Below are 113,485 nucleotides of genomic sequence, written 5' to 3'. Positions count from 1 at the left end.
CTTCGAGGTGAACGGGTTCGTCGTCCGGAAGCAGATGGGCCGCGAGACACTTCTCCGGGGCGGTGTAGCCGTTCTCGCTCGCTCGAATCAGGTCGGGGTGTTCCTCGGCCCACTCCGCCCGAATCGTCTTCCCGATGCCCTTCACGCCGTGAGAATCGACGAACTCCGCCTCGCGGTCCGCGTCGTCACCGCGGAGGAGGATGTCCTTCGTCACGTACACGTCGAGTCGGTCGATGGGGTCGAGTCCGAGAGCGACGTCCCCGTACACCCATATCTCCCGGACGGGAACCGGCATGGTGTCGTTTTCGACCGTTTCGACGATTTTCTCGACGCGTTCGATTGCCGCGCTTCGCTCCATCGGTGTTCGGTTCGGGGGTGACGTGGATAAGTGCGATGGAACGGGATAACGGGTGAACGGCAGATGTTCCGCTCGTCGTCCAACCGCGCCATTGTATTGTATTGTTGGCCCAACATCCAACAATATTTTCACCGTCGATGTCCAACCGTCGCGTATGGTCGAAGCCATTACTTCGGAGGAATTGGCGGACAAGCAGGACGCCGACGAGGAGTTCGCCCTCCTCGACACGCGACCGGAATCGAGCTTCGAATCGTGGCACATCCACGGCGCGACGAACGTCCCGTTCGGTCCGGAGGAATCGCTTTCGGAAGACGACGCGGAGGCGGTCGCGTCGATGCTCGATGGAACGGACGAGGTTTTCACGATTTGCGCGAAAGGAATCTCGTCGTCGCACTTCGTGGACGAGCTCGAAGCGCACGGATTCGAGAACGTAAAAGTCGTCGAAGGCGGGATGGAAGCGTGGAGCCAAGTGTACGAACACGTTCCCATCGAGACGAGCGGCGATGCGGAAATCGTACAAATTCAGCGACGTTCGAAGGGATGTCTCGGCTACCTCGTCGGAAACGACGGCGAGGCGGCGGCCATCGACGTGAGCCGTCACCTCGACGAGTTCCGTGACGCGGCCGCTGCTCACGGCTACGAAATCACGCACGTGTTCGATACGCACATCCACGCCGACCACATCTCCGGTGGTCGCCGTCTCGCCGACGAACTCGGCGTTCCGTATCACCTCGGCGACCGCGCCCGGAAACGCGGCGTCGAATACGAGTACGACGCAATCGGTCGGAACGAGGTGGTTCGCGTCGGGGAGGTGGACATCAAGGCCGTCTACACGCCGGGTCACACCTCAGAAATCACGAGCTATCTCGTGGACGACGAGGCCGTTCTCACGGGTGATACCCTGTTCGTGGACTCCATCGGACGGACCGAACTGGAGTTCGGCGACGAAGATGTCGGAAAAGGTGCGGAGATGCAGTACGATTCGCTGCACAAGGTGCTGATGAGCGATCCGGACAGCGTCGTCGTCCTGCCCGGTCACGTCACCGTCACCGAGGACGGACAGTTCACGCACGGTCACCCCGGCGAGCCGATTCGGTCGACGATTGGCGACGTGCGGCGTGAACTCGACGTACTTCGGTTGTCCGAAGCGGAGTTCGTCTCCCACCTTACGGAAAACGTTCCGGAGAAACCACCGAATTACGGGACGGTTATCGCCATCAATCGCGGCGTGGACGAACCCGAAGACGAGGAGGAAGCGACCGAACTCGAACTGGGGCCGAACCGCTGTTCTGCACCCTAATCGGGTGTCTCACAGCTGAAACGCGTCGGTTCCATCACTCGTCGCGTACACGCGGTCGCCGCAAACCGTGACGGCGGTGACTTCACCGCCGGTTTCGAACCGCTCCTGTTCCGTTCCATCCGTCGCTGAAAGCGCGTAAACGCGGCGGTCGCTCGCACCGACGTACACCGTGCCGTCCGCGGCGGTGGGTTCACAGAGGGACCCGAACGGGAAGAACTTCGGGTGGAAGGTCCACGCTTCCTCGCCATTATCGAGCGAGACCAACCACTCCCTGCTATCAGTTCCGGTACTCGTGACCGCCGTCGTCACGGCGTAGAGGCCGTCGTCCGCGACGAGATTCGTCACTTCCGTCCCGTTATCGAGGGCCACGCGCCATCGTTCGCTTCCATCGAAACCGTAGGCGATCACTTCGTTGTCCGCCGTGCCGACGTACACCGCATCGTCGACAGCAACGGTGGTGACGCCGCTTCCGGCGGACCATTGTCGTCCATCACAGTCGAGAGCCACGACGCGTCCGTCAGCAACTGCGAACGCCGTTTCCCCGTGGACGGAAAGCGTCTCGACCGGGCCGAAATCGTCGCAGCCACTCTCTGTCGTCCAACGATACGCGCCGGTGCTCGCATCGAGCGCTGTCACCCACCCGTCGCCGCCGACGACGGCGACTTCGTCCGTGATCACCGGTCCGGCGGTGATTTTCTTCGAACGGTCGGAGCGCCACCGCTGGGTACCGTTCGGCGAGTAGGCGACGACGGTGGTCCAGTCCGTTCCATAGACCATCCCGTTCGCCGTGACCGGGGTCCGGTCGGCCTCGCCTCGCCAACGTTTCGAACCGGTTTTCGCGTCCAGCGCGGAGAAGTGACCACGCCCGTTCGAGACGTAGACGTTTTCACCGACCGCGACCGACCCGATTTGGTCGGCTTGCCAATCGAGCCATTCCGGGTCGGTGATGGCGTAGAGGAAACCCTCCCGTCCGGCCACGTAGATGGCCTCGTCTATGGCCGGCGGAAGCGACGAATTACTGAGGTTTCGAATCGGCACCCACCATCGCTGGTCGCCCGAGTGCAGGTCGAGCGCGACGAGACCGTCATCGTCGTCGGCGATGGGTACGTAGGTCGTTCCGTCCGCGATGACGGGGGTTCCGGCGGAGCCGCCGTTTCCTTCGACCGTCCATCGAACCGTCCCGTCGTTGGTTCCGAGCGCCCAAACCCGCGCCCGAGAGCCGTCAGTGACGACGACGGTGTCGTCGGTGACGGCGGGCGACTGGTCGAGACGTACCGAGTCGCCGAGGTCGGTTTTCCACTCCGTATGGCCGTCGTCGGCCGAGAGCGCGAACGTCCGCGTTCCACTGACGTAGACGGTACCGTCGACGACGGTTGGCGCGTGGTTGATGACGCTATCGACCGCCGTTTGCCACAGGGGTGTGCCAGACTCCGCGTCGATGGCGTACACCGTCGCCTTGTCAGCGAAGTACGCGATACCGTCGACGACCGCCGGGGGGACGTTCTCGGCGCTCGGGATTTCGGCGTCCTTTCCCGTCGAAAGACGGACGTTCCACCGTTCCGTTCCCGTCTCGGTATCGACCGCCCGGCAGGCCCCCTGCCCGTTCACGTCGCTGGTTTTGAAGAACAGTGTTCCGTCGGCGGCGGTTGCGGGAGACGACTCGGAGGTACCGACTTCGAATCGCCAGCGTTCGGTTCCGTCGGCGGCGGAGAGCGCGACGAGGTCGGTTCCGACGGCGTACACCGTCTCCCCGACGACGGTCGGTGCGCGCTCCAATCCCCCCACGTGCGTCGTCCAGCGTACCTCCCGGTCGTCCGTGTCGAAGGCGATTATCTTTCCGGAAACGTCGCCGACGAAGACGATACCGCCGGCGACGGTGGGCGAGAGAAGCGGGCGGTCGCTCACCCGTTCGCTCCAGTCTATCCACGCGCCCGAACCGGGGTCCGTCCCGTCGGGACTGACGCCCGTGTTTCCCGCATCGTGTTGGAACGTCGGCCACGCTTGGTTCGTCGCCGTGGTCGTTCCCGCCTCGGAGGTCACGGTCCCGACGAATCCGGTTGCCCCGATAGCGGCACCAGTCAGTTTGAGAAAGTCACGTCGCGCGTCGTCGGAGGGAGAATCCATAGTCGAATGCGAACTCCCCGTCACATTATTATTCAGGTATTAAACTCTCTGAAACAGGCTCCTGCCGTTCCTCCGAAACCGTTGCAGTCGTCGCTCCGCTCATCTGCTCTCCTCATGTATCATTTATGCCGACAACTACTGGCGGCTCACTCGTCCTTGGTGTCTTCCGTCTCGCTATCCGATGCGATTTCGAAGTCCGTTTCGGACGAATCGTCGTAGCGTCCCGACTTCCGGTCGTAGACGGAAAACAGGTACACGCTCGTCAGCGAGAAAATCCCGATACCGCCCCAAAACAGGGCCGGTGGTCCACCGTGGCCCGTGTTCGGGACGTACGGGAACGAGATGGAACTCTTCTTCATGATCGCACTCGACGGCGGGACTATCCCGTTGTCCGGTTCGTCGGAACTCGGAATCGACCCGCTTTCGGCGGGGCCGCCCGGTTTTCCGCAGACGATTCGGGCGACCATCCCGAGCGATTTGTGTGGAATACAGTAGTAGTCGTAGCGGTGACAGTGTGGATTCCGTCGGTGGGGTTGCTGTCCATCGATTTTGTGGGAAGTCGACGCGTACGGGTTTACGCGTTGTGCCCCGCCGACCGCAACCGTGGATGACGATGGTTTCTCGTTCGAATCTCATGGTACCCCCGTCGGAGACGGCTGCGCATCCGACATCCCCCCACCGACTTATGTCGGTGGGCATTGTCCGTCCCCGTGACGTTGGCTAGCCGTTTCCATTCGAAGTCACTTGCCTGTTTTGCCCTTCATCCGCCAGCCGACCCGTGATGGTTCGCGTCGGTCGGTGAAACGGCGGAACTCAGGACGTATAGATCGTCGTCTTGCTCGACGAACTCACCTCCGGATTGACGTTGCATTGTGCGTTCGAGTTCACGATTTCGCTCCAGTTGACCGTCACTCCCTGTCCCGCAAAGTTCTCGTATGACTGCTGGTAGAAGGTGGTGTATCCCGGAAGCTGGTCACAGCCTCCCCAATTGTAGCCCGCGACTTCGAGCGTCGTGAACGCGTGTGTGAAATCGAGCGTGAGGTAATCCGTGTCGATGTCCGACGACGTTCCTTTCGTCTGGTTCTGTAGTTCGATGTACCACTGACCGCCGTTCGAGTTGTCGACGTTCATGTAGCCGAAGAGTGCGTCGCCGGGGTCGGCAGCCATGACCGGCCCGTGGTGGTACGCCCCGCTGCTGTCCGGCCCCCACCACGCCGCGTATGTCCAGCGGTCGGTGTACGAACCCCAGTTCCATTGGAGGACCGGTTGCACGATGGTCGTATCGTTTTCGTCCTGAAACGCCGGGAAGAGGAAATTGACATTCCCCGAAACGGGCGGTGACTCCGGAACGACGAAGTATCCCTGATATCGCTTGAACCCGTTTCCGTCGTTGGAGTTGTACGCAGCGTAGGTGTATGCGAGCCACTGATGCACGTCGGGGACGACCGGTCGTTTCTGTGTCGTAACCGTCTCCGATTGTGTGCGCGTCGTCGCCACGTCTCCGGGAGACACGTCTCGGTTCGGTCCCTCGTGGGCGATTACGTTCTCCTTTCGTACTCGTTTCCCGTGTGGGACGTAGATGTAGTCGGTCGTCGATGCTGTCGCGCCAGCAACGCCACTCCCGAACGAGAGAGCACTGCCCGCTCCGATTGCTTTCAGGTACGAACGGCGATCGAGGCGCGCGTCCGTCCCCGTGCGGTTTGTATCGGTCATCTGTTTTGACCCAAACAGACGTTCGAACAAGAATAATTTATACTTATTTTCTAGAAATAAAAACTAAAAATATACTTCCATTTCTGAACGAGCGATTTTCACGGCCGGAAAAACGGTGTCGCTGGTGTGGTGACGGCGATTTGCTATCGCATCATCCGATTTATGACGGAGCGAAACCGTGAAACGCCCCGCGACGCAACCGACACGTAATGGACTGCGATAAGTGCGACCGGGAAGCCGTGATGCACGCGGCCTATTCGGGCCTGCATCTCTGTGACGACCATTTCTGTCGGTCGGTCGAGAAACGACTCCGACGGCGAATCCGTGACGACGACCTGTTGCCCGCGTCGGCGACACCGGACGACCCACAGGTATGGCTCATCGGCCTGTCGGGCGGGAAGGACAGCGTCGTCCTCACAAAAATCCTCCACGACACGTTCGCCGAGGACCCGCGAATCGAACTCGTCGCGCTGACGATTCACGAGGGTATCGAGGGCTACCGGGACAAGAGTCTCGACGCCTGTCTCGAACTCACCGACGACCTCGACATCCGACACGAAGTCGTCAGCTACGAGGAGGAGTTCGACCTTCGAATGGACGACGTGGTGGAGAAGGACCCGGAGAACATGGCCGCGTGTGCGTACTGCGGTGTCTTCCGACGGGACTTGCTCTCGAAGTACGCCGAGGAGTACGGCGCGGACAAACTCCTCACCGGACACAACCTGGACGACGAGGCCGAAACGGCGCTGATGAACTTCCTCGAAGGCGACGTCGCCCAAGTGGCGAAGCATTTCGATGCGAGTCTGGCCGGGTTCGACGAGCGGAGCGAGCAGGAGGAGTTCGTCCCGCGGGCGAAACCCCTCCGCGACGTGCCCGAAAAGGAAGTCGCGCTGTACGCCCACCTCGAAAACCTTCCCGCGCACATCACGGAATGTCCCCACTCCAGCGAGGCCTATCGCGGCGAGATTCAGCAGTTGATGCTGTCGCTGGAGGAAAATCACCCCGGAACGCGCCACTCCATCATGGCCGGGTACGAGGAACTCGCCAAACTCGCCGCGGGAGAGTTCGGCGCGGGCGAGGGCAAACGCGAACTCAACGAGTGTGAACGCTGCGGCGCGCCCACGACGCAGGATATGTGCCGGAAATGTTCGCTCGTGGACGCGATTCACGCGGTGTGATCACTGTAAACGTACTTTATCGACGAGGTTCATCGCCCTCGGAACGATTGCCGCGTTCGAATGAAGACAGTGAGACAAAAAACGGAAGACGAGAGAAAAACGAAAACGCTAGATTACCGGATGACGTCGAGGCCGTTGTTCTTTTCCAGTTCGTTCCGGCCGCCGTCGCTCTGGGCACCGAACGTTCCGTTGCTCTGTTCGACCCTGTCGCTCGCGTCGTACGACTGCGCGTCGACATCGCGCATCTTTTCGCGGGAGCGGTCGGCCTGTTTCTGCGTCGTCGGGCCGAGCACCTGTGCGCTCTTCACGCCGGTCATGATGGCCATGACGCGGACTTTGTTCTTGTAGTTCTCCTGAATTCGCGCGCCCCAGATGACGTTGGCGTTTGCTTCGAGACGCTCGGTGATGTTGGCCGCGATGCCTTCTGCCTCTTTGAGCGTCAGGTCGGGACCGCCCGTGATGTGGACGAGGCCGCCCGATGCGCCGCGATAGTCCACGTCGAGGAGCGGGTGATTCATCGCGTCGCGAACCACTTCGTCGCTCTTGTTCTTGTCCTGCGTCTCGCCGACGAGCATCACCGCGACGCCGCCCTGATTCATGATGGTGAACATGTCGGCGTAGTCGAGGTTGATGAGCGACGGCTGGGTGATCGTCTCCGAGATTCCCTTGACCGTCTCGGCGATGATCTGGTCCATGACCGAGAACGCCTTGCCGATCGGCAGGTTCGGGACGTAATCGAGCAGGCGGTTGTTGTCGAGGACGATGATGGAGTCGGCCTCGTTGCGAAGGTTTTCGAGACCTTCCTCGGCCTTCACCGTGCGGGCACGCTCGACGTTGAACGGCGTGGAGACCATTCCGACGACGATTGCGCCCTGATCTTTGGCGATTTTGGCGACGACGGGTGCCGCGCCGGTCCCGGTTCCGCCACCCATGCCGGCCGTCACGAACACGAGGTCAGCGTCACCGAGTACCTCTTTGATCGTTCCCTGTGCCATCTCGGTGGCGCGCTCGCCCATCGAGGGGTCCCCGCCGGCACCCAGACCTGACGTGAGGGATTTGCCGACGAGGATCTTCGTGTCGGCTTCGATCATCTTCAGGTGCTGTTTGTCGGTGTTGATGGCGACGGTGTCGGCACCATCGACGCCGATGTTGTACAGTCGGTTGATGGTGTTGTTCCCGGCACCACCACACCCGACGATGACGATCCGCGGGTCGCCGAACTCGTCGTTGGCGGTCGCCGCTTCCATTTCGCGCTGTTCGCTTTCCGCGTTCTCCAGCGCTTCTTGGACGATATCCTGCATCGATTATACCTTCGCCCACGTGCGTTTGTTCGTGGTTTCGGTGCCGGCTTCGTCATGCTCGTTGAGCATGTCTCGCACCGCGGCCCGAATCGCTTCGCTTCGATTCGGGAATTCGCCGGTTTCCACCATCTGTTCGACTTCTTCGATTTGTTGCTTTGGGATTCGTAGTGTCACGCGCTCCATAGTAGGTTCCCCTTATTTGGTAAGACGACACGCAGTTGTTGTTTTGTCCGTCTTACGCCGATATAGCGGCCGAAACTCCCGGATTCGACCGTTTACCGATGGCGTAAGACAATCGTCTTACGTAGAAGTATCCACATAGTCCCAGCATATATAATTAACGGCGATTGTAAAACAATCGTTTTACGACGAGTCTAAAACGTCTGCCGATGGCGTTCGTCGGCCACAGCCGGGACAGAACGCCCAGTCGGACCTGAGTTCGTCGCCGCAGTCACAGAACACGCGGTGGCTCGCTTTTTCGCCGCAGTTGGGACAGTAAACGTGTCCCGAGTCGACGTGTTCGCCGCACTGATGGCAGGCGTTCTCCGTCCGCTCCGTGTCGGCGGCCGTCTGACGCGTCGGTTCTTCGGGTCGAGCCGTGTCTTCGGTTCGGACTGACGATTCTTCGTGCGTCGTCGTCCCCGCACCGTCGAGGGTCACGTTGACGTTGATGTCCCGTCCGGTATCGCGCATTCGAGCCTTCTCCGTGGAGAGTCGCTGCTCGACGAGCTCGTCGACGCGGTCGGCCACGACGGCATCGAGGCTCCCCTCGTCGTCCGATTGCTCGGGCGGTTGCTCGGGTGCGTCCAGATATGCGCGAAGCGCTTCGCGCATCACCTCGCTCTTGGAGGCGTCGAGCGATTCGATTCCGTCCACGAGGTCGTCGTCCGCTCGAAATGTTATTTTACTCATGTTTCTCGTCCGAATGCGTCCGTTTCCGGATATACCGGGTCTAACATACTTGAACCTTTCCGTGTAGAGGTCACACCGAGGAGAATAATAATTCTTAAGTCCGTGACCGGGATAGGTGAAAGTGCGTGCCCGCCCTTAGCTCAGATTGGTAGAGCAGTCGACTGTAGATCGACTTGTCCCCCGTTCAAATCGGGGAGGGCGGATTTGTTTTATAAACCCGACAGACACGATTTGAGCCTGTGAGTCGTATGCCCGGAATGGCCCGCAGGGCCACACGCCCGGACCGTCTCACGATGTTCAAATCGGGGAGCGGACTGCTCTCCCGATGCTATCGTCCTTTGACAATTACCTTCAGTAATATGATTTTGGGCGTATGTAAAAATTATATGTCGTGTCAGCAAACGCCGTTATCACTGTATTACGGTCGGTTCCTGGATGCATGTTACCCAGTTTACAGCCATCTAACTTCGGTTTTCGCCGTTTACTCCTTCCCTCCGTCCGACCCACTTCCCGGCCCACCGTCGAATCGCGGAACGGGCGGGTGAGTGTTTCTTGACCATCACCGTCCGCCCGTCGAATCGTTCGCCCACGCGTTCGGGGATGTCACCGAACATGACTCGACGGAGGATCCCCTCGCGGGCCGCACCGACGACTATCGTGTCGATTCCCTCCTCGTCGGCGTACGCGAGAATCGACTCGGCGACGTCGTCGTCGGACACGAGTACCGTCGAGACGTCGAGGCCCTCCTCGACGAGTTCCCGCTGGCGTTCGGTCATCACGTCCTCCGACCCGTTCCCGTCCGGTTCCAAGACGTGCAATAACGTCGCGTCCGCGCCCCACGCCTCCGCAAACGCCGCTGCGATGTCGGTCGCAAACGCCGAGTGTGGTCCCTTCGTCACGGGGACCAGTACCTCCTCGGGTTCGTCGTCCGGAACCACCTTCGCCACCGCCACGTCGCACGGCGGATTTTCGACGACGTAATCGAGGGTGGACCCGAGGACGTTCTCCCGCGTCCGTTTTCGCCTCCCGCGCCACCCGAGTAAGACGAGGTCCGCGTCCCGTTGGCGTGCGACGTTCGTAATACTCCGTCCGACGCTCCGTCCGAGCGTCACGGTTCGGTGGACGGGAACGTCGTCCGGCGCGTACTGCACCGCATCAGCCAACATCTCGCGCTGATCGCCGATGAACCGCTGTCCGTCTTCGAGCGGCGTCTGGACGGGGACGGTCACGATGCTCGTCAACACGACTTCGGCGTCGTTTCGCCGCGCGATGGCACAACCCATTTCGACGAGGGGTTTCGCGCTTTCCGGGTTCGCTATCGGAACCAGTACCCGGTTCGGGCGCTCGGTGGGGTAGCGCTCCTCGGAGACGACTCGGATTTCCCGGGCGATTTCCGTCTCCCGAATCCGACTGCGGGAGTAGAGAAAGAAGACGCCGAATCCGGCGAGAATCCACCCTCCCGCGATGTACCACGCGAGGGGACTGTAGTTGAAGAAGTAAACGGCGAGAAAGAGTTTGGTGAGGATGCCGACGATGGGAACGACGGGGAAGTACGGCGAGACGTAGCCGTAATCGAGTTCGTCGCCGTGTTCGCGCCGGAGCCGTATCATCGAGTAGTTCACCTGCAAGAAGAGGAGCAGGAACATCAGGTCCGTCGCGGCCGCGACCTGTGCGAGCGGCAGCGTGACGGCCATGACGGTGATGAGCGCGCCGGAGAGGAGGACAGAGACGTGCGGCGTATGGTGGTCGGGATGGATTCGGCTGAACATGTCGGGAAACACGTGGTCGTTTCCCATCGCGTACCCGACGCGGGAACTCGAAAACGTCGTCGCGTTGAGCGCCGCGAGCGCGGAGAGGATTCCGGTGAGGAGGACCACGAGCGTCCCGTAGGGGAGCAACTGCCCGGCGGCCTGTGCGAGTCCGAACTCGCCGAGGTGGCCGAGCACCTGCCACAGCGCCGGATTCGGCGGGAGGTTCTGCACCGTACTCCCGCCGATGCTGTTCGTCTGCTGGGCGGTCCTGAGGAGTTCCGGCGTGATTCGTACTGCACCGAGCAAAACCACGCCGACGAGGATGTAGATGGTCACGACGACCAGCATGGAGTAGAAGACCGCTTTCGGGATGTTCTCGTGCGGGTTGACGACCTCGCGTCCCGACTGGACGATGATTTCGTAGCCCTCGAAGGCGATGAACGTCAGCCCCATCGCCAGAAAGACGCCGCCGACGCCGTTCGGAAAGAAGGGTTCGTAGTTCACGGCCGGGTTCGGGTCGCCGACCAGCGCCGCGATGCCAGAGGCGATGAAGACGAACAGTACGGCCAACTGGAGTACCGTGACGACGTTCTCCGCCCGACTGGTCTCCTTGGCACCGCGATAGTTGACGTACGTGAAGACGGCGGCCGCGAAGGTCGCGAACAGCTTCTGCAAGTCGAGCGGCGAGAGGCCGAACGTCGCAAACCCGAAATATTCCGTGATGATGAGCGTCAGAAACGACCCGAAACTGAGGATGTACAACGACCCCGCGACGGCGTGGGCGAACCAACTCATCCACCCCGAGATGAACGCCTGGGAGCGCCCCAGCGCGGTTCGGACCCAGAGATAGCCGCCGCCGGGTTCCGGGAAGGCGCTCCCGAGTTCGGCGTACACCATGCCCGTGAAGATGGTGATGAAGCCGTTGAGCGCGAACGCCAACACGAGTGCGGGGCCGGACTCCCCCGCGGCCAACCCCGTCAGCACGAAGATGCTCCCGCCGACCATCGCGCCGATGCCGATGACGACGATGTCGAACAGCGAGAGTTCGCGGGCGAAATCGGCCCCCTCGACCTCCTCCGTCTCGCCGAACGGCGAACCGTCGTCGCTCATTCCGCGTCCCCTCCTCGCTTTCCTTCGTCTATAGCGTTGGGGTCGTCCTCGGACCCCCGCTCCGCGAACGGTCCCTTCTCGTACTCGCCCGCGGCGACGGCCTCCGTGACGTAGCGCCCGTGAACGACGACCAGTGCGAGCGCCAGCCACGCGACGACCGTGAGCGCGAGTCCCGCCAGTAGCGAGGTCTGGAGTTGGAGGACCGTCGCCGTGTCGGTCGTCCCGGCGACTTCCCGCACCGTCTGCTCCGGTATCGCCGACCCGGCTTGGACCGCGAGGTCGGACGGAATCATTCGACACATCCACGCCATCCGACCAGTAAAGCATACCCCTCGAAACGCGATTAGGCGGGCGGTACCGGGACGGAAACGAGACGTTTCGAATTTCAGTTCGAATTTGGGACGCCTTTCCGGCAGGTCAACGCTTTTACTCAGAACTCGTGAACCACATAGCATGTCGACACGGCTTCCCGATTCCGAGTTCGAAACGCGTCTCGACGCCGTTCGCGAGGAGATACGCGACCGCGGCGCGGACGCCGGCGTCTGGTTCGGCGCGACGAGCATCGAATATCTCACCGGCTTCGACCACATCCAGACCGAGCGACCCGTCGTCCTCGCCGTCACGGACGACCGAATCGAAATCACCGTGCCGCGCCTCGAAGTCGAGCGCGTGCAGTCGAACCCCCGCATCGACGCGGTTCACCACTACTTCGATTACCCCGGCGGCAAGCCAATCGCGGTGGCCGTCGAGATGCTTTCGGAACTCGGTGTCGATTCCGTCGCGGCGGACGCCGACGGCGCACCCGGCGTGATGGGCTACACCGGCCCCGCGCTCTCGGAGTTCGTCGACGTCGAAACACAGAGCTGGGTGGACCGAATGCGCTGGGCGAAGTCCGACGCCGAAATCGACCTCATCCGCGAATCCGCGCGGTGGGGCAACCTCGCCCATCGCTACCTCGCCGACTACACCGAACCCGGCGTCCATCCGGCCACCGCCAGCCAGCAGGCGTCGACGGACGCCTCCCGTGCCATGCTCGACACGCTCGGGGACCGGTACGTTCCCCGCACACGCGGGAGCGGCCCGGCCTTCGCGGGCTACATCACCGGCCCGCAGACAGCACTTCCCCACGGCCACACCGCGAACCGCCGAATCGAGGAGGGCGACGTGCTCATCACGGGTGCCGCCGCGAACGTCGACGGCTACCACTCCGAACTGGAGCGGACGATGTTCGTCGGCGACCCGACGGACGAACAGGAACACCACTTCGAGGTGATGCTCGAATCCCAGACCATCGCCATCGACGCGCTCGGTCCGGGCGTCTCGCTGTCATACGTCGACGAACTCGTGTCCGACTACTACGAGGAACAGGGCGTTTCCGACCTCGCGCGCCACCACGTCGGCCACAACATCGGCATGGGCGCGCACGAACCGCCGTACATCGACCACGGCTGGTCGGGCCACGTCGAGGAGGGCGACGCCGAGATGGAACCCGGCCACGTCTACACCATCGAACCCGGCCTGTACACCGATACCGAGGGCTACCGCCACTCGGACACCGTCGCCATCACCGAAAACGGCACCGAGACCCTGACCTACTTCCCCCGCGACTTGGAGTCCAACATCATTCGCTGGTGAGACAGCGCTTCAGGGACGGTTTGGGTTTCGATATTGGAACAACAAATGGGGAGTGATCCTTGAAAACCCCCACCCGCTCGCTACGAACTGCTTTTGGTTTTAGTACGATTGCAACGACCGAGGAGCGGACTTCGAAAGCCCCCGTCCGCTCGCGGTTGCTCACCGGCATCTCGGCTCGGCGTAACCGCTCGCCTCGCCGAGAGGGGCCGCTGATGCAACCACGTAAACGCGACTTCAGTCGGAGCAACGCTCCGACAGCGTCCCCCTCACTCCGTTCGCGGGACCGGGCGGCCCCTTTCAGTCCTCCCACGACACCGCACCGCGACAGCCACACCCTCCCCAACCGACTGCGCGCTTCGCTCGCACGCTCGCTCAGTGCTCATCCCTCACGTGATAACCAGCAGACCCTCGACCGAAGTGGTCTCGGGCCTGCTGGCGCACGCGCCGAGGGAGTTTGGTCGATGTCTCGCAACCCGGATTCACGAAGGCGCGCGCTGAGGAGTTCGATGATGGTTTCTGGGCAATTACGACTCACCGTCATCGAATCGTCTCGAATCGACACTCCGTAGTCCGCTCCCATCCTGTTACTCCGTCGTCGCCAGCACTGATTTGTCAGATAACGACGTACGACCGGTATGCGAGTGGGGGGCGTGGTCGCCGCGGTACTCGTGTGCGCCACGCTGGTGGGGGCCGGAATGACGGTACAGCAAACCACTGGAGCGTCGGATATCGACGTGTTTACGCCCGAAAAGAGGGTGACTCCGGGCGAGGAAACACAACTCCCACTGGTCGTGACGAACGACGGGTCCGAACCGGCCAGCGCCGCGACGCTCGAAGTCGGGGACGAAAACGCGCCGCTTCGGGTGCTGACGGACCGCGCTCCGGTCGGGACGGTTCCCCCCGGAACACAGCGACCGGTTTCGGTTCGAGTTCGGGTGGGCGAGCGCGCGACGCCGGGCGAGTACACCCTTCCGGTTCGGATCAGTTACGACACCGGGTCGGGGCGGCAAACTGTCGAACGGTACGTCACCGTACGGGTGGAGCGCCGTCCCCGATTTCGCGTCGTGAACACGACGGTCAACGCCAGTGCGGGCGAGACGGGGACGCTCTCGCTCGCTGTACGGAACGCCGGGACGGTCGGCGCGTTCGACGCCAGCGTCGTCGTCAACTCGACGGATTCGGGCATCCGGTTCGGGAACAACGCCACGACGGCCGAGACGTCGGTGGGCGAGTGGTTGCGCGGCGACACCAAGTACGTCGAGTTTCCGTTGCAGGTCGCTCCGGATACCGACCGAAACGTCACGGCGCAGGTCCGCGTGGCCTACGAGAGCAGGACCGGCGAACGGCGACTCTCGGAACCGGTGTTCATCGGGGTTCGACCCGAGGGACGACCCTCCTTCGCCGTCCGGGACGTGAGGAGTACGGTTCGAGTCGGCGACACGGGAACGGTTTCGGGGCGGGTCGTAAACACCGGCAATCGGACGCTCGACGACGCGACGTTGGTCTTCACCCCATCCAACGGAACCGCGCTGCGCCCGGAGGAAACCCGGTTCCCGCTCGGTAGGCTTCGGAACAACAGTTCGAGGCGGTTCCGGTTCGAGGTGGACGCGACGAACGCCACGAACTCCGGACCACGTGACTTCACCGCCCGCATCACGTACCGCGACGCGAGCGGGGCACGGCGGGTAATCGACCCGGTATCGGTTCCGGTGCGTGTCGGTGCGCGGCGCGAACCGTTCGTCGTCACCGCGACGGACGCGAACTTCACCGTGGATTCGAGCGGGACGCTGCGAGTTCGGGTGCGGAACACGGACGGGAAGCGGTTCTCGAACGTGACGGCGCGACTGCTGGTTTCCGACCCGCTGTCGAGCGACGACAGCGAGTCGTACGTCGGCGTCCTCGAACCGAACGACTCGACGACGGCGTCGTTCCAGTTGACGGTGAGCGGCGAGGCGATTCCCGACCGTCACCCCGTCGCCGTCGCCATCTCCTACGAGACGCCGAGCGGCGAGCGGCGCGAGGCGGGGCCGTACGCCGTCCCGGTGACGATTCGACGCGAGTCCGGCCTCGGATCGTCGGTGCTGTCGGTCGGTGCCGTGGTCGTCGTTCTGCTTTTGGGCGTCGCGTGGTGGCTTCGACGGCGATAACGACGAATAAGGGAGATGGATGAATCGAACGCAGACTTCTGTATGAACGGAAAAGCGGATTTCGGATGTAACTCAGCGGTTTCGGAGCGAATACAGACGTCACACGACCGCACCGCCACCGCGACAGCCACCCGGAAAGACGGAGTGCGTGAAACGAGCCGTCACACGTCCCGACGCTCGAACAGTTCCGCGGCGACGACGAGGAGGGCGACGGCGGCCACGACGAGGACCGCGAAATCGTGCGACGACAGGGTTCCGTCGGTCAGAATCTTTCCAACGTCGAAGTAGCGCGTGAACGCGAAATCGCCTATCCAGTCGTAATCGGTGCCGAAGGTCACGGTGTCGACGAGGAACATTCCGAATATCGCGCCGACACCGACCGTCCGGGCGCGGCGTGCGGTGTCGAACCGCACCGAGGCGACCATCCCGAGGCTCGCGCACGCGAGGAAGTAAACCATCGAGTAGGCGTGTAAGACGAACAGGTTGCCGAGGTCGATGAACTCGCCGATGAACCCGACGCTCGCGTACACCGCGAGGAAGGTGAACGCGTTGACGGCGAGCATGCTCGGCACGAGCGCGAGGTACTTCCCGACGACGAGGCGGGTTCGGGTGACCGGATGAGCGAGTACCAAATCGAGCGTGCCGTTCTCCATCTCCTTTGCGACGCTCGACGCACCGGCGTACGCGTAGTAGATTCCGAGGCCGAGGAGCCACGCTATCTGATAGAACTGCGAGGCGAGGTAGCCATCGATGGTCGTGATACTCTCGACGTCGCCGATGAAGGCGCGCCGCGCCTCCTCCGGCAGGTTTTGGATGTAGGCGTCGAGGTTGACCCCTGACTGTTGAATCGACGGAAACAGCGCGATGGTGAGGACGACGAAGGCGACGAGCGACCCCGACAGCAACAGCGTTCCGCGAACCCGCCGTCCCGTCTCGAAGTCGGTTATCTCGAACATCGCGTTCGTTCGTCCCCCGTTTCGATTTCCCTCGTCATCACGTACCCCCGTAAAACTCCATGAACACGTCTTCGAGCGAGGTCTCCTCGACTTCCAAATCGCGAATCGAGTAGCGGTCGAGCACGTCCACGAGACCGTCGAAGTTCTCGGTGACGACCAACCGGTAGTACCCGTCGGGGTCGCGGGTGCTGCTCAGCGCCCCGTCGAACAGCAGTTCCTCGGGCGGCGGTTCCTCCCCGAGGTCGAGGCGTACTATCTTTCCGCTCTTCGCCAGCAGTTCGCCGATGTTCTCCAGCGCAACGAGTCTCCCGTCGCGGATGATTCCCACGCGGTCACACACCTTCCGAACCTCGCTCAACACGTGCGTCGAGAACAGTACCGTGACGCCCCGATCGCGTTCGTCGAGCAACAAGTCGTACAGGGCGTTCTGTGCGAGGGGATCGAGTCCCGACGTCGGTTCGTCCATGATGACGAGGTCCGGGTCGTGCATGAACGCCTGAACGAGCGCCAGTTTCTGTCGATTCCCTCGGGAGTACGTCTTCACGTTTCGGTCCGTCGGAACCGGGAATCGGTCGAGCAACTCCTCTCGGCGCTCGTCGCCGGACAGCGCGGCGAAGTAATCGAGCAGTTCCGTCCCGGTGACGTTCTCGTACACCGTCGCGTCGCCGGGGACGTAGCCGATTCGCGCCTCGACGCTCCTCGTGCGCTCGGTGACGGCGTGTCCGAGTACCCGTGCGGTTCCGCTCGTCGGTTTCAGGAGGCCGAGCAGTGTTCGAATCGCGGTCGATTTTCCCGCGCCGTTCGGTCCGAGAAAGCCGAACACCTCCCCCGATTCGACGTCGAACGTCAGGTCCTCGACGCCGCGAACGTCCCCGTAGTATTTCGTCAGTCCCTCGATGACGATGGGATCCGCCCCGGTCACCGGAGTGTGGACGCCCGCGAGCGACTTATACGGTTCGCCGAAAATGAACCGGAACGTACCTGTTCGCCGGTGGGACGCTCCTCCAGAAACCTTATTTCGGCCTCCGTCGTTCAGTTTACCAATGACTTCTCGCCTCAGGTTTCGAAGCGAGTCGGGCGAGAGTTCCGCCGTTCGGGACGTGACGTTCACGGAGTGGCTTTCCGGTCTGAAGGCCAGCGGTAGCAACCTCCTCGTCACGGGCGAGGTCCCCGAGACGACCAGCGCCGAGTTCAGTCGGACGCTTTTCGGACAGGGGGAGAGAACACGCGTCCTCGGACTCGTGGACCCGTCGACGCCCGCGGCGGAATCGTATCTCCCGGTCTCCTTCGAGGATCCACAAACGCGGGTGATCGACCGACGACCCGAGGATCGCGGGCTGGCATCGCACAGTTCGAGCATCGAGCAACTGACCATCGACCGCCAGACGTTTCGCTCGGAGGTCGTCTCGGCTATCAGTTCGCACGAGGAGCAAAACGACGGGTTTGCGCCCGCCGAACTGCGTCTCGGACTCGATTCGATCGGGATGCTAGAGATAAACGACGACCTCGTTTCGGTGGGGCAGTTCCTGCGCGGACTCACGGCCATCGTTCGCGGCGTCCGCGGAATGGCACATTATCACCTTCGCGTCCCGGACGACGACCCGATGGTCGCGGAACTATCGCCGCTGTTCGATGCCCGTATCGAACTGCGAAAACGGCCGGGACGGGCCGAACAACGCTGGCACGTGCCGAACCTCGACGAGACGACACACTGGGTAGAATTATCATAAGCGACGATACTACGGGTACCATGGAGTTTCGGCGACACGCGGAGCGTGCCGGCCTCGACATTTACGACGCCATAGAGAACGTCAGGTTCGCGTTGTTCACCGGCGAGTCCGTTCATCCGACGCCGGTCGATACGTCGGGGTTCTATTTTCCGGTCGATGCCGCCGTCGAAATCGAGACGCCGACGCTCGAAATTCCGCAGGACGTTCCCGTGGCGCTCCGTCGACAGAACGGGACGATGATAGTCGAGACGTCGGACGAACGCGACCGAACCCTCGGTTCGGACGCCTATCTCGTGGAACTCAGCACGACGCCGATGAAACTCTATTTTCTCGTCAACGGTCGTCTGACCCTCGAACATCGGGACGGTGCCGTTCGCTTTTCGTTCGACGGAGAGACGGCAGTTCGTGTCGGGGCGCGGTCCTTTCACGACCGACCGGCGGGGACGATAACCGTCACGGACGACGTTCGGGATACGATGCGTGCCGTCTCACGGTTCGGATCGGCGCTGAAGACGCTTTCCCCGGAACGGTCGTTTCCCACGCTTCGCGGCCATCCGCCGCTGGTCGAACGCGGCGACGAGTTCGCCGCCCCGACAAGCCTCGACCCCCCCGAAACCGACGTGAAACTGGTGGTCCCGCCCGATCGAGAACACGTGTATCCGGTCGTTTCACTCGCGTACTATCTCGGCGCATCGGTCGTTCCGGGGGGCGACCCGCGTCTCGTTGCAGGGTCGTTCGAACGGTCGCTCACGGGTCCCGGCGGCTACGTCGAAACGGTCAACCGAACCCTCAGACAGGTGTTCTTCCTCGATTGTCTCACCAGAACGGAGGGCTACTACACGGTCGAACTCCACGAACGCGAGGCGGTCGAACCCCTCGTTGACCTCGACTTCGCGGACCTCTACGAGATGTCGCTCGCGGAGCGCCTCGCGGCGTATCTCTCGGTTCCGTTCCGGACGCTCGAACCGCACACCCCGAACTGGCGCTTGGGCGTCGATCTCACGCCGACGGCAGAAAACGTCGAGTATGCCCCATATCTCGCGAAGGATCTCGCGCTCGTTCGTATTCCCGACACGCCGACGCCGAAAGCGATCAAACCGATGTCGGACGCACAGACCGAGTTCTTTCGCTCGCCGTCGTCGGACGCGTTGGCCCGCGGTGTGACCGGATGGGACACCGTGGACGAACGGGACGTGTTTCAGGTGGACCCGATGTCGAACGTCATCGAGCAGGCGTGGGCGGGACCGGGGTATCCGCTCACGGTCAACAAACTGGACGTGAGCGCGCTTCGTCGGCGTATCGACCGTCGTCCGTCCGACGACACCATCGACATCCACGTGGTCTGTAACGACGAACGCATGATGGAGGAAGACACCGTTCGGGAGCTGTACGGACTGCGTGACCTCCTCGACTTCGACGTGACGGCCCACTACGATCTGTCGCGTGAGGCGTTCGCCGACTTGCTGGCGAGGTCGGCGGACTTCGTCCACTACATCGGTCACGTCGACGACTCGGGCATCCTGTGTGCGGACGGCCCGCTCGACGTGAAGTCGGTTTCGGAGGTCGGCGCCTCCGCGTTCCTCCTGAACGCGTGTCAGTCCTACGAACAGGGGCGCGAACTCGTCACCAAAGGGAGTCGCGGCGGCGTCGTGACGCTCTCGCCGGTCGGCAATCCGATGGCGACGGAGCTCGGACGGACGTTGGCACGGCTTCTCAACTGTGGTTTTCCGCTCCGGGTCGCGCTGTCCATCGCACAGCGACATTCGACGCACGGCTATCAGTACACCGTCTTGGGCGACGGCGGATTGTCGCTGGTCCAGAGCGAGCGAGGCATTCCACGGCACATCAGCGTTGAGCGGACGGACGGCGACAGGTTCGACGTCGAAGTGAACGCGTACCCGACGGACTTGTTCGGTTTCGGTTCGCACGTGAACCTCGACCACGTCTGGTCACGGCTGCGATATCTCGCCTCCGCACCCCTGACGAGGCTGGTGCTGACCACCGAACAGTTGCGTGCGGTCTGCTCGACGCAGCTACTGCCGATAGAAATAGGTGGGGAACTACACTGGAGCGACGAATCGGACCTGTTCACGTCGGACTAATTACGGCCCACCGTTCGCCCCGCCGCCCGCGAGTACGGTTCCGAACTGCATCACCAGTACGCTGAGGGTACACAGGACGCCGAGCAGTCGGGGGTGCTTCGCCAGCTTATCGCCGATCGTTTTTGTTTGCGACATTGCATACAAACAGTGAATCTATCCTGAATTATAATTATTTAAATAATACATAAAATATATTAATTGCAATAATAAATGTAGTGGAGTATTAATTATTGCGAACGATGCGTATCGCGTGAGTGAACACTTGCGCTACGGTGCAGTGATATCCGACTCGGAGGACACATCCGACGTGCGATCACGTGTTCGTTTCAGAACGATGTCCGAATGAGTTCGAAAACGAATGTAATTAACACACGCGTGATAGATAGAAAATCTTTAGATAGTCTGGATTGTAATCTCGTCCGGATGCGCACAATACGGACGGACCGCCGATGCAAACGCACGCGTCTGACGACTGCCCGTCACCACGCAGCCAGTATGGTCGTACGACACACTCCGACGTATCGTTCGTCTCGGCGACCGGCTCGCCACGCATCCGACCACTGCCAACCGGTCGGGCCACGTCGCCACGCCTGACCGGTTGCACGCATCGTCTGGTCTCCTCTGACGACGCTATGCGTCGATTTCTCTCGAATCGACGTCACTCCTCGTTTTTATCAGCATCCCTGCTTCGTTCCCCTTCTTTCTCCGCCGCCAAAGTGCACGTATTTTTAACTGATGAGGACCGGAGTCTAGAACGATGGTCGAGGCGTTTGCGGTTGCGAGCGGGAAAGGTGGCACCGGCAAGACCACGAGCACGCTCTCCCTCGGAATGGCGCTGGCCGAGGAGTACGACGTGACCGTCGTCGATGCCGATACTGGAATGGCGAACCTCCTCTTTCACACGGGGTTGACGGACGTGGAGACGACGCTCCACGACTTGCTCATCGGCGACCGTGAGGCGTCGGTCGAGGAGGCCGTCTACGAACGATTCGGGATGCGCGTCGTTCCCTGCGGGACCAGCCTCTCGGCGTTCGAACGCGCCGACCCCGACAGATTACAGGACGTCGTCACGACGTTGGCGTCGGACACGGACATCCTTCTGCTCGATTCACCGGCTACCCTTGGCAGCAAGAGCGCGATTCTCCCCATCGTCCTCGCCGACAGAATCGTCGTCGTCCTCCAACCGACGATTCCGTCGCTCAGCGACGGCCTGAAGGTCCAAGAGTACGCCCGCTCCTACGGAACGGGAACCGCGGGCGTGTTGTTCAACAAGGTCCACGACGACGAGGACGTTGGCCCGATAGCGGACAAGAGCGAACGCTACTTCGACGGACCGACGCTCGCCGCGGTTCCCGACGACGACGCGGCACGGGCGGCGCGGCGAGCGGGGGAACCGCTCCTCGCACACGCGCCCGAAAGCGCCGCCGCGCGCGCCTATCACGACGCGGCCGCGGCCCTCGACGTTCGGACCGGCGAGTCGGAACGCGTTGCGGAACGGTTCCGGAGCGCCGTCATTCCAGACACACCATGACCACACCGCACGGCGAACTCGTTCGCTCCCGCGTCGTCAGCGACCCCGCGACAGCGCTGGCGACCGCACTGGAGCGTAGTCTCACCGGCCGTGCGGTGTTCAAACCGCAAGATTCGCTCCTCCTCGACGGGGACGGGTACGGCGTGTTGACCCTCGAAGACGGCGTTCCCGTGGCGGCCCACCACACCGGGACCGGTCGCGGCGGTCCCGAAGCGGTGGCCGACCTCGCCGTCCCCGGACCGTACAGCGTCGAACTGTATCGGCACTCCCCGGACGAACGCGAAATGGGTCAGGAACGGGAAGAACGAGCGATTCCGCCGGGGATGCCGGCCGAACGACTGGCCGGCGACCCGGGGTTGGCCGCGAAAACGCGGGACCGTGCGCCGGATCGACCGATTGCTGAAACGGACGCGTCCCCGACGAGCGCCGTGGAAGCGTTCCTCGAAGACGAGGAGAAGATAGCGGCCATTCGGGAACGAGCGAGGGAGGAGGCCGAACGGCGGGCCGAGGAGTGGGGGTTGGACGACCAACTGAACCAATAATCACGTCGGCCCGGACGCGGTGGACGGTCCGCGACCCGCTCGAACGAACCGTTATTCCTGTTCGATGTCCGATTTCAGCGCCGAGAGGATGGTTTCGGTCGTCTCGGCGACGACGTCTTCGAGGAACTCGGGGTCCGACTGCGTGGGGTCGCCGCGCCCGCCCTGTTCCGTGATGTCGTCGAAGTAGGTGTACTTGCGCGCCTCGAACCGCGCTGTTCGGACCTGCGGTTCCTTCTTTTCGGTCTTCACGAGGTCGGGATAGAACAGTTCGATGACGCTCGTCTCGTGGTCGCCCGCGTGGCCCCATTCCTCGCCGAACCGCTCTTCCAATCGGTCTCGTGCGAAATCCGTCCAATGGACGAGCGACGTCTTGACGCCGTGGTCGCGCTGAATCCTGTCCGCGGCGAGGGTGAGCGGCGCGTTGTTTCCGCCGTGGCAGTTGACGACGGTGAGTCGCTCGGCACCGTGTTCCGCGATGGATTCGCCGATGTCCACGATGACACGCTGGTAGGTGTCGCTCGACAGCGTGACGGTCCCGGCGTAGTTCATGTGATGTTCGGAGTAGCCGTAGGGAAGGGTCGGCAGTCGAACCATCGACAGGTCGTGGTCCGGTGCCGCCTCGACGAGTTCCCGCGAGAGGGATTCGGCACGGAGCGTGTCCACCGTCACCGGGAGGTGGAGGGAGTGTTGTTCGACGCTGCCTGTCGGGAGGACGACGAAATCGGCGTCGGGAATCGCCTCCTCGGCGTCCTCCCACGTCATACCCCCGAGATCGTACGGTTCGTAGTCGAGTCGAACGGTCATTCATCCGCCCCAGGGGCTGGTTCCGCGTCCACCGTTTCACCGTCGCCGAACGGCCACGTTCCGGAGTTTCGCATCCCCGTCTCGAACCCCTGTTCGACCGTCGCGTCGCGGACTTCCGCGACGGATTTGTGCGGGATTTCCCGGTCCGCCTCCGCGAGTTTGCACACGCCGGAGGTGAACACGACGGCGAGGTCGCGGAGGTCGCGGACGTCGAGTTTGTCCAACGTGTCGCCGTGCGTGTGGCCCCATCCGCGTCCGCTTTCTCCCGCGACGGACCGCCCCTGCATGCCCGCGACGCCCTTCTGGACGAACGGCCAGTGGTCGCTGTGCGGGCGGATTCCGTCGTGAATCTCGACCGGCACGTCGAGTTCGTCGCGCACCTCCGCGAACGCCTCGCCCATCGGGTCGAACCCGTGTGTGTACACGTCGGCGGTGCGCGAGTACCCCGCGCCGTCCATGTTGAAGATGCACTTGACGGCGTTCATGTCGTGCGTTTCCGCCCAGTGGTACGCGCCGAACAGGCCGACCTCCTCGGCACCGAAGACGAGACAACGAACCCGCGTTTCGAGGTCGTCTTCCATCTCGACCAGCAGGCGGCCGATTTCGGCGACGAGAACCGTGCCGACGCCGTTGTCGTTCGCGCCTTCGCCGACGTCGTGAGCGTCGACGTGTGCCGTGACGAGGACTTCCTCGTCCGTATCGGGGCCGACGACAGCCTCGACGTTGCGGGAGTTCGTCGGTTCGTTTCGGCAGTCGACGATGAGCCGGGCCGTCGTCTCGCCGCTGCCGCAGTACCGGACGAGTCGGTCGCCGACTTCCTTCGAGACGCCGACGGCGGGAATGTCGCCGGGACCGTCCCGCTTCCCGATGCTCCCGGTCGGCGGGAGATTTCCGTCCAGGTGATTGCGGAAGAGGAACCCGACCGCGCCGCCGCGGGCCGACGCCCCGTACTTCTCCGCGCGGTGAATCCAGCGCCCGTAATCGCCCGGGGTCATGCTCGACGCCATGACGAGTTTGCCGTCGATGTCCGCTTCTTCGAACTCCTCGGGGCGGCCGTAGCCGACGTCGACCAGTTCGGCCTCCACGTCGCCGCTCGGAGTTCCGGGGAGGGCCACGGTTTCGTGCTGGGCGTCGAACTCGTGCGTGCGGTCGTGTTCCACGGTCAGTCCGCTCGAACCGCGCCACCAACCGGGGATGCCGAACTCCGTGATGGTCGCATCACGGAGGCCGTTCGCTTCGAACGCTTCCTTCACCAGTTCGGCACCTTCGGCCTCCCTGTCCTGTCCGGCCATCCGATTGTCGAGGTCGACGAGGTCACAGAGGAGGTCCCAATGCCGCGTGCTCGTGTACGCATCGCCGACGGTCGTCGTGGGTAGTGTTGTCATTTTGCGTGGTAGGGTTCACGATTGACGTCCCGTCTGATGTACGTTTGGTTCGGAGAAATCCGTGCACCGGTCGGACCAATTTTAGGAGTCTCACGAGAACACCGCCCATGGACGAAATCGCGGACGGTATCGACGCCGCGGAGTGGGTGCTCTCACGGTTCGACGCCGACGAGGACGTGGCCGTCGCGGAGGTCGGGTACGTCGATAGACGGCAGACGACGGGGTCGGTGACGCCGACCGAGGTTCGGTCCGCGGACGACCTCTCGCACGCGGGCGTCCGGTGGCGCGTGTTCGTGGAAGGCAGCGCCGACTATCGGTTCACCACCTCGCTGTCGAAATCCCATCTCGACGACCTGATGGAGCGCTCGATTCGGTCGGCGCGGGTCTTGGACCAGCGTCTCCCGGCCAAGTACGACCCCGGAACCGTTCACCAGGCGGTCCATCCGGGGTGGACGGTCGGCGGGTCGCTGAACGAGGAGACAGCGAACGAAAAACTCGCCGCGGTCCAGTCGGCGTTCTCCGATTCGACGGACGGCCTCGCGCTCGACCGGGCGACCGTTTCCTACCGCGACGAACGACTGGAGTCGGTGCTGCTGACGACCACGGGAACGACGGTCCGAACATCGCTCGAACGAGCGTCAGTCGAGTCGGTGATGGTACCCGTGGACGCCGAGAAAGTCCAGCGTCACTTCGGTACCACGACCGGTGCGGCGTTCTTCGACGCCCTTCCGGCACACTTCGACGAACTGGCGACAGTGGTCCGCCAGCAAGAGGGGTATCCGCCGTTCGACAGCGACGAGGCGGATGTGGAAATCGGGGGCGAGAACGTGGAGATCGTGTTCGGCCCGCGAGCGGCGGCGGAGTTGTTCCACCACTTCACACACTATTTGGAGATGGACGCGGCGTACTTCGGGTCGAGTCCGTTCGCCGTCGGCGACCGGTTCGGTCCCCCGTCTCTTCACGTCGAGGATTGCGTTCACGCTGGTTCGTGGGCGGCGTTGGGATACGACGCCGAGGGGAAACCGACGACGCCGGTGACGCTGGTGTCGAACGGCATCGTTCGAAACCAACTGCACGACACCGTGTCCGCCATCGAAGAGGCGGCGGTTCCGAGGGGGTCCGTCGTCCCGAGCATCGGACACGAACGGCCGCCGCGAATCCACGCCCGCCATCTGGACGTCGACGGTGGAACGACGGCACGGGAGTCGCTCCTCGATGGTGCGGACGTGTACGTCGAATCGGTCGAGACGCCGCGAATCGAGAACGAGGCCACGCGGACGAAACGGACGAGTTCGATGCCGCCGAGCGTCCTGTACGCGAAGGACATCGCCGCGACGACGCCGAGCGAGTTCGCGGACGAGGCGACGAATCAGGAACTCACGTTCCCGGTTCGACTCGGCTACACGATTGACGGTAGTGAGCGTGAAGGGCGTATTACCGGAGGTTCGGTGACGGTCTCCCCGGCCGAACTCCGCTCGATAACCGCTATGGGTGGTACACGCGAGACGGTGACTGGCGTCTGTTCGAAACATCGGTCGATGATTCCGTACGCCGTCACTGCGCCCCCGATTCGGTTTTCGGCTCGTTTTTTCATCTAGATGGGTTTATTGATGCAAATTTCCGCTTTTCAAGGTACGATTGGCGACCTGTATCATCTATCTCCTATGATTTGTAATATATTGTCAATTTTATTTATATAGTAGGGCTGCCTGGGAGTTGATGTCAAATGCCAAGTGGTAACATGGATGTCAGACGACGAGACTTTCTGAAGATGACCACCGCGGCCGGTGCCGGTGGAATGGCTACACTCGCCGGTTGTAGCGGTTCCAACGACGACGGCAACGGAAACGGCGGCGATTCCGGTGGTGGCGGCGACAAACTGCCACAGTACACCTACCTCAACAACCCGGCGAACTACAACCCCGCCCGTCACGACGCCATCAACCTCGTCGGTGACCAACTCAAGAAGGTCGGACTAGACACCAAGGTCCAGGTGTTCGAGTGGGGGACGCTCTACACGAAGATCACGGAGGAGTTCAACTTCTCCTTTGCGACGTGGTCCCGTGGCCTCGGTATCGACCCCGGCCGTCGGATGCCCGAGCAGTTCCACTCCTCGAACACGGGGAAGGGGCAGGGCAACTTCACCGGATACACCAACAAGGACCTCGACCCGAAGCTGATGAAACAGCTTCAGATGAAAGACGAGCAGAAACGCATCGACATGCTGTTCGACATCCAGAAGACCATCAACGAGGACGTCCCGATGCACCCCATCGTCCAGATGCCGAACATCGTGGCGTACAACAAGAACCAGGTCAGCGGATGGACCGACCACATCGCGGGCTACTTCCACTTCGAACCGATGACCAACATCGAGGTGAACAACAGCAAAAAGGAGCTTCGCGGCTCGTGGGCAGAAACCCTCGGCACGCTCAGCGTCCTCGGCTACAACAACGAGACGAAACTCATCCACCAGTTCGAGATGCTGTACGACAAACTCGTGCGCATCAACTCGAAACTCGAAGCCGACCCGAAACTGGGTCTGGCGACCGATTGGGAACGGCCGGACAACAAGACGGTGAAGTACAAGATCCGGAAGGGCCACAAGTGGCACGACGGGAAGGAGTTGACGCCCGACGACGTGAAGTTCACGCTCGAGTACATCAAGAAGAACGAGATACCGCTCTACTCCACGCAGTGGGAGATGTACGATTCGGTGTCCGTGGACGGCCAGTGGGTGACGGTGAACTTCAAGGACCCCGTCGGGCCGGTCCACAAACTGTTCTCCAACCAGATTCCCATCGTGCCGAAACACAAGTGGGAGAGCCGAAGCAACCCGGCAAAAGCGAACATCAAGGAACCCGTCGGGAGCGGTCCGCTCCAGTTCGATTACTGGGACAAGGGCAGCGAACTGAGCCTGAAGAAGTACGAGGACCACTGGCGGCCGGTCAAGTTCAACCGCCGTATCTGGCGCATCATCCCGGAGAGTTCGACCGTGTGGTCCCTGCTGAAGAAGGGGACGCTGAACTACCTGCCGTACACCCGAATCGGCAAACAACTCAACGACAATCAGGACGCGTCGAACATCGGCGTGAAGTCCGCACCCGGCGACGGGTGGTGGCATTTCAGCCAGAACACGCGGCAGAAAGGGCTCGACGACAAGGCCGTCCGACAGGCCGCCGTCAACGCGATCCCGAAAAAAGCCATCAACCAGCAGATCCTGTACGGTTTTGCGACCGAGGGCTGGAACCTCGTCGGCGAATCGTTCGGCAAGTTCAGCAACCCGGACGTGAAGAAGTACCAACCCGCCGACGGCGTCAAGGCCGGGAAGAAATCCCTCACCGACGCCGGCTACGTCATTGACGGCGACGGAATGGCGCACTTCCCGAAGTAGAGCCGACCGACCAACCGATCCAAAAATTTCAATACTAATAAATGGGAAAACTAGATTTCTTCGTCAGGCGTACCGTGCAGTTGGGGATCACCCTGTGGGCAGTCGCAACCGCGCTGTTCATGCTGTTCCGCCTTATGCCGGGCGACCCGACATCGTACATCATCTCCCCCGGTATGACTCCCGCGGTTCGACAGCGTCTCATCGCGAGCTACGGGTTGAACGACCCGCTGTGGGTGCAGTACGTTCGCTACATTCAGAACCTCTTGACGCTCGACCTCGGCCGGTCGTTCAAGACGAACGAGCAGGTCGTCAACATGCTCGTCACTTACCTGCCGAACACGCTGGTTCTGATGCTGACCGCGTTCTTCGTGGCGTACATCATCGGCATCTCGCTCGGCGTCCTCACCGGCTGGTACCGGGGAACGCGCTTCGAGAAGACGACGGTCGTGACCGCGCTCGTCGGCCGAAGCGTTCCCAGTTTCTGGATGGGCATCCTCGTCCTCTGGATATTCGGCGCGAAACTCGGCGTCATCCCGATGAGCGGGATGACGAGCCTCGGGTCCGGCCCGAAGAGCTTCTGGTCGATGGTGTTCTCGCTCGACTTCCTCAAGCACATGGTCGCGCCGGTCATCGTCCTCGCGTTCTACTACATGGGTTATCCGCTGCTCATCATGCGCAACAGCATGCTGGAGACGCTCTCGGAGGACTTCATCGATCTCTGCCGTGCGAAGGGGCTGACGGAGCGAAAGATAATGTTCAACCACGCGGCCCGCAACGCCCTGCTCCCCGTCCTGACCGCCGCCGCCATCGCCATCGGTTACGCGGTGGGCGGCAGCGTCCTCATCGAGACGGTGTTCGGCTGGCCGGGCATCGGGCGCGAGATGATTCGGGCCGTCCTCCGACGCGACTACCCCGTCGCGCAGGGAACGTTCCTCGTCCTCGCCCTCTCGGTCATCGTGATGAACTTCGTCGCCGACCTGCTGTACGGCGTCCTCGACCCACGGGTGACCTATGACTGAGACGATGAGTGGGGACCACGACGGTTCGATATTCGCGGATATCGACGAGGAGAGCGAAGAGCAGTTCAGCGCGTGGCAGCGCAACCTCCGTCTCTGGAAGGAGACGATAGCGGAGCAGTTCTCGATGCTCACCGAGGACTCGCTCGTCGTCGTCGCCATGTGCATCCTCGCGTTCTTCGGCATCGTCGCCGCCTTCGCGCCGTACATCGCGCCGTACGGACCGAAGGAGCGGTTGATGGTGAACGCGCTCTTCGCCAAGTGGATAAAACCGTCCTTCCTCGGCGGCCAAGGGGATTACATCCTCGGAACGACGGCGCAGGGCTACGACATCTTCAGCCAACTGGTGTACGGGGCGCGTCCCGCCATCATGGTCGGCCTCGTGGCCGCCGTGATGACCGTCGGCCTCGGAACGCTCGTCGGCCTCGTCAGCGGCTACTACGGCGGCTACGTGGACGACGTCCTCATGCGACTCGTGGACTTCGTGTACGGACTCCCGCTCCTACCGACGGTCATCGTCCTCGTGACGGTCCTCGGTCCGGGTCTGGAGAACATCGTCCTCGCGTTCGTGCTCCTGCAGTGGCGCACGTCCGCCCGCGTCATCCGCGCGCTCGTCCTCTCGCTCCGCGAACGCTCGTTCGTCAAGGCGGCGAAGATTTCCGGGGCGAGCAACTGGCGCATCATCTCGCGGCACATCGCGCCGAACGTCCTCCCGATGGCGTTCCTCTACGGCGCGTTCGCAATCGCGTGGGCGATTCTGACGGAAGCCGGGGTGTCCTTTTTGGGCCTCGGCGACCCCAGCAGCGTCTCGTGGGGCATGATGCTCCAGAGCGCCCGCGTCTACAGCGCCATGACGGAAGGAACGTGGTGGTGGTTCGTGCCGCCCGGAGTCTGTATCGCCCTCGTGGTCATCAGCGGCTTCCTCATCGGCCGCGGCTACGAAGAGATCGTCAACCCGGAACTGCAGGTCGAAGGATGAACGCACATTTACACCCGCAACCGACCCCGAATTGCCAGCAAACCACGGAGGCCCGCTGAATGGCCCTGCTCGAAGTCGAGGACCTCGAAGTCTACTACGACAGCGAGGACGGTCCCGTCAAAGCCGTCGACGGCGTCAGCTTTCAAATCGAGGCCGGGGAGACCGTCGGCATCGTGGGCGAATCCGGCTGTGGCAAATCGACGCTGGCCAAGGCGCTCATCGGCATCCTGCCGAAGAACGGCTACATCAACGGCGGGAAGATACTGTTCAAGGGCGAGGACCTGACCGACATGCCCGAGAAACGCCGCCGAGCGCTTCGCTGGGACGAAATCTCGCTCATCGCCCAGTCGGCGATGAACGCGCTCGACCCCGTGTACACCATCCGCGAGCAGATACTGGAGGCCATCGACGCCCACTACCCGAAGATGGGACGGTCGGAGGCCCAAGATGTGATCGACGAGTCGTTCGACCTCGTCGGCCTCGACCGTGACCGCCAGACCGACTATCCCCACCAGTTCTCCGGGGGGATGCGCCAACGGGCCATGATCGCCATGTCGCTCGTCCTCGAACCGTCGCTCATCCTCGCGGACGAACCGACGACGGCGCTGGACGTCATCATGCAGGACCAGATCCTCAAGCGCATCAACGGGATTCAGCGCGAGAGCGACACCGCCATGATGGTCATCACGCACGACGTGGCCGTCGTCGCGGAGACCTGCGACCGCGTCGTCGTTATGTACGCGGGCGAACTCGCCGAGGAGGGACCGTCGGAGTTCATCTTCGGCGAACCGTACCACCCCTACACGCTCGGTCTGAAGAGCGCGTTCCCCGACATCCGTCGGTCGGAACAGGACCTCGTGAGCATCGGCGGACATCCGCCGGACTTGAGCAACCCGCCGAGCGGGTGTCGGTTCGCGGAACGTTGTCCGCTCGCCACCGAGGTCTGTCGGAAGGAGTCTCCGCCCGCCGTCGAACACGGCGAGTTGCGGTCGTTCTGCCACCACACCGACCGAATCGATTCGGAACTCAGGTCGGCCGCGAGCGACGCGCAAACGTGGCAAAACGACGCGTCGATGGAGGCGACCGATGACTGACGACGACACGCTCGTTCGCGTGGAAGGGTTGGAAAAGGAGTTCCCGGTCGGGAGCGGCCTCGTGACCAGCCTGATGAACTCAATCCGCGGCGAGGAGGAAGACGCGGTCCACGCCATCGACGGCATCGACTTCGAACTGCACGAGGGCGAGACGTTCGGCATCGCGGGCGAGTCCGGGTGTGGAAAGACCACGACCGGGATGTGCCTGACGAAGCTGTACGAACCGACCGGCGGGAGCATCTACTACGACGGTGAGGACATCGCGGACAAGAGCGGCTCGGACCTCACCAACTTCCGCCAGAACGCCCAGATGATATTTCAGGACCCGTTCGAGAGCCTGAACCCGCGGATGACGGTGTACGACACGGTGGTCGAACCGCTCCGCATCCACGACGTTCCGAACCAGCGGGCGCGGGTTCGTCGGGCGCTCGAATTCGCCGAACTCGAACCGGCGGAGTCGTTCTTCGACCGCTACCCGCACGAACTGTCCGGCGGGCAGCGCCAGCGCCTTGCCATCGCCCGTGCGCTGGTCATCGACCCGGACTTCATCGTCGCCGACGAACCGGTGTCGATGCTCGACGTGAGCCTTCGCGCGGGCGTGCTCTCGCTCTTGGAGCGCATGACCGACGAGTTCGGCCTGTCCGTCGTGTACATCAGTCACGACCTCTCGCTCCTGCGGCACATGTGCGACCGCCTCGCCATCATGTACATGGGGAAAATCGTCGAGCAGGGGCCGACGGAGGAGATAATCACGGACCCGAAACACCCCTACACGCGGGCGCTCATCGACGCCGTCCCGGTTCCCGACCCGACGGCGGGTCGGGAGCGCGTCGAGTTGCAGGGCGAAGTCGGCGACGCCGTCAACGTTCCGTCGGGATGCCGGTTCAAAAACCGGTGTGAGAAGTACATCGGCGACGTGTGCGATTCGGTGCAACCGCCGCTCGAAGGGAAGGCGGACGTCGAAGGGAACCGGGAAGTCGCCTGTCACCTCTACGAGAGCGCGGAGGGTTTCGACCCGTACGCCGAGACCGACGAGGCGGAACCCGACGACCCCGTCGCGGCGGAGTCGTCGGCGGACTGAGCCGTTTTCGTTCCGCTTTTTCGCCGCTCATCGGCCGAAGCATACAGGAAGGACCCCGTCGTGGGCCGTACAGTCGGGCGACCATCCGATGTGATTCAGTATGCCAATGGAGAGACATGAGGGGTCCGACGATGGGGACGAGCGCACTGCAACCGTCGCCGATTCGATGGCCGACGGAGAGCGGCGGGAGCGTCAGTTCCGCCTCGGCGGACTGACGCTCGAACTCGCGGGGGTGTCCGCCGACATCGAGGAACTGGCGCTCGGATTGGAGCCGATAGAACTGGGCCTCTCCACACCGCCGGAGTCGGAAACGGACGACGTCGACTCGGACCGGACCGAATCGCGGAAGGCCAACGGACGCGGCGCTGGCGCGCGACTGGGTGCGTTTCTGGGTCGCAAAATCGGCTCGTTTCTCGGCCGAACCCTCGACCGCGGTGTACGCGTCCTATGGCGTCGCGTTCGCGAGCGGAGCGGGAGTTCACGCGGCTCCGATCCGAACGCCACCGAACCGGATTCCGCGGGCGAATCGACGGCGGAAGCGGACCCACACGAGTTCGACGACGAACTCCTCGCGCGCCTGGACCGCGCAGTCGGCCGTGATGTGTCGGAAAATTGAGCCCCCTACTGGCGGCGTTTCCGCTGGTTTTCTTCCGCTTCGGCTTCGAAGCGTTCGGCACGAATCTGGTCGCTTCGTTTCCGTCGCCACTCCCACACCCCCGCCACGATGATGAGGAGGCCGACGCCGGCACCGCGAATCGGCGACCCCTGCACCGAGAGGAAGACGAAGACGCCGACCGCGAAAAGTATCGAGACGCCGAGGGTCATCTTCGCCCAACCGCGCTGTGGTCCTCGGATCCGTCGCATACCGATTCGTCGGAGGGAATCGTTGTGAACGTTGCGGGACGACGGACCTATCGCGGCCGACGGATGTCGTCCCGACTCGGGAACTCGCGCTGTAACGCGGACAACAGCACGTCGGCCGTTTCGTTCGCGTCCCGCATCGAGAGGGTCTCGACCGGGGAGTGCGTGTATCGACACGGAACCGCGATGGCACCCGCGTAACGGCCGCCGCGGACCTGCTGGAGTTCGGTCGCGTCGGTCGACCCGGTCAGCATCACGTCGTGTTGCAGGTCCACGTCCGCCGCGTCCGCCGCATCGCCCAGCCACGTCCTCGTCTGCCGGTCCACGATGACGCCGCCGAAGAAGTATTCGGAGGTCCCGTCCCCGAACTCGACCACCGGACCGCCGTCCACCGTCGCACTCACGCCGTCGTCCCGCCCGGCGGGGTAGTCGTCCACGGGGAAGATTTCGAGCGCGATACCGACGTCCGGGTCCAACGAATAGCCCGCCGTCCGCGCACCGCGGAGTCCGACTTCCTCCTGCACCGTGGCGACGTAGTGGACCGTCGCGTCCACGTCCTCCTCGCGGGCGAGTGCGAGGAGGATGGCCAGCGCGATTCGATCGTCCAACGCCCGTCCGGTGATTCGGTCGTTTCCGAGTCGGGAGACGCCGTAGTCCCATATCGCGTAATCGCCCGGTTCGACGTTCATGTCGGCGACTTCCTCGGGCGACGTCGCGCCGATGTCGATGCGGAGGGATTCCGGCAGGGCATCCTTCTCGTCGTCGCTCATGAAGTGTCGACAGCGCGGGCCGATGACGCCGAGAACGCCGTCCGGGCCGACGCGAACGCGCTGGCCCGACAGGTTCCCCTTGTAGTGCCCGCCGAGCATATGGAAGGTGAGGAAGCCGTCCTCGTCCACGTCCTCGACGAGGAATCCGAGTTCGTCTGTGTGGGCCGCGAGCATGATTTCGAAGTCGCTGCCCTCGCTCGTGGCGACGACGTTCCCCATCGCGTCGAACGAAACGTCGTCCACGTGCGGTTCTATCAGGTCGACGAATCGGTCCGCGACGGCGTATTCGTTTCCGGGCGCGCCCGGCGCTTCCACCAGCGTTTCGAGGTCCTCGAACGAAACGTGCATGCGAAAACCGGGAGTGAACGGGGGATAACCGTTCGGGTCGCTGCAAACCGACCGATTCGGCCGCGTAGATACCCGACGTTCACGAAAGATCACATATTCCGGAATGATCTGATATCTATGAGAAATTAGCATATTCTGCCGGATATAATTGGATAATTATTCGTAGTAGGCACATATTTTTGAAAACGGACCAAAAGTCAATAAACCCCCGCTACGACCCACGATTGGGAAGTAATGACTGCAACACGACGAACGTTTCTGACGGCGGCCGGCTGTGCGGGATTGCTCGGCCTCGGCGTAACGGCGACGAGTGGCCAAAGCGAAACGACCGTATCGCGCGATTCGTTCACGATTCGGAGCGGAACCGACCAGGAGACGACGGTGTTCGTCACCTCCGCAGAGGAATCCGGGCCGACGGTGATGGTCGTCGGCGGAATGCACGGCAACGAGAACGGCGGCTACGAGGCCGCCGGAGACGTCGCCGAGTGGGACATCCAGCGTGGAACGCTGGTGACGATTCCGAAGGCCAACGCGGCGGCCGTCGAGGAGGACTCGCGTATCGCCTCGGGCGGCGTCGATCTGAACCGCCAGTTCCCGACGGGCGAGGAACCCGAGACGGAACTCGCGCGCGCCATCTGGGACATCGTGGAGCGGTACGAACCCGGGACGGTCATCGATCTCCACGAATCGGTCGACATCTACGACGGGGACATGATCGGCGGCGTCGGACAGACCATCTTTTCCTCGTGGGACGAGGCGGCCACCGACGACGCCAAAGCGGCCGTTTCCTACGTCAACGAGAACTTCGTCTCACGGGACGGGTACGAGTTCACGGTCGACCCGTTTTCCTCCTCCTCGAACGAACCGACGGGACTCCTCACGCACAAGGCGGCGCGCGACACCGACGCCGTCGGATTCCTCGTGGAGGCCACGTCCAAGGACACGCCCCTCGAAAAGCGGGTTCAGTGGCACACCGAAATCGTCCAGCAACTCGTCGAAGAAGAGGTGCTCACCTCCTCCGACGACGGAAGCGACGGCGGAGACGACGGAAGTGATGGCGAGGACGGAAACGACGGGGACGACGACGGAAACGATAACGGCGACGGAGGGAAGGAGAAAAACGAGCCACCGGTCGCACGCATCCAAACGAGCCCGGAGAACACGACCGACGGGTCGCTCGAACGGGGTGACACCGTTACCCTAGACGCATCTGCCTCGGAGGACGGCGACGGTGACATTGCGGAATACACGTGGGACGTCGACGGGGACGGCTCGTTCGAAAGGAGCGGCGAATCGATCGAACTGTCGCTCTCCGAGTGTGGCGACTACCGAGTCATGCTCCAAGTCACCGACGACAAAGGCGAAACGGCCACGGACGAAGTCGTCCTATCCACGATCCGATAACCGTCCGCCCAAAATAATTGTTCTATCAGTACATATTTTATTAACTATTTAATTCTATAGTATAAAAATGGCCAATAGTAAGAAATACCCTGAGTTGCAACCGCCGGGTATGAAACGCCGCACGTTTATCGCCGGTGTTGGTACGACGACCACGCTCTTCCTCGCCGGTTGTAACTCCAGCGGAGACGATACCGGTTCGACGACCACTGGAACGGACTCCAGTTCGACGGCGACCGGTACCGGTGAGACGACGGAAACCACCGCATCCGAAACGTCGGAGGGGACGACCACCGAATCCTCGGAGACCACGACGGAATCATCCGAAACGACGACTGCGGGGACGAGAACGGTCACATACGGCGAGTACGCGACCATCTCCGACGGACTCGAAGTAGCCGTCACGGGGGCCGACACGTCCGACTCCTACGAACACGACGGAACGACATCGAAATCGGATGACGGTAAGACGTACGTCCTCCTCACGTTCGAGGCGAAGAACTCCGCGGAGTCGTCCCGGTCGCTTCCGGAGGACTCGACGGCGACGATACGGGCGAACGGCGACGAGTACGCGGTGGCTGATGCGGCGAAGGAGAAGTGGGACGGGTACGTCTCGTCGTCGGTGAACGCCGGCGGCACGTCGTCGATCACCGTCCCCTTCGAAGTACCGAAGGATGCGATCTCGTCACTCGACGTGAGGGTCGCGCTATCGTACACCGACTCAGGGTCGAAACGACTCGTTCAGTGGAGCATGGAGTGACCGTCGCTACTCGATAGCGACGATCGGTCGAAACGATTCGGTTCCCGTCGTTCTCGTTCGAACTTCTCGCCCGACGGAATCGAAAGAAGGGACGAACCGCAAAGAAATCGAAGTTAGTCGTCGCCCGCGTCGAAACCGAGCGCCGTTATCGTTTCCTTCGAGACACCGCTGTCTACGAGTCGCCGTCGCAAAGCCTGCCGGTCCGCATGGGAGAGGTCGAGAGATGTCCCGGTGTCGATGCCGTCGTCCCCCCGACGGCCCTGCCGAGTTCTCTCGTACGCATCGCGGATGAGTTCGGCTTCTAGCTTCGGGACAGATTGGGGAATCTCTGGTGAGTTTCTGATTCCAGACATCGTTTCCCGCCACTCACAGGAGGGTGTTAAAGTTATTTTAGGGTAACAGATCTGTCTTTTCCCTGGTGTAGCGGCTCCTTTCCTAATATATTCGAATCAGTAAGCGCATGACGGTAACGGATGTCTAATTAGGTGGCGGTTCGAAAACAACGAACCGTAATCGGCGCGGAAATTACGCGACTGCGCCCCGGTCAATCGACGAGGAGCGTGCGGTCCGTTACTCCCACGCCGTCGCCGCGTCGTGCCCACGAAATACGTCCGGCCGTTTGAGATACCGAACGACGAAGTACCCGCACATGAGGACGAGACTTCCGACGGACCAGACGACTTCCGTCGAACCCAATCCGACCATCGAAACGCTCAGCGCGACCAACGCCACGACGGCGAGGGCGTAGCCGCCGGGGGCGCGAAACGGCGGCGTCACGTCGGTGCGGTAGTATCGCAGTCCGACGAACGAGACGATGTTGAGGGCGTACGGCAGGCCCGTCCCGACCACCGACGCGATGACGAGAAGTTCGTAGAAGTGGTTCGGGAACGTGGTCAGCGCCGCCGCGACCAGACTGACCGCCACCAGCCCCACCCACGGCACCTGAAACCGCGAGTGGACGGCCGCGAAGGGGGAGGGAAGGGTTCCGTTTCGCCCGAGCGCGAAGACGACGCGACTCGCGCTCATCGTCCCGACGAGCATCGTGGTGAAGATGGCGACGATGGCCGCGAGCGGGAGGAGGTACTGTCGGAGTATCGGGAAGCCGAGTTTCGCCGCGGCGACGCCGAGCGGCACCGTCGTCACGGGGTTCCCGGCGACGAACGCGGACGGAGCGACGACGCCGTGCAGTGCGACGACGACGCCGGTGTAGAGGACCAGCGTGACGAGAAGCGAGAGCAAAATCGCCCGCGGAACCGTTTTGGCCGGTCGTTTCACCTCCTCGACGACGGAGGGAATCGCGGTCCACGCGCCGTACCCCGTCAGCGCCAGTTGCACCGCGGCGAAGAACTTCGCGGGGCCGCTCGTGAAAAAGGGGTCGTAGTTGGTCGGTTCGAGGCGCGTGAATGCGCCAGCGACGAACACGAGCAGTATCGTGAGCAACACCGCGGAGAGGACGAGGTTCGTCCGACTCGTGTTCGTCACGCCGACGAGGTTGACGAGGAAACTCAGCGCGATGGCGACGAGGGCGATGGGGACGACGTATCCCTGCGTGCGGGGATACGCGATACCGAGGTACTGGGCGATGGCGAGCGCCGAAATCGTGATGCTGAACACCATGCCGACGCAGTAACAGATCCCTTCGAGATAGCTGGCGAACAACCGGACCGTTCGGTTCCGGCCGAACGTCTCGGCCGGGAAGACGGCGGGGCCGCCCGCCTTTGGGAACGCGAGCGCGAGTTCCGTGTAACAGAGCGCGATGACCATCATCAACAGCCCGGCCACGACCCACGCGAGCGTCGAAGCGGGACCCGCCAACCGCCCGGTGGAACCGGGAAAGACGAAGATGGCGGATCCGACCATGCCGCCGACGCTCAACAGGACGCAGTCGAGAAGCCCGAGTTTTCGCGTCAATCCGTCGCCCGTCGTCGTCCCGTCGCGCCCGGTCATGTTTCGAACATCCTTCGGGCAAGGTGTACAGGTACCGCACACTTAGTGATTCTCAAATCCGTTTCGCATTCCAAAATTGAGATAGTGTGGGTAATTGCGGGAAAACGGCCGTATCGTTCCCGAAATAGACGGTCCTCGGCGTTTCGTTACCCTGTTACCGCCACTCGACCAGCACGGTCGTTTCCCCGCTGTCCGCCGCGATCCACGCGTCGTCCCGCGTGATGTCCGCGATGACGGCCCGGTTCGGACACCGTTCGTCGGGCGTCTCGTCTATCGCGAAGACGATGGTCGGTGCGTCCGTTTCCTCGCGCCGTCCGCCGAGTGTTTTGTGCGTCATGGTGTGTCGGTTCGGTCGATCGCCGGTTCCTCATCCATCGTTCGGCGGTCGGTATAAAAAGACGTTCTGACCATTCCGTCGAATCACCGCGGTTCGAAGTCGTCCGGGTCGAACCGATACTCGCCGTCGGGGGACGGTGTCGGGCGTCGAATCGCCAGTTCCGGTACGAACAGCCACAGCAGGACGAAAATACCGATGAAACCCGGGAGGACGGTGAAAAATGGAACCGACTCCCCGAGCCATCGGACCCCTTCCCAGAAGTCCACAAGTGTGAGTAATGTTCCCATACGTCGCTCGGCTGATACCTGGAACTACGATGGCATAACCGTGCCGATTTTTGATTCAAAACTAACTACGCGGGTGCGTAAACGGAGGAGGCGAGTCCTTCGAGACCCCGTTATCTCGCCACCTCACCGCGTTTGGACGTTGTTCATCCGAACCGCCGTCGTCCGTCCGCATCCGGTACACGTACTCACGCGATACGGTTCGCGCGAGAACGCGGCGTTGTCGCTCCTCTCGTTCTCGGTGCGAATCTCTATTTCCACCTCGTGGACCGTCTTCAGGCCGCAGTCGTCACACGGTTCGAGGAACTCCGTCACGAATCCGTCGCGGGACCGTGTCGATGTCACGGCGACACCACCGTCCGTCGTCCCGGGACGAAACGTGGGTGAGCGTCGTACATGGTGGCCCAATATCGCTGATACACCGGCGACTCCCGCGGTTCCGCGTTCACTACGACGTCCGTCTCGTGCTGCGGTGCCCCGTAGAGTCTCCGTTCGGGGTCGTCTCCCCGCATCGAGTGCTGTGCCGGTCCGTACTGCGTCTCCTCGATGGCCGGTTCGCTGCTCGCTTCGGCACCGTGCCGGGTTGTGGTTTTCATCTGTCTTCCCCCTCCTATCCTGACCGCTGTGGTCGCGGTTCGTTCACCGGTGACCTATCACATACGAGTCGGAGTAGGGAAAAGGACCTTCTGACCACCTTCTCAAAACGTCCATCGGTAACCGTTCCGAAACTCTCTCACAAGTTACAAAATTAAAGTTATGGTTCGAGTGATAATTAAATAGATGGCCACTGTTGTGATTGTTCATGGCTTCACCGGGAACAGTCCGGCTGTTGACCGCCCTCCGGGAGGGGTCACTCGACGAGGTCCGGCCCATACTCGACATCGAGACGGGGACCGTGACGTACCCCGACGCGACCGACTACCTCGATGACAGGGACGGTCGCTCCTTCGAACTGTTGGAGACGCTGGCCGAACGGGACCTCCTCTACCGTGAATTTCAGGAAAAACAGTACATCTGCCCCCGCTGTGAATCGAAGGGGATGCAGTACACCACGGCCTGCCCGTTCTGTGACTCCCCGCAGACGATTCGGACCGACCGATATCGACACCCGGACTGTGGCTACGAGGGACTGCGCGAGCAGTTCGTCCGCGACGACGCCATCGTCTGCCCGAACTGTGACGCCGAACTGGAGTCGCTGAAACACCTCGAATCGAACGCCGCGCACGTCTGCGAGGAGTGTGACGACGTGTTCGAAACGCCCGAACATCGGTTGCGATGCCGGGACTGCCGCCACGTTTCGGACCCGCTCCAAACCATCGAACGGATACTGTACCGCTACTTCCTGAGCGAGCGCGGTGCCGCGTGGGTCGACGAACAACTCACCGCCCGCCAAGCCCTCGCCGAGGCGTTCGAGGAGCGAAAACTTCACACCGAAATCGACACCGTCGTCACCGACGGAACGGGCGAGGAGGTCCCCGTTCACCTGTTCGCGCGCGACGACTTGCTGAACGACCGGGTCGTCGCGGCGGTTCACGAACGACCCGACGAGACGGATATCGCCGCTTTGACCGCGCTTGCGGCGGATATCGGCGCTCGCGTGGCGCTCATCACGACGTCCGGGGAAATCGCCGGCGAAGGCGCGAGCGACCTTCTCGCGGACGACGACCTGACGGTGCTTCGGGTGACGAAAAACGACGAACTCGAACGTGAGTACGAGGTCGTGGACGACGGACGCGCCGGCAACTCCTTCGTCGGGCGACTCGCGGACATCTTCAAACCGCAAAACGGGTGATCGCCGAACCTGTGACGCTATTTTCGACGGTCCGCCGTCCCCATCTAGGAACGGTTCTCGCGCCGTACCATTCATAGGCCCTCGTTTCCGCGCTCGCGGCGGTGCGCCTTACATCGCTTCGATGACGCAATCGTGATCAGTTTCGTTGATATGTGACTCCGCTCGCGATTCCGCTCCGATGCGTGATGGATGGAAACCGATCTGCCCGCAGGATTCACACTGTATTCTGTACATGGATTGCGATTGTCCCGTCGAGTTCTTCACTATTAATAATTACTGTTGTGGCAGCGTCTGCGATGTCATCCCTTCGTCCCCGCGATCGAGTCGATGCATCTCGAGCCGCGCAGTCGTGGCGAAAATAGGAGTTCCAGCGGGGGGTTTCCGTTCCAACGCCGTTCGGTCGTCCGTCGGCGACCCCCGAGCGGTCACCCGACGTTCGTCGCGCGTTCGACGATGTCCTCGCCGTACAGTTCCGCGAGCGCTTCGCGTTGGTCCGGGCGGTTCTCGTACACGTCCTGAAACAGGGAGACGGGCGTCATCGCGGCCTGATAGGTCGCCTCGTCCCACATCCTGTCCTTCTCGATGTCGATTTCGATCCCGTCGATGACGATCGTCGCCGACTGCGTCATGGAGATCGCGCCCGTTCCGGCCTCCCTCGCCGCTTCGAACTCCTCCATCGAATCGACGATGTCGTCCATGCTCGGGACGTACTCGGTCGCGTCCAACAGCGCCTCGCGCAACTCGTCCTCGTCGAGTTCGCGTTCGTCGCCACCGACGCGGAGGGTGTAGCCGCCGTCCGTTTCGTCCAGACCGATTCGGTCGCCGTCGTAGAACTGCGTACCGTCCTGTTCGTCGAGTTCCGTCCCCTCGCCGTCGGCCTCGATGAGCCAGCGACCGGTTTCGGGCGGGAGCGGTGCCTTGTTCGCCTCGACGACCTGGCCGGGGGTCAGCGACCAGATGCCGAGCATCCCCTTGGCCTGATTGTCGGTCATGCGCTCGTGATAGCCTTCCACGTCCCGAATGTCGTCGTACGGACCGTCGACGGCGATGAGACCGGCGGCGCTCGCGCCGCGGGACGTGTTGTGGCGCAACTCCGCCCACGGCGGCAGTCCACCGGTGGGCGTCATCGCGCGCATATCCTTGGTGTAGTCCACCTCGCCGTCCACGAGCATGAACAGGCGTTCGAGGTTGTTGTCGGGCTTGCTCATCTCCTCGCGGAGTTCGCCCATCGCCAACTCCGCCGCCGCGCTCTCGACGATGACGGACATCGCGATACTTCCCTCGTCGAGGCCGTACTCGTTCTCGACGATGGTGATGAACTCGTCGGCCTTCTTCCAGTCGTCGATGCCGCCCACTTCGGGAATCACGAAGCCGTCGATGTGTTCGATGGCCCCTTTTTCGGGGTCCGCGATTCGAAGCAGGTGCTGAAGGCACCGATACCGGGTGCCGGGGCTGTCCCGATGCCAGACGACGCGGGGATGGATTTCGCCGGGGAAGTCGGCCCCGTGTTCGGACACCACCTCGACGATGTTGTCGGCACCCTCCTCGCGCATCGACGGGGCCGTCGCGTCCTCGTTGTCCGGAACCCACACGTCCGGTGCTTGCATGCCGCGGAGCTGGGCCGCGCTCCGAATCATCTTGGCGGAGTCGTCTTCCCCCTCCAGCGCCGTCGGCGAGGTGAAGAACGTCCGCACGAACTCGCGGTCGTGACGTCGTTGTGTGCTCATATCAGTCGTCTCCTTGCTCGGAGGCGACCTTCTCTTCGTCGTCCTCCGAGTTAGAAGTAATGGGGCTCGCCTCGTCCTCGGAGAAGCCCTCCGACTCCTCGATGCGCTCGCGAGCCTCGGAGTCGAACCGCGTCTCGATGTCCTGATACCGACTCACGAACGAGAGTTCGTGGTGCGATTCGGTGGGGTGGTCGAGGTATCTGCCTTCGAGGTCGAACTGCGCGCGTTCGTCTCCCTCCGCGAGTCGCTCGAAGTCCTCGTAGACGCTGTGTGCGCCGGAGTGAAGCGCGAACAGCGTGATGAAGATGTACTTGTAGCCGAGGTCCCCCAACTCCTCGAAGGTGAGCGGATCGTCCTCCTCGGACCACGCGAACGACGAGGAGTAGTTGAACGCGAGTTTCAGGTCGGGGTGCGTCTCGTGGATGGTTTCGGCGTACTCCACCGCGTCCTCCCGACTCGGGTCGGGCATCTCGGGCCAGACGATGTCGACGCCCGCGTCGGCGTACATGCGGCCGCGTTCGAGGTGTTCTTCCCAGTCGCCGTTGGCAGACCCGTAGGCGTCGGTTCGCGCGATGATGACGGTGTCCTCCGACTGCTTCGCGTCCACCGCGGCCTCGAAGCGGGCGCGGGCCTTCTCGCGCGAAACGATCTGCTTACCCGCGATGTGACCGCAGCGCTTCGGCGTCGTCTGGTCCTCGATGTGGATGGCCGCGACGCCTGCCTTTTCGTACTCGCGGACGGCCCGACGGACGTTGTGGATTCCGCCGTAGCCCGTGTCGCAGTCGGCGACGACGGGGAGGTTGCAGGCTTCCACGATTCGCTTGGCGTTCTCGACCATCTCGGTCATCGTCACCATCTCCAAGTCCGGGAAACCGAACTGGCCGAGGACGGTCGAGTAGCCGCTCATGTACGCGGCGTCCAGTCCCGCCATCTCCGCCAACCGTGCGTCGAGGGCGTGGTAGAGACCGGGTGCGAAGACGTAGTTTTGCGAGTTCAGCATCTCGCGGAGTTCCTTTCCGGCGCGGTTCTCGATGTCTCTCGTGGTCGTGTCGGTATTCGGTATCATCTGTCGTTCTGTAGGGTAGCTTCGATTCGGTCGAGTTGCGTTCGGAGCAGTTCGAGTTCCCGCCCGAGTTCGGCGTCGAACGCCGTTTGCGGGCGGTCGGAGGGCGTTCCGGTGGTCCGTCGGTCACCGGTTCGCCGTTCGTCCGTCACGGGTCGTTCGATGGTCGGTCGGTCCGTCGTCGGTCGTTTACGCCCCGGCGTGCCGATGAACGGAACGAGCGGGGCCTCTTCGTCTGTACGGTCGTATCGAGTTCGGTCGGTCATGTGGGTGGTAACTGTCGTCGTCTCGTGGTCGGTCGTGTCGTCGGTCGAGCGATTCCGATGTGTTCCGAGGAGCCTGCTGCGTGTACTGACATGCGTTTCACCACATCGGGAGGTCCGCAGTCTCGAACATAAACATTATGATTTATAATGATAATATTCTTTAATGCGGTTTTACGCTTCAAGGGCATATAATTGACGCGCGTTATCAGTTGGCATATCCGGCGTTCGTTTCGGTTCCCCGAGCGCTTATCCCCGCTCGTCCCCGAGTTCCGGTATGAAACGAGGCAGGGAGCATGCGGAATAGGGTTCCCGGTCGATGGCGACTCCTCAGAATCCTGTTGCTATTAACGTTCCTTTCGGCCGGCCGAGGCGTTTTCGGCGGGAACAAGCTCCGAGACGTGCCCTACGTGCCCGGCACGGACAACACGCTGGTTCTCGTCGCGCTGATAGGCGGTATCGTCGTCATCGGCGGCGTCCTCGCCTACCGAGCGGGAATGCTACCGGGAACGTCGTCATCGTCGTCCAAGACGGAGGCACAACCGCCGGAAGGCGGGTACAACTGTCGGTACTGCGGACGGAACTTGGAGCGCTATCGCAACCGTTGTCCGTACTGCGAGACGCGCGACCCGGTCGGCAACGAGGACTGGTGAACATCTCACCGCTGACGTGACGAGGTGACGAGCGAAGTGAAACGGCCGTTCGGGGGCGATTCGAGCCGTGGCGATTATGCGTCTGCCGCTCGATACTACGTTCGCATGAACCGAAGGCGGTTTCTCGCCCGAACGGGCGGATTGGGGGCAGTGATAGGGGGAATCGGTGGAAGCGGCGTCGGCACCGCACGGGAAAACGACCCGTACCGGGAACCGGTCATCACGTCGCCGGCCATCCGGCAGTGGACCCTCGAAGAGAAACGAACCGACAGGACGGAAATCGAGGAAGGTGGTGCGTCGTTGGGCGACGCCTACACGAGTACCCTCATCTACAAGGACTCGCGATTGGCATCGACGCTCGACCGATACGTTCGGGGGAACTTCGACGGTATCGTCGGCGCGTTCATGGCGACCCGCGTCACGTTCGACTCGCCGCTGTCGATTCTCGCACAACCGTCGTTGGTGACGGGTATCGTGAAGGACCGATTCGAAACGAACCTTCGACGACTCGGCTTTTCGGACATCCGAGAACGGACGCCGTCGGAGCGCGAAACGACGGACGAGCAGGCTGTCGCCGAGTACGAAGCGTACTACGACGCGAGCGAGTACATAACCCGTCCGAACTCGCCCGTCTACGAACTCCCCTCGGTCACGTCGGACGGACGCGTGAAGACGATACTCTATCTCGAAGTGCTGAAACCCAATGAGACGCTGTTGTTCACGGCGGGAATCAGACCGACGGACGAGATGCTTCGGGTCGTTTTCGACCGCAGCGGCGACGCCTGTCGGAAGGAACTCCTCCGACTGATGCACAGCGTGAAGTGAACAGCACACCCGCGGGCGTCCGAAACCGTTTCCGGCGAAAAGCCTCAACACGGTGGGGTGCATTACCCGAACGATGGCAAATTCGACTCGCTCGGAGCGTGGGTTCGTGCCCTTCTTTCGGCGCTACACGAAGACGTGGATTCACGCGGTGGCGACGGCGGGGCTGACCGCGTTCGGAACGCTGACGTTCGTCAATAGAGCGTTCGCCATCGTCGCGGTCGGAATCTACGTCCTCCCGCCGGTCGTCCTCTACCTTCGAGGAGCGAACCCGGACCCGAGTCCGAACTCGAACGCTGCCCCGGAATCCGAGCGTTTCTCCGCTGACTCCTCCCGCGAATCGGAAGGCCACCGTACCGGCGTCGAGACGACCGAAATCGAGGGGAAACACGAAGCCGATGACGACGAACGAGATATCGCCAGCGGAAACGAAAACGCCGACGACGGTGACGCCGAATCCGAGGAGGACGGCGGCGACGACTCCCCCGTACCGACGTGGACGTCCGTGGAAACGCCGACGGAGGGGACGCTGTTCGATACCGTCGTCGCCGGAGACGCGGCCTACGCCGTCGGCGAAAACGGGGTTTTCCTCCGGAGCGGGGATGACCACGACGAGTGGGAAGTCGCGCTCGAAGACGGTCCGGACGCGAGCGGGGCAGACCTTCGCGGGGTCGATGCGACGACGGACGGGGATGCCGTGTGGGTCGCCGGGGACGGCGGTACGCTCGGGCGATTCGACGCGACCGAAAACCGGCACACGGATCGCTCCGCTCCGGCGGATATCACCGACAACTGGACGGCCCTCGCGGTGGCCGGGACGGCGGACGACGAGACGGTTCTGCTCGCCAACGGATCCGGACAGGTGCTCCGGGGACGGTATCGGAACGGCGAGATCGCGTGGGAGACGCCGTTCAAACCCGGAAGCGGGTCGAGCATCGCCGCCGCGACGATGGCCGATACGTCCGTCGGCTACCTCTGTGACACGAACGACGGCGTGTTCGAGACGGACGACGGCGGCGAGACGTTTCGCCGAGTGGGAATCGACGACGTGGACGGCATTCTGACCGACGTGGCCGTGACCGGCGACGCGTGCTACGTGACGACGGACGACGGGGTTTGCTACCGCGGCGGAGACGGCCCGTGGACGCCGACGAGACTCGACGAGGGAGCCGGGATTCGGTCCGTCTCGGCGGACGAGGGGTCGGTAGCCGCCTGCGCCGAGATGGGTGTCGTCTACGAGCGCACGGACGGAGGATGGGACCGAACGGTCACGCCTGCGTCCGGGATACTTCGCGGCATATCCGTCGGGGCGTCCCGTCGGGTCGCAGTCGGCGAGGACGGAACCGTCGTTCAACGGACCGACGGAGCGGAGTAACGGATGGAAGCAGCGACGGAGGGGACGAACGACGGGCGAGCCGGTCGTCAGTCGGAACGGAGCAGGAGGAGCGTGGCGATCCCGGCGACGAACGTTAATCCTGCTCCAAGGAGGAACGTCGGCGACCAACCGATTTCGGCGACGAGGAGGCTCGTCCCCAGTCCGCCGTAGATGCCGCCCCAGAGTTTCGCCGTGAGCATCACCGCGTAGTTCTCCGAGGAGTACTCCTCGCCGTAGTACTCGCCGACGAGTCCGGGAAGGATGGAAAACGGGGGGCTTCTGAAGAACATCGAGACGCCGGCCAGCGCGACGAACGCCCACTGTGCGTCCAGTCCTCCGACGGCGACGAATGCGGTGAGAGCGGCGGCACAACAGACCAGCGACCCGCCGAGGCTTCGAACGCGGCCCACTCGGTCGGACGCTGTGCCGACGACGATGACGCCGGACGCCTGCCCGAGCGCGACCAGCGACGCCGCGAAGGTGGCCGCCGCAGCCGAAAATCCGAGTTCCGTCGCGTACACAACGACCTTCTCGACGAGCATGAGACCGACGCCGTTGGCGACGGCGAAGACGACGTACAGGAGCCAGAACCGACGCGTTCGGACCATCGTTCGCCACGTCACGTCGGGACCGTTCGACGGCGAATCGGTGGGCGAGTCGATGGGTGAATCGTCGGCGAAGCCGTTCGACGAATCGTCGGAACTATCGCCCGGCGAACTCCCTTCCTCCGGATCGCGGATGACGAGCGCGGCGACGAGCGACGTCGCGGCGGCGGCGACGCCCAACACGAACAGGGTCGTCGAAAAGTCAGTGTCGACGCTCCGCTTGATGAACGGGATGAGCAGGAAACTCGTCACACTGAACGACGTGCTCACCGCGCCGGTCGCCATTCCGCGCCGCGAGACGAACCACCGCGACGGCGTGTTTATCGCGATGTCGTACACGATTCCCATCCCGCCGCCGCCGAGCGCGAACCAGAGGAAGAGCGCGGGAAGCGTCGGGTCGAAGGCGGCCCCGACGAAGCCACAGAACAGCATGGGAGCGGCGACGAGGAGCGGGACGTGCGGCCCGTACCGGTCACGGACCCAACCGGCGGGAAACGCCGTGAGCGTCTCGGCGACGATCATCACGGAGAATATCGTGCCCAGCACCGTCCCGGATGCGCTCGCCTGCGTGCCGAGTGCCCCCCGAATCGCGGGCCACGAGAACTGATAGATTCCGGCGGTTCCGACCGTCAGGACTGCGGCGACGACGTACACCCACCGGGAGGAACGCAAGCGGCGACCGGACATGTGAATCGTGGCAAACCGATACGTCACCGTCCTAAGTATAACCAGTGGTGAACGTGTCGGAGGATAGGCCGGTTATACAGTGTCGTCATCGCAAACCTGTCCTCGATTCTCCGTCGAATTATAACGCTAAGTGGTATGAGTGCTAACGAACCACATGAACCTCGAACTCGCGTTCCGAGTGTTCGTCGCGAGCGTGGTCATCGTCGGCCCCACGCTCCTGTTTCTCGGACTTTGGCGAGGGTTGATGGCGCTCCGAAACGACGATCTGCTGAATCGAACCATGAACGGGGAGTTCGGTCCCGTTCCCGACTCGCCGATAACGGCCGCGATGCTCGGGTTCGGCGGCGCGAGCGGGTCACGACTGACCAGTTCGACACACCGCGGACAGGTCCGCTGTCGAAACTGCGACGCCGTGAACCCCGACTACGCGGACTACTGCGGGAACTGCCTGGACGAACTCGGTTGAAGTCCGGAGCCGAACGATTCCTGCGACACGGATACGCTCCGCCGTCCGTGACGAACTATCGACCGAACGATTACGTGTCATCGGGGCGTCTACGCGCGTAATGACCGCCCGGTCCTCCCTCGGTTTTCACACGTTGACGGACGAAATCGACCACGACTGTCCCGTCTCCGGAAGCGTCCCGGAGTGGCTCTCGGGGACGTTGATACGGAACGGCCCCGGCGCGTTCGAGATGGGTGATTCGGCGGTGGACCACTGGTTCGACGGGTTGGCGATGCTCCACGCGTTCACCTTCGGCGACGGGGAGGTCTCCTACCGGAACCGATTCCTTCGAACCGACGCGTACGAGTCCGCCCGCGCCGGGTCGTTCGAGAGCGGGTTCGCGACGGGAGACACGACGCTCCGCGAGCGGTTGCGGGCGTTCCTCTTCGAGAAACCCTACGACAACGCGAACATCGTCGCGGAGCGAATCGGCGACGACTACCTCGCGCTGACGGAACTACCGCGGTGGGTCGCCTTCGACCCTGAGACGCTGGAAACGTTGGACCATGTCCGGTACGACGGCCCGGTACCGACCGGAAACCTCGCCTGTGCACACCTCAAACGGGATCCCGAGACGAACGAACTGGTGAACTTCGAGACGTCGTTCGGGCGACGCTGCCGCTATCACGTTTACTCCATGTCGTCGCCGACCGAACGCGAACGCATCTGTTCGATTCCCGTGGACGAACCGGCGTACATGCACAGTTTCGCGCTGACGCCGAACTACGTCGTCCTCACCGAATTTCCGCTCGTGGTGAACCCGCTCGATTTCCTCAAACCCGGTGCCCAGGGTCCGTTCATCGAGAACTTCGAGTGGAAACCCGAGCGCGGGACGCGTTTTATCGTCATCGACCGCGAACGAGGCGAGGTGGTCGCCGACCCGCGGGCGGCGGCCTTCTTCGGCTTCCACCACGCGAACGCCTACGAGGAGGGCGAGGCTCTCGTCATCGACCTCGAAACCATCCCGGACGCGACGGCCATCGAGACGCTGTACCTAAACAACCTCAGAAAGGGTAATTTCGACGTGCTGAGCGGTCGATTGGAGCGATTCCGAGTCGCCCTCGGCGCGAATGGACGGGCGACCGTCGACCGCGAGCGAATCCACGACGGGACGGCGCTGCCGACGGTTTCGCCCGCCCGGTGGTGTCGGGACCATCGCTACGTCTACGCCCAGTCGCCCGACCAACCCATGACGACGTGGCCGCAGGCGGTCGCGAAAATCGACACCGAAACCGGCAGGGCCGTCGAGTTCGCGGACGACCCCGAGGACCGCTATTTCAGCGAACCGATTTTCGTGCCGAACCCCGACGGTGAGCGCGAGGACGACGGGGTCGTCCTGACGGTCGCACTCGACCCGGAGACGGAGCGCTCGTCCGTGGTCGTCATCGACGGCGATTCGTTCGCGGAACTCGCGCGGGCGACGGTTCCGCACCCCATTCCGTTCGACTTCCATGGGCGTTTCTTCCCCGAACTGACGGGGTGAGTGTCGTCGATGAGGGGGAGTCGTCCGTTCCGTCGGTCGTGACGGCGGCGGTAGTCGCGTCCGTCGCCTCGGTGGCGTCGGTCACCTCCCGTTTCCGGCGACGTCAATCGCCTCCTTCGCGCCGGTCGCGGTAGTCCCGACGGTCCCGCCTGTCGCGCCCACTCCGACGCTCCCTTCGCTCGGTGACGACGCGGAACCCGCCGGTTTCGTCGCGCCCAGCGACTTCCCGCTGCGGGAACGGAATCTTGATCCCCTTCCGGTCGTAGGCGCGTTTCACCGCCGTGACGATCGCCGTTATCGCCCGCCAGCGACGGCGACTGCTGGGTCGGTCTATCCAGAACCTGAGTTCGAGGATGACCGCGGAGTCGCCGAATCCGGTCAGCACGGCGTCCGGTTGGGGAACGTTCAGTACCTCGTCCGCCCCCGACATCGTCCGTTTCGCCACGTCGATGGCCCTCTCCGGGTCGGTGGCGTAGTCGATACCGACTTCCACCTCCAACCTGAGTCGCCCCTTCCGTCCGTAGTTGACGAGCGTGTTCGAACTCACGAGGTCGTTCGGAAGGACCACGTACTTCCCGGAGAACGTCTCGATTCGCGTCGAGAACAGCGTGATATCGGTGACGATACCCTCCGTGGTTTCCCCGTTTTCGAGCGGGACCTCTATCCAGTCGCCGATTTCGAACGGCCGCGAGAACATGAGCGTGAACCCCGCGATGAGCGCGCTCAGCGTCTCGTTCGCCGCCAAGCCGATGATGATGCCGAGGAATCCCGCCCCGATGAGGAACGCGCGAACGTCCACCCGCCAGACGCTCAACAGCAACAACGCGGCGAGGAGGTACACCGACACTTCTGTGAGTCGGGAGAGGACCTCCCCCTGATGGCCGGTGAGTTGCCCGGTTTCGCTGGTGAAGCGGTCGACAGCACGGACGAGCATGCCCGAACCGACGTAGGCCGCCACGACGACGCCGAGCGTCACGGCGATCCGAAATCCGGCGGAGGTGAGTTGGGCGAACACGTCCACGTTCGGGGCGTTCGGCGCGGCGCTCGCCCACAGCGACAGGGCGCGCTGTCCGATGAGGAGCGCGACGCCGCCGCTCACGACGAGGAGGATGACGTCGACGACGCGCGGGGGAATCCGCTGTTTCAGTCGCGGGGCGCTCTTCCACAGCACCCACACCACGAAGACGAGAACGACGAGGAGCAGCGTCGATTGTAGGACTCGCGCCTCCGGGATGGGAAGCAGTTTGAAGAGTCGGGACGGATCGCTCGATGGGCCTGTCATGGCGACTCACCCGTGCCGCGGTCGGTCCCGTATCTGACGAACACACACCATGGGATTCGGAGTCACTCCCGCTCCCCTTCAGTATATCGGGCGGAAACAGGGCCGTTTCGCGGCTACGGTCGTCACTCCGCGTTCGAACTCCCGGACGCCTGTACCGTCCAGTCGCTCGATTCGCGCAAGTAATCGGGAACCTCGTCGTCGTCCAATTGGTCGTGAATTCGAATCGTGTCCTCGTCGACCACGCCGCTCCCGAGGTCGACGAACAACCGCTGGAGTCCGTTTCGCCACTCCGCGTCCACCAACTGTCGCCAACACGCCTCGAACGCGTCCTGTTCGGATCGGCTCGGGCCGCCGTTCTCGCGGGCGATTTCGAGACAGCATTCCGGGCAGTTACAGACGGACACGGGGTTCGTGAGCGCGTGGACGTGCCCGTCGAAGGTGACGACCGGCGCTTGTCGCTCCATCTTCCCGTGGCGGTCGCAGGTCGCTTCTTCCGGGTCGGTCCCGATGTATATCGGGCGTCGGTTCTGGGACATAGGTTGGAGGAAAAGAAGTATCGGTTGACACGGGTATCAAGCTGTTGGCGGCCATTCCACCCATCACAGAAAGCTCATATAGCGCGCGTGACAACCGTGGGAACTGATATGCCTCTCCAGCGCTCCGGTCGAAGGCGGTTCCTCGCCACCTTCGGCGTCGGAGCGGTCGGCGCGCTCGCCGGATGCGCCGCCAGTTCGTCTTCCGCCCCCGCATCGCTCGACCGGACACCGGACGAATGGCCCGTCGCCCACGGATCGCCGACGAACGTCGGTCACTCCGCCGCGAAGACCGTCCCCCGAAGCGACCCGACGGTTTCCGAGTGGAAGCTCTGGGACGTCGCAGAATCCGAATCGGCGGTGGACAAAGACTGGATAATCGACGGGTTGACGAGTAGCCCCGTGGTCGCGGGCGATACCGTGTTCGTCGCAATCGGGCTTCCAAGGGGTTCGAGAGATACGGACGAGGGCGGATTGCTCGCCCTCGATGCGACCACAGGGGACCTCCGATGGGCGGCGACGCTCCCTGAGGGCGGGTCGGGGACGCCCGCCGTCGCGGACGGCCTCGTTTTCGTCGGGTCGAACGACCGGGCGCTGACCACCTTCGACGCGGCTTCGGGCGACGTCGAATGGCGGACGAAGACGGGTGCACCCGCCGGAACGCCCGTCGTCGCCGGCGGTCACGTCTACGTCGGTGACCGCGCGGGCACGGTTCACGCGTTCCGGCGGACCGATGGGAACCTCCGGTGGCGCTACGGACAACGCACGCTCACGTCGCTTGGGTCGTTCCTCTCCGACAAAACGTGGCGAATACGAGCCAAACCGGCCGTCACGGACGACACCGTCTACGTCACCACAGGAATCGGCGAGGAGGGAAGCGTCTCCACCGACGCCGGGAACCTCATCGCGCTGTCCCGCTCGGATGGCGAGGAGCGATGGCGGTACGAGTACCGAACGAGATACGGGAATTACGACGTACCGCGAGCACCGGTCGTCGCCGACGGGACGGTGTTCGTCGGCGATGCCACCCTCCACGCCGTCGATGCGGCGGACGGGACGCGGCGATGGCGATTCAACTCGGGGTACGAAGTCGTCAGCGCGCCCGCCGTCCACGACGGGACCGTCTACGTCTCCTCGAAGAACGTCTACGCCCTCTCCGCGGACGACGGGTCCGAGCGGTGGCGGTTCGTGAACCTCGCCGAGCCGAACGGGATGATGTCACGCCGCGTCCCGATGGAGAGCGCGCCGGTCGTCACCGAGGACACCGTGTTCGTGGGAGCGGGCGCACTCGATTCCGAGTCCGGCGAAAAGTTATGGGGAGACCTCGGCAATCAGGAAGAGAGCGAGTACTTCGGCTCTATTGGGGACCAAAACGCGGCCGGGGAGGGTCCGGCAATCACCGACGATGCGGTTTTCATGGCGACGCAGTACGGGCGGATTCTTCGGGTGACGGAGGGCGACCGATGAGGCGTCGTGCATTCCTCGCGGTGGGCGGCATCGCGTTCGGTGCGGGCTGTTCCGGCTTGGTTGGCGATTCGAAAAGAGAGAAGTCCCCGCCACCGAAGGAGTGTGCCGTCGACCCCAGCGTGACGCCCGGAACGGCGGAGTGGCCCAGTGAGACGGGCGGCCAGCAGAACACCGGGTCGGTTCCGACGGCCGAGGTCCCCGCCCCGCCGCTGGCTCTCGATTGGACGTACACGATGGACGGGTACGGGGGCGTACCGTGTCCCGTCGTCGTCGGAGCCACCGTCTACACGACGAACTTCGAGGACGAACTCCACGCCGTGAACGTCACGACGGGAGCGAAACGGTGGCGCGTGAACCGTTCGATGAACGCGGCACCGGCGGTTTCCGGGAAGCGCGTCTTCATCGCGGGCGACGACGCGGTCACGGCGCTCGACACGACGAGCGGCGACAAACGCTGGTCCACCGAATCGGCCGCCGGACGGGGACGTTATTCGACCGGAGTTCAGGTGGCCGAGGGAACGGTGTTCGTCTCGGGTCATATGTCTCTGGCCGCGTTCGACGCCTCGACGGGCGAGGAACGATGGACGTTCATCACGGGCCTCGAAATCGAAAGCCTTCCCGCAGTCTCCGATGGAACCGTCTACGTCGGGAGCGACGACACCTACCTCTACGCGCTGGACGCTGCGACCGGTGACCGGCGATGGCGGTACAAGACCGACGGACGCGTGTCCTGTGACCCGGTCGTGACTCGGGATCTCGTCTACGTCGGGTCCGAGGAAGGGACCCTGTACGCACTCGACGCACGCTCGGGGAACGAGCGGTGGCGAAAGGAGGTCGGGGACATCGGCCATCTCGCGGTGGACGGCGGTCACGTCTACGTGGGGTTCGGTTCCCAGTACGGGCCGACGATGCTCGCGTTCACCGCGGAGAACGGTGTCGAGTGCTGGTCGTCGGACGCCTATGAAGCGGGCTACGCGAGCAGCATCGCGGCGAGTTCCGACTACCTGTACCTCCCCGTCGGGTCCCTCAGTGAATCCTACTCGGAGACGTTCGGGGCGCTCGACCCGAAAACAGGGGAAACGGTGTGGCGCTTCTCGAATTCGAACGTACGGTTCACCAGCGGTCCCGCCGTGACGGACGGTGCGGTCTACGCTGGCGGTATGGGAACCGAGGGACTGACCGTCGCCCGGTTCGTCCCGAAGGACTAGTCCTCGTCGCGCAGTTCAGTCCGGCGAATCTTCCCGGTGACGGTTTTCGGCAGTTCGTCCACGAACTCGACTTCGCGCGGATACTCGTGGGCGGACAGTTCCTCCTTGACGTGGTTCTGAATGTCCTCGGCGAGTTCGGGCGTCGGGTTCGCGCTCGCGCTCGTGACGACGTAGGCCTTCACGATGTTACCCCGTTCGCGGTGTGATTTCGGCACCACGGCCGCCTCCGCGACGGCGGGGTGTTCGCCGAGCGAACTCTCGACCTCGAAGGGACCGATGCGGTAGCCCGAACTGATGATGACGTCGTCGGCGCGGCCCTCGAACCAGAAGTAGCCGTCCTCGTCGAGGTGGCCCAAGTCGCCCGAAAGGTACCAATCGTTCACGAAGCAGTCGGCGGTCTTCTCCGGCTTGTTCCAGTACTCCGCGAAGAAGCAGGGGTAGTCACCCCGTTGGGCGATTTCGCCCGTCTCGCCGGGTTCGAGGGGTTCGCCGGTCTCGGGGTCCACGACGGCGGCCTCGATTCCGGGCAGCGGCTTACCCATGCTCCCCGGCCGAATCTCCATCGTCGGGTAGTTGTTGATAATCATATTTCCTGTCTCGGTCTGGCCGTAGGTGTCGTGGATGGTGACGCCGAGGGTGTCCTCGCCCCACGCGACCACGCCCGCCGACAGCGGTTCGCCGATGGAGAGCGCGTGACGAAGGTCGAGATTGACCCCGTCCAGTACGGACTCGTTCTCCCGAAGCATCCGGTAGGCCGTCGGGACGCTGAACAGCACGGAGATGGGATACTCGTCCAGCAGCCCAGCCCACGTCTCGGGGTCGAACTCGCCCTCGTAGGTGAACAGCGTCGCGCCCCAGAACCACGCGCCGAGCGTGTTGATGGGGCCGGTCAGCCACCCCAAGTCGCCGGTGGACCAGTAGCAGTCGCCGGGTTGCAGGTCCACGGCGAACCGCTGGGTTGCGGCGACGCCGGCGACCCAGCGGTGTTTGTGGAGGACGCCCTTCGCCAGTCCCGTCGTTCCGCTGGTGTAGTACAGCAGGGCGTCGTCCTCGCCGCCCGTCTCGGCCGTCTCGTACTCCGTTTCGGCGTCTTCCATCGCGGCGTGATAGCTGACGTCGCCGCGTCGAATCCCGGTTCCATCGTCGCTGATGACGATGACGTGTTCGACCGAGGGGGCGTCTTCGAGCGCCTTCTCGATGGTGTCCCGGTTCGCCGCCGTGGTGACGACGGCCTTCGCGTCACAGTCGTCCAATCGGTAGGCGATGCCGTCCGGGCCGAAGCGCTCGTTGACGCCGCCCCAGACGCCGCCCGCCTTGAGCGTCCCGATGAGCGCGACGTAGTGCTCCGGAATCCGCGGCAGGTAGGAGAACACCCGGTCGCCGGAGTCGATGCAGTCGGAGAGGACGTTCGCGAAGCGGTTCGACTCCTCGGCCAATTCCCAGAAGGTGAGCGTTTCGCGCTCGCCGTCCTTGCCCGCGTAGTACAGCGCGACCTTCCCACGGTCGTCCGCGTGCCGGTCACAAACCTCGTGGGCGATGTTCAGGCGTTCGGGCGCGTCCCACTCCGCTTCGGCGAAGATTTCGTCCCACTCGAAGCTCTCGCACTCGTTGTCATAATCGTGCAGATTGTGACCAGTCATCACGGGAAACGTGGTAGACTGCACGTATAATTGTTATCTAACCAGGCCGTCAATTCGATCCCCTGACCGTCGTTCAGTCCCGCGGAACGGCTTCCCGCCGGAGAGCCACCCCGTCAAAAAATGGGTGAAAGAGAAACCAGAGATGGGATGACGATACTGCTGCAACTACGACCGTATGGTGGAGGACGATTGCTCGGAGTTACCGCCTGACAGCAGGTGGACCGACAGCGACGACTCCCCGCTGGTCATCGACACCGCGGATTCGCTGTCGCGCACTTTTTCGGTACTTTCCGACGAGGAGGTTCGACACATCATCTACGTCCTCTTTCGGCACGACGAAACCACGATTTCGCTGTCACGACTCACCCGTTCCGTCTCGGCGCTCGTTACCGTGGAAAGCCGATCACGGCTGCGCGACCGGATGGTTCACCGGCACCTCCCGAGACTCGGGTTCGTCGGAATCGTCGACTACGACCTCACCGGCGACCCCCACGTCTGGCTCTCCACGAACGCGGACATCGTGGACAAGGACCTCCTCTACGACCTCGTGGAACGTACATATCGATACGAGCGAAACTAACCCGCTCACGGAGCAGGCTCAACTGGTTTGCTCACTATCTAAATCCTGATTGTGTAGGATTATTTCCTACACGGTGATCAAACGGTCGGATAGGGAGCAAAAGTATCTTGGTCCCCGTCTCCGTTCGTATTCCAACCATGACCGAACCGTTTTCGAACGGGACATCGTCTCCCCCCTCCCCGCTCCTCGAGAGGGAAAGCGAGGAAACGACGGCCTTTTTTAGACACGTCGTTCGGGACGCGCTCGACGCGGTGATGACGGTTTCCGAGGACGGGACCATCGTTTTCGCGAACGAGGTGGCGGGGCAACTCTTCGGCTACGAGGGTGACGACCTCCTCGGAACATCGATACGGCAACTCTTTCCCGAACGCCATCGAGATGCGTATTTCACGGAGTTCCGCGAGCAAGTGACGTCCGACTCGACGGCCGAACACACCGGTTTAGAGCGGACCGGCGTGCGTCGAAACGGGGAGGAGTTCCCACTCTCATTTTCGCTTCGCCAACATCGGTATCACGACGAGACGCTGTTCACCGCGACGGTACGTGACATCTCCGATCGAAAGCAGCGACAGGGGGAGCTCGACACCGTGACCGAGAAGTATCGAACGCTGGTGAACACCGCGCCCGACGCCATCTTTCTGGCCGACGCGGAGACGGGAGAGGTTTTGGAGGCGAACCGAGCGGCGGCGGACCTCCTCGACCGGTCGGTCGAGGAGATCGAGGGAATGCACCAATCCGACCTCCATCCCGACGGTAAGTCGGAGCGGTACGAGCGGTTGTTCGAACGCCGGGGTGAACCGAACACGTCGGCCGTGGACACGCACAATCTCACGGTGGTCGATTCGAACGGCGACCGCATTCCCGTTTCCATCAACTCGAACAGCACCGACCTGAACGGACGGCGCGTGATTCAGGGGATCTTCCACGATATCAGCGACAGAAAACGGCGCGAGGAAGCCCTCAATCGGTTACACACGACGACGCACGAGATGCTCGAAACGTCGGTTCCGACGGAAATTTGTCAGCGAGCGGTGGAGACCGCGACCGAGGTACTCGACCTGCCCGCGACCGGTATCTATCTGCTCACGGAGGATACCGACACCCTCGAACCGGCGGTGCTGACCGAACGCGTCGAGAACCTGTTCGACGGTGACGTGCCGACGTACACGTCCGACGACGACCTCGCGTGGGACGTGTTCGAAACGAACGAACCGAGGGTCATCTCCGACTTCGAAACGACGCCGAGCGTAGCGGATCGGGACACGCCGGTTCGAAGCGGTATCATCGTTCCGCTCGGCGACCACGGAATCTTCATCACCGCGTCCACCTCGCCGCGTGATTTCGACCGAATCGACTTTGACCTGCTCCGGGTGTTGGCCACGAACACGGAGACTGCGTTGACCCGCGCGGAACGCGAACGCGCTCTCGCCCGCCAGCGGGACGAGTTGACGACGCTGAACCGCATCAACGCCATCGTTCGGGACATCAATCAAGCCCTCGTCGCCGCGCCGTCGCGCGAGGAGGTGGAGCGCACCGTCTGTGAACGGTTCGCCGATTCGAACGCCTATCACGGTGCCCTCATCGCGACGCAATCGTCGGCCGAGGAGGGGTTGACGGTTCGAACTGCTTCGGGAATCGACGACGAGTATCTGAACATAATCGCGGGGTTGGGACCCGAGACGAAAGCGGGAGGGGCCGGAACCGCACTACGGACGGGAGAGTTCAACCTCGTCGAGGACGTGTCGACCCTGTCGGCGCTGCCGCAGTCGTTACGATCCGCCGCCGACGAACGCGGGTACGGTTCCATCGCGTGTATCCCCATCAGTTACCGCGGAACCACGTACGGAGTGTTGGTCGTGTACGCGACCCAACTGACGTTGGTCTCCGACCGTGAACGGGACGTGTTCAGCGAGTTGGGGGAGACCATCGGTCACGCCATCAACGCGGTCGAGAGCAAGAAACTCCTCTACTCGGACCGCGTCCTCGAACTCGAATTCTCGATAACGAACACGGGGTCGTTCTTCGTCGTCACCTCCGAGGAACTGGGATGTTCGTTCGAACTCGATGGCGTCGTCCCGTCCGTGGACGACGTGTACCACTTTTACGTGACGTCGAGCGGCGTCGCTCCGGAGAAGGTCATCGAACTGGCCGAGCGGTCCCCCAAAATCGAACGCGCACGCATCATCCGGGAGACGGGCGACGAGGCCCAGTTGGAGGTGTCCTTCCACGGAACCGAAACGGCCGCCCAAGCGCTCATCGAACGCGGGGCGTACGTCCGACAGGGGTCGGTAGAGAACGGTGAAGGAAACATCGTCGCCGAAATTCCGGCGAGTACTCGCGTTCGGCCCTTCTTGGACGCCGTCGAAGCGGTGTACTCGAAGGGAAGCCTCCTCTCGAAGCAGTCCCGTGAGCGACCGTTCCATTCGACCTCCGAGTTCTACCACGAACTGGGCGAAACCCTCACCGAACGACAGGCGGAAATCCTACAAGCCGCGTATCTCGCGGGGTACTTCGATTACCCCCGCGCGAGTTCCGGAAAGGAACTGGCCGACACGCTCGATATCTCCTCGCCGACGTTCCACCAGCACCTTCAGGCCGCGGAACGCAAGCTTTTCACGCTGTTGTTCTCGGGGCGTCCTCGGATAGACTGAGACCGATACCTCAATACTGAGGCAAAGGACTGGTGCCACCACGATGGTTTGTACGTGATGATGAGCGACTCGGAAAACCCAAACGACACACATCTCGATACGAGTCGACGACATCCCGAGGAGGAGCGAGATAGTCCGCTCCCATCCGGGACCGTAGAGCGCATCCTCTCCGAATCCGAGCGACGTGCCCTTTGTAGCTTCCTCGTTGACACTCCCCTGACGACGATGGACGACCTCGTCGACCACTTCGTTCAGTTGGACGGTACCTCCGACCGCGAGACGGCGCTGATTCGCCTTCACCACGTTCACCTCCCGATGTTGGAGGACTGTGGAATTCTGACCTACGAAGCGCGGAGCGAAACCGTTCGATACTGGGGTCACGAGGAGGTCGAACGCCGACTCGAACTGTGTCGCTCCGTTTCGGAGACGGACGCCGCACGGTCCGACGATGCGGTCGACCATCCGAAACATCAAACGTAAGCCGACCGACACTGCGATATAGATGGCTGCTTTTCGGTGATCGACGGGGCCCAGAGATATCACAGTCGCCGCGCTGACGGTGTCGTCCGACACAGTCAACGGTCCGACACGATCAACCGTCCGACACGTATTTACTGGAAAGGAGTGCTGTCGAGGCTCTGTTCATCCCGAAGCTACCATATGAATTCGAATAACCACATACGTGTGAATGGCGTGCCCTCTTTGGGGTGGATTGAAATGTCAATGGACGCGGTCGTATACCAAGGACCGCACGACGTAGACGTAGAAGAGGTAGACGAACCCGAAATCGAACATCCGAACGATGTCGTCATCGACATCACGACGACGGCCATCTGCGGGTCGGACCTCCACATGTACGAGGGCCGAACCGACGCCGACCCGGGCATCGTCTTCGGTCACGAGAACATGGGTATCGTGGACGAGGTTGGCGACGGCGTGACGACGCTCGAAGAGGGCGACCGCGTCGTCCTCCCGTTCAACGTCGCCTGTGGTGTCTGTAAGAACTGTGAAAACGGCTATACCGGGTTCTGTCTGAACGTGAACCCCGGCTTCGCCGGTGGCGCGTACGGGTACGTCGCCATGGGTCCGTACAAGGGCGGGCAGGCCGAAAAGCTCCGCGTGCCCTTCGCGGACTTCAACGCCCTCAAACTCCCCGAAGGGACGGAACACGAGGACTCGTTCATCCTCCTCGCGGACATCTTCCCGACGGGGTGGCACGGGACGGAACTCGCGAACCTCCAACCCGGCGAATCCGTCGCCATCTTCGGCGCTGGTCCCGTCGGCCTGATGGCCGCCTACAGCGCGAAGATCAAGGGCGCGGCCGAGATTTACGTGGTCGATAGGGTCGATAGCCGACTCGAACTCGCCGAGCAGCACTGTGACGCGACGCCGATCAACTTCGAGGAGTCGGACCCCGTCGAGCAGATAAAGGACATCCACGGCGGCGGCGTGGACAAGGGCGTCGACGCGGTCGGGTACCAAGCGGTGGACCCCGACACCGACGTCGGCGACGACGCCTACGACCCGGCACGGGAGAACCCGGCCGTGGTCCTCAACCAACTCATTCAGGTCGTTCGAGCAACCGGACAACTCGGCGTCCCCGGTCTGTACGTTCCCTCCGACCCCGGAGCGCCGGACGAGATGGCCGCACAGGGCCGTCTCGGCATCGACTTCGGGAAGTTCTTCGAGAAGGGACTGAAGGTCGGCACCGGCCAGTGTAACGTCAAGGAGTACAACCGTCAACTCCGCGACCTGATAATTCAGGGACGCGCCGACCCGAGTTTCGTGGTCTCACACCGCGTGGACCTCGAAGAGGCGCCCGAGATGTACGAGCGCTTCGACAGCCGCGAGGAAGGCGTGACGAAAGTGCTGCTCGAACCCTGAAACCGAGCGGTGAATCCACGACGACTCTTTTTTCGACGTGCGCCGTCTCGCGACATCGGTCCGACGTGACGAGCGCATGGTATGCGAAACAGTAATAAAAGACTTTACTCGCATGCGGGGTAGTTAATGCGTGTCCGTCTCCTTCGTACGCGTGGTGGATGGCACATGGAAATTCGGGGACCACGGGGCGCGCGCCGGGATGAACGGGAGCGGCAGCTGATGCAGCTCGCTCGGTTGGAGCGCCAGATACACGATCAACGTCGAAAGATCGCCGAACTGGAGCGGGTACGGGACACGATGATGCGCATACCGTCGAGGTCGATATCCTACGAGGGAACCTGTGCGGAGTGCGGTATCGGCGTCATCGTCCGCGACCACGACTCGCTTCGATGCACCTCCTGCGGATTCCAGTGTCACCTGTAACGGACGACTATCCTTCGTCTTCGACCTTTTGTGCGTATCGTTCGAGTTCGCCCGCGAGTTTCCGCGCCTCGTCGGGCGACAGCGACACGGTTTCGGCGTGAGCGGGGAGGTTGTCGAGCGACGTGTTGTCCAGTTCGAGTTGGAGCAACACCTCGTCCGGGTTCTTTCGGGGCGTCTTGACGTTCAACACGGCCATGGCTTCGTCCGTCCAGCCGTGACCCTCCGCGACGGCGTCCAGCAGGTCGAACGTCGTGTAGGCCGTCACCGAGAGCACGCGGTCGGCCATCTCAATCGTCCCCTGACACCGCGCTGGGTCGCCGTCGCCGCTGCGACTCGCCGGCTTCGGACGCTCCCTCGCTGCGCTCAGTCGTCATCTGAAACCACGTCGGACGGGCTGTTCGGGGCCGGACTGTCCTCTCGGGCGTCGTTCTCGGCGTACGGGTACCACGTCTGCTTCGTGTTGTGCATGAACGGGTCCTCGTAGCTGGTCTCCTCGGGACTGGCCAGCGTTTCGAGTTCGTCCGCGTGGAGCGTGTTCACGAACTCGCGGAACGTCTGACCGTCCTCGCGACGGGCCGCGTAGCCCTCCACGAGGTTCCGAATCGCGCCGGGCACCTCGTCCACCGCGATGCGCTCCTGAATCCACGTCGCGAAGCTCGGGTCCTTTCCGAGGCCGCCGCCGACGCCGATGTCGAGGGCTTCCACGGTCTCGTCGTTCTTCCGCGTCTTCATGCCGCGGAGGCTGATGTCGGCGATCTGCGGCTGCGCGCAGGAGGCCGTGCAGCCCGAGAGGTGGATGTGGAAGTTCTCAACGTCGTCCGGAAGCTCGACGTTCTCCTTGAGCCAGCGCGAGAGGCGCACTTGGCGGTTCTTGGTCTCCACGATGGAGAGCGAACAGAACTCCGTCCCCGTGCAGGCGATGGATCCGCGCTGGAAGGGATGCGGGTCGGGGCTGTAGCGCTCCAACAGCGGTTCGTTCAGCATCGCGTCGAGGCGCTCTTCCGGCACGTCCATCAGGATGACGTTCTGGCGCTGGGTGAGGCGCGTTTCGCCGGAGCCGTACTTTTCGGCGATATCCGCCATCTCTATCATCTCCTCCGCGCCGACGCGGCCGACGAGGACGTTCAGGCCGACGTAGTAGTTGCCGTCCGGTTGCTCGTGGACGCCGACGTGGTCCGCGTGGCCGTGGTCGTCCGGGACGCCCGCGTTGTACGAGTACTCCTCGCGCAGGTCCTCGCCCGCCGTCTTGAGGTAGAAGTCCACGTACTCCTCCTGCAACGTCTTGCGGACCTTCTCCGGTCCCCACTCGTCCACGAGGAACTTGATGCGGGCGCGCCGACGGTTGTCGCGGTTGCCGTAGTCGCGGAACAGCCCCGAGAGGCCGCCGAGAATCGGCACCACTTCGTCGGGTTCGGCGAACACGTCGATGTCGCGGGCGAAGCGCGGTTCGCGGCCCGCGAGTCCGCCGCCGAGGCGGACGTTGAAGCCGCGGACGGTTTCGCCGTCGATGTTCTTCTCCGCGGGTTCGATGCCTACGTCGTTGATGTCGCCCTGTCCGCAGCCCTCGCGGCAGCCCGTCACCGACACCTTCCACTTCCGCGGAAGGTTCTCGTACTCGGGATTGCCCTTGAAGTTCTCGTTGAGGTCCTTGACGACGGGAAGCGCGTCGACGAACTCGCGTTTGTCCTTCCCCGCGACAGGACAGCCGACGATGTTCCGCCACGAGTCGCCGCAGGCCTGTTTCGTGGAGAGGCCCGCCTCGTCCAAGCGGTCCCATATCTTCGGCACGTCCTCGATGTTTATCCAGTGCAGTTGGACCGCCTGCCGCGTCGTCACGTCGGCGTAGCCGTTGCCGAACTCCGGATTCGCGGCGGGACCGGTGGCGAAGTCGCGGGCGATTTCGCCGATGACTCGCAGTTGTCCCGGTTCGAGGACGCCGCTCGGCGGCCCGATTCGCATCATGAAGTAGCTCTCTTGGCCGTCGCGCTGGTGATACAGCCCCCACCATTTGAACCGCTCGAACCACGCGTCGTGTTCGTCCTCGGGGATGGCTTCCCAGCCCTCCTCGGCGAAACGACGCATGTGGTCACGAATCTCCTCTCCGTAAACCTCATCCTTCCATTTCTCCACGTCGGTCGGCATGGGGGTCCCTACAGACGCCACCCGTAAACAATCGCCCTCCGCGTCAAGGTCCGCCGGGGATCAGAAGTACCGGCGATTTTTGCACCGACCACTGACGTGGCCGTCCCCGCTCATCCGCGGAAACGCGTCTTCGACGGACGGTGGACCTGTTCGTGGTCTACCGTCCGAAATTCGTCGCTCCGTGGCACGGGTCGTCCGATGCGGAGCCACCCCGTGGTGTTTCGTTCCCCGCAGCCGATACACTGACCGGCGGCGCGGGCTTCGACCCACGGCCCGTCGACGCCGATGTCGGTGAACACTTCCACGAGGAACAACGCGACGTCACAGTCACAGACGTCGTGGTTCGCAAGCCGCCAAATGTCGCTCACGCCGACGATTCGCGTGTTGTTCACGTTGACCCACGCACCCTCGTCCAGCGTCCGAACCGCAGTCACCATGCTTCATCTCCTCGGTACCGGACCCTCAATACATCGGCTGTCACAATCCCCGCCGAATCGCCTGACGCGTCACGGAGGGTCGAACGACCGGTACGCTCGTCCTTGCGGCCTGAACTCCGACAATCCTCGTATTCCTCCAGTTGAAGGTACCCCACATTTATTGCCGCTACTTGGCAGCAGTGGCCGGAATTACGGGTAGAGTCGTGATTTAGGGGATACGCGACATAGGAGGTTGTGATGACCATACGCTATTCAGCCACGCGCCGATTGACGGATAGGTCGGTCGCCGAAACGACGGACGAGCAGTTCACGACGCGGGGTGACGTTCAGTGAGCGAGAAACCGGTCACCGAACGGAAAGTCAGTGACCCCCGCGACGACGAACACTTGCAGGGCGTCCCCGACGGCGCGGGATGCACGGAAATCTGGGAACACCTCTCGGACGACCGGGACGAGGAGAACGAAGAACTGGAAGAATGACCGAGAAGACGGCGCTCGTACTGGTCGGGCACGGCTCACACCGGAATTCGGGGTCCGCGAGGCCGGTGTACGACCACGCCGACGAGATTCGCTCCCGCGACGCCTTCGCCGAGGTACGCGAGGCGTTCTGGAAGGAAGCCCCCTCGCTCCGAAACGTCCTCCGGACGGTCGAATCGAGCGCCGTCGTCGTCGTTCCCGTATTCACGAGCGAGGGCTATTTTACCGAACAGGTGTTGCCCCGCGAACTCCGCATGACGGATGGGTGGGACCTCGACGTGGACAAGTCGGTCCACTACGCCGACCCGGTCGGCACGCACGAGTCGATGGCCGACGTCATCCTCCAGCGCGCGGAGCGCGTGACCGGCGACCCGTCCGTCGGTTCTGGTGTCGGGTTGGCGATCGTCGGCCACGGCACCGAGCGCAATCCGCGGAGCGCGAAGGCGACCCGCGACCACGCGACCGCCATCGACGACGGCGGGCGATTCGACGAGGTTCGAGCGCTGTTCATGGACCAAGCGCCGTACATCGACGACCTGACGGACCACTTCGAGAGCGACGAACTCGTCGTCGTCCCGCTGTTCATCGCGGACGGCTACCACACCCAAGAGGACATCCCCGAGGACGTGGGACTGACCGACGACGCGGCAACGGGCTATCCCACCCCCGCCGAGGTGGACGACAAACGGGTCTGGTACTCGGGTGCCGTCGGCACGGAACCGCTCCTCGCGGACGTCGTCATCGAGCGGGCACGCGACCGTCTCGCGGCCGAAAGCGATGGAGCGCCGACCGAAGACACGGACGGAGCGAGCGATGACGTCGTGGCCGAACGAAGCGAGGCCGCGGCGGCCCGCGACGCGTTTTTGGCCCGGATAGGAGTGGACTCGCCGCGAACGTGGGGCCAACTCGCCGTCGTGGGCACGGAAACCGACCGCGGACGCCGGTACGAACTGCGACACGTCGACGACCGCAACGCGGACCTCGAAGACCTCGATTCCCACGCTGACCCGACGGAGACGCGGGACGCCGTGCGGTTCACCGACGACGGCGAGTACCGACCGCTGGCGACGGCGGCCACGCTCCCGACGGGATGGGTGCTGTCGGACCTCGACGCATCCGACCTCCTGCGAGCGGTGGAGTTCGTCTACCCGGCCTCGATTGCGAACTGGTACCGCGAGGAACAGGGCGAACTCGACGTGACCCACTTTCGGGAGACGGCGGCCCGGCAGACGGGCATCTACGCCGACGTCGGGGACCTCGGCCGCGACGCGCTCGACTACGCCGTCGAAGCGTGTTGCGTCGACGAGCAGTGCTGTGCCCGTCGGGAGTGGGACGCGACGGCCGACGACGAAATCGACGTTCCGCGCGGGGACGGCGCGTTTCCGTGCCGGGAACCATGTTCGATGTTCGTCGCCGCCGTGCGGGAGTTCCGCGACATAGAGGAGCGGGCGGACGGTGCGGACGAAGAAAACGAATCGGACGAAACGGGTGCCGCGAACGACCTCGAGGGCTACCGAGCGCGGTACCGGAGCGCGAAACGATGCGGAGGCGAAACGTGAGTATGTACACTGGAACAGTCTATTTAGTCGGTGCAGGACCGGGCGACCCGGAACTGCTGACGGTAAAGGCGCGGAAACTGCTGGACGACGCGGACGTCGTCTGTCACGACAATTTAGCGGACGACCGAATCGTCGACTCCTGTCCCGATTCGACGGAGCGAATGTACGTCGGCAAACGGCCCGGCCCGGACGGCGAGCGGACGACGCAGGAGGAGATAAACCGCCTGCTCGTCCGATTGGCCCGCGAGGGAAAGGACGTGGTTCGACTGAAGGGCGGCGACCCGACGGTCTTCGGGCGCGGCGGCGAGGAGGCCGAACACCTCGCGGCCGCCGGAATCGACTTCGACATCGTGCCGGGCATCACGAGCGCGGTGGCCGCGCCGGGCGTCGCCGGGATTCCGGTCACACACCGCGAACACGCCTCCTGTGTCACCGTTGTCACGGGCCACGAGGACCCGACAAAGGCCGAAAGCGCCCTCGACTGGGACGCACTCGCTGCGACGGTTCGCGCGGGCGGGACGCTCGTGATTCTGATGGGCGTCCGCCGACTGCCGGACAACGTGGCCGCGCTGTGTTCGGCGGGCGTCCCGGAGGACACCCCCGCCGCGATGGTCGAACGGGCGACCCGCGAGGACGAGTTCACCGTGACGGGGACGCTCGACACCATCGTGGACCGGCGGGACGAGGTGGGTATCGAACCGCCTGCCGTCACCGTCGTCGGTGACGTGGTCTCGGTCCGCGACCGCGTGGTGGAGTATCTCGACGGAACGCCGTCCGTCGGCGTTCCGTCGTTCGCGGACGCCGTCGTCTCGGAGCGAGGTGTCGAGTGATGGGGCACGACTTTCGGGACCTCATCGGACACGTCGGTTCGGGGCCGAAGTCGGCCGACGACATGGACTACGAGCAGGCCAAATTCGCGTTCGGTGAAATCCTCTCCGGCGACGTCTCCTCCGTCGCGCTCGGCGGCTTTTGGGTGGCGAACCGCTGGAAACGGAATACGCCCGAGGAACTCGCGGGGTTCGTGGACGCGATGGTCGAGAAGACCGTCTCCGCCGCCCCGGACTGCGACCCGGTGGACTGCGGCGCGAACTACGACGGAAAATCGAGGACGGCCCTCCTCGGCGTCGCCTCGGGACTGGTCGCGGCGGCCGCCGGAACCCCCGTCGCCGTCCACAGCGGCGACCGCGTACCCATGAGCGACGGGTGTGCCTACCGGCACGTCCTCGACGAACTCGGCGTGGACACCGACCTCGACCCCGAAACGAGCGCCGACATGACCGACGAGGTGGGCTTCGGTTTCTACGACCAAGCGCGGTTCAACCCGGCCGTGGCCGCCCTCGAAGACGACAGGCGCGCCCTCGGCGTGCGGACGTTCGTCAACACCGTGGAAACCCTCGCCAACCCGGCGGAGGCGTCGGTTCACCTCGGGAGCTTCTTCCACACGACGTTCGGGGAGCGCGTCATCAACACGCTCTCGGAGAGTCGAACGCAGGAGATAGACCGCATCCTCATGTTTCAGGGATTGGAAGGCTACGACGACGTTCGACCGGGACACACGACGTACGTCGAGTGGGACGGCGCGGAAATCGAGACGGACCGACACGAGATGGCGTTCGACGGCGACGCCCTCGACGTGGACGACGTGCCGGGCGACTCGGCGCGAATCACCGAGGAGGTCCTCTCCGGCGAGGGCGATGGCGACCTCGCGGACGCCGTCGCGTTCAACGCCGCGCTCCGTCTGTACGCCCGCGGCGACGTGCAATCGATAGACGACGGCGTGGAACGAGCGCGTGACGTGCTCGCCGACGGGTCCGCCGAGGACCGACTCGTCGCGCTCCGACAGTTCGACGCTTGATCAGGTTCCGAGGACTCGATCCACGATTCGCTCCGCTTCTTCTCTCGCTCGTTTCTCGCTTTCCGCGTCCCAGACGGCGTCCGATTCGACGACCGCACGGACGGCGTTCCGGCGCTTCGTCGCGGAAATTTCCCGCCGTTTCAGGTCGTCCCGCAGGTCCGCCGTGACTGCGGTGACGGTTTCCGCACCGGCCACTACGGGTTCGATTCGCCTCCGGAGTTCGCGGCTCACCGCGGGACTCCGCCCGCCGGTTCCGACGGCGACGACCACGTTGCCGTCGCGGGCCGTGGCCGGAACGACGACGCTTCCCGCGTCGCGTCCGCCACTTTCGTCCGTCCGGTTCACCAGCGTTCCGCGCTCTCTCGCCGCCCGCTCGATCGCTTCGTTCAGCGCCGCGTCGTCCGTCGCTGCAACGACGAGCGCGGGCGCGGCGTCGTCGAACCACGTTTCGGCGTCCGCCGGGTCGATGGCGGCTTTGACGAGCGAGACGCCTCCGTTCCGTTCGTCGGTTTCGTCCTCGGAGAGCGATTCGAGTTCGTCCGCGAATCCCGTCGCGACGACGAGGACGTCCGCCTCCCGAGCGAAACGGCGAGCCTTTCGGTAGCCGACCCGGCCGCCGCCGAAGACGAGGACGCGTTCGTCTCGAAAGTCGTGTAACAGCGGAATCATCGATGGAGGGTAAACTCGATCGTCTCGTGGTCCCCGGCGTAGTACTCCCGGAGGAGGGCGGCGTCGCTGTCGTACTCCCCGTTCGAGACGATTCTCGCGGGCACGGATACGGTGAGCGGCGACTCGTCGAACGGGTACGGATCGAGTCGGAACTCGTCGTCGCCGACGGGCGTCACCGTCATCGATACGTCCTCGTCGTCCGCCGATTTCGGCACCGAGTCGATGGCCGTCTCCTCGGGCCACTCGCTGGTGCAGAGGACGAGCGACAGGAAATCCCAGACTTGTAGGAGTTCGTAGTTCCGCCACAGCTCGCTTTCGGTTCCCTCGGGCGGTTCGCCCTGCTCGTGGATCGCGGTGAGGAGGTCCACGTCGGCGTCCGAAAGTCGCTCGCCGTCGTCACGCCCGTCATTTTCCTCACTGTCGCCCGACTCGTACAACCCGTCGGCGAGTCGTCGCTGTCGCCGCTCCTCGCGGTCCACGAACTCCTCGAAGGCTGGCGGCGTGTCGGGCCACGACGACGACAGGCCGTAGCGACGGCGGCGGAGGCCGGACCCGTGCATGGACGCCACGAGTCCGGCGTACTCGTTCAACTCGACGATGCCGTCGATACCGTCGTCGTAGAACGTCACCCACGCCTCCGCCGGAACGCTGAGGAAGTCGACGATGTCGCCGTCTTCGAGGTGGGGTCGCCGGTCGTACTCCCACCACCCGTCGTCGTGGGTGTCCGCCGCGAGGACCATCGCGGCGTAGGGGTCTGGTCGGTCGAACGTCTCGTTCCCCCAGTGTTCGGCGAACTGCCCGGCCACCTTCGCGTGGTCGGGTTGCGTGATGAACCGGTAGTGGTCCTCCGCGTCGGCGAGTATCATGGCCCGGAATTGGTCCGGAACCGGGATAAAAGCGCGTGCCGACCCGCGACGGGCGAGTCGGCTTCGGTTTCTCGATTTACTCCGTGTCGGCGTCGGGACCGATGGTGAGGACGGCCGTGCCGAACGGTTCCAGCGGTTTCTCGAACGTCGATGTCAGTTCGTCGTTCGGGAAGATGCCGAGGACGTGCGCTGTCTCGGTCCCCACGTTTCGAATGCTGTGCGGGGCTTCGACGGGCACGAGCGCGATTTCTCCCGCCGTCAGTTCCGCCGTCGTCTCTCCGACCGTCGCTTCGACCGTTCCGGCGGTCACGTGGAGCAACTCCTCGTTGCTGTCGCGGTGCGTCGGGAGGTAGTTTCCGGGTTCGAGTTCGATGCAGACCATCATCAGGTCCTCCCCCGAAACGTCCCCCGCACCCGGCGTCCCCGGAGAAAGCGGGAAGTAGCCCCGAAGTCGCGCGTGTTCGTCCCCTTCTTGCCATACGTCCCTTCCCTCGAACTGGTAGAGTCGGACCGGTCGTAGGTCCTCGTCTCGCGATTGTACTGCCATGGTTTCCCCTCTCGTCGTCGCTCGCGGTGGGTCACGCGGAACGAAAAAGCCGCGATGTTCGTACCCACTCGACGCTAGGCGCATTTCGACCATCACCCTTTCGTCGGGCAGTTCCCCGACAGTAGACGGCGAGTAGGCGGTCGCTATCACCTCGCTACCGTCCGGTACGGACCGCATACTCTTGCGGCGAAGGCTCGTGCTGTGAACGAGCGATGACTCCAGAGACGCCATCGAACCGCTCGGGATCGACCGACGACTGTTCGCGCTGTCGAGACGACGCCGTGCTTCGCGTCGTCCGCACCGAAATCGACGCCGGTGTGACATCCGGGCGATCGTCCGCCGACTCCGCGACGGTCTGTCGGGACTGTTTCGCCCGCCTTCGCGCCGACCCGGACGCGTCGTTCAGCAGCCTGTTCGAATCGGGGTCGGACGATTCTCGCGCCGCGCGACGGTTCATCAAGATCGAGCGCCTGTAGTCCCTCGTTCCATTCGATCAGTACTCCGGCGGCACGTAGAGGTTGACCGTTTCGAGCGGCGCGTCGCCCGTGTTCGTGATTTCGTGTGTTTCGCGCTCCTCGATACACACGAGGTCGCCCGGCGAGAGGTCGACCGACTCCCCGTCCACGGTCGCCTCGCCGGTTCCCGAAGCGACGAACAGCCACTGCTCGCTCTCCTCGTGTCTGTTCTCCGGTCCGCCGGTGGATTGGCCGGGCGACAGCACCATCGAGGCGGCCTGCGCGCTCTCCGTTTCGAGCAGCACGTCGAACCAGCCACCGGTTTCCGTGGTCGTCCGTTTCATACCTTCCGTTCGTCCTCCACCGCCAGAAACGTTCGGGGCTCTGGGGAGCGTTCGGGATTCTCCGAGACGTTCGACCACTCGTCGGTTTATGCTCGCGCGGAACCTCTAGTACGGCATGCCAGCACGGGAAGACGCACGAAATGCGGGTGGAGGCGGGTTGCTGTCGGTACTCTATCGGCTTCGGCGCGGGGATTCGGTGACGGTCGGCACCGACACCGGAACGCTCCGAACCCCGCGGGAGTTCACCGTCGAACGGGTCGCGGAGGAACGGACGGCGCGGGACGGGGAAATCTACTATCGGGTCCACCTGCGAGGTTCGCGGGACGGCCACTACGTGTTGATGCCCGAGAAACCGCAGGGCAAGGGCGTTCACGTCCCGCCGGAGTTGTTCTACCAGCACCCCACCGACCGCGACAGGTGGGACGAACCCGAGGAGGAAACCGAAGGGAGCGTCGTCTTCCTTCGCCTCACTGCCGGAGCGCCCGCGGCGGACGAGTAGGGCCGAAACTCAGGCCGGTTCGACGAACACGTCCACCGTCGAGTCCGGCGACGCCACGGTGAGTCGCACCGCGTCGAAATCGCCGTCGTTCGCGGTGCGGTAGGAGACGCCGCGAACCCCGCCGCCGACCCGCCCGAACGAGAGTTTCGGCCGCGTGGCGTACGGTTTTTCGAACTCCACCGTCGCGCGTCCCGACCCATCGACGCTCACTCCGCGGTGGACGTCGAAAGCGGGGGTGTGGTCGCGGACGCGCGACGTCGTGCTTCGGATGTGCCACGGGTGTTTCGCGTCCGACCAGTTCCCGTCGTAGAGGTTGTGCGCGCCGTTACCCTCCACGATCGCCGGGCCGCCGCTGCGGTAGATTCGGTTGTGCCGGACGAGGTTCTTCTCGCTTTGGATCAACATCCCGGCCTCGTGACCCTTCCCGGCCGCGAATCCGCGGACGTGGTTGTCGCTGATTTCGTGGAACGTATCACCGCCCGCCGCGAGGATGCCGACCCGTTCGAGGTCCCGGAATCGGTTCCCTTCGACGGCGACGTACCGCGCCCCTTCGAGGATGATGCCCGTCCGGCCGGTGCCGGAAACCGTGTTTCGGGCGACGACGCCGTCCTCCGCACCGGCGATCCTGATGCCGTCGCTCGCCACGTTTCGAATACGGTTTCGCGAGACGACGAAATCCGATATCCCCTCGCTGACGTTGATTCCCCGGCCGCCGTAGCCGTACAGGTCGTTGTCCACCGCGGTGACGTGTTCGGCGCGCTCGATGTCGAGCGAGATCCCCGAGTAATCGTCCCGCCGTTCCTGTACGCTGACGTTCCCGTCGATTCGGACGTTCCGGACCGTCCCCTCGAAACCGAGGTGGCAGAACGACTTGTGGTGGCCGAACCCGAGGTTGTCGGAAATGACGACGTAGCCGCCGCCGTCCGTCAGGTCGTCGCCGCCCATGCCGACCAGACTCCCTTCAGGGTTGTTCCCCAGCACGTTCCCGATGACGGCGATGTTTCCCCCTTGGCGGTGGCGTCCGTTCCGCCACACGTCACAGGAGATCGAGCGGTCGAGGCCGTCCGTGACGACGTTTCGAGCGACGACGACCCTCGTTCCCCCGACCTGTATCCCCCTGTCGCCGATGTCCTCGATTCGGTTGCCGACGATCCGAACGTTCCGACTCGCGGGTTCCGCGCTGATGCCGCTCCCGCCCGTGCTGTGTTCGTGGTACGGGTGGGTTCGGGTCACGTAGTTCCCCGCGAGCGTGACGTCCTTTGCGTCCTTCACGACGATGCCGTGGCAGAGCTTCGTGAAGATGCTCTGTTCGTCGGGATTGCCGTCGAAGCCGATGCCCCGAATCGTGACGTTCGAGCAGTGGCGACGGTGGCCGACGCGAAACCCGCCGGCGTTGGCACTTGGGGCCGATTTTATCAGCGTCCGCACGCCCGGTCCGACGACGGTCACGTCGTCCGCGTCGATGTCGAGCCATCCCGTCGTCCGGTACGGCGCGTTTTTCGCCGTGATGAGGACCGTCTCGCCGGACGAGAGGTTTTCGAACGTCGATTCGAGTTCGTCCGTCGTGGTGACGACGGAGTCGGCAATCGTTCGCATTCGTCGCGTGTCGTTCGCGCGGCCGTCGCCCGCGCCCCACCCCGTGAGCGCGAACGCAAGCCCAGCGGTTCCCCCCAGTACCCGTCGCCGTGGAATGTCAGGCATTCTCCACGATACGGACGACGCCGAACACCCACTGATTTGTGGCCGAGAACGACACTATCTCCACGACGAACCGCGACGGTCCACGACATGCAACAGGGAAACGAGACGACACATCGCCAATTTTATTGAAAAAGTCCCAAACGATAGGCAGTAGGGCCTCAATTCTTTTGAATGAGTACGGAGTAATCTCGCTTGTATCGTGCGATAGAACAAACACGGGTACAACGGAAGGTAACTATGTCCACACAACGCCATTCCCCGCGCGGCGCGGCGAGTACGCGCCCGAGCGACGACCGTTACGCGGTCGTCGTCATCACGAAAGCGGAAGGGATGGAGGTCGTTCTGCACGGGCTTCGGAAGCAACGCGCGGAACGAATCGCGACCCGGAAGAACCGAAACCGGGACGAATCGACGAACGTCCAGCCCGTACCGGAACGGGAACTGGAACAACGTAGTGACGACCTGAACTGTCCCGAAAACCACTGATCGTTGCGATACAGGACGATGGTGTGCCGTCTACACCGTCGTCGTTTTTTTAGAGCACACACGTTCCGATCAGTTCTGACCCCTGACCGTTTGCTCCGGTCATCCCTTCTCCTGACCTACCGGTCACCCTCGTCCGCGTCATCACCGCTTTATCCGTCCGTCCTGTCGGGACGAACGTGCCCAGTTCCCGCTCCGGTTTCGTCGCCGCGCTGTTCGCGTACGTCGCATTGGCGTGGGGCGGCTCCTACGTCGCCATCTCCGTCGGCCTGCACAACCTCCCGCCGGTGTTCTTCGCCGCGAGTCGCCTCGACATCGCGGCCGTCGTCCTCGTCCCGTCCGTCGTTGCGTGGTACGACGACTGGCGGCCGAAAACGACCGGCGATTGGGTGACCGTCTGCGCCGCGGGGTTGTTTGTCGCCGCCGGGACGAACGCCTTCCTGTTCCTCGGACAGGAGTCCACGCCGAGCGCAGTTGCGGCCGTAGTGTTCGCGCTCAACCCCATCTTGGCGACGCTGTTCGCGTGGCTGTTGTTGCCGAGCGAGCGACTGTCTCCCCTCTCCGCTTTCGGGGTCTGCCTCGGCATCCTCGGCGTCGCCATTATCGCCAATCCCGACCCGGATACACTCCTCTCCGCGCGCGGAATCGGCCCGTGGATACTCCTCTGCGGTGCCGCCTGTCTCGGGTTAGGGACCGTCCTCACCCGACGGTTCGAGACGACGCTGCCGACGCTCGTGACGACCAGTTGGGGCCTCCTCCTCGGCGGCCTCTTCCTCCACGCCGTGAGCTACGGCCTCGGCGAGCGGGTTTCGACCGCGTGGGGTTCCACGCTCCTGCTCTCGGTCGCCTACCTCGGAATCGTCGCAACCGCGGGAGCGTACTCGGCGTACTTCGAACTCATCTCGCGAATCGGCGCGGTTCGCACGGCGCTCGTTTCCTACGTGGTCCCCGTCGTCACCGCGATCGCGGGATGGGTCCTCGTCGGCGAGACGATAACCCTACACACCGTCGCCGGATTCCTCGTCATCGCCGTCGGATTCGCACTGACGGAGCGGCGGACGCTCCTCTCGGGGCTTCGTAAGGGCGGCGGGACGGAAACGGACGCGTGAAGCTCCTCGGGCGGAGTGACCACACGCGTTCGAGCAAGTGTCGGTAGCGTCCTAATCAGTCCTCTTCGAGCGCGAGCGCCCCGAAGAAGCGGTCCGCGACGATTTCGAAGAGGCGCTCGTTTATCACGGCCGAATCCATGTCGGTGTCCGCGAAGATGCCGAGCGATAGCTGTCCGCCCGCTCGGTCCTGATGGCCGCCCGCGGTGCCGAACTCGGAGAACGCATCATGGAGTATCATCCCGATGTCGATACGGGGGTCGAACGAGCGGGCGCTCAGCCAGAGGTCGCCGTTGACCACCCCGATGACGAGCACCGTCCGGATGCCTTCGAGTCGGAGGAGGTAGTCGGCGGCCTGCGGAAGCGCGCCGCTGTCTGGCGTCTGGCCGATGCTGGAAACGAGGACGGACCCGCGCATCGTTCGGTGGTGGATGGCCCGTCCGACGGCGTCCAGCGTCTCCGGCGTGAGCGACGACCCGTACACCTCCTCGATGAGGTCGACGTCCGCGTACGGAAACAGGTCGAGCGCGGCTTGGTAGTCGAGTCGAGTCGGATAGCGAATGTCGTCCAGCCGTTCCCGATGAATGGCGAAGAGCAACGCGGAGGCGACCAGTTCCGGTGGATCCTCGCTCTCGTTGGTGACGTACTCGGCCATAATCGCGGCCGTGGAACCGTACTCGGCCCGCGTGTCGACGAACGCGGCGTCCGATTCGCCGGGCGGTTCCACGTTGTCGATGACGACGTCCGCCGTGACCGCGGGCGGAATCTCGACTTCGGTGCCGGAAATCGAATGATCGACGAAGGCCACGAGGTCGTACTCCTCGAGGGAGGTTTCGTCGATTTCGTGCAGTTCGATGTCGAAAATGCCGATGAACGAGCGAATCTCCTGATGGGTGATGTGGCCCTGGTAGAAGATGGCGGTGTCGTCCACGCCGTTTCGGGTGGCGATCCATTCGAGCGCGAACGCGCTCGCAAGGCAGTCCGGGTCCGGTTGGTAGTGACAGACGATAGCGAGCGAGTCAGTGTCCTCCAGTACGGCTTCGAGTTCGTCGGCTTCTTCGACGGCTACTTCTCCCATTCTCTCCCCCATGTACCCACCTACGTGTGTGTGAAACAGGAAGTTGCCGGTTGGTTTCACCCTCGAACGGAAAAATGAACGCTTCGGTCAGTCGGAGAGTTCGGTCAGTTCGTCCGGCGTCGGAACGATGCCGAGTTGTTGCATCATCCCCAGCATGTCCCAGTTGGCCCACGTCTCCGCGATTTGGCCGTCTCTGACACGGTGCATCGCGAGGCCGGTCATCTCGAACGTCTCCCCCGTCGGTTCGTGGCCGACGAACTCGCCCTCGTGAGTGCCGGTTTCGGTGCCGCGGAACACGACCAAGTCGCCCTCGCCGATCATCTCCTCTATCTTCACTTCCGAATCGGGGAACGCCTCCCCGACCATCCGAATCATCTCCTTGAACTCGTCCGCTCCCTGCGCGCCGTCCGGCGCGTCGGGGTCGTACCGGACGTAATCCTCCGTGAGCAGTTGGTCCGCCACGGCCTCGTTCCCCTCGTTGACGAACTCGTTGATGAGTCGGCTGACTGTCTCCTTGTTTTCGTCCACTCCCATGTGTTTCCCCCGAGACGGGGTACGTCGGCGAGGTACAAAATGTTGTTCGGGAAGTAACTCTTCCGGAGTGCCGTCTCGCGACAGCCGGTGTCACGTCGGTTGGGGACGGAATCCGCGGATTCCGTCCCCCGTCGGGAAAATCCAACGCCGCACTCCGCATGGGGGAGCGCTGCTGTATTGATGTGTCTGCCGAGCGTATCTCCCCCATGGTCCCGAGTCCGTTCGACGACGGATGCATAGCAGTAGAATCGTCCGACCGACTCGTGACGGACGGTGGGACGGGAGACGCCCCCGAAACCGAGGGCGCGTTCGTGCTGGACGACTCGGAGATGGGTGAGAGAGGAGGCGAGCGATATCGAATCCTCGTTCCCATCCTCGATTCCGATGCCGACGAACGGGAGGAACACGACGTCGAACGACTGCTACGAGCGGCGGCGGCGCTCGCTCGGACGCGCGACGGCGAGGTTCATCTCGTCAACGTCGTCCTCTTCCCCGAACAGACGCCGCTCAGTCACGTCGCGGAGGAGTCGCAGGTCGAGAGCGCCCGGGACGACGTCACTCGACTTCTCGACCGGACGGCCGAGGAGGGGGTCGAACGCGTATCGGGGGGAAGCGTCTGTCTCGCACATAGCGAGACGCGGGCGCTGCTCCATCTCCTCGACGAACGCGGATACGACGCGGCGTTTCTCGGGACGCGGGATACGTCCTCACAGCGACGGCGACTGTTTCGCGGAGACACGGTCGAGCGACTCCTCGCCGATGCGGCGTGCGACGTCTACGTCGAACGGTTCGGCGTGGAACCGTACGTCGAGGAGTTGGGGTCGGCGACCGACCGGATGGAGCGACTCCTACTGGCGGTCGCGGACAGCCCGCACTCCGACCTCGCGGGGGAGATGGCTCGCGCGTTGGCGCTGGACACGCCCGCGCGAATCGACGTCGTTCATTGCGTACCCACGGACGCGACCGAACCGGCCATCGAAGCGGCGATTGGGCTCGTGGAAGGGGTTGCGAGGGACCTACGCGACGTGGCCGAGACGGGAACGACCATCGTTCGAACTGAAAGCGCCCCGGAGGAGGTGATTCATCGGTCGAACAACTACGACCTCACCCTTCTCGGCGCACCCCGGGAAGGCCTCCTCCAGCAGTTCATCTACGGGTCGCTTCCCGAACGGGTTCGACTGGGTTCGAAAAATACGGTATTGATGGCCCGGCGCGCTCCACGTCGCGCACGCTGAAACGCGTGCCATCTCCTGAAAAATCTCGAATTCACATATTAATATTGATTCATGCTGTCTGAAAAGTACTATCGCGCAACGATTTAGGCGTGCCTAAAAACCGGAGCTTTTACGTTGTTTTAGGCCGGCCTAAATCATGTATGCAGCCATGGAAGCCCCATCAGACACGGAGAGCGACGGCTATACGACTCGATTCGATAGGAGGAAGACGATGAGTCGCCCCGAGAGCGAACGACTGCTCGCGAAGCAGGCGCGCCGCGAATCGAACGCCCGGACCTATCCCCGACACCTCCCGCTGGCCATCGAGCGGGCGGAAGGGGTTCGCGTCGAGGACGTGGACGGGACGGAGTACTACGACTGTCTCGCGGGCGCTGGCACCCTCGCGCTCGGACACAACCATCCGGTCGTCGTGCAGGCCATCGAGGAGGTGTTGGACGCGAGCGGTCCGATACACACGCTCGACATCGCGACGCCGACGAAGGACGCCTTCGTGGACGAACTGTTCGGGAGTCTCCCCGACGAGTTCGCCGACTCAGCGCGCGTGCAGTTCTGTAGCCCCGCGGGAACGGACGCCATCGAGGCGGCGCTGAAACTCGTCAAAACTGCAACAGGGAACCGTTCCACCCTCGCGTTTCAGGGCGGCTACCACGGCATGACCCACGGCGCGCTGGGACTCATGGGCGACACCGACCCGAAGGACGCCATCCCGGGGACGATGCCCGATGTGCATCACCTGCCGTATCCGTACGACTACCGCTGTCCGTTCGGCATCGGCGGCGAGGACGGCCACCGAACGTCGAGTCGATACATCGAACGCCTGTTGGACGACCCGGAGAGCGGTATCACTGACCCCGCCGGAATGGTGCTCGAACTCGTGCAAGGGGAGGGCGGCGCGATTCCCGCACCCGACGAGTGGACCCGCGAGGTTCGGCGTATCACCCGCGAACGCGACATCCCCCTGGTCGTGGACGAAATCCAGACCGGCCTCGGCCGGACGGGCGAAACCTACGCCTTCGAACACGCCGACATCGTTCCGGACGTTGTAACGCTCTCGAAGGCCGTCGGCGGCGGACTACCCCTCGCAGTCGTCGTCTACGACGAGTCGCTCGACGTGTGGGAACCGGGCGCGCACGCCGGGACGTTCCGCGGCGACCAGTTGGCGATGGCCGCCGGACGGGCGACCATCGAATACGTCCTCGAAAACGACCTTCCCGCACGCGCCGAACGGATGGGAAAGCGCCTTCGAAACCACCTCGAAGAAACCGCGGAGACGTTCGATTCCGTCGGCGACGTTCGCGGCCGCGGCCTGATGCTCGGGGCCGAAATCGTGGACCCGACGGCGGAACCGGACGAACTCGGTAGCTACCCCGTCGCACCGGACCTCGCATCGGCCATCCGCGGGGAGTGTTTCGACCGCGGCCTCATCGTGGAACTGGGCGGCCGACACGGCGGCACCGTCCGGTTCCTTCCCCCGCTCGTCGTCACGAAGGACGACGTCGACGCCATCGCGGAACGGTTCCACGACGCGGTTGCGGCCGCAGTCGAGCGCGAGGTGATGACGGCATGACGCACGCCGACGCGGATAGAATCGGGAGACGGGCGAACGCGGACTCGTTGTTCCTCGGCAGCGACGAGGGGGACGACGCCTACCGGCGGGCGATGGCGAAAGCGATCGCCGCCGTCCTCGATTCGGCCGGCGGCGGCGAGAAGCCCTACTCCGGGCAGTCGCCGGAATCGCTCCGGGAACTGTTCGAGGACGAACGGATGATTCCCGAAGACGGGGTAGGCCTCTCGGCTGCCATCGAGGCCGCCGAACCGATACTCCGACACTCGGTCGACGTCTCGAACCCGACCTGTTTCGCCCACCTCCACTGTCCTCCCCTGGTACCGGGATTAGCCGCGGAGGCGATGCTCTCCGCGACGAACCAGTCGATGGACTCGTGGGACCAGAGTCCGGCGGCGACGATGCTCGAAACGCGGATGGTCGAGGAACTCTGTTCGCTCTTCGGCTACGACGCCGACACGGGTGACGGGGTGTTCACCAGCGGCGGCACGCAGTCCAACTTCCTCGGACTGCTGCTCGCCCGCGAGCGGTTCGCCGAGGGGCGCTTCGGCACCGACGTTCAGCGGTCGGGCCTCCCGCCGCGCGCGAAGGCGATGCGAATCCTCTGTTCGGAGGAGGCACACTTCACGGCCGAACAGGCCGCCGCCCACCTCGGTCTGGGGGAGAACGCCGTGACGACCGTCGAAACCGACGAGAACCGACGGATGTGTCCGGACGCGCTCGATCGAACCCTGTCGGACCTCCACGAGCGGGAACTGGTCCCGTTCGCCCTCGTCGGCACCGCCGGGACGACGGACTTCGGGAGCATCGACCCGCTCGCCGAACTCGCCGACCGGGCTGACGAACACGACCTGTGGTTCCACGTCGATGCGGCCTACGGCGGCGCGCTGGCCGCGAGCGAGCGCCACCGCGGCCGTCTCTCGGGAATCGAGCGCGCGGACTCCATCGCCGTCGATTTCCACAAACTGTTCTATCAGCCCATCAGCTGTGGAGCATTCTTGCTCCGCGACGGCTCGCGGTACGAACACATCGCGCGAAACGCCTCCTACCTCAATCCCGAGGGCGACAACGCGCCGAACCTCGTCGCCAAATCCACCCAGACGACGCGTCGCTTCGACGCGCTCAAACCGTACCTCACGTTCCAAGCCGTCGGGCGGAGCGGACTGGCCGCGCTCATCGACGGCACCATCGACCTCGCCGACGACGTCGCGGCCCTGCTCTCGGAGGACGATTCGTTCGAACTGGTGACCGAACCGTCGCTCAACGCGGTCGTGTTCCGTTATCGTCCGCACGACGACCTGTCCGACGACCTGCTGGGGTGGATAAACGAGGCGATACGCGAGTCGTTGCTCCGGGAGGGTGAGGCGGTCCTCGCTCGAACCGAGGTCGATGGCGTCTCCGCGCTGAAGTTCACCCTCCTCAACCCGCGGACGACGCTCTCGGACGTCGCCACCGTCCTCGACACGCTCGAACGGCGCGGCGATTCCCTGTGTGCCGTCTCGCCGGAGGTGAGTCGATGATTCCCCCGAACGCGACGGACGACCCCGACGCCGTGGCCGCCGCCGCGACGACGCACGCCTTCCTCAACTCGTATCTCCGCGAAACGGACGACTACGAAGTTGTCGAGGATTCCTCGGCGGAGTCCGGGAACGCGATTCGGTTCGAACTGTCGGCCGTCGGCGTCGAAGTCGTCGTTCCGCTTTCGTACCGTTCCCCCACAGGTCGCCACCTGTTCGACCTCCCGACGCGGTTCCGCGCGGGCGGCGAGTGGACGACGCTCGACTACGCCACGCTGGCGTCGCTCGTCGTCAAGGACCTGTCGCAAAAGCGGGCGGATGACCACGCCGACGAGTTCCTCGCCCGGGTGCTGTCGAGCAAGCAAGCGACGGGGCGGTTCGTCGAAGCGCGCGCCGACGACCTCGATAGGCTGTACGGCACCGACTTCGAGTTCGCCGACGCCGAACAGTCGCTCGTCTTCGGCCACCTGCTCCACCCGACGCCGAAGAGCAGGGAGGGAATCGCGGCCCGCGACGCGCCGACGTACGCCCCGGAACTGCGCGGGTCGTTCCCGCTCCACTACTTCCGGGCGTCCCCGGACATCGTCGCCCACGATTCGGCGCGCGGCGAAAGCGCGACCGAGTGGGTGAAATCCGAACTGCGCGAGGACCCGACCGTCCCCGAGTCGTTCGTCGCGGAACACGTCGAGAGCGAGGACGCGCTGATTCCGGTTCACCCGTGGCAGGCCGAACACCTGCTCCGAAAACCCTTCGTGGAGTCGCTGTCGGAGAACGGCGAACTCGACTATCTCGGCCCGCGCGGACGGGAGTACTTTCCAACGTCGTCAGTTCGAACGCTATACAGTCCGGAGTCCTCGTTCATGATGAAGGGGTCGCTCGCCGTCACCATCACGAACTCCGAGCGGACGAACAAGCGGCCCGAACTGGAGCGCGGCGTCGCCATCACTGAACTCATGGACACGGAACTGGGGGACGAATTACGGTCGCGATTCCCCGACTTCGACGTGGTGCGCGACCCGGCCTACTTGACGGTCGAAGCGGGCGACGGAGCGGAATCCGGGTTCGAAGCCGTCCTGCGCGAGAACCCGTTCCGCGGCGACGATGCGAGGAACTCGACGCCCGTCGTGGGCCTCTGTCAGGACTCGCTGTCCGGCGGGAACTCGCGGCTCGCCAACGTCGTCGAGGAGATCGCGGAGCGGGAGGACCGGTCCACCGCCGCGGTGAGTCGTGACTGGTTCGGGCGGTACCTCGCCGTCTCGATTCGGCCGGTGCTGTGGTTCTATCTGACACATGGCGTCGGGTTGGAAGCACACCAGCAGAACAGCGTGCTGACGCTCGAAGACGGCTATCCCGACGAGTTCCGGTACCGTGACAATCAGGGTTATTACTTCGTCGAATCGACGCAGGACGGGGTCGAGGAGTTCCTCCCCGGCGTCGCCGAGCGCGCGGACACGCTCGTTTCGGACGAACTGGCCGACGAGCGAATCCGCTACTACGTGATCCTGAACAACGCGTTCGGGGTGGTCAACGCCTTCGGCTGTGCCGGACTCGTGGACGAACGCGCGTTGCTCTCGCTCCTGCGCGAGGAACTGGAATCGCTCGCGGAGCACGAGCGCGAGGAGTCCTCGCTGGTGTCGAGCCTGCTCGGGGAGCGACGAATCGCCTGCAAGGCGAACCTGCTGACCCGGTTCCACGGCATGGACGAACTGACCGGCACGCTCGAAAACCAGTCGGTCTACTCTGACATACGCAACCCGCTCGTGACGGAATTGGAGGTGAAACCATGACCGGCCCGGCCGGAATCGTCGCGTCGGACTACGAGTTTCAGACGCGGGACGCGGCGGTGGAAAAGACGATTTCGTTCCGGCAGGCGACGATGGACCGGGACCTCGGCCGCCTCCACCGCTGGCTGAACGAACCTCACGTCCTGCCCTACTGGCAGTGGGACGACCCGCTTCCCGAGTTCAGACGGGGACTCGCGGAAAAGCTGGCTGACGGACACCAGACGCTCTACGTCGGCCACCTCGACCACGTTCCGATGAGCTACTGGGAATCGTACTGGGCCGCGGACGACGACCTCGCGGGCCACTACGATGCGAGACCGACGGACCAAGGAATCCATCTGCTCATCGGCGTTCCGGAGTTCCTGGGCCACGGCTACGCGAAACCCCTGCTCCGAGCCATGACGGCGTTTCAGTTCCGCCACGACGAAACCGAGCGCGTCGTGACGGAACCCGACGTTCGCAACGAGAAGGTCATCTCCGTCTTCGAGGCATGTGGGTTCGAACCCCGAGACGAGCTTTCGTTGGACGAGAAGGACGCCCTGCTGATGGTCTGTGAGCGCGAGCGGTTCGAGTCGGAGGTGTGGGGTCGATGATTGACGACCCCTCGACGGACGACATCTACGACGTGGTCGGGGTCGGCCTCGGGCCGTTCAACCTCGGCTTGGCGGCGCTGTTGGAGGACACGGAGAGCGACGCGCTGTTCCTCGAACGGAAACCCGAATTCGAGTGGCACGGCGGGATGCTCATCGAGGACGCGACCCTCGAAGTGCCGTTCCTCGCCGACCTCGTCACGCTCGCCGACCCGACGAGCGAGTACACTTACCTGAACTATCTCCGGGAGACGGACCGTCTCTACGAGTTCTACTTCTACGAGACGTTTCAGGTGCCCCGGCGGGAGTACGACGACTACTGCAAGTGGGTCGCCGAGGCGCTCGGCAACACGGCGTTCAGTCGCCGCGTGACCGACGTTCGCTACGACGAGGAGCGGGAGGAGTTTCACGTCACCGCCCGCGACCCGGAAAGCGGCGAGACGGTCGAGTGCCGGGCGGAGAACGTGGTGGTCGGCGTCGGAAGCGTCCCGCGGATTCCCGAGGCGCTACAGGGCCATTCGAGCGAGGACGTGTTCCACACCGCCAGCTACCTCGACCGCAGGGAACGCTGTCTCGACGCGGAGGCCATTACGGTCGTCGGGTCGGGCCAGAGCGCCGCCGAGGTGTTCTTGGACCTGCTGAAACGCCGACCCGAGGCGGGCTACCGACTCGACTGGCTCACGCGCTCGGAGGGCTTCTTCCCCATGGAGTACTCGAAACTCGGCCTCCAGCACTTCACGCCCGAGTACACCGAGTACTTCTACGACCTGCCACAGGAGCGAAAGGACGCGATTCTGCCCGAGCAGGACCTGCTGTACAAGGGAATCGACCCCGAAACGAGCGAGGAAATCTACGACCTGCTGTACGAGCGCTCCATCGGCGACGCCGACCCGGACGTCGGTATGCTCGCCACGACCGAAGTCGAGGACATCGAGGCGGCGGACGACGGCTACCGCCTGACCTGCGAACAGTGGCAGGAAGGCGAACGCTTCGCCCACGGGAGCGACGTGGTAATCCTCGGAACCGGGTATCACCGCCCGAAGCCGTCCTTCCTCGCCGGAATCGAGGACCGAATCGCACGCGACGCGAAGGGCCGACTTCGCATCGACGAGAACTACGAAATCGAGTTCGGCGGTGAGGGCCGACTGTTCGTCCAGAACGGCGGCCTGTACAGCCACGGCGTCGGGACGCCCGACCTCGGATTGGGCTGCCAGCGGAACGCGGTCATCGTCGAGTCGCTGCTCGGCGAGGAACGGTATCCGACCGACGAGGACACCGTCTTTCAGGATTTCTCCGTCGAGCGGTTCTGCTCGAAATCCCCCGAAAGCGAACGACTGGACGACGAACACGCGACACCGACACAGGAGGACTGACGATGCAACCCACGACAACACAGGATTCCAACGACGATATTCACGGCAACGGCACCGACAACACCGACAGCAGTATCGAACACGAAGCGCTTCGGGACGCGCTCGCACCCGAAATCTGGGAGACGGTCGGTCGGCGACTGCTGGCGAAGATGCTGGCGGAGTTCGGCTACGAGGAACTCATCGCGCCCCGGCGAACCGAGGACGGCTACTTCCACCTCGGCTTGTCGGACGGCGTCGAGTACCGGTTCGAGGCCGACGAACGGCTGTTCGACTGGCGGAGCGTCCGCCCCGATTCCGTCGAACGCCGGGAGTCCGGCGACTGGGAACCGGCGAGCGACCCCGTCGAGTTCCTGCTCGACGCACAGGAGACCATCGGCGTCTCTGACATGACCGCCGGACACCTGATTCGGGAGTACCGCAACACGATGCTCGCCGACGCCCACATCGAGGCGAACGCCCGCGACGGCGACAGGGACCTCACGTCGCTCGACTACGCGGAACTCGAAGGCGAGATGACCGGCCACCCGTGGATAACCTACAACAAGGGACGCCTCGGTTTCGGCTACGACGACTACCTCGACTACGCGCCGGAACGGAAACGGCCCGTGACGCTCTCGTGGGTCGCCGTCTCCCGCGAGCGGGCCAGTTTCAGCGCCGTCTCCGACCTCGACCACGAGTCGCTCGTCGAGGGCGAACTCGGCGACCGGTACGATGTGTTCCGCGCGAAACTCGAATCGAAGGGCCTCGACCCGGACGACTACTACTTCCTGCCGGTCCACGAGTGGCAGTGGGACGGCAGCATCGTCCAACTGTTCGCCGATGAAATCGCGTCGAACGCCATCGTCCCGCTCGGTGACGGGCCGGACGAGTACCTGCCCCAACAGTCGATTCGGACGTTCGTGAACGTGGACGAACTGGAGCGCCACCACGTCAAACTCCCGCTGCGCATCCTCAACACGCTCGTCTACCGCGGACTGCCGGGCGAGCGAACCGAAGTCGCGCCGATAGTCACGGAGTACATCAAGGAAATTTACGAGGACGACGAGTTCCTCCGCGAGGAGTGTGACCTGATTCTGCCCGGCGAAATCGCGGGGCTGAACTACGACCATCCGGATTTCTCGCGACTCGACGGGTCGGCGTACCAGTACGACGAACTGCTCGGCTGTGTCTGGCGCGAGAGCATCTACACCTTCCTCGACGGGGACGAGAAAGCCGTCACGCTGTCGTCGCTCATGCACGTCGAAGACGGGACGCCGTACCTCGAATCGCTCGTGGAGGAGTCCGGCCTCTCGATGGAGGAGTGGCTGGACGAACTGTTCGAGACGGTGCTCCCGCCGTTGCTTCACTACCTCTATCGCTACGGGACGGTGTTCTCGCCCCACGGCCAGAACACGATGTTGGTGTTGAAAGACGGACGGCCACACCGCCTCGCGGTGAAGGACTTCGTGGACGACGTGAACGTCAGCGACCAACCGCTGCCGGAACTTCAGTCGCTCCCGGACGAACTCAGTGCGGTGCTGCGAACCGAACCGCCCGAGGGACTCTGTCAGTTCATCTTCTCCGGCCTGTTCGTCTGCGTCTTCCGCTACGTCGCCGACGCGCTGGCAACGCACTCGGACTACTCGGAGGAGCAGTTCTGGAGAGGCGTTCGGGAAGCAATCGAGGCGTATCAGACCGAGTTCCCGGAACTGGAAGATCGGTTCGAACTGTTCGACCTGCTCCGCCCCGAGTTCACGAAGCTCTGTCTCAACCGGAACCGCCTCCTCGATTACGGCTACGAGGACGCCGACGGCCGTCCGCACGCCTCCGAACACGGGACGGTTCCCAACCCGCTCTACGAGGTGGTGAACCGCTAGGCCGAGAATCCCGTCCCGTATCGCTTCCGTCGGCGTCCCTGTTCTCCCCATGCCGTTCCCATACTTTCCCAGAAATCAGTAGTTTTCACCGCCGTTGGACGCCGTTTCCCGGCGAGTACGAGGGCCACCACAACCGTTATATGCCGAACGATATAACGGTATTCTATCGATGGAGAACCCTCCGACGATACCGCGCCGCCGGTTCCTCAACGGCGCGGCGGCGACCGGTGCGCTGGCGCTCGCCGGGTGTACCGCGAGCGACGACGGTGGAACCGGGAAACCGGGTTCGACCGACGGGTTCACGTCCCCCGGAACGAACTCGTCCGGTTCGACGGAACTCTCCGGCACGATGACTATCTTCCACGCCGGAAGCCTCTCCGCGCCGTTCGGGGACGTCGAAACGGAGTTCGAGTCGAACCACGACGTGCAGGTCAACCGCGAGGCGAAGGGGTCCGTCGGTTCGACGAAGAAGATAACCAACCTCGGCCGGTCGGCCGACGTCCTCGGCGTCTCCGACTACCGGCTCATCCGCGACATGATGGTGCCGGAGTACGCGGAGTGGTACGCGGTGTTCGCCACCAACGCGATGACCATCGCGTACACCGACGAGGCCACCGGCGCGGACGAGATTTCACCGGACAACTGGTGGGACATCCTCCTGCGGGACGACGTGACGTTCGGCCACTCGGACCCTGCCGTAGACCCGAACGGCTACCGGTCGGTGATGACGATGCAACTCGGCGCGATTCCGTTCGAGGGGGAAACGCTGTTCGACGGGACGACTTCGAAAAAGCTCATCGAGAAGGCGAAAATCCCGTCGGGGACCGAGACGGACCTCCTCAGTCAGCTCCACTCGGGCGAACTCGACTACGCGTGGGAGTACCAGTCCGCGAGCGCGAGTCACGACGTGAACACCGTCGACCTGCAACCGGCCGTCGACCTCTCGAAAGCGAGCGCGAAGTACGACGAACACTACGCGAAGGCGGAGGTGCAGGCCGGCGGCGAGACGTACACCGGCGCACCCATCGCCTACGGCGTCGCCGTTCCGGAGAACGCGACGGACGCCGACGCGGGCGACGCGTGGGTCGAATACCTCATCACGAAGCCCGGGCGAAAGATACTGACGGACAACGGCTTCGAACCCGTCGACCCGGCGGTGGTGCCGAAGGACACGACGGACGCCGTTCCGAAGGGCGTCGTGGCCAACGCGGAAGCGAGGACGTCCATCGGCCCGCTCGAACTATAGGGAAACCGTTTGAAGAATGGCGATGCGTACACGGAAACGAATCGAGAACACATGAGCGATTCCAACTACGAAGGGGGCGAGTATCGGGCGCATCCGACGGCGATGCTCGGCCGCGGGTCGGTCGTGCTGGCCGTCCTGACGGTGCAGGCGCTCGCGTTCGGGGCGTTGTACGTGCTCGGACGGCCGACGCTGTACGTCGGGGTCGCGCTGTGTAGCGCGGCGGTGCTGGGATGGCGGGCGAACGACGGGTGGTTCGGCGTGGCCAGCGCGACGTTCGGCGTGGTCCTCCTGCTCGCGCTCGGCATGCCCATTGCCATGTTCGTCGCGCGCCAAAACCCGTCCCTCATCGTGGAGACGGCGAGGTCGCCCGACGTGCAGACGATGCTGTTTCTCACCGTCTACGGGCCGCTGCTCGCCACGATCGTGGCGCTCCTCTTCGGAATCCCGCTCGCGTATCTCCTCGCCCGCGGGTTCACCGGACAGGAAATCGTGGAGAGTCTGGTGGATTTGCCGCTCGTGGTTCCCCACTCCGTCGCGGGCATCCTCGTCCTGTTCGGCTTCGGGAAACGCGGCCTCTTCCCGAGCATTTCGGTGCTGACGACCCTGACCGGGATGGTGCTGGCGCTGACCTTCGTGAGCGCGCCGTTCGCGGTCAACACCGTCCGCGAAGCCTTCGAATCGGTCGATTCCCGCCTCGAATACGCCGCCCGGAGCCACGGCGCACCGCCGTTCGAGACGTTCCTGCGGGTGCAACTGCCGCTCGCGTCCCGCGGCGTCGTCACTGGCGGCGTCCTCGCATGGGCGCGGGGCGTCTCGGAGTTCGGGGCCGTCGCCGTCGTCGCCTACAGCGTCAACTTTTTCAATCCGTTCACGGGCACCGAAACCGTCTCCCAACACGCCCCGGTGTTCTTTTTCAACACGTTCACGTCGTCCGGACTGGACGATGCGAGCGCCGTCGCGTTCGTCCTCCTCGTGCTCAGCGCGGGTATCTTCCTCGTCGTTCGACTGCTCACTGGTAGCGACTCGGGGAGCGTGCTATGAGCTTCGATATCGACATCGACGCGACGTTCACCGCGGAGGGAACCGACCCGTTCGACCTCGACGCCGAACTGTCGGTCGAAACCGGCGAAACACTCGTCGTCCTCGGACCGAGCGGGAGCGGCAAGACGCTGCTCCTCGAAACGGTTGCGGGGTATCACGACCACGACGGGCGCGTCTTCTTCGACGGACGGGACGTGACGGACGACCCGCCGGAGGAGCGCTACTTCGGCTTCGTCTTTCAGGACTACGCGCTGTTTCCGCATCTCACCGCGCTGGAGAACGTCGAGTTCGGCGCTCGATACCACGCCGACGCGCTCGACGCGAAGTCGGTCCTCGCCGACCTCGGCGTCGCGGACCTCGCCGACAGGCGGCCTCGAACGCTTTCGGGCGGGGAGGCACAGCGCGTCGCGCTCGCGCGCTCGCTCGCCATCAACCCAAAGGCGCTGCTGTTGGACGAACCGCTGTCGGCGCTCGACGTGCCGACCCGCGAGGAACTCCGCGACGACCTCCGGGACCTCATCGCCGACGTCACCTCGATTTACGTCACCCACAACCGGACGACTGCGCGGGCGCTCGCCGACAGAATCGCCGTCGTGCGCGACGGCCGCATCGTCCAACTCGGCTCCGTCGAGGAGGTGTTTCATCGCCCGGCGACGCCCTTCGTCGCGTGGTTCACCGGGTCGAACTGCCTCCCCGTCGCGGTCCTCCCGGACGAGGCGGTTCCCCGACCGTCCGCGACGCACGTCGCCATCCGACCCGAGTTCGTGGAACTCGATGAGACGACGGAGACGATGTCGGCCGCCGTCACCCGCGTCACGCCGCGGGACGGCGACGACCGAGTCACGCTCTCGCTCGGCGGCGAGGAGGTGACCGCGTTCAGTTCCCGACCGTTGTCGCCGGGCCAAACGGTCGCTGTGTCGCTCCCGGCGAACCGCTGCTGGGAAATCGAGGACGGGGTCGCCGAGAACCCGCGCGAACGCCCGCTCAGCCGTGAACGGCCGCCGCGCCGAGAAAGCCGACGCCAATGAATCCGAACACGAGCAGGGCGTACGTCTCGACGAGCGCCGCGTCCTCCCCGCCGGGCATCACGACGGTGAGGAAGGCGGCGAAGCCGAGGAAGAACAGACCGAAGGCGGCCAACGCGTAGCGAACCGTCGGGTTAGGTCGCTCGAAATCGGGAGGCTCGGCCTCGACCGCCGCCGAAAACACCGGCTCGGCTTCGGTCGCCGCGTCGCTCGGGAGGACGAGGAATCGCGGGGTGATGATGTTCGCGGCACCCGAGACGTACGAAAACCAGTGGACGGTGAGGGTGCCGAGTCCGAACCGGCGGACGCCTGAGAGTCCGTCGAGCGGAACCTCGCGGCCGCGGTAGGTCATCGTCCGCTCCTCGGCGTCGATGTCGCCCGTCGATTGGAGCGCCGAGACGAGGACCGCCGGCAGCGTGATGAACCCGAGGAGGAACAGGAACCCGCGGACGCCGCCGAATCCGTGGCTCACCGAGAACACGACGGCCCCGAACAGCGAGGCGACGAACAACCAGCGCGATTCGAGGTGTTCCAGTCGCTCGTCGTCCTCGAACAGCGGGCGCAGGTGCGTCAGCCAGACGAACGCGGAAAAGAGGAATACGACGACCAGAACTCCGGTTATCAGCGGGTTCCCCTGTAACACCAGCGTCGCCGAGACGAAAGCCGCGAGCACCCACATTCCCCCGGCGACGCCGAGCGAGCAGTAGGTCAGCACCCGAAGGAGTCGCGAATCGGCGAGTTCGAACGACCACCCGATTCGACGCGTAGCGGCCGACATGTTTTCGAATTCGAGTCAAAGAATCATTAATTTCGGGGTAGATGACACTCAGTCCCGCAGCGTCACGTCCCGCCACATCTCCAGCGCCTCGGCCTGCTCGGCGGGCATGACCTCCAGCACGACGATGCCGTCGTAGTTTTGCTGGAGGTCCGCTATCACCCGTTCCATATCCATCGTTCCGGTTCCGAACGCCAACCCGTCCGTGATTTTCGTTCCGTCGCAGCAGTGAACCACGGGAATCGAGTCGCCGTACTCGGCGAGGAGGTCCTCCAGTATCGAGCAGTACGCCTCCTCCGCCGTGTAGAGGTGGGCGGTATCGAGGACGAGCGGACGACCCTCGTCGAGCAGGACGTTCCGCAGGAAGTGGAGGCTGTGGCCCGTCGAGTTCTCGAAGCCGTGTGGGACGGTGATGTCGGTGCGGTCGAGGAGATAGCCGACGTTGCTTAACGGGATTTTCGTGGAGTGGACGACGAGCGTGGCGTCGAGGCGCTCACACAGGTCGTTGGTCCGCTGGACGTATTCGAGTTCGTTGAGGTCCACGTGTGGCGTGTGTGCCGAGACGATTTCCACCGGCGCGTCGCGACACACCGCCGCCGTCTCCTCCGCGGCGTCCAAATCGTCCGTGGTGAGGTGGAGTTCCACAGCGTCGAATCCGCGCTCGGACGCGGCCCGCAGTTCGTCGGCGGTCGCGGGACATTTTCCGGCGACTATCATCCCGTCGTCGTACCACGTGACGGTCCAAATACGTACTGTGGTATGTGGGGTTTTCACATGCCGTACGACGACCGAACCCGGGTTTTTGTTCGGTCGGCGCGAACGAGGCGACATGAACGTGACCGTTCTCGGAACCGGCGGGACGATTGCGAGCACCGACCGCGACACCGGCGCGGTCCCGACCGAACGGGGGAGCGCGCTCGTGGAGGAAATTCCGGCGTTGGCGGACTACGGCGACGTCTCCGTCGAACAGGTCGCACAGATCCCGAGCTACGAAATGACGGCGGAAACGCTCGAAACGGTCGGCGAACGGGTCGCCGAACTCGACGCTGACTCGGAGACGGACGCCGTCGCCGTCACGCACGGCACGGATACGATGGAGGAAACGGCGTACTATCTCGACGCGACTCTCCAACCGGATACGCCAGTCCTCCTGACCGGCGCACAGCGGCGTCCCGACGAGCGAAGTTCGGACGGCCCGGCGAACCTCGTCACCGCCTTCGCAGCGGCGCGGGCCTTCGCCGACGGCGGACACGGCGGAACCTACGTCGCCTTCGACGAGGCGGTCCACAGCGCGCGGTTCGCCACGAAGTACCACACGTCGGCCCTCGACGCCTTTTCGTCCCCCGGCGTCGGGCCGGTTGCGACCCACGACCGGAACGGGATACGAATCCTCCGGCGACCGGCCAGCGAAACCGCACACATCCCCGATGGAACGCTCGACCCGACCGTCTTCGTCGTCGGGAGCGGCGCGGGAGTGGACGACCGATTGGGCGAGGCCGCGCTCGAAGCGGGCGCGGACGGCCTCGTCGTGAACGGGACGGGACTCGGAAACGTCACCGCCAGCCTGGGGGAGTTCGTCGAATCGACGGTGCGGGACGGGACACCGGTGGTCGTCACGTCCCGGTGCGTCGCGGGACGGACGTCACCAGTCTACGGCGGTTCTGGCGGCGGCGAGACGCTTCGTGCGGCCGGGGCGCTGTTTGCCGAGGACTTGCCCGCGGGGAAAACACGTCTCAAACTCTCGCTCGCGCTGTCGAAGTACGGCGAAAACGGTGACGATGGCGACGGCGGAGAAAACGACGGCCGCGACGGGGCGCTCCGGGGATTGTTCGACGGGTAGCGGGTTTTCCCTCGTATCTCCGAGCGGCGGAACCGCCGGTTCACTCCGACTGCGTGGTCTCGATGACGAAGTGCGCGGTGAGGACCCCGAGTATCGCCACGGCCGCACAGAGCAACATCGCCCGCCCGAACGCGGAGACGAACGCCTCGTGGACGATTCGAACGATTTCGGATTCGACCTCCGGAGCGAGACGCTTGAGCGTCGCCTCCGCGGCGTCGGACCCGGACAACAGTCCCTTTATCTCCCGTCTGTCCGACGAATCGAGCGCGGCACCGGCACCGACGAGCAGGTCGGTCAGCTTCTCGTTCTCCAGCGTTTTGAACAGCGCGCCTGTCACCGCGACGCCGAAGACGGCCCCCAAGAGGCGGACCATTCCTAGCACTCCGGAGGCTTCGCCGCCCTTGGCGTCCGGGAGCGCCGCCATTCCGACCGTGTTCGAAAGCGTGTACGCCACGCCGATTCCGGTTCCGGCGAGGACGAGCGAGACGAGAACGGTGGTCATTCCGCCCGCCGGACTCGTGCGAGTGAGGAACAGGAACGCGACGGCGACGAGCGCCAAGCCGCCGACCATGGAGGCCCGCACTCCGAGTCGGGTCGAAACGTCGTTCGTTCGCGCTTCCAGCAGCACCAACGGCACGGTGAACGCCAAAAACACCAACCCTGTTTGCAAGGGGGAGTAGTCCAAGACGTTCTGGAGGTAGAGCGTCATGTAGAACAACAGCGCGCCGAAGCCGTAGTTCACGACGAATCCGACCGCGTTCGCGCCGAGGAAGTTCCGGTTCTCGAACAGTCCGAGTTCTATCAACGGGTCGTCGACGCGCCGCTCGATGAGGATGAACGCCGCGAGCAACAGCACCGACGCGACGAGAGCGCCGACGACGAACGGCGACCCCCATCCCAGCGTGTCGCCCTGCTGAATGCCCAACACCAGCGCGACGAGACCGGCGGTTACGGTGATGAGACCCGCGAAATCGACGTGATGTCCGACCGTCTCGTCGCGGGATTCGCGCACGGCGGCGAGCGTCAGGACCACTGCCACCGTCGCGAGCGGGATGTTGAAGAAGAAGAACCAGCGCCACGAGAACATCTGCGTGAGGACGCCGCCGACGAGCGGTCCGGCGGCCAATCCGAGGCCGCTGATCGCCGCCCAGAGCGCGATACCTCTCCCCCGTTCCTTTTCGGGAAAGGCATTGCTGACTATCGGCAGCGACGCCGCGAAGAAGGCCGCCGCGCCCAGTCCCTGTATCACGCGGGCTGAAACCAGCCACAGTTCGCTCTGGGACAAACCGGCGAACGCGGAGGCGGCGATGAAGACGACGATTCCGACGAGCAGCACCCGCCGCCGACCGAAGATATCCGACAATCGGCCGAACGCCACCATCGGCGCGGCGAACGCGAGCAGATAGGCGTTGACGGTCCACTGCAACCCCGTCGTCGAGATGCCGAGGTCCCGTCCGATGGTCGGCAGCGCGACGGTGATGCCGTTGAAATCCACGGTAACGAGGACGCCCGCGATGCCGATGGCGACCACGACCCACCACTTCCGGTTCTGTTCGGTAATCGCCGGTACTCGATTCGTTAGCTTCGTCGTTTTGAAGCTCATTGTCTCCCCTGACCCGTTTCCGGGCATTCATCGACCGCGCGACCGTCCCCACTTCCAGTTCTCGTCTCCCCCGACGATACCGACGAGGAGCAATCGAGCGCCCGATTGTCTTCCGCCACTACGCCGTTGACGAGCATAAACATGGACTGCTACCGACGGCATTCGGTACGTCCCCCGGCCACGAACGCGGGCGATGCGCGGAAACGAAGCTAGTCGAAACGCTCGGGCGACATCTCGCGGAGAAACGGCGACGACTCGCCGTCGATAGCGTCGGCGACCGACCGCCCGACGACAGGTGCGCGGGTGATTCCGAGGCCGCTCATCCCGACGGCGAGGTAGTAGCCCTCCATCCCTCCCTCGCCCACTATCGGCAGTCCGTCCGGCGTGACCGTTCGATAGCCGGTCCACGACGTGTCCCGTCGGAGTTCGTCGCCGTCGAATCCCAATCGGGTAAGCAGGTCCCTCGCACGACGCTCGAACTCGTCGTCGGGCGATTTCTCGTCGTCGGGAGTCACGTCCTCGTCCGCCCGAAATTCGGTGTTGTAGTGCCCGACGTACAGCCCCTTCGCGTACCGACGGACGTAAAGGTCGTTTTCGAACTGCGAGAAGGGTACCTCGATGTCGGTTTCCGCCGGCGTCTCGAATCCGATGATGGGACCTGCCGTGCGTCGTATCGGGAGTTCGTCCGCGTCCGTCCCACCGACCTCGACCGCCCACGGACCGGCGGCGTTCACGACCGCATCGACCGCGAGTTCGTCGTCTTCCAGTTCGATTCCGGCAACGCGATTCGAGTCGGTGAGGACGCCGGTCACGGTCGTCCCCGTTCGAATCGTCGCTCCCTCCTCGCGCGCTTTGTCGGCGTACAGTTCCGCGACGGCGACGGGGTCGAAGTGGCCGTCTTCGGGCGTGTGGAGCGTTCCGACGGCGCGGTCGTCGTCGTACGGACCCGCCCCGGGACGCACCGCCGCATCAACCCTCGCTGCGGCGAGTTCTTCGGCGTACTCCCGATAGGCCGCCAACGTCGATTCGGACCACGCGACGTGACAAAGCCCCGTCCGCGTGTAGTCGAGTTCGCCGCTCTCGACGAACTCCGAATACTCGTCCCACGCGCGCCGTCGGAGTCGAAGGGCGAACTCGCTCGGCGGCACCGACTGCCACACGAACACGGCCATCGACGCCGCCGTCGTCCCCGACCCGATTTCGTCCCGTTCGAGGAGCGTGACCTCGTGGCCGCGTTCCGCGAGGTGATACGCGCTACCGGTGCCGATGACGCCCCCACCGATGATGCCGACCTTCATTCTGTGTCTCTCGGGGAGATGCACACGAAGCCACATAAATCCGAGTCGTGGGGTGGACGCCCGGTCCCGTCGAATTCCGCCCCTCAGGTGGCGGTGAGCACGATGCCTGCCGCGACGAGTGTCCCACCGAGAGCGACCTTCAGTCGGGACGGGTCGACGCGGTGAGCGACCCGCCATCCGGCGATGACACCGACGAGTTCGGGAACGCCGATGGCGAGCGCGAGCGGAAGCGAAACCGCGCCCTGTAACACGTAGGTCGTCGCGGCGAACGCCGAGAGGAACACCGATTGAACCTGTGCGGCGGCGAGCGCGTCCAACATCGAAACGCCCAGTACGACGAGAACGGGGACGGCGATTACCGGCCCCCCGACGCCGAGCAGACCGCCTAAAACCCCGACCCCGAACCCAACACCGACGAAAACGGCGATTCCGACCGCCGAATCGGCCGGAAACGACCACCTCGAACCCACGGTTCGCCGCTCGCGATAGACGATGCTCACGCCGGAAAGGACGGTAAATCCGGTCAACAGCGCCCCGAAAACGGCGTCTGAGATGGTCGTATTGACGAGCGCGCCGACGACGGCACCGACGACACTCGGCACCGTAACGAGCGCCGCGAGTCGCTTCCCCGACCGGGTTCGGAGTTCGCCCGAACGGTAGTAGGTGTAGCTCCCGAGTAGTCCCGTGAAGACGAACGTCGACATCGCCGTCCCGGCAACGGTCGCCGACGGCTCGTTCGTGAGTGCGAACAGAGCGACGGTCACGAAGATACCGCCCGGTCCGACGGCAGTGATGCCGACTCCAGAGAGGAACGCGACGGCCACTAACAGTAGCAGAGTTGTAGGGGTGGGAAGCATCGAAGGTAGCGGTCAGAAACCACCGCTGGTGATGGTCTGAACGAATCCCGGTAGCGAGGTGGCCGCGAGGTAAATCGACAGCACGACGAGCGCGACGTTCGCCGCCGACAGCAGGAGGCTGTTTCGGTTCTCGCCCATCGTCTTGCGGTCGTTGACCGCCCAAAACAGCAACACGGCCGTGATGGGAAGGCTGACGATTCCGTTGTACGCCGGGAAGAGGATTATCATGTCAATGACGCTCAGCCCGGCGAACTGGTGAACCAGCGGTGAGAGGGTCCCGAGGGCGACACCGACCGTATAGATGATTTTGAACTCCCGACTCCCGCTGTCGGCATCGTGACCGAGCGCGTTCTGGAAGAGGTAGGCGGGCGTCCACATTATCGGGATGATGCTGTTGAACGCGGCGGCGATGGTGCCGACGAGGAAGACGTACAGCGCCCACTCGCCGAGGACGTCCGCGAGTGCCCTTCCGGGCGTGATGAACGTGTCGAGGTTCGTGTATCCGGCGGGACGGAGAATAGCCGCGGCGGCGACCAGAATGGCGATTGTCGTCACACCACCGACGGCGTAGCCGATTCCGAGGTCACGGCGCATATCCTTCAGGTCGGCGACGTTCGTCCAACCCTTTTCCCCGACCAGATTCGATTCGAGGAAGAAGTTCGGCCACAGGGCCGTCGTCCCGATGATGGCCGCGGCAAGCGTCAACGAACCGCCGGGGACCGAGGGAACGAAACCGGACGCGATGCCGGTCAGCGACGGTGCGCTCACGCCGGCAACGCCGACGTAGACGACGAGGAGTGCGAGCATCATCGCCGTCATGATTCGTTCGACACCGTCGTAGTTCTGAATACCGACGATGATGGCGAGTAGGCCGGAGAGGACCGCGATGGGTTGCCACCCGACGGCACCGTTGAGAAGGATGGAAATTCCCTTTCCGATAGCAGCAGTCAGTTCGAGCGTCCATGCGACACAACCCACGGACAGCAGAGCGGCCAGGACCGTCGCACCGGTCGACCCCAATTTTCTGCGGACGAACGACATCAGCGGTTCGCCGAAGATACCGAGTCGAGCGCTCATGTCTTGGCCCATAAAGCCGAATATGGTTGCGCCAACCGCGGCCCATATGAGCGCATATCCGTACTGAACCCCCGCTTGGCTGGCGATAAACACCGAGCCGGAACCGAAATAACTGGCGACCATTACGAACGCAAGACCGTATTTTTGGAAGAATCCCGATGCAACGTCGCGAGCTCTATTCGTATTTGTAGTCTGTGACATCAAATCGAATCCACGTTTTCTCGTCTATCGACCAATCTTCAATTGCATAGAACCATCGAATACGGTACTGCCCGCTGGTTGTACTTGCAAGTTGTATTTCCGATTTGATCACAACTGGCCTCCCACCATCGTTCGTTCCACACGGAACTGCCTCGGTGTAGACTCGACTACCATCTCCGAACGGACTGTGGCTTTCGAACGGTGGTCTCGCCGGAAACCACGTAGAAGATGGAGGAAACGACTATACGATTATATCGTCGAATACGTAACACTATGGTCCTTCCAGCGTCGGAACAACCTTCCCCCGTCGCATACTTCGTCAACGTTCCGCTGTTCGTCTTCCTCGTGGTCCTGACGGCGCTCTACGTCACGGTTGACCTCTTCGTCTTCCACGGCGGGATTCGAACGGCGGGCGACGCCGCACAGCAGTTTCTCATCGGAACCGTCGGCGCGTACGTCGGTATCTGCCTCTCGAACCTCCTCTGGGACACCGCGTTTCGTTGATTCGAATCGGATTCCGTGGCGTGAGAAAGCGACTTCGTCGCTATCGGAACGTGTCGGCGAACCGACCGCCGATTACCGCCGGAGCGGTCGGTCTTCGACCGAGACGCGGTCGCCCGTCTCGGCGGAGCGGTAGATCGCGTCCATGACGCGCTGGGTGGTGAGCGCCTGTTCGATGGTGTTGAACTCGGGTGGCTCCCCGGCCACGACTGCCTCGAGGAACCGCTTGTCGCTCCCGCGCCAACCGGAGTGGGAGATGGAGGCGTCGGTGATCGCGGATTCGACGAGATGGTCGGGACCGTGGGGTCTCGCCTCTAACATGGTCAGTTCGTCGCCGCCGAGGTCGAGTCTCGCGCCCGCCTCGCTTCCACGGACCACGAACTCCTGACTCTCGGCCTCGTTGGCCGCCCACGCGACTTCGAGCGAAATCGTCCGGTCGTTGGCACAGCGAATCAGCGCCGTCGCCGAATCCTCCACGTCGAACACGGCCTCCTCCGTCGCGTCGTACCAGTCGTCGGGGTCCACGTAGTCGTCGCGGTTTCCGAACCCCGTGCGGGTGACGGCGAACACGTCCTCGACCGGCGGGAACCCCAGCAGATACAGCGCGAGGTCGATGGCGTGAACGCCGATATCGACCACCACGCCGCCGCCCGAGAGTTCCTCGTTGGTGAACCACGACCCGACGCCGGGGATGCCGCGACTGCGGATGTAGTTCGCCCGAACGTGACGAACCTCCCCGAAGTAGTTCCCCTCCTGATAGCCCATGAACAGTTCAGCCGCGGTCGAGACGCGGTTGTGGAAGTTCACCATGCAGAAGCCGTCGGCCTGCCGAGCGGTCTCGGCCATGCGTTCCGCGCTTTCGAGCGTGTCCGCGAGCGGTTTCTCGCAGAACACGTCGTAGCCGTGGTTCAACGCGGTGACGACGGCTTTCTCGTGGAAGGTGTTCGGGGTGGAGACGGCGACGGCATCGAGGTCCTCCTCCTCGTACATCGTCTCGAACCCCTCGTAGGTGGCCGCGTCGTACTCGGTTTCGAACTTCTCGCGGGTCGCAGGGGCGATATCCGCACCCGCCACGACCTCGTGTCCGAGCGCTTCGGCGTTCGTCGCGTGGGTCTGCCCCATGAATCCCAACCCGACCACACCGAGACGGACTGCTGGTTCTTGCATGGGATCAGAAATGGGTGGGCGGACAAAATAACTACGCCCAACCGGCGAATGTTAGCAGGAATCTCCGTCTCGCGTTCGCACGACGAGCGTCCGCCGTCTCTCGGGAGTCGTCTCCACGGAAACCTCCGTTCCGCGGTTCGTGACGCGGGTTTCGTACGACTCGACCACCTCTCCGTCGAGCATAACTGCCGCGATGTCGGCGGTTTCGGGAATCACGTGCCCGACGGTGAGCGTGTCGATGGACCCCTCGACATCGACCCGTGTCCGATAAAGTCCCGAACCGTCGGGAGCCATCGCCGAGACGGCGACCGATCCGTCCTCGCCGAGGCGTACGTTTTCCCCGGCGACGTGCGGCAGGTGGTCCGGAACCTGCGGTGCCACCGTCAATCGACCGCGACCCACGTCCGGACGAACGCCCAGATAGTGGCGCACGACGGGCCAGAGCGTCCCGTAGGTCCCCCACGCCTGAAGGACCATCGCACGAGCGGTAAACGGCTTGTCGATGGAACGTCCGTAGGCGGGGGAGGGAGCGATTTCCGGCATCGCGCCCGGTTGCTCGTCCGGGTCGGGAAGTTGGAGCGCCGCGTTGGCGTGGACGTATCGACCTTGCTGGTCGCGCCCCAATCGACCGTAGTTCCCCTCCGCGACGGCCATGACGGCGCTGTTCAGGGTGAAGACGTTCTTCTCGGTGGAATCCTTCGTGTGGTCGCCGTTTCCCCCGTCACACCCCGGCGCACCGGTGTGGTACAGGCCGTCGTTTCGGCGCTGGTCCCCGCCGTCGTCGAAGCCGCTGTAACAGCCGGTTTCCCGGAGTGCGAGCGCCGAATCGCCGTGGTTTTCGGTCGCGAATCCGGGCGCGTCGTTCCCGGATTCGCCGACGTACTCGGCGGACATCGGGGTGACGCCGATCCAGTGACGCTGGTAGATTCGGGAGGTCGCCCCGTTATCCCCCGTCTCGCCGAGCGACCCGGCGTGCTGTGGGATTCCCGGGAGCCACCACGTCTCCGAGAACGCATCCAGCATCTCGTTCGCGCGGTCCGTCGCCCATGTCGCCGTCTCGTCGTCCTCCTTGCTTCGTGCCATGTCCGCGAGCGCGAATAGGCCGCGCATCGTGTAGACGGCCACGTCCAGTTTCCGGTCCCCCATGCCGGGTCGTTCAACGTTCCCCTGACCGGTCGGCCAAAGGTCCCCGTCGCTCGTGAGTTCCTCCGTGACGTAGTGCATTCCGTCCACCATGAACTCGTAGAGGTCGTCGCGGAACGCGTCGTCGCCGGTCCACCGCCAAATCGCGTGGACGGCCATCGGGAACTTGGCCGTCTCGTCGGTGTTCCCGGGGTCGTCGTTCGCGCCGTAGTACACCGAGCCGTCGGTGACGACCTCGTGGGCGACTTTGCCGGTCTCACCGTTGACGATTCGGCTGACCCGCTCGACTGCCCGCATGTGGTCTTTCGGCACCTCGAACTGTCCGGCGGCGAGGGCCGCGAACGTGGTGTACTCGCCGTCGACCGCGAACAGCCACTGGTAGTCGGGGAACCCCGCCCCGTAGAACCGGACGGAATCGAGCGTTCCCGCCGGTTCCGGGAACTCCGTTCCCTCGTTCGTGTAGCGAATATCGAGGTCGTGAGCTTCCTGCACGCAGTCGGCGAGGTTCTGTTTGCTCCACTCGACCGACTTTTCCAGTAACGGGTCGCCCGGAAGCGAAACCCGCGTTCGGTCGGCGAGGTTCTCCCGTTTCCGAACCTTGTCACGCAACGCCCCCATCGGGTCGTCGAGAACGGTTTCGAGTTCGTCGACGGCGCACTCGGGGCCGGATTCCGACCCGGCGACCGCGACCCACACCGTCCGCGAGGCGTTCGCCGGTATCTCGATTTCGTATCGGAGTCGCCCACCCTTCCCTCGTCCCGCTTCCGTATCGTCGTAGCGCGGAACCCTTTCTCCTTTTCTTCCTTCAGTCCCGTCGGCGGAGTAGACCTCCGGCGGCGATTGCGGTCCTCGGAACCCCTCGCCCGTCTCGTGTCCGACGGGTTCGAGCGACGCGCCGACGGCCGCGTTCCAGTCGTGGTGGGTCGCGTTTTCAACCGGCGGCGTCCCGGCGTCGCGGAACCGGAGGACGCCGTCCGCGAACGCCACCGAGTCTTCGAGATCGAACTCGGTTCGTGAGGGCGTGGTTGAACTCCACGGGTAGGCGTGCATCAGTTCCGAGTGGGCGTCCACCGACAGGGTGAACGACTCCGACTCGTCCCCCGCGGTAAAGCGGAGTCCGAAGAGCGCGGCCCGCCTGTCGTCGGGGACGAAATCGGTTCGCTCGATGGCCAATCCTCCCCGATCCGGGATATCCATCGTGACGTGTCCGTGCCCGCTCGTGAATCGCTCGGCCGGTTCGAGCGGTTCGCCGTCGACGGCGAACCAGATTCCGTCGAGGAGTTTGAGCGGCGGACTCCAGATCCCGCCCATCTCGCCGGTGATGTGCCATCCCATCGCGGGAAACCGCCCGGATTCGTCGCCGACGACGTAGGCGCGATTCCCGGTCGCGACGTACCGTCTATCGGCGAGTCGGTCGGTCACTGAGAGGGTCGGCGAACGCGGTATGTCGTTCGATCGGAGTTCCGTTCCGGAGTCGTCCGCCGTCGCCGTCGCGACGACCGGAAGCATTCCGGTCGCAACCGTCCCTTCGATGAATCGACGACGGGTCGAACGCGCTCGACCGTCGTCTTTCTTGTCTTTCGTCACGCGTTCGGTGAGGGGCTCCTCGAATTTATAACTATTATACGAAATAGAAAAATAAAATGTCGGAACTGACGGGTTTTTAATATCGTATCCCTCGTGGTATCGGCCCGGAAGCGAACCTCAGCTCCTCCGCTCGCGCGATTGCGCTGTAGTCGGTCCGTCCGAATCGTCGCTTCGCTCCCGGAGGTATCGAAACAGACGCATGCCGAAGAGCCACTGAAACCACGACAGTTCGAACCGTTGGCGGTCGTGTTCCGGGAAGCGTCGGTTCTCGGTCATGCTGAAGTTCACGAGCGCGACGAACACGATGCCCCCGAGGGTGTTCCCGAGAACGACCGGAACGAAGAACTGCGTGAATACCGGAACGACGCCTTCGACCCCGACGAACACCAAATAGAGCACTTCACACGCGCCGACGACGCAGTGAAACAGGTCGGCGATGGGGATGATTATCATGATAGAGTAGACGATGAGGACCCGCGAAATCGTCTCGCGCGCGGCGTGAACCAACCAGACCATCGTTGCGACGAGGCCGCCCGCGAAGACGCCCTTGTAGAAGAGCGCGGACCACGTCGTTCCCATCGCGTGTTCGCCGAACTGATGGGCGGTTTCGGCCACCGCCGGGTCGAAGATTCCCGTCCGAGCGAGGAGGTACGCGGTGATTCCCGCGCCGATGACGTTCGCCGTGAGGACGATTCCCCACAGACGAAGCAGTTGCGGAACGCTCGCGAGTCGCGTCAGGACGAGCGTCACCGGCGTCAGCGTGTTCTCGGTGAAGAGCTGATAACTTCCGATGACGATCATCACGAACCCCACGGGGTACAGGAGGTTGCTCATTCCGACGCTGTCCGGATACGCCGTCGTCATCGCCGCCCGGCCTAAAAACGTCGCGCCGACGCTCAATCCCGCGGCGAGGCCGCTGAAGAACAACAGGCGCGTACTCCGCTCGATTTCCTCGTCGGCGGTCGCCGTCACCCGTTGGAATATTTCGTCCGCCGAAAACCGGTCGCGGACGGCCTCGCCGGCGGCGGGTGCGCCCCGCCGGGACCGGTCGATGGTCTCCCGAAGCTCCCGGTTTTCGGGCTGCAACGACTGTTGCACCTCAGTGAGTTCTCCCGCGTCGGCGATCGCGCCGAGCAGGGGTTCGAACTCGTGTGCGCCGTCGTAGCGCTCGCCGTCGATGAAGAACGTCGGCGTTCCCCTCGCTCCGCTACGGATGCCGCTCTGAAAGTCGTCTTCGACCCGCTCCTCGTACACCCCTCGGTCGAGTTCGTCGGTGAACCGCTCCACATCCAGTTCGAGTTCCTCGGCGTGGCGAATCAGGTCGGTTCGGGAGAGCGCGTCCTGATTCTGATAGAGCTGGTCGTACATCTCCCAAAACCGTCCCTGTGCCCCCGCCGCCTCCGCCGCTTCGGAGGCTTTCTGTGCGCGCGGATGTTGCTCCGTCAGCGGAAAATGCCGAAAGACGAAGCGCACTTGCGTCCCGAGTCGGTTCAGAATCCTCCGGACTATCGGATAGAAATCCCCGCAGTACGGACATTCGAAATCGCCGTATTCGACCACCGTAACCGGTGCATCGTCCGGCCCGCGAACGTGGTCCGTGTCGTTCACCGGTACCGTAAGCGTCCGATTTTCTATTTGGCTCATGTGAAACCCTTCCCGTCAGTCGAGACGAGACTGACTCCCCGGAAACAGTCGCTGTCATAGTGCTAGCGGAGTAACAGGATAACGCTGTCGCCGGTTCGCCCGTCGTTCGCGAAATCGGACGGTTCGAAGTAGATCCACGGGATCGACGAACGCTACAACTCCTCGAAACTCTCGATGGCCATCCCCGTCCCGAGGACGATGAATTCGTCGTCCCGCTCCGGAGTGAACGACGGGTCGATGCCGGTGATGACCTCTCCATCGCGCTGAACGGCGAGTATCGTCGCCCCCGTGGCAGTTCTCACGCGCGAGTCGGCCAGCGTTCGCCCCGCCAATCCCGGCGTGCTGGTCCGAACGACTTCGACCGGCGAGACGGATCGGCGAAACGCATCTTCGTGCAACACGTCCGACGCCACTAGTTGGCCGCTGATCCTCGTCAGCGCGAGGACCGAGTCCGCTCCCGCTCGATACAACTTCCGAACGTTGTCCGAATCGTTCGCGCCGACGATGATTTCGACGTTCGGGTTGAGATTGCGGACGACGAGCGCCGTGTACAGTGCCTTCGTGTCGTTGGGGAGCGCGATGACGACGGTGTTCGCCTCCTCGATTCCGACCGACCGCAACGCAGTCGGGTCGATGGGGCTGCCGACGACGTCCACGTTCGGCCCGTCCGCCTTATTGAGCGTTTTTATGGGAACGTCGGCGGCCCCGAGTTGCTCCGCGACCGTGTCCGCCACTTCGCCCGACCCGATGAGGACGATGGGTTCGCGCCGCTGCTGGCGAACCGCGGATTGTGCGACGTCTTCGAGCCGTTCTAGCTGTGCCGGACGGCCGACGACGAGCAGGCGCGTATGTTCGTCCAGCACGGCGTCCGCGGGCAGCGGACTGACGAACGCTCCCCGCTGCCACGCGCCGATGACGCCGACGCCGGTCCGCTCGCCGAGTCGGTTGTCGGCCAGCGTCCGGCCCACGAAATCGCTGTCGCGTGTGAGGGGTAGCTCGGCGATTTCGAAACTCTCGTGGAGGTCGATGATGTCGGATAGGTTCTCCGAACTGACGCTGCGCGCACGGTTCGCCAAACTCTTTCCGAGCAAGTGTCGGGGTGACAGAACCTGATTCGCGCCGGCGTAGCGTTGATACTCGCCCAACTCTCCGTCGTCGACGATACTGACGACGTGCACGTCGTCGTCCGACTCCCGCGCGGCCAGCACGATGCTCGCGCCGATTTCGTCCGGTGCGTCGGTGATCACCGCGGTGGCGTCCGCCACGTTCGCGTTGTGAAACGTCTCCGGGGACTCCGGGTCGCCGTGAAGCACGGAGTAGTTCGCTTCGTAGAGTTCCGTCGCCGAATCGCGGTCGGATTCGAGGATGACGTATTCCACCTCACGCGGAACGAACTCGGAGACCAGCGACCGGCCGATCTGGGTGTCACCGCAGACGATGACGTGGTCCGCCACCCCGTCGAGCGCCGTCGGCGGCGTCATCGCGAGCCGGTTTTCGATGAGCGGGATGATGAACACCGGCAGCGCGGCGAGCAACAGGACGACGCCCGAAATCTGCATCCCGAGCACGAGGAGGTTCATGATTGGACTCGTCCACGGCGCGTCCTCGCCGTATCCCGTCGTGGTGAACGTCTCGAACACCATCACGAGCGAGTGCAGGAACGGCTGGGGTCGGCCCTCGAAGGCCCTCATTCCGAAATTGTACGCGACGGTGAAGACGAGAACCGCGCACAGGAGAGCGAGGAGGTAGTATCTGACGCGCTGTCTCTGTCGTACCATTCGTACTCATACTCCGCTCACGCGGTTGATGTCGTCGCTGAGGGGAGTTTCCTGCTTCGGAGGTGTACGGAAAATACGTCATCGGGTGCCGACGACAACCGTCGTCTCGTACCATCCCCGCTCCGCCGTCACCCGCACGTCGAACGCCACCGCGAGGACGTGCGTTTCGCCGTCCCTGTTCTGGACGACCACGCCTCGACTCGCGTTACAGGACCCGAACTGCCGATTCGGGCCGCGCGTTTCCGAGCAGTGGTCCGCCGTCCATGCCCGCGCCGCCGACCGATTGTATTCCACCTGATACACGGTTCCCGATTCGACGCGCGACGACCGAAGCGCGTCGAGCGGTCCATCCAAATCGGTTCGAACGGCGGAGACGGCCGCTTCACGCCGCTGCCAGCGATACGACGAGGGGATTCCCGCCGCTGCGCCGTGAACTCCTCGCGACAGAACTCGATGCGCGTTTCCGACCGGGGCCTCGTAGTCCCCGCTCGCGGCCACGTCCGCGCTGTAGCCCAGTTGGAGGTACGCGAACACCGCGGGTGCGAGCGCGACGGCGACCACGGCCGCCGCCGCGAGGACGAGTTGCGCGCGGTCCCTCACACGTACCACACCCAGATGGTCACGTCCCCGTTCGTGGTCGTCACCGTCGAGACCCCGACCGGGACGCCGCCGGGTTTCCGATAGCCGACCGACCCGTGTGGCGTCTCGACGCGGAACATGAGGTTGTCCGGGAGGATGCGGTCCACGCGGGTCCGAAGCGCGTCCGCTTCACGACGGAACGACGGCTTCGACTCGACGATTTCCGCCAACCGCGTCGTTCCGCGATGTCGCGGTGCTTCGTGGACGAGAACCCTCCCCGTATCCTTTGCGTACATGTCGAGTTGCGTTTCACGCGCGTTCGGCGATGGAACGCCGAACGCGAACCCCATCGTGACGCCGAGAATCAGTACGACGCCGATTCCAGCCTCCACGACGGAAAGGGAGAGTTGGCCGCGGGACGACGAACCGCACCGTGACGACCCGTTATGCATCGACCGTCACCGCCACGACCGCTTTTCGGGTTGTCTCCGGATAGTAGGTGACCTTGACGCTACCGGTCGGGAGGTCTCCGTCCGTTTTGAACGCGAACCGGGTCGTCTCGAATCGCAGAAGCGAGACGTGAAACCGTCCGTCCACCCCTGACGTGTTCCGTAGCACCACACGACCGTTCGCTCGAACGACGCTCACCGTCGTCTCGTCCGGGGGTCGGACGACGAGCGTCGCATTTGGTGTACGCCGTGGGAGGGTGAACTTGGGATCGCTCGCCGACAGCGGCGGCGTCCGCGTCACCGCGCTCCGGTTTTCGACGAGGACGATTCGACGCACCGTCGTCCCGCCCGTCGGGGACCCCCGCTCCGCGATGACCGTCTCGCCGACCCTGATTCGGAACGCCCGCTCGCCGAGGACCGGAAACCACCCCGTCAGTCGTGTCGCATTGCAACGATCGAGCGCCGTCTCGTTGACGACGTTCGGGCGAACGGTCAGCGGGCTATCGGCCGATATTAGACGTTCGCTGGTCGCGACGGCGCTGTGCCGTCTCATGGGATTTCTGTCCGCACCGAGGAGCGCTCTGTCCGCGATTCCGACGCTCATCGTCGTCACCATCGTCAGTATGAGCAACGCGACGGCCAACGCGTGGAGGTTCATCTGTGCGCGTTCGGTTCGATGGTCGGCCTGCCGATGGCTCACGGTTCCCTCCCTCGCATCAGTTCCACGATGAGGCCGCGGGGACCGCTTCGAACGACGATAAACGCCGGTTCTCGACTCGACCAGTTTCCGCGTACCGTCGCTACCCTCGAGGGAAGCGCGAGTCGAACGGTCGAATTCAACCGCTCGTTCGGATGGTCGAACGTCAGCGACTCCCCGTCCGCCCGAACGACGTACCCGCTCCCGCGAACCGTTTCAGGCAACGAGACGCGGAGTCGAACGCGGACGTTCGTCCCGACCTCCGGAACGGCCTGTTGAATTCGTTCGGCCGATTTCGAGAGTACCCGTTGTCCTACCTCGTCTCCGACGGCCGTCCTGTACTTCGGAACGATTCCGCCGTAGAGCGTGGTCGTCAACAGCCCGATGTAGAGCACGACGAGACCGGCTTCGAGTACCTTGCCGATGACCGGGCTGACCGCCCTGTCGTCCGGTCCGGCGGTTCGGCCGTTCATCACAGCACCTCCGCGCGCATGTCGTGGACGACGAGATAGGTGAACCGTCGCCCCGGATATCGGGCGACGACGCTCGGCACCCCGTCGCCGTCGAAATCGTTCCGGGTCGTCGTCGCGTTTCGCTCCTCGAAGTATCGACGCCACGCGTCGGGAGTGCTCGTTTCCACCGCGATTCGGTAGGTTCCGTTGCCGAGCGTCGTCCGAGCGTGCGTGACGTTCGTGCGGACGAGCGCCGATTCGCCGCTGTTCGATACGACCGTCCGGTTCGAGGCGTCGAGTTTCGCAACACCGACGACGAGGAGTTCACTCCGTTCGGACGATGTGAACGGCGGTAGTGCGGTCATTCGTCCGGCGTCGTCTGTTCCTTGGATGACCGCACCCGCGAGGTACGCGACGCGCCTGTCACCGGTCGTGAAGACGAGGGCGTCCGCGCGAACGATCCGAACGGTTCCGGATTCGTTGAGGATCCTGAGTTCCCGGTCTACCGTCGTCAACGTCCCCGACGAAAACGACACGCGACCGCGATGAACCCCGGTCACTTCCACGGGGGAGAGCGCTCGGTCCATATCCGTCGCAACCCGTGCCGCGTCCGCCGTTGCGGCGTTGCGTTGAACTACCATCCCGACGCTAGCCGTCAACGACGCGAGCGAGAGCACGACGACGCCGAGGAGGAGTGCGACGGCGACGACGTTCGATTGGCCGCGCGTCATACCATTCCCACCCCCGCGAAAACGAAGTACGCAATCCCGACGAGCGCGGCGGAGTGGAGGAGCGCCTCGTAGAAACCGCGACTGGCGTAGCCGGCGAACCACCCGCACGCGAGCATGGTCGCTTGGGTGACGACGTAAAACCGCTGTCGGTCGCGGGCCGGTTGCACGGCGTTCGGATCGAGTGCGAATCCGGCGTTCGAGGAGGAAACCGCGGACAACTGCGAGAAGCTATCGAGGACGTAGACGTTCACCGCGACCATGATGCCGACGACGAGCAGGGCGGTCATCCACCCGACGACGACGTACACGAGCATGTTCGAGCGCAGGGATTTCTTCTGATGGTAGAGGCGTCCGATTTCGATCTGTAGCGTCTCGAAAACGGTCTCAGTGTCGCCGCCGACGTCCAACGTCCCCGTCACGAGACCGATGGTCTGGTCCGCGAGCGGCGTCCCGACGTCATCGACGAATTGGGTGAGTGCGTCGCGCCGGAGGTCGCCCTCCCTGCTCGTGAGGTTCGAACTGAACGCGAGGTCGTTGACGTTCGGTTGGAGTGCGCCGAGGTCCACGTCCCGCGCGACGCGTTCGACCGCTGTGGAGAACGGCCGACCGAGGCTGACGTGGCTCGATACGGCGTGAACGAAATCCTTGATCTCCCTGTCCTTCGCGTCGTCGCGGCGGGACCGCCAAACGGACACCAACCCGACCGGAAGCGCGAACGCGACGTAGGACAGTAATACCGTGTTGACTGGCGTGTAGCCGAGGTATCGGAGAAGCACACCCGTGCAAACCGTCGTCGGGACGAGGAGAACGGTCGCGTTTGCGGGATTGATGAATCCCGTCGCGAGCAGGTTCGAAACGCGTTTGGAGCGCGAATGTGTCGCCGGAGACTGGTCCGCGGGGCGGAGCGACGACACCAACACCGCCGCACTCGCACCGATAGTGAGGATGAAAACGCCGCTCCCGTAGATGATGAAGCCGCGAACCGACAGCGCGCCGAACGGTGCCGGCGCGGGTGCCGCCAGTCCCGGCGCGAGGACGCTCATCACCGTCAGCACGATGACGAGGAGCGCCGGGACGACCAACAGGACGATGAACATCTCCGCCAGCAGTTCGAGGAAGTCCTGTGCCTGTTCGTGTGACCGCGACTGTCTGTGGCTCAACATACCTCCTTCCATCTGGAGGTACTGCTCCAACGCGTCCGGTCCCTGTTCTGCGTGTTCGCGGAACTTGAGCAAAAACGGCGCGAGTACGTCTCGCGACGGCGTGTCGCGGGCGACGATTCGCAAGCCGTCATCGACGCTCCCGGTCAACGCGGTTTTGTTCAGCACCTTGCGAAACGCGACGGCGGTTTCGCCGTACGACTCCTCCCGGTCAGCGACCTTCCGGAGCATCGCGAGCAAATCGTCGCTTCCGGACGACAAGGCCCGAAGATACCGTACCGCACCCGGAAGCGTTTGCTCGATATTGGACCGGCGGGCGCTCGCCGCCCACCCGAGATACAACCCGCCGAACCACACGGTCGTTCGCTTTCCGAACGCAGCACAGAGGGCGGCAAACGCGGTCGCGGCGTACGCTCGCGGAACGTGTGGCACCGTGACCCGCTCGATGATGGGCATCCCAGCGTGGAGAAACGAAACGAACTTCGCCAGAACGCCCGGCGGAATCGCGAACGTGAGAACCAACACCCACGCGAACGTTCCGAGAAACACGACCCACGACAGGCCGTAGGTCCGCGAGAGAAACACGTCGAAACTGGCGTTCACGTCGGTCGCGCGGTACCGCTTCCTGTCACGGTCGTGTCGTCGGTGATCCGCGTGGCGCGAAAACAACGCGTAGAGCGCGCGGTCGAGGATACCGAGGCCGTTCGAGCCGTAGAAACCTTCGGCTGCTGGGCCCTCCCGTGGCTCCATCGCCGTCGATTCGGCGACGGTATTCATCCCGTTACCTCGTTCACAAAACGCATCATAAAACGAGCTAGCTGTGTCATTTAATTTAAACTCTCGGATTTTAGAACAGGTATGGGAATGGATTCTTATTGCGCCGCGTAGGGAAAAACGCTCGCCGGAGTCGATGGCCAGTCGGAGTGGAGCGTGACGACGGCGGGAGGTTCAGCGGATACTTCGTGTCCCATCGTTCAGTATCGACACCGATCGACTCTACATTCATTCGCTCACTTCCCGTGACACCCGTTCCACCGTCGCCGCCTCGTTGTTCTGGAGGTCGGCCAGGAACGAGAACAGTTCGTCGAAGTCCGTGACGCCCTCCCGTTCCAGATACTGCACGTAGCGATGCTTGCGGTGGAACTCGTTTTCGACCTCTTTCACGCTCCGGTCGGTTCGGTAAGCGAGGCGGTGGAAGAACCGAAAGCCGATGTCTCGCTCGTCGTCGCCGAGTTGCGGGTGGTCGTACTTCGTGTGGAAGGTGCCCTCGTGGTCGCGCCACGCGAGGGCGTTCCAGTGAATCGCCGTGCCGTCCTTCTTCACCGTGCCACAGCGGCCGTCCAGTTCGGCCAACTCGTCCTCGGTCACGAGTTCCACGACTTCGCCGACGTAGCGCTCGCCGTCCACGTTTCGGGGGAACACCACGAGGTCGATTTCTTGCAGGAGATAGGCGGACAGGCCCTGTTCGACCACCCGATTGACGAGTTTCTCGATCGTCTCGGCGTGCGTCGTCCCGAGGAGGCCGTGACCCGTGTTCAGCGATTCGGCGAACGTGCGGAACGAGGCGGGCGTGTTGATTTCGGCGATGACTTCCACGTCCGGGTTGAGGTAGTTACATTCGGTCATCAGGTCCGCCATCGTCACGCGCTTGTAATCGTTTTCGTGGTCGCGGGTGGTGAGCGAGACGCCCGTTTCGTGGGGCAATCGGACCTCGCGTGACCCTTCGTCGATGCTGATTGGACGGTCGCGGTACGGGATGAACGGCATATGCGCGTTCATGAGCGTCGTTTTCCCGACCCCCGTCTGCCCAGAGAACAGCGCGACCCCGTGGTGTTCGTACAGTTGCCAGAACAGGGTGACGAGTTCGGTGGAGATGCTGTCGGCGTCGAGCAGGTCCACCGGCGTCATCGTGTCCGGTGCCTGCTTCCGAATCGAGATGTGCGGGCCGCCCTCCGAGATGACCGGAAGCGCGACGGCACACCGGATGGTCTCCTCGTCGGCCACGCCGTCGAGGGAGAGGTTCACCTTCGCGCTGGGATTGCTGGCGTTGAGTTCCACGCCGTCGGAGGCGGCCATCTGGGTGACGACGTTGACGAACGCCGATTCGTCCTCGAACGCGAGGTTCGTCGGGATGCGCTCGCCGTGGCCGATGGCGCGGCCGCGCGGAACGACCTTGATTCGCTCGCCGACCCGGTTCGCCTCGATGTCTTCGAGCAGGCCGTCCCGAATCGGAATCGTGAGTTTTCCGTGCCCGACGTAGTCCCGGAGGACGTAGTACACGAGGTCAGTGAGTCGGTCGTCCGAGAACCGGTGGTCCACCGGCGGAACCGCGAGGTCGTATTCCGACAGCGCGGTCCGAACGCGATACTTCGCCGCATCGAACCACGCGCGGATGTTCCGGGCGGTCAGCCGCCGGGAGAGGAACTGCGTCGCTCGCTCGCGGACGAAGGCCGCGCGGTCGTCCACGATGTCGCCGACGTGCGTCTCCCAGATGCGGTCCTTGCACTCCTCGATGAGTCGGTCGTCGTCCGGCAGGAGGTTGGGTTCGAGGACGGCGTACTTCGTGGCGAAGGAGTCCGTCCCGAGGAGGTGTTCCTCGTAGACGACGACCGGGATTCGGAACGCCCGGAAATCGACGGTGTGCGTCTCGATTCGTTCGCTGGCAAACCGGGCCAGATAGTCGGCATCAGCGGGGAGTTCGGTGTCGGCGGGTGCGTAGTCTTCCGTGTGGACGACGAGGTGGTCCCCCGCGGCGTCAGCGACTTCTATCTTTTCGTCCAACGCCAACGGCGTCAGTCGGTCGAGGCAGAGCAACTCGGCGAGCGCGTGATACTCGACCCGGCGGCGGGCCGAGTTCGAGAGGTCGGTCAATCGGTCGATGGCGCGGCGGTATTTCGGCTCGAACCCCTCCTCGACGCGTTCGACCGCTCCCTCCCGCGTGAGCGGGCGGCGGAGGTTCGCGGTGGCGAAGTACTCACGAACACGGGCGAGTGCGTCTTCGTCCGACGAACCGAGCGCTGGCGTGCGAACGTCGTATCGAAAGCCGTCGTCGGTTTCCCGAATCGTGGCGACGACGCCGGGGTGAAGTTCGCGCTGGTCGCGCACGTCGGATGCGTACCACGCGTCGGGGTCGTCCGGCGGAATCGGCGGGGGAACAGTCCCGGAAGCGCGTCTGACAGTTTTCGTCGAAGTTCCTATTGAAGACATATCGTTATAGATATGTTTGGTTCCCCATTCAGATTTAAACCTTCGGGAACGGTCGTATTATCTAACGATTTCGATCATACATCTTTCCGAGATGATGTCGTAACCGGAGAATTACCTCGTCAGCGACGTTCGAACGCCGTGCTGGTCGAACGAATACACGGGCGTTTCGGCTTCGAGAGAACCGCTAGCGTCCGGATCTTTAACATTAATGCGGAAACTCCAGCGTATGTACACGGCTGTGGGAGATACTCTCTCTCACCACCGATACTCAGCGGTGGGGAGAACATCTACCCGCGAGAGATCGAAGACACGCTCCTCGAGTATGCCGACGTGGCCGAGGCGGCGGTGGTCGGCGCACCCGACGACGAATGGGGGCAAAAGGTGCCGCGTACGTCGCCCCGACTCGGTGGCGACGGCGGACGCGCTCGATTCGTTCCTCCTTTGGAGCGACGAACTCGCCGACTTCAAACGCCCGCGCGAGTACGCATCCGTCGACGAACTGCCGAAGACGCTTAGCGGGAAGATTCTGAAGTTCGAACTCCGGAAGGACGACGCGTAAAGACGAGGAGCAACGCATACTTCCTTTCCGAGGGAGCGAGGTTCCGGCGTACGGGTCGGTTCTGGCGTGATGTCGAACGGAGAACCTGAAGTACGAACTCTCGCTTCGACTCCGTTCGCTGATTTTGAGTCCTTCCGTCGCCCGGTCTCCCTCTTCGTTCGAATACAGAACGGTCTCCCACCGACTGTTATTTCACTCGGAAAAATAGTCATATCGTCGACCGTCGATGGCATTCGTGATCGAGAGGTCGCCAGCATCGCCGATAGCGCATCTATATAGGGGTATTATCTCGATAATACAACTATTGGCGACACGTGTGCGAACAGCGATATCCATACCGTTCCCTATGGGAATAATACGAACGGACGTAATATGAACGCCAATTATAAGCGGCTTTTACTACCCGTCGGTCACCCTCGGGTGAATGACGCGACAATCAAGGCGGGCAAACGGTGGCACCTCACGACGGAAATTCCTCGCGATAACCGGCAGCACTGCTGGTGCACTGGCCCTCGCAGGTTGTTCCAGCAGAGGGGACGACAGCAACGGGTCCTCGACAGAAGGTAACGACGAGACGACGAAAGCCACCGGTAGTTCCAATGGCGACAACGACAGTGGACAGAAGCTCTCGACCGAGGCGTTGACCGCGGACGGGTCTTCGACCGTGTACCCCATCACGGGAGACGGGGCGAGCTTTTGGAACT

General features: G+C 63.6%; 108 protein-coding genes, 1 tRNA gene and 2 pseudogenes (2 of these 111 running past the window's edge). 55 read left to right on the top strand and 56 right to left on the bottom strand.

The features are described 5' to 3' along the window. Window positions 1-358, bottom strand: the 5' portion of a protein-coding gene (locus ACGYLY_RS09640; RefSeq protein ID WP_395281863.1) for a hypothetical protein. Its footprint begins 290 nt before the window's first position; the window shows 358 of its 648 coding nt (coding positions 1-358); it begins with the start codon at window positions 356-358; its stop codon lies off the left edge, out of view. A 154-nt stretch (window positions 359-512) separates the two neighbouring features. Here ACGYLY_RS09640 and ACGYLY_RS09635 point away from each other — a divergent pair, with 154 nt between their 5' ends. Next, window positions 513-1,658, top strand: coding sequence for a rhodanese-like domain-containing protein (locus ACGYLY_RS09635; protein WP_395281864.1), 1,146 nt, complete (start codon window positions 513-515; stop codon window positions 1,656-1,658). A gap of 9 nt (window positions 1,659-1,667) precedes the next feature. On the opposite strand, the gene ACGYLY_RS09630 is transcribed toward ACGYLY_RS09635, so the two are convergent. The 3 genes from ACGYLY_RS09630 to ACGYLY_RS09620 form a co-directional block, all read right to left on the bottom strand. Continuing rightward, on the bottom strand, window positions 1,668-3,782 hold the full coding sequence (locus ACGYLY_RS09630) for a PQQ-binding-like beta-propeller repeat protein (protein ID WP_395281865.1): 2,115 nt from the start codon (window positions 3,780-3,782) through the stop codon (window positions 1,668-1,670). Window positions 3,783-3,928: 146 nt separating this feature from the next. After that, window positions 3,929-4,249, bottom strand: a complete 321-nt coding sequence (locus ACGYLY_RS09625; protein WP_395281866.1) for a hypothetical protein — start codon at window positions 4,247-4,249, stop codon at window positions 3,929-3,931. Window positions 4,250-4,595: 346 nt separating this feature from the next. Further along, on the bottom strand, window positions 4,596-5,495 hold the full coding sequence (locus tag ACGYLY_RS09620; protein WP_231184254.1) for a hypothetical protein: 900 nt from the start codon (window positions 5,493-5,495) through the stop codon (window positions 4,596-4,598). Window positions 5,496-5,704: 209 nt separating this feature from the next. Here ACGYLY_RS09620 and ACGYLY_RS09615 point away from each other — a divergent pair, with 209 nt between their 5' ends. Next, the gene (locus tag ACGYLY_RS09615; protein ID WP_395281867.1) at window positions 5,705-6,673 is read left to right on the top strand and encodes a TIGR00269 family protein; all 969 of its coding nucleotides are present in this window, start codon (window positions 5,705-5,707) and stop codon (window positions 6,671-6,673) included. Window positions 6,674-6,786: 113 nt separating this feature from the next. On the opposite strand, the gene ftsZ is transcribed toward ACGYLY_RS09615, so the two are convergent. The 3 genes from ftsZ to ACGYLY_RS09600 form a co-directional block, all read right to left on the bottom strand. After that, complete coding sequence (gene ftsZ / locus ACGYLY_RS09610; protein WP_395281868.1) at window positions 6,787-7,974, bottom strand: cell division protein FtsZ; 1,188 nt, start codon at window positions 7,972-7,974, stop codon at window positions 6,787-6,789. A 3-nt stretch (window positions 7,975-7,977) separates the two neighbouring features. Further along, the gene (locus ACGYLY_RS09605; protein WP_231184250.1) at window positions 7,978-8,157 is read right to left on the bottom strand and encodes a ribbon-helix-helix domain-containing protein; all 180 of its coding nucleotides are present in this window, start codon (window positions 8,155-8,157) and stop codon (window positions 7,978-7,980) included. Between the two features lie 180 nt (window positions 8,158-8,337). Continuing rightward, the gene (locus ACGYLY_RS09600) at window positions 8,338-8,886 is read right to left on the bottom strand and encodes a zinc ribbon domain-containing protein (RefSeq protein ID WP_231184249.1); all 549 of its coding nucleotides are present in this window, start codon (window positions 8,884-8,886) and stop codon (window positions 8,338-8,340) included. Between the two features lie 129 nt (window positions 8,887-9,015). Between ACGYLY_RS09600 and ACGYLY_RS09595 the strand changes: the two genes are divergently transcribed. After that, window positions 9,016-9,089: transfer RNA gene (locus ACGYLY_RS09595), tRNA-Tyr, on the top strand. A 258-nt stretch (window positions 9,090-9,347) separates the two neighbouring features. Here ACGYLY_RS09595 and ACGYLY_RS09590 read toward each other — a convergent pair. Continuing rightward, the gene (locus ACGYLY_RS09590; RefSeq protein WP_395281869.1) at window positions 9,348-11,747 is read right to left on the bottom strand and encodes an amino acid permease; all 2,400 of its coding nucleotides are present in this window, start codon (window positions 11,745-11,747) and stop codon (window positions 9,348-9,350) included. Beyond that, window positions 11,744-12,040, bottom strand: coding sequence for a hypothetical protein (locus ACGYLY_RS09585; protein ID WP_395281870.1), 297 nt, complete (start codon window positions 12,038-12,040; stop codon window positions 11,744-11,746). The genes ACGYLY_RS09590 and ACGYLY_RS09585 overlap by 4 nt, the downstream gene beginning before the upstream one ends. A 160-nt stretch (window positions 12,041-12,200) precedes the next feature. On the opposite strand from ACGYLY_RS09585, the gene ACGYLY_RS09580 reads away from it, so the two are divergent. Next, window positions 12,201-13,382 (top strand): M24 family metallopeptidase, encoded by a 1,182-nt coding sequence (locus ACGYLY_RS09580; RefSeq protein ID WP_395281871.1) that lies wholly within the window; start codon window positions 12,201-12,203, stop codon window positions 13,380-13,382. A gap of 635 nt (window positions 13,383-14,017) precedes the next feature. Beyond that, complete coding sequence (locus ACGYLY_RS09575) at window positions 14,018-15,529, top strand: COG1361 S-layer family protein (protein ID WP_395281872.1); 1,512 nt, start codon at window positions 14,018-14,020, stop codon at window positions 15,527-15,529. A gap of 161 nt (window positions 15,530-15,690) precedes the next feature. Here ACGYLY_RS09575 and ACGYLY_RS09570 read toward each other — a convergent pair whose 3' ends face one another. Next, window positions 15,691-16,485 carry an ABC transporter permease gene (locus ACGYLY_RS09570; RefSeq protein ID WP_395281873.1) on the bottom strand — a complete coding sequence of 265 codons (795 nt, stop codon included), beginning with the start codon at window positions 16,483-16,485 and terminating at the stop codon, window positions 15,691-15,693. A gap of 37 nt (window positions 16,486-16,522) precedes the next feature. Beyond that, window positions 16,523-17,407, bottom strand: coding sequence for an ATP-binding cassette domain-containing protein (locus ACGYLY_RS09565; RefSeq protein ID WP_395281874.1), 885 nt, complete (start codon window positions 17,405-17,407; stop codon window positions 16,523-16,525). Window positions 17,408-17,528: 121 nt separating this feature from the next. Here ACGYLY_RS09565 and ACGYLY_RS09560 point away from each other — a divergent pair, with 121 nt between their 5' ends. Then, complete coding sequence (locus ACGYLY_RS09560) at window positions 17,529-18,215, top strand: hypothetical protein (RefSeq protein WP_395281875.1); 687 nt, start codon at window positions 17,529-17,531, stop codon at window positions 18,213-18,215. A 20-nt stretch (window positions 18,216-18,235) separates the two neighbouring features. Then, window positions 18,236-20,317 carry a hypothetical protein gene (locus ACGYLY_RS09555; protein WP_395281876.1) on the top strand — a complete coding sequence of 694 codons (2,082 nt, stop codon included), beginning with the start codon at window positions 18,236-18,238 and terminating at the stop codon, window positions 20,315-20,317. Here the strand turns inward: ACGYLY_RS09555 and ACGYLY_RS09550 are convergent, their stop codons facing one another. Beyond that, window positions 20,318-20,452 carry a hypothetical protein gene (locus tag ACGYLY_RS09550; RefSeq protein WP_395281877.1) on the bottom strand — a complete coding sequence of 45 codons (135 nt, stop codon included), beginning with the start codon at window positions 20,450-20,452 and terminating at the stop codon, window positions 20,318-20,320. It abuts the gene before it with no gap. A gap of 622 nt (window positions 20,453-21,074) precedes the next feature. Here ACGYLY_RS09550 and ACGYLY_RS09545 point away from each other — a divergent pair. Continuing rightward, window positions 21,075-21,848, top strand: coding sequence for an AAA family ATPase (locus ACGYLY_RS09545; protein WP_395281878.1), 774 nt, complete (start codon window positions 21,075-21,077; stop codon window positions 21,846-21,848). Continuing rightward, entirely contained in the window at window positions 21,845-22,390 is a 546-nt protein-coding gene (locus tag ACGYLY_RS09540) for a hypothetical protein (RefSeq protein ID WP_395281879.1), read from the top strand. The genes ACGYLY_RS09545 and ACGYLY_RS09540 overlap by 4 nt, the downstream gene beginning before the upstream one ends. 51 nt (window positions 22,391-22,441) lie before the next feature. On the opposite strand, the gene ACGYLY_RS09535 is transcribed toward ACGYLY_RS09540, so the two are convergent. Then, entirely contained in the window at window positions 22,442-23,194 is a 753-nt protein-coding gene (locus ACGYLY_RS09535; RefSeq protein ID WP_395281881.1) for a creatininase family protein, read from the bottom strand. Further along, on the bottom strand, window positions 23,191-24,579 hold the full coding sequence (locus ACGYLY_RS09530; RefSeq protein ID WP_395281883.1) for a M28 family peptidase: 1,389 nt from the start codon (window positions 24,577-24,579) through the stop codon (window positions 23,191-23,193). The genes ACGYLY_RS09535 and ACGYLY_RS09530 overlap by 4 nt, the downstream gene beginning before the upstream one ends. A 107-nt stretch (window positions 24,580-24,686) precedes the next feature. Here ACGYLY_RS09530 and ACGYLY_RS09525 point away from each other — a divergent pair, with 107 nt between their 5' ends. The 7 genes from ACGYLY_RS09525 to ACGYLY_RS09495 all read left to right on the top strand — a co-directional run bounded on the left by ACGYLY_RS09525 (window position 24,687) and on the right by ACGYLY_RS09495 (window position 32,759). Further along, entirely contained in the window at window positions 24,687-26,177 is a 1,491-nt protein-coding gene (locus ACGYLY_RS09525; RefSeq protein ID WP_395281884.1) for a metallopeptidase TldD-related protein, read from the top strand. A gap of 128 nt (window positions 26,178-26,305) precedes the next feature. Further along, window positions 26,306-27,973: an ABC transporter substrate-binding protein gene (locus ACGYLY_RS09520; protein ID WP_395291138.1), complete on the top strand. Its 1,668-nt coding sequence runs from the start codon at window positions 26,306-26,308 to the stop codon at window positions 27,971-27,973. A gap of 41 nt (window positions 27,974-28,014) precedes the next feature. Continuing rightward, window positions 28,015-28,992 carry an ABC transporter permease gene (locus tag ACGYLY_RS09515; protein ID WP_395281886.1) on the top strand — a complete coding sequence of 326 codons (978 nt, stop codon included), beginning with the start codon at window positions 28,015-28,017 and terminating at the stop codon, window positions 28,990-28,992. Continuing rightward, window positions 28,985-29,968 carry an ABC transporter permease gene (locus ACGYLY_RS09510; RefSeq protein WP_395281887.1) on the top strand — a complete coding sequence of 328 codons (984 nt, stop codon included), beginning with the start codon at window positions 28,985-28,987 and terminating at the stop codon, window positions 29,966-29,968. Before ACGYLY_RS09515 ends, ACGYLY_RS09510 begins: the two co-directional genes overlap by 8 nt. 59 nt (window positions 29,969-30,027) lie before the next feature. Next, complete coding sequence (locus ACGYLY_RS09505) at window positions 30,028-31,062, top strand: ABC transporter ATP-binding protein (RefSeq protein ID WP_395281888.1); 1,035 nt, start codon at window positions 30,028-30,030, stop codon at window positions 31,060-31,062. Continuing rightward, window positions 31,055-32,143: an ABC transporter ATP-binding protein gene (locus ACGYLY_RS09500; RefSeq protein WP_395281889.1), complete on the top strand. Its 1,089-nt coding sequence runs from the start codon at window positions 31,055-31,057 to the stop codon at window positions 32,141-32,143. The genes ACGYLY_RS09505 and ACGYLY_RS09500 overlap by 8 nt, the downstream gene beginning before the upstream one ends. Window positions 32,144-32,243: 100 nt before the next feature. After that, window positions 32,244-32,759, top strand: a complete 516-nt coding sequence (locus ACGYLY_RS09495; RefSeq protein ID WP_395281890.1) for a hypothetical protein — start codon at window positions 32,244-32,246, stop codon at window positions 32,757-32,759. Window positions 32,760-32,764: 5 nt separating this feature from the next. Here the strand turns inward: ACGYLY_RS09495 and ACGYLY_RS09490 are convergent, their stop codons facing one another. Further along, the gene (locus ACGYLY_RS09490; protein ID WP_395281891.1) at window positions 32,765-33,007 is read right to left on the bottom strand and encodes a hypothetical protein; all 243 of its coding nucleotides are present in this window, start codon (window positions 33,005-33,007) and stop codon (window positions 32,765-32,767) included. Between the two features lie 47 nt (window positions 33,008-33,054). Next, on the bottom strand, window positions 33,055-34,122 hold the full coding sequence (locus ACGYLY_RS09485; RefSeq protein WP_395281892.1) for a M42 family metallopeptidase: 1,068 nt from the start codon (window positions 34,120-34,122) through the stop codon (window positions 33,055-33,057). A gap of 234 nt (window positions 34,123-34,356) precedes the next feature. On the opposite strand from ACGYLY_RS09485, the gene ACGYLY_RS09480 reads away from it, so the two are divergent. Further along, window positions 34,357-35,526 (top strand): PKD domain-containing protein, encoded by a 1,170-nt coding sequence (locus ACGYLY_RS09480; protein WP_395281893.1) that lies wholly within the window; start codon window positions 34,357-34,359, stop codon window positions 35,524-35,526. A gap of 109 nt (window positions 35,527-35,635) precedes the next feature. After that, window positions 35,636-36,283 (top strand): DUF4352 domain-containing protein, encoded by a 648-nt coding sequence (locus tag ACGYLY_RS09475; protein WP_395281894.1) that lies wholly within the window; start codon window positions 35,636-35,638, stop codon window positions 36,281-36,283. Between the two features lie 113 nt (window positions 36,284-36,396). Here the strand turns inward: ACGYLY_RS09475 and ACGYLY_RS09470 are convergent, their stop codons facing one another. The 6 genes from ACGYLY_RS09470 to ACGYLY_RS09445 all read right to left on the bottom strand — a co-directional run bounded on the left by ACGYLY_RS09470 (window position 36,397) and on the right by ACGYLY_RS09445 (window position 39,447). Next, window positions 36,397-36,636 (bottom strand): hypothetical protein, encoded by a 240-nt coding sequence (locus tag ACGYLY_RS09470; protein ID WP_395281896.1) that lies wholly within the window; start codon window positions 36,634-36,636, stop codon window positions 36,397-36,399. A 217-nt stretch (window positions 36,637-36,853) separates the two neighbouring features. Further along, entirely contained in the window at window positions 36,854-38,230 is a 1,377-nt protein-coding gene (locus tag ACGYLY_RS09465; RefSeq protein ID WP_395281897.1) for an APC family permease, read from the bottom strand. A gap of 154 nt (window positions 38,231-38,384) precedes the next feature. Then, complete coding sequence (locus ACGYLY_RS09460; RefSeq protein ID WP_395281898.1) at window positions 38,385-38,567, bottom strand: hypothetical protein; 183 nt, start codon at window positions 38,565-38,567, stop codon at window positions 38,385-38,387. A gap of 83 nt (window positions 38,568-38,650) precedes the next feature. After that, window positions 38,651-38,854 carry a hypothetical protein gene (locus tag ACGYLY_RS09455; protein ID WP_395281899.1) on the bottom strand — a complete coding sequence of 68 codons (204 nt, stop codon included), beginning with the start codon at window positions 38,852-38,854 and terminating at the stop codon, window positions 38,651-38,653. A 123-nt stretch (window positions 38,855-38,977) separates the two neighbouring features. Further along, window positions 38,978-39,196, bottom strand: coding sequence for a hypothetical protein (locus ACGYLY_RS09450; protein WP_395281900.1), 219 nt, complete (start codon window positions 39,194-39,196; stop codon window positions 38,978-38,980). Further along, window positions 39,193-39,447 (bottom strand): hypothetical protein, encoded by a 255-nt coding sequence (locus ACGYLY_RS09445; RefSeq protein WP_395281901.1) that lies wholly within the window; start codon window positions 39,445-39,447, stop codon window positions 39,193-39,195. Before ACGYLY_RS09445 ends, ACGYLY_RS09450 begins: the two co-directional genes overlap by 4 nt. A gap of 206 nt (window positions 39,448-39,653) precedes the next feature. Here ACGYLY_RS09445 and ACGYLY_RS09440 point away from each other — a divergent pair, with 206 nt between their 5' ends. Continuing rightward, the gene (locus tag ACGYLY_RS09440) at window positions 39,654-40,643 is read left to right on the top strand and encodes a hypothetical protein (protein WP_395281903.1); all 990 of its coding nucleotides are present in this window, start codon (window positions 39,654-39,656) and stop codon (window positions 40,641-40,643) included. Window positions 40,644-41,068: 425 nt separating this feature from the next. Here the strand turns inward: ACGYLY_RS09440 and aceB are convergent, their stop codons facing one another. From aceB to ACGYLY_RS09425, 3 genes are read right to left on the bottom strand one after another with little or no spacing between them, the layout of a single operon-like run. Further along, window positions 41,069-42,370: a malate synthase AceB gene (gene aceB, locus ACGYLY_RS09435; protein ID WP_395281904.1), complete on the bottom strand. Its 1,302-nt coding sequence runs from the start codon at window positions 42,368-42,370 to the stop codon at window positions 41,069-41,071. 1 nt (window position 42,371) lies between these two features. Beyond that, the gene (gene aceA / locus ACGYLY_RS09430) at window positions 42,372-43,436 is read right to left on the bottom strand and encodes an isocitrate lyase (protein ID WP_395281905.1); all 1,065 of its coding nucleotides are present in this window, start codon (window positions 43,434-43,436) and stop codon (window positions 42,372-42,374) included. Further along, window positions 43,433-43,699 (bottom strand): hypothetical protein, encoded by a 267-nt coding sequence (locus tag ACGYLY_RS09425; RefSeq protein WP_395281906.1) that lies wholly within the window; start codon window positions 43,697-43,699, stop codon window positions 43,433-43,435. Before ACGYLY_RS09425 ends, aceA begins: the two co-directional genes overlap by 4 nt. A 293-nt stretch (window positions 43,700-43,992) precedes the next feature. Between ACGYLY_RS09425 and ACGYLY_RS09420 the strand changes: the two genes are divergently transcribed. The 3 genes from ACGYLY_RS09420 (at window position 43,993) to ACGYLY_RS09410 (ending at window position 46,546) form a co-directional block, all read left to right on the top strand. Next, on the top strand, window positions 43,993-44,349 hold the full coding sequence (locus tag ACGYLY_RS09420; RefSeq protein ID WP_395281907.1) for a hypothetical protein: 357 nt from the start codon (window positions 43,993-43,995) through the stop codon (window positions 44,347-44,349). Between the two features lie 105 nt (window positions 44,350-44,454). Then, window positions 44,455-45,174: a hypothetical protein gene (locus ACGYLY_RS09415; RefSeq protein WP_395281908.1), complete on the top strand. Its 720-nt coding sequence runs from the start codon at window positions 44,455-44,457 to the stop codon at window positions 45,172-45,174. A 73-nt stretch (window positions 45,175-45,247) separates the two neighbouring features. Beyond that, on the top strand, window positions 45,248-46,546 hold the full coding sequence (locus tag ACGYLY_RS09410; protein WP_395281909.1) for a WD40/YVTN/BNR-like repeat-containing protein: 1,299 nt from the start codon (window positions 45,248-45,250) through the stop codon (window positions 46,544-46,546). Between the two features lie 47 nt (window positions 46,547-46,593). Here the strand turns inward: ACGYLY_RS09410 and ACGYLY_RS09405 are convergent, their stop codons facing one another. Further along, window positions 46,594-47,838: an MFS transporter gene (locus ACGYLY_RS09405; protein ID WP_395281910.1), complete on the bottom strand. Its 1,245-nt coding sequence runs from the start codon at window positions 47,836-47,838 to the stop codon at window positions 46,594-46,596. Window positions 47,839-47,992: 154 nt separating this feature from the next. Here ACGYLY_RS09405 and ACGYLY_RS09400 point away from each other — a divergent pair, with 154 nt between their 5' ends. Next, window positions 47,993-48,304, top strand: a complete 312-nt coding sequence (locus ACGYLY_RS09400) for a hypothetical protein (protein ID WP_395281911.1) — start codon at window positions 47,993-47,995, stop codon at window positions 48,302-48,304. A gap of 100 nt (window positions 48,305-48,404) precedes the next feature. After that, on the top strand, window positions 48,405-49,826 hold the full coding sequence (locus tag ACGYLY_RS09395) for a carotenoid oxygenase family protein (RefSeq protein ID WP_395281912.1): 1,422 nt from the start codon (window positions 48,405-48,407) through the stop codon (window positions 49,824-49,826). Window positions 49,827-49,929: 103 nt separating this feature from the next. Here ACGYLY_RS09395 and ACGYLY_RS09390 read toward each other — a convergent pair whose 3' ends face one another. Beyond that, window positions 49,930-51,108, bottom strand: coding sequence for a mechanosensitive ion channel family protein (locus ACGYLY_RS09390; RefSeq protein ID WP_395281913.1), 1,179 nt, complete (start codon window positions 51,106-51,108; stop codon window positions 49,930-49,932). 122 nt (window positions 51,109-51,230) lie between these two features. Next, window positions 51,231-51,644: a hypothetical protein gene (locus ACGYLY_RS09385; RefSeq protein WP_395281914.1), complete on the bottom strand. Its 414-nt coding sequence runs from the start codon at window positions 51,642-51,644 to the stop codon at window positions 51,231-51,233. 108 nt (window positions 51,645-51,752) lie between these two features. Here ACGYLY_RS09385 and ACGYLY_RS09380 point away from each other — a divergent pair, with 108 nt between their 5' ends. Both ACGYLY_RS09380 and ACGYLY_RS09375 read left to right on the top strand, forming a co-directional pair. After that, on the top strand, window positions 51,753-53,108 hold the full coding sequence (locus tag ACGYLY_RS09380; RefSeq protein ID WP_395281915.1) for a PQQ-binding-like beta-propeller repeat protein: 1,356 nt from the start codon (window positions 51,753-51,755) through the stop codon (window positions 53,106-53,108). After that, window positions 53,105-54,316, top strand: coding sequence for a PQQ-binding-like beta-propeller repeat protein (locus ACGYLY_RS09375; protein WP_395281916.1), 1,212 nt, complete (start codon window positions 53,105-53,107; stop codon window positions 54,314-54,316). Before ACGYLY_RS09380 ends, ACGYLY_RS09375 begins: the two co-directional genes overlap by 4 nt. Here ACGYLY_RS09375 and ACGYLY_RS09370 read toward each other — a convergent pair. Further along, on the bottom strand, window positions 54,313-55,959 hold the full coding sequence (locus ACGYLY_RS09370) for an acyl-CoA synthetase (protein WP_395281917.1): 1,647 nt from the start codon (window positions 55,957-55,959) through the stop codon (window positions 54,313-54,315). The two genes, ACGYLY_RS09375 and ACGYLY_RS09370, sit on opposite strands and share 4 nt — an antisense overlap. A gap of 172 nt (window positions 55,960-56,131) precedes the next feature. Here ACGYLY_RS09370 and ACGYLY_RS09365 point away from each other — a divergent pair, with 172 nt between their 5' ends. The 5 genes from ACGYLY_RS09365 to ACGYLY_RS09345 all read left to right on the top strand — a co-directional run bounded on the left by ACGYLY_RS09365 (window position 56,132) and on the right by ACGYLY_RS09345 (window position 61,494). Then, window positions 56,132-56,536 (top strand): hypothetical protein, encoded by a 405-nt coding sequence (locus ACGYLY_RS09365; RefSeq protein ID WP_395281918.1) that lies wholly within the window; start codon window positions 56,132-56,134, stop codon window positions 56,534-56,536. 137 nt (window positions 56,537-56,673) lie between these two features. After that, window positions 56,674-59,187, top strand: a complete 2,514-nt coding sequence (locus tag ACGYLY_RS09360; protein WP_395281919.1) for a PAS domain S-box protein — start codon at window positions 56,674-56,676, stop codon at window positions 59,185-59,187. A gap of 60 nt (window positions 59,188-59,247) precedes the next feature. Next, complete coding sequence (locus ACGYLY_RS09355) at window positions 59,248-59,667, top strand: hypothetical protein (protein ID WP_395281921.1); 420 nt, start codon at window positions 59,248-59,250, stop codon at window positions 59,665-59,667. A 243-nt stretch (window positions 59,668-59,910) separates the two neighbouring features. Further along, window positions 59,911-61,071 carry a glutathione-independent formaldehyde dehydrogenase gene (locus ACGYLY_RS09350; protein ID WP_395281922.1) on the top strand — a complete coding sequence of 387 codons (1,161 nt, stop codon included), beginning with the start codon at window positions 59,911-59,913 and terminating at the stop codon, window positions 61,069-61,071. Between the two features lie 165 nt (window positions 61,072-61,236). Beyond that, on the top strand, window positions 61,237-61,494 hold the full coding sequence (locus ACGYLY_RS09345; protein WP_395281923.1) for a hypothetical protein: 258 nt from the start codon (window positions 61,237-61,239) through the stop codon (window positions 61,492-61,494). 7 nt (window positions 61,495-61,501) lie between these two features. Here ACGYLY_RS09345 and ACGYLY_RS09340 read toward each other — a convergent pair whose 3' ends face one another. From ACGYLY_RS09340 to ACGYLY_RS09330, 3 genes are all read right to left on the bottom strand, one after another. After that, window positions 61,502-61,780, bottom strand: coding sequence for a DUF6360 family protein (locus ACGYLY_RS09340; protein WP_231184198.1), 279 nt, complete (start codon window positions 61,778-61,780; stop codon window positions 61,502-61,504). A 77-nt stretch (window positions 61,781-61,857) separates the two neighbouring features. Next, the gene (locus ACGYLY_RS09335; protein WP_395281924.1) at window positions 61,858-63,636 is read right to left on the bottom strand and encodes a nitrite/sulfite reductase; all 1,779 of its coding nucleotides are present in this window, start codon (window positions 63,634-63,636) and stop codon (window positions 61,858-61,860) included. A gap of 110 nt (window positions 63,637-63,746) precedes the next feature. Next, complete coding sequence (locus ACGYLY_RS09330) at window positions 63,747-64,073, bottom strand: hypothetical protein (protein ID WP_395281925.1); 327 nt, start codon at window positions 64,071-64,073, stop codon at window positions 63,747-63,749. Between the two features lie 329 nt (window positions 64,074-64,402). Between ACGYLY_RS09330 and ACGYLY_RS09325 the strand changes: the two genes are divergently transcribed. The 5 genes and pseudogenes from ACGYLY_RS09325 (at window position 64,403) to ACGYLY_RS09305 (ending at window position 67,963) form a co-directional block, all read left to right on the top strand. Then, window positions 64,403-64,552 carry a hypothetical protein gene (locus ACGYLY_RS09325; protein WP_395281926.1) on the top strand — a complete coding sequence of 50 codons (150 nt, stop codon included), beginning with the start codon at window positions 64,403-64,405 and terminating at the stop codon, window positions 64,550-64,552. Beyond that, a pseudogene (locus ACGYLY_RS09320) lies at window positions 64,549-65,307 on the top strand (CbiX/SirB N-terminal domain-containing protein); the annotation flags it as partial. The gene ACGYLY_RS09325 and the pseudogene ACGYLY_RS09320, both read left to right, overlap by 4 nt. Window positions 65,308-65,370: 63 nt before the next feature. Next, entirely contained in the window at window positions 65,371-66,108 is a 738-nt protein-coding gene (locus ACGYLY_RS09315; RefSeq protein WP_395291255.1) for a DR2241 family protein, read from the top strand. Window positions 66,109-66,110: 2 nt separating this feature from the next. Continuing rightward, a complete protein-coding gene (gene cobA, locus ACGYLY_RS09310; protein ID WP_395281927.1) occupies window positions 66,111-66,938 on the top strand; it encodes a uroporphyrinogen-III C-methyltransferase in 828 nt (275 codons plus the stop codon). Further along, complete coding sequence (locus tag ACGYLY_RS09305; RefSeq protein WP_395281929.1) at window positions 66,938-67,963, top strand: anthranilate phosphoribosyltransferase; 1,026 nt, start codon at window positions 66,938-66,940, stop codon at window positions 67,961-67,963. The genes cobA and ACGYLY_RS09305 overlap by 1 nt, the downstream gene beginning before the upstream one ends. Here ACGYLY_RS09305 and ACGYLY_RS09300 read toward each other — a convergent pair whose 3' ends face one another. From ACGYLY_RS09300 to ACGYLY_RS09290, 3 genes are all read right to left on the bottom strand, one after another. Then, window positions 67,964-68,632, bottom strand: a complete 669-nt coding sequence (locus tag ACGYLY_RS09300) for a bifunctional precorrin-2 dehydrogenase/sirohydrochlorin ferrochelatase (RefSeq protein ID WP_395281930.1) — start codon at window positions 68,630-68,632, stop codon at window positions 67,964-67,966. Beyond that, on the bottom strand, window positions 68,629-69,498 hold the full coding sequence (locus ACGYLY_RS09295; RefSeq protein ID WP_395281931.1) for a DUF3891 family protein: 870 nt from the start codon (window positions 69,496-69,498) through the stop codon (window positions 68,629-68,631). Before ACGYLY_RS09295 ends, ACGYLY_RS09300 begins: the two co-directional genes overlap by 4 nt. Window positions 69,499-69,574: 76 nt before the next feature. Then, complete coding sequence (locus tag ACGYLY_RS09290) at window positions 69,575-70,222, bottom strand: cupin domain-containing protein (protein WP_395281932.1); 648 nt, start codon at window positions 70,220-70,222, stop codon at window positions 69,575-69,577. Between the two features lie 35 nt (window positions 70,223-70,257). Between ACGYLY_RS09290 and ACGYLY_RS09285 the strand changes: the two genes are divergently transcribed. Beyond that, window positions 70,258-70,521 (top strand): hypothetical protein, encoded by a 264-nt coding sequence (locus ACGYLY_RS09285; RefSeq protein WP_395281933.1) that lies wholly within the window; start codon window positions 70,258-70,260, stop codon window positions 70,519-70,521. 17 nt (window positions 70,522-70,538) lie between these two features. On the opposite strand, the gene ACGYLY_RS09280 is transcribed toward ACGYLY_RS09285, so the two are convergent. Further along, a complete protein-coding gene (locus ACGYLY_RS09280; protein WP_395281934.1) occupies window positions 70,539-70,844 on the bottom strand; it encodes a cupin domain-containing protein in 306 nt (101 codons plus the stop codon). A 115-nt stretch (window positions 70,845-70,959) separates the two neighbouring features. On the opposite strand from ACGYLY_RS09280, the gene ACGYLY_RS09275 reads away from it, so the two are divergent. Next, the gene (locus ACGYLY_RS09275; RefSeq protein WP_395281935.1) at window positions 70,960-71,343 is read left to right on the top strand and encodes a hypothetical protein; all 384 of its coding nucleotides are present in this window, start codon (window positions 70,960-70,962) and stop codon (window positions 71,341-71,343) included. Between the two features lie 9 nt (window positions 71,344-71,352). Here the strand turns inward: ACGYLY_RS09275 and ACGYLY_RS09270 are convergent, their stop codons facing one another. Further along, window positions 71,353-73,044 (bottom strand): right-handed parallel beta-helix repeat-containing protein, encoded by a 1,692-nt coding sequence (locus ACGYLY_RS09270; RefSeq protein WP_395281936.1) that lies wholly within the window; start codon window positions 73,042-73,044, stop codon window positions 71,353-71,355. Window positions 73,045-73,281: 237 nt separating this feature from the next. On the opposite strand from ACGYLY_RS09270, the gene ACGYLY_RS09265 reads away from it, so the two are divergent. Next, a complete protein-coding gene (locus ACGYLY_RS09265) occupies window positions 73,282-73,530 on the top strand; it encodes a hypothetical protein (protein WP_395281937.1) in 249 nt (82 codons plus the stop codon). 176 nt (window positions 73,531-73,706) lie between these two features. Further along, window positions 73,707-74,636, top strand: coding sequence for a DMT family transporter (locus ACGYLY_RS09260; RefSeq protein WP_395281938.1), 930 nt, complete (start codon window positions 73,707-73,709; stop codon window positions 74,634-74,636). A gap of 55 nt (window positions 74,637-74,691) precedes the next feature. Here ACGYLY_RS09260 and ACGYLY_RS09255 read toward each other — a convergent pair whose 3' ends face one another. Next, a complete protein-coding gene (locus tag ACGYLY_RS09255) occupies window positions 74,692-75,711 on the bottom strand; it encodes a bifunctional oligoribonuclease/PAP phosphatase NrnA (RefSeq protein WP_395281939.1) in 1,020 nt (339 codons plus the stop codon). Between the two features lie 87 nt (window positions 75,712-75,798). Next, a complete protein-coding gene (locus tag ACGYLY_RS09250; RefSeq protein ID WP_395281941.1) occupies window positions 75,799-76,245 on the bottom strand; it encodes an ester cyclase in 447 nt (148 codons plus the stop codon). A gap of 206 nt (window positions 76,246-76,451) precedes the next feature. Here ACGYLY_RS09250 and ACGYLY_RS09245 point away from each other — a divergent pair, with 206 nt between their 5' ends. The 10 genes from ACGYLY_RS09245 (at window position 76,452) to ACGYLY_RS09200 (ending at window position 89,479) form a co-directional block, all read left to right on the top strand. Further along, on the top strand, window positions 76,452-77,480 hold the full coding sequence (locus ACGYLY_RS09245; RefSeq protein ID WP_395281942.1) for a universal stress protein: 1,029 nt from the start codon (window positions 76,452-76,454) through the stop codon (window positions 77,478-77,480). A 211-nt stretch (window positions 77,481-77,691) separates the two neighbouring features. Further along, complete coding sequence (locus ACGYLY_RS09240; protein WP_395284127.1) at window positions 77,692-79,047, top strand: diaminobutyrate--2-oxoglutarate transaminase; 1,356 nt, start codon at window positions 77,692-77,694, stop codon at window positions 79,045-79,047. Continuing rightward, window positions 79,044-80,564, top strand: coding sequence for a pyridoxal phosphate-dependent decarboxylase family protein (locus tag ACGYLY_RS09235; protein ID WP_395281944.1), 1,521 nt, complete (start codon window positions 79,044-79,046; stop codon window positions 80,562-80,564). The genes ACGYLY_RS09240 and ACGYLY_RS09235 overlap by 4 nt, the downstream gene beginning before the upstream one ends. Beyond that, entirely contained in the window at window positions 80,561-82,348 is a 1,788-nt protein-coding gene (locus tag ACGYLY_RS09230; protein WP_395281945.1) for an IucA/IucC family protein, read from the top strand. Before ACGYLY_RS09235 ends, ACGYLY_RS09230 begins: the two co-directional genes overlap by 4 nt. Next, window positions 82,345-82,938, top strand: a complete 594-nt coding sequence (locus ACGYLY_RS09225) for a GNAT family N-acetyltransferase (RefSeq protein ID WP_395281947.1) — start codon at window positions 82,345-82,347, stop codon at window positions 82,936-82,938. Before ACGYLY_RS09230 ends, ACGYLY_RS09225 begins: the two co-directional genes overlap by 4 nt. Further along, on the top strand, window positions 82,935-84,308 hold the full coding sequence (locus ACGYLY_RS09220; RefSeq protein WP_395281948.1) for a lysine N(6)-hydroxylase/L-ornithine N(5)-oxygenase family protein: 1,374 nt from the start codon (window positions 82,935-82,937) through the stop codon (window positions 84,306-84,308). Before ACGYLY_RS09225 ends, ACGYLY_RS09220 begins: the two co-directional genes overlap by 4 nt. A gap of 2 nt (window positions 84,309-84,310) precedes the next feature. Then, window positions 84,311-86,164: an IucA/IucC family protein gene (locus tag ACGYLY_RS09215; RefSeq protein WP_395281949.1), complete on the top strand. Its 1,854-nt coding sequence runs from the start codon at window positions 84,311-84,313 to the stop codon at window positions 86,162-86,164. A 169-nt stretch (window positions 86,165-86,333) separates the two neighbouring features. Continuing rightward, window positions 86,334-87,410, top strand: a complete 1,077-nt coding sequence (locus ACGYLY_RS09210; RefSeq protein WP_395281950.1) for a substrate-binding domain-containing protein — start codon at window positions 86,334-86,336, stop codon at window positions 87,408-87,410. Between the two features lie 51 nt (window positions 87,411-87,461). Then, window positions 87,462-88,451: an ABC transporter permease gene (locus ACGYLY_RS09205; RefSeq protein WP_395281951.1), complete on the top strand. Its 990-nt coding sequence runs from the start codon at window positions 87,462-87,464 to the stop codon at window positions 88,449-88,451. Further along, window positions 88,448-89,479: an ABC transporter ATP-binding protein gene (locus ACGYLY_RS09200; protein WP_395281952.1), complete on the top strand. Its 1,032-nt coding sequence runs from the start codon at window positions 88,448-88,450 to the stop codon at window positions 89,477-89,479. Before ACGYLY_RS09205 ends, ACGYLY_RS09200 begins: the two co-directional genes overlap by 4 nt. Here the strand turns inward: ACGYLY_RS09200 and ACGYLY_RS09195 are convergent. Both ACGYLY_RS09195 and ACGYLY_RS09190 read right to left on the bottom strand, forming a co-directional pair. Beyond that, the gene (locus tag ACGYLY_RS09195) at window positions 89,436-90,254 is read right to left on the bottom strand and encodes a hypothetical protein (protein WP_395281953.1); all 819 of its coding nucleotides are present in this window, start codon (window positions 90,252-90,254) and stop codon (window positions 89,436-89,438) included. The genes ACGYLY_RS09200 and ACGYLY_RS09195 overlap by 44 nt on opposite strands. Window positions 90,255-90,302: 48 nt before the next feature. After that, entirely contained in the window at window positions 90,303-91,025 is a 723-nt protein-coding gene (locus ACGYLY_RS09190) for a sugar phosphate isomerase/epimerase family protein (protein WP_395281954.1), read from the bottom strand. 55 nt (window positions 91,026-91,080) lie between these two features. Between ACGYLY_RS09190 and ACGYLY_RS09185 the strand changes: the two genes are divergently transcribed. After that, window positions 91,081-92,091: an asparaginase gene (locus tag ACGYLY_RS09185; RefSeq protein ID WP_395281955.1), complete on the top strand. Its 1,011-nt coding sequence runs from the start codon at window positions 91,081-91,083 to the stop codon at window positions 92,089-92,091. A 40-nt stretch (window positions 92,092-92,131) separates the two neighbouring features. Here ACGYLY_RS09185 and ACGYLY_RS09180 read toward each other — a convergent pair whose 3' ends face one another. The 4 genes from ACGYLY_RS09180 to ACGYLY_RS09165 all read right to left on the bottom strand — a co-directional run bounded on the left by ACGYLY_RS09180 (window position 92,132) and on the right by ACGYLY_RS09165 (window position 97,127). Continuing rightward, window positions 92,132-93,694 carry an MFS transporter gene (locus ACGYLY_RS09180; RefSeq protein WP_395281956.1) on the bottom strand — a complete coding sequence of 521 codons (1,563 nt, stop codon included), beginning with the start codon at window positions 93,692-93,694 and terminating at the stop codon, window positions 92,132-92,134. A gap of 209 nt (window positions 93,695-93,903) precedes the next feature. Next, a complete protein-coding gene (locus tag ACGYLY_RS09175) occupies window positions 93,904-94,992 on the bottom strand; it encodes an NAD(P)/FAD-dependent oxidoreductase (RefSeq protein ID WP_395281957.1) in 1,089 nt (362 codons plus the stop codon). An 83-nt stretch (window positions 94,993-95,075) separates the two neighbouring features. Continuing rightward, complete coding sequence (locus tag ACGYLY_RS09170; protein WP_395291137.1) at window positions 95,076-95,849, bottom strand: sulfite exporter TauE/SafE family protein; 774 nt, start codon at window positions 95,847-95,849, stop codon at window positions 95,076-95,078. Window positions 95,850-95,861: 12 nt separating this feature from the next. Further along, entirely contained in the window at window positions 95,862-97,127 is a 1,266-nt protein-coding gene (locus ACGYLY_RS09165) for an NRAMP family divalent metal transporter (RefSeq protein ID WP_395281960.1), read from the bottom strand. A 273-nt stretch (window positions 97,128-97,400) separates the two neighbouring features. On the opposite strand from ACGYLY_RS09165, the gene ACGYLY_RS09160 reads away from it, so the two are divergent. Beyond that, window positions 97,401-97,631 carry a hypothetical protein gene (locus tag ACGYLY_RS09160; RefSeq protein WP_395281961.1) on the top strand — a complete coding sequence of 77 codons (231 nt, stop codon included), beginning with the start codon at window positions 97,401-97,403 and terminating at the stop codon, window positions 97,629-97,631. A 72-nt stretch (window positions 97,632-97,703) separates the two neighbouring features. Here ACGYLY_RS09160 and ACGYLY_RS09155 read toward each other — a convergent pair whose 3' ends face one another. From ACGYLY_RS09155 to ACGYLY_RS09105, 11 genes are all read right to left on the bottom strand, one after another. Beyond that, a complete protein-coding gene (locus ACGYLY_RS09155; protein ID WP_395281962.1) occupies window positions 97,704-98,795 on the bottom strand; it encodes a Gfo/Idh/MocA family protein in 1,092 nt (363 codons plus the stop codon). Window positions 98,796-98,846: 51 nt separating this feature from the next. Then, the gene (locus ACGYLY_RS09150) at window positions 98,847-101,525 is read right to left on the bottom strand and encodes a hypothetical protein (RefSeq protein ID WP_395281963.1); all 2,679 of its coding nucleotides are present in this window, start codon (window positions 101,523-101,525) and stop codon (window positions 98,847-98,849) included. Between the two features lie 117 nt (window positions 101,526-101,642). After that, window positions 101,643-103,169 carry a formate/nitrite transporter family protein gene (locus ACGYLY_RS09145; RefSeq protein ID WP_395281964.1) on the bottom strand — a complete coding sequence of 509 codons (1,527 nt, stop codon included), beginning with the start codon at window positions 103,167-103,169 and terminating at the stop codon, window positions 101,643-101,645. 152 nt (window positions 103,170-103,321) lie between these two features. Next, the gene (locus ACGYLY_RS09140; RefSeq protein WP_395281965.1) at window positions 103,322-104,947 is read right to left on the bottom strand and encodes a potassium channel family protein; all 1,626 of its coding nucleotides are present in this window, start codon (window positions 104,945-104,947) and stop codon (window positions 103,322-103,324) included. A gap of 78 nt (window positions 104,948-105,025) precedes the next feature. After that, window positions 105,026-105,547: a hypothetical protein gene (locus tag ACGYLY_RS09135; protein ID WP_395281966.1), complete on the bottom strand. Its 522-nt coding sequence runs from the start codon at window positions 105,545-105,547 to the stop codon at window positions 105,026-105,028. Beyond that, window positions 105,544-105,978 (bottom strand): hypothetical protein, encoded by a 435-nt coding sequence (locus ACGYLY_RS09130; RefSeq protein WP_395281967.1) that lies wholly within the window; start codon window positions 105,976-105,978, stop codon window positions 105,544-105,546. The genes ACGYLY_RS09135 and ACGYLY_RS09130 overlap by 4 nt, the downstream gene beginning before the upstream one ends. After that, a complete protein-coding gene (locus ACGYLY_RS09125) occupies window positions 105,971-106,675 on the bottom strand; it encodes a hypothetical protein (RefSeq protein ID WP_395281969.1) in 705 nt (234 codons plus the stop codon). Before ACGYLY_RS09125 ends, ACGYLY_RS09130 begins: the two co-directional genes overlap by 8 nt. After that, on the bottom strand, window positions 106,672-107,145 hold the full coding sequence (locus ACGYLY_RS09120; protein WP_395281970.1) for a hypothetical protein: 474 nt from the start codon (window positions 107,143-107,145) through the stop codon (window positions 106,672-106,674). The genes ACGYLY_RS09125 and ACGYLY_RS09120 overlap by 4 nt, the downstream gene beginning before the upstream one ends. Then, complete coding sequence (locus ACGYLY_RS09115; RefSeq protein WP_395281971.1) at window positions 107,145-107,855, bottom strand: hypothetical protein; 711 nt, start codon at window positions 107,853-107,855, stop codon at window positions 107,145-107,147. Before ACGYLY_RS09115 ends, ACGYLY_RS09120 begins: the two co-directional genes overlap by 1 nt. After that, a complete protein-coding gene (locus ACGYLY_RS09110) occupies window positions 107,852-109,765 on the bottom strand; it encodes a type II secretion system F family protein (RefSeq protein WP_395284128.1) in 1,914 nt (637 codons plus the stop codon). The genes ACGYLY_RS09115 and ACGYLY_RS09110 overlap by 4 nt, the downstream gene beginning before the upstream one ends. Window positions 109,766-110,017: 252 nt before the next feature. After that, on the bottom strand, window positions 110,018-112,222 hold the full coding sequence (locus ACGYLY_RS09105) for a type II/IV secretion system ATPase subunit (protein WP_395281972.1): 2,205 nt from the start codon (window positions 112,220-112,222) through the stop codon (window positions 110,018-110,020). A 12-nt stretch (window positions 112,223-112,234) separates the two neighbouring features. Here ACGYLY_RS09105 and ACGYLY_RS09100 point away from each other — a divergent pair. From ACGYLY_RS09100 to ACGYLY_RS09090, 3 genes and pseudogenes are all read left to right on the top strand, one after another. After that, window positions 112,235-112,564, top strand: a pseudogene (locus tag ACGYLY_RS09100) (hypothetical protein); the annotation flags it as partial. A 64-nt stretch (window positions 112,565-112,628) separates the two neighbouring features. Then, window positions 112,629-112,781 carry a hypothetical protein gene (locus tag ACGYLY_RS09095; RefSeq protein WP_395291260.1) on the top strand — a complete coding sequence of 51 codons (153 nt, stop codon included), beginning with the start codon at window positions 112,629-112,631 and terminating at the stop codon, window positions 112,779-112,781. Between the two features lie 424 nt (window positions 112,782-113,205). Then, window positions 113,206-113,485 carry the beginning of a PstS family phosphate ABC transporter substrate-binding protein gene (locus ACGYLY_RS09090; protein WP_395281974.1) on the top strand. The gene runs 884 nt beyond the window's last position, so 280 of the gene's 1,164 nt are visible here — the first part of the coding sequence; it begins with the start codon at window positions 113,206-113,208; its stop codon lies off the right edge, out of view.

The organism is Haladaptatus sp. CMAA 1909, assembly GCF_043952005.1.
GTDB lineage: Archaea > Halobacteriota > Halobacteria > Halobacteriales > Haladaptataceae > Haladaptatus.
The sequence above is the reverse complement of the archived record's forward strand: the minus strand, read 5'-3'. Positions and strand labels throughout refer to the sequence as shown.

Bases quoted from the DNA above. Each gene is read 5' to 3' on its own strand.
- ACGYLY_RS09440 (WP_395281903.1), top strand. From the start codon at position 39,654: ATGGCTTCACCGGGAACAGTCCGGCTGTTGACCGCCCTCCGGGAGGGG.
- ACGYLY_RS09400 (WP_395281911.1), top strand. From the start codon at position 47,993: ATGAACCTCGAACTCGCGTTCCGAGTGTTCGTCGCGAGCGTGGTCATC.
- ACGYLY_RS09275 (WP_395281935.1), top strand. From the start codon at position 70,960: ATGCCAGCACGGGAAGACGCACGAAATGCGGGTGGAGGCGGGTTGCTG.
- ACGYLY_RS09235 (WP_395281944.1), top strand. From the start codon at position 79,044: ATGACGCACGCCGACGCGGATAGAATCGGGAGACGGGCGAACGCGGAC.
- ACGYLY_RS09110 (WP_395284128.1), bottom strand. From the start codon at position 109,765: ATGGAGCCACGGGAGGGCCCAGCAGCCGAAGGTTTCTACGGCTCGAAC.
- ACGYLY_RS09105 (WP_395281972.1), bottom strand. From the start codon at position 112,222: ATGTCTTCAATAGGAACTTCGACGAAAACTGTCAGACGCGCTTCCGGG.
- ACGYLY_RS09180 (WP_395281956.1), bottom strand. From the start codon at position 93,694: ATGAGCTTCAAAACGACGAAGCTAACGAATCGAGTACCGGCGATTACC.
- ACGYLY_RS09225 (WP_395281947.1), top strand. From the start codon at position 82,345: ATGACCGGCCCGGCCGGAATCGTCGCGTCGGACTACGAGTTTCAGACG.
- ACGYLY_RS09490 (WP_395281891.1), bottom strand. From the start codon at position 33,007: ATGCGACGGATCCGAGGACCACAGCGCGGTTGGGCGAAGATGACCCTC.
- ACGYLY_RS09140 (WP_395281965.1), bottom strand. From the start codon at position 104,947: ATGGTACGACAGAGACAGCGCGTCAGATACTACCTCCTCGCTCTCCTG.
- ftsZ (WP_395281868.1), bottom strand. From the start codon at position 7,974: ATGCAGGATATCGTCCAAGAAGCGCTGGAGAACGCGGAAAGCGAACAG.
- ACGYLY_RS09540 (WP_395281879.1), top strand. From the start codon at position 21,845: ATGACCACACCGCACGGCGAACTCGTTCGCTCCCGCGTCGTCAGCGAC.
- ACGYLY_RS09425 (WP_395281906.1), bottom strand. From the start codon at position 43,699: ATGACCGACCGAACTCGATACGACCGTACAGACGAAGAGGCCCCGCTC.
- ACGYLY_RS09480 (WP_395281893.1), top strand. From the start codon at position 34,357: ATGACTGCAACACGACGAACGTTTCTGACGGCGGCCGGCTGTGCGGGA.
- ACGYLY_RS09295 (WP_395281931.1), bottom strand. From the start codon at position 69,498: ATGATACTCGCCGACGCGGAGGACCACTACCGGTTCATCACGCAACCC.
- ACGYLY_RS09375 (WP_395281916.1), top strand. From the start codon at position 53,105: ATGAGGCGTCGTGCATTCCTCGCGGTGGGCGGCATCGCGTTCGGTGCG.
- ACGYLY_RS09240 (WP_395284127.1), top strand. From the start codon at position 77,692: ATGAGTCGCCCCGAGAGCGAACGACTGCTCGCGAAGCAGGCGCGCCGC.
- ACGYLY_RS09265 (WP_395281937.1), top strand. From the start codon at position 73,282: ATGTCCACACAACGCCATTCCCCGCGCGGCGCGGCGAGTACGCGCCCG.
- ACGYLY_RS09330 (WP_395281925.1), bottom strand. From the start codon at position 64,073: ATGGTGACTGCGGTTCGGACGCTGGACGAGGGTGCGTGGGTCAACGTG.
- ACGYLY_RS09505 (WP_395281888.1), top strand. From the start codon at position 30,028: ATGGCCCTGCTCGAAGTCGAGGACCTCGAAGTCTACTACGACAGCGAG.
- ACGYLY_RS09350 (WP_395281922.1), top strand. From the start codon at position 59,911: ATGGACGCGGTCGTATACCAAGGACCGCACGACGTAGACGTAGAAGAG.
- ACGYLY_RS09415 (WP_395281908.1), top strand. From the start codon at position 44,455: ATGAACCGAAGGCGGTTTCTCGCCCGAACGGGCGGATTGGGGGCAGTG.
- ACGYLY_RS09270 (WP_395281936.1), bottom strand. From the start codon at position 73,044: ATGCCTGACATTCCACGGCGACGGGTACTGGGGGGAACCGCTGGGCTT.
- ACGYLY_RS09530 (WP_395281883.1), bottom strand. From the start codon at position 24,579: ATGACAACACTACCCACGACGACCGTCGGCGATGCGTACACGAGCACG.
- ACGYLY_RS09335 (WP_395281924.1), bottom strand. From the start codon at position 63,636: ATGCCGACCGACGTGGAGAAATGGAAGGATGAGGTTTACGGAGAGGAG.
- ACGYLY_RS09560 (WP_395281875.1), top strand. From the start codon at position 17,529: ATGACTTCTCGCCTCAGGTTTCGAAGCGAGTCGGGCGAGAGTTCCGCC.
- ACGYLY_RS09460 (WP_395281898.1), bottom strand. From the start codon at position 38,567: ATGACGCACAAAACACTCGGCGGACGGCGCGAGGAAACGGACGCACCG.
- ACGYLY_RS09555 (WP_395281876.1), top strand. From the start codon at position 18,236: ATGGAGTTTCGGCGACACGCGGAGCGTGCCGGCCTCGACATTTACGAC.
- ACGYLY_RS09345 (WP_395281923.1), top strand. From the start codon at position 61,237: ATGGAAATTCGGGGACCACGGGGCGCGCGCCGGGATGAACGGGAGCGG.
- ACGYLY_RS09520 (WP_395291138.1), top strand. From the start codon at position 26,306: ATGCCAAGTGGTAACATGGATGTCAGACGACGAGACTTTCTGAAGATG.
- ACGYLY_RS09500 (WP_395281889.1), top strand. From the start codon at position 31,055: ATGACTGACGACGACACGCTCGTTCGCGTGGAAGGGTTGGAAAAGGAG.
- ACGYLY_RS09145 (WP_395281964.1), bottom strand. From the start codon at position 103,169: ATGAGCCAAATAGAAAATCGGACGCTTACGGTACCGGTGAACGACACG.
- ACGYLY_RS09470 (WP_395281896.1), bottom strand. From the start codon at position 36,636: ATGTCTGGAATCAGAAACTCACCAGAGATTCCCCAATCTGTCCCGAAG.
- ACGYLY_RS09355 (WP_395281921.1), top strand. From the start codon at position 59,248: ATGAGCGACTCGGAAAACCCAAACGACACACATCTCGATACGAGTCGA.
- ACGYLY_RS09160 (WP_395281961.1), top strand. From the start codon at position 97,401: ATGGTCCTTCCAGCGTCGGAACAACCTTCCCCCGTCGCATACTTCGTC.
- ACGYLY_RS09300 (WP_395281930.1), bottom strand. From the start codon at position 68,632: ATGATTCCGCTGTTACACGACTTTCGAGACGAACGCGTCCTCGTCTTC.
- ACGYLY_RS09550 (WP_395281877.1), bottom strand. From the start codon at position 20,452: ATGTCGCAAACAAAAACGATCGGCGATAAGCTGGCGAAGCACCCCCGA.
- ACGYLY_RS09230 (WP_395281945.1), top strand. From the start codon at position 80,561: ATGATTCCCCCGAACGCGACGGACGACCCCGACGCCGTGGCCGCCGCC.
- ACGYLY_RS09445 (WP_395281901.1), bottom strand. From the start codon at position 39,447: ATGAAAACCACAACCCGGCACGGTGCCGAAGCGAGCAGCGAACCGGCC.
- ACGYLY_RS09245 (WP_395281942.1), top strand. From the start codon at position 76,452: ATGGTCCCGAGTCCGTTCGACGACGGATGCATAGCAGTAGAATCGTCC.
- ACGYLY_RS09340 (WP_231184198.1), bottom strand. From the start codon at position 61,780: ATGGCCGACCGCGTGCTCTCGGTGACGGCCTACACGACGTTCGACCTG.
- ACGYLY_RS09455 (WP_395281899.1), bottom strand. From the start codon at position 38,854: ATGGGAACATTACTCACACTTGTGGACTTCTGGGAAGGGGTCCGATGG.
- ACGYLY_RS09220 (WP_395281948.1), top strand. From the start codon at position 82,935: ATGATTGACGACCCCTCGACGGACGACATCTACGACGTGGTCGGGGTC.
- ACGYLY_RS09590 (WP_395281869.1), bottom strand. From the start codon at position 11,747: ATGAGCGACGACGGTTCGCCGTTCGGCGAGACGGAGGAGGTCGAGGGG.
- ACGYLY_RS09615 (WP_395281867.1), top strand. From the start codon at position 5,705: ATGGACTGCGATAAGTGCGACCGGGAAGCCGTGATGCACGCGGCCTAT.
- ACGYLY_RS09115 (WP_395281971.1), bottom strand. From the start codon at position 107,855: ATGACGCGCGGCCAATCGAACGTCGTCGCCGTCGCACTCCTCCTCGGC.
- ACGYLY_RS09185 (WP_395281955.1), top strand. From the start codon at position 91,081: ATGAACGTGACCGTTCTCGGAACCGGCGGGACGATTGCGAGCACCGAC.
- ACGYLY_RS09635 (WP_395281864.1), top strand. From the start codon at position 513: ATGGTCGAAGCCATTACTTCGGAGGAATTGGCGGACAAGCAGGACGCC.
- ACGYLY_RS09620 (WP_231184254.1), bottom strand. From the start codon at position 5,495: ATGACCGATACAAACCGCACGGGGACGGACGCGCGCCTCGATCGCCGT.
- ACGYLY_RS09510 (WP_395281887.1), top strand. From the start codon at position 28,985: ATGACTGAGACGATGAGTGGGGACCACGACGGTTCGATATTCGCGGAT.
- ACGYLY_RS09465 (WP_395281897.1), bottom strand. From the start codon at position 38,230: ATGACCGGGCGCGACGGGACGACGACGGGCGACGGATTGACGCGAAAA.
- ACGYLY_RS09535 (WP_395281881.1), bottom strand. From the start codon at position 23,194: ATGACCGTTCGACTCGACTACGAACCGTACGATCTCGGGGGTATGACG.
- ACGYLY_RS09250 (WP_395281941.1), bottom strand. From the start codon at position 76,245: ATGGGAGTGGACGAAAACAAGGAGACAGTCAGCCGACTCATCAACGAG.
- ACGYLY_RS09625 (WP_395281866.1), bottom strand. From the start codon at position 4,249: ATGGTCGCCCGAATCGTCTGCGGAAAACCGGGCGGCCCCGCCGAAAGC.
- ACGYLY_RS09495 (WP_395281890.1), top strand. From the start codon at position 32,244: ATGCCAATGGAGAGACATGAGGGGTCCGACGATGGGGACGAGCGCACT.
- ACGYLY_RS09600 (WP_231184249.1), bottom strand. From the start codon at position 8,886: ATGAGTAAAATAACATTTCGAGCGGACGACGACCTCGTGGACGGAATC.
- ACGYLY_RS09200 (WP_395281952.1), top strand. From the start codon at position 88,448: ATGAGCTTCGATATCGACATCGACGCGACGTTCACCGCGGAGGGAACC.
- ACGYLY_RS09390 (WP_395281913.1), bottom strand. From the start codon at position 51,108: ATGACAGGCCCATCGAGCGATCCGTCCCGACTCTTCAAACTGCTTCCC.
- ACGYLY_RS09120 (WP_395281970.1), bottom strand. From the start codon at position 107,145: ATGAACGGCCGAACCGCCGGACCGGACGACAGGGCGGTCAGCCCGGTC.
- ACGYLY_RS09165 (WP_395281960.1), bottom strand. From the start codon at position 97,127: ATGTCACAGACTACAAATACGAATAGAGCTCGCGACGTTGCATCGGGA.
- ACGYLY_RS09365 (WP_395281918.1), top strand. From the start codon at position 56,132: ATGGTGGAGGACGATTGCTCGGAGTTACCGCCTGACAGCAGGTGGACC.
- ACGYLY_RS09395 (WP_395281912.1), top strand. From the start codon at position 48,405: ATGACCGCCCGGTCCTCCCTCGGTTTTCACACGTTGACGGACGAAATC.
- ACGYLY_RS09215 (WP_395281949.1), top strand. From the start codon at position 84,311: ATGCAACCCACGACAACACAGGATTCCAACGACGATATTCACGGCAAC.
- cobA (WP_395281927.1), top strand. From the start codon at position 66,111: ATGTACACTGGAACAGTCTATTTAGTCGGTGCAGGACCGGGCGACCCG.
- ACGYLY_RS09420 (WP_395281907.1), top strand. From the start codon at position 43,993: ATGCGGAATAGGGTTCCCGGTCGATGGCGACTCCTCAGAATCCTGTTG.
- ACGYLY_RS09525 (WP_395281884.1), top strand. From the start codon at position 24,687: ATGGACGAAATCGCGGACGGTATCGACGCCGCGGAGTGGGTGCTCTCA.
- ACGYLY_RS09580 (WP_395281871.1), top strand. From the start codon at position 12,201: ATGTCGACACGGCTTCCCGATTCCGAGTTCGAAACGCGTCTCGACGCC.
- ACGYLY_RS09575 (WP_395281872.1), top strand. From the start codon at position 14,018: ATGCGAGTGGGGGGCGTGGTCGCCGCGGTACTCGTGTGCGCCACGCTG.
- ACGYLY_RS09155 (WP_395281962.1), bottom strand. From the start codon at position 98,795: ATGCAAGAACCAGCAGTCCGTCTCGGTGTGGTCGGGTTGGGATTCATG.
- ACGYLY_RS09475 (WP_395281894.1), top strand. From the start codon at position 35,636: ATGAAACGCCGCACGTTTATCGCCGGTGTTGGTACGACGACCACGCTC.
- ACGYLY_RS09630 (WP_395281865.1), bottom strand. From the start codon at position 3,782: ATGGATTCTCCCTCCGACGACGCGCGACGTGACTTTCTCAAACTGACT.
- ACGYLY_RS09545 (WP_395281878.1), top strand. From the start codon at position 21,075: ATGGTCGAGGCGTTTGCGGTTGCGAGCGGGAAAGGTGGCACCGGCAAG.
- ACGYLY_RS09170 (WP_395291137.1), bottom strand. From the start codon at position 95,849: ATGCTTCCCACCCCTACAACTCTGCTACTGTTAGTGGCCGTCGCGTTC.
- ACGYLY_RS09605 (WP_231184250.1), bottom strand. From the start codon at position 8,157: ATGGAGCGCGTGACACTACGAATCCCAAAGCAACAAATCGAAGAAGTC.
- ACGYLY_RS09290 (WP_395281932.1), bottom strand. From the start codon at position 70,222: ATGCGGTCCGTACCGGACGGTAGCGAGGTGATAGCGACCGCCTACTCG.
- ACGYLY_RS09570 (WP_395281873.1), bottom strand. From the start codon at position 16,485: ATGTTCGAGATAACCGACTTCGAGACGGGACGGCGGGTTCGCGGAACG.
- ACGYLY_RS09405 (WP_395281910.1), bottom strand. From the start codon at position 47,838: ATGTCCGGTCGCCGCTTGCGTTCCTCCCGGTGGGTGTACGTCGTCGCC.
- aceB (WP_395281904.1), bottom strand. From the start codon at position 42,370: ATGAGCACACAACGACGTCACGACCGCGAGTTCGTGCGGACGTTCTTC.
- aceA (WP_395281905.1), bottom strand. From the start codon at position 43,436: ATGATACCGAATACCGACACGACCACGAGAGACATCGAGAACCGCGCC.
- ACGYLY_RS09280 (WP_395281934.1), bottom strand. From the start codon at position 70,844: ATGAAACGGACGACCACGGAAACCGGTGGCTGGTTCGACGTGCTGCTC.
- ACGYLY_RS09515 (WP_395281886.1), top strand. From the start codon at position 28,015: ATGGGAAAACTAGATTTCTTCGTCAGGCGTACCGTGCAGTTGGGGATC.
- ACGYLY_RS09485 (WP_395281892.1), bottom strand. From the start codon at position 34,122: ATGCACGTTTCGTTCGAGGACCTCGAAACGCTGGTGGAAGCGCCGGGC.
- ACGYLY_RS09130 (WP_395281967.1), bottom strand. From the start codon at position 105,978: ATGCATAACGGGTCGTCACGGTGCGGTTCGTCGTCCCGCGGCCAACTC.
- ACGYLY_RS09410 (WP_395281909.1), top strand. From the start codon at position 45,248: ATGGCAAATTCGACTCGCTCGGAGCGTGGGTTCGTGCCCTTCTTTCGG.
- ACGYLY_RS09205 (WP_395281951.1), top strand. From the start codon at position 87,462: ATGAGCGATTCCAACTACGAAGGGGGCGAGTATCGGGCGCATCCGACG.
- ACGYLY_RS09210 (WP_395281950.1), top strand. From the start codon at position 86,334: ATGGAGAACCCTCCGACGATACCGCGCCGCCGGTTCCTCAACGGCGCG.
- ACGYLY_RS09585 (WP_395281870.1), bottom strand. From the start codon at position 12,040: ATGATTCCGTCCGACCTCGCGGTCCAAGCCGGGTCGGCGATACCGGAG.
- ACGYLY_RS09255 (WP_395281939.1), bottom strand. From the start codon at position 75,711: ATGGGAGAAGTAGCCGTCGAAGAAGCCGACGAACTCGAAGCCGTACTG.
- ACGYLY_RS09360 (WP_395281919.1), top strand. From the start codon at position 56,674: ATGACCGAACCGTTTTCGAACGGGACATCGTCTCCCCCCTCCCCGCTC.
- ACGYLY_RS09385 (WP_395281914.1), bottom strand. From the start codon at position 51,644: ATGTCCCAGAACCGACGCCCGATATACATCGGGACCGACCCGGAAGAA.
- ACGYLY_RS09195 (WP_395281953.1), bottom strand. From the start codon at position 90,254: ATGTCGGCCGCTACGCGTCGAATCGGGTGGTCGTTCGAACTCGCCGAT.
- ACGYLY_RS09380 (WP_395281915.1), top strand. From the start codon at position 51,753: ATGCCTCTCCAGCGCTCCGGTCGAAGGCGGTTCCTCGCCACCTTCGGC.
- ACGYLY_RS09305 (WP_395281929.1), top strand. From the start codon at position 66,938: ATGGGGCACGACTTTCGGGACCTCATCGGACACGTCGGTTCGGGGCCG.
- ACGYLY_RS09175 (WP_395281957.1), bottom strand. From the start codon at position 94,992: ATGAAGGTCGGCATCATCGGTGGGGGCGTCATCGGCACCGGTAGCGCG.
- ACGYLY_RS09285 (WP_395281933.1), top strand. From the start codon at position 70,258: ATGACTCCAGAGACGCCATCGAACCGCTCGGGATCGACCGACGACTGT.